A 112860-nucleotide genomic window follows, 5' to 3' on the forward strand; every position below is an offset into this window, starting at 1 on the left:
CTTGGGCCGCAATGTTGTTTGTGACCTAACGACACAACAATCAGGCACAATCCACGCGGGGGCCAGTCCGAGGGAGACAATCCCATGGCAACATTTGGCCTCGACGCGACACGGCTTAGTCCATCCGAGCATCAGCTCCAGCTTCGTCGCGCCGTTTTCGCGTCCACGATCGGGACCGCGATCGAATGGTATGACTTCTTTCTCTACAGCACCGTCACCGGCCTGGTGTTCGCAAAGCTGTTCTTTCCGCATTCCGATCCCTGGGTCGGTACGCTGGAGGCCTTTGCGATCTATGCGGTCGGCTTTGTCGCGCGCCCGATCGGGGCGGCGATCTTCGGGCACTTTGGTGATCGTATCGGCCGCAAATCGACGCTGATCGCGACGCTGCTACTGATGGGACTGGCGACCGCCGCGGTCGCCGTGGTGCCGACCTATTCGAGCATCGGCATCTGGGGCGCGGTGATCCTGACCGCGCTGCGCTTCATCCAAGGCATCGGTGTCGGCGGCGAATGGGGCGGCTCAGTGTTGATGTCGATGGAATGGGCGCGCAACGACCGCTCGCGCGGGCTGATCGCCTCCTGGCCGCAATTCGGCGTGCCCTGCGGCCTGTTCCTCGCCAACCTTGCCGTGCTGGCGTTCAGCCAGATGGCGGGCGACCAGTTCCTGGCCTGGGGCTGGCGCATCCCGTTCGCGCTCAGCCTCATCCTGGTCGTTGTCGGCCTCTACATCCGGCTTGGCATTCTGGAAACGCCGGTGTTCTCGAAGCTGATTGCCGAGCGCCAGCTCGACCGGACGCCGATGCTGACGGTGATCAAGGACTATCCGCGGGAAATCCTGCTGTCCGCGTTTGCGCGCATGGCCGAGCAGGCGCCGTTCTACATCTTTACCGCCTTCGTGTTTTCCTATGGCATCGGTACGCTGCACCAGACGCGCGATCTGCTGTTGACCGCAGTGCTGGCGGCTTCGGTGGTGTCGTTCGTCTCGATCCCGGTATTCGGACATCTGTCCGACCAGATCGGCCGCAAGAATATGTACATGATCGGCGCGGTCGTGACCGGTATCTTCGGCTTCATCTATTTCGCGATGCTCGACACCGGATCGGAGCCGATCATCTTCCTCGCGATCGTGCTGTCGCTGATCCCGCACGACATGCTGTACGGCCCGCAGGCCGCCCTGATCGCCGAGAGCTTCACCGGACGCCTGCGCTACAGCGGCGCCTCGCTCGGCTACCAGCTCGCATCGGTGATCGCCGGCGGTCCTGCGCCGCTGATCGCAGCCTGGCTGTTCGGCACCTTCAAGTCGGCGACCGCGATCGCAATCTATATCGCGATCTGCGCGGTCATCACGCTGATCGCGACCGCGCTGATGACCGACTACACGGGCAAGGACATCAACGCGGCCAGCGCGCATGAGCGGCGTGCCTGACGCGTCAAGGGTTAGAGCAGCAAGGGAGATATCGACATGATCAAATGGCGAAGTGAATCGGCACTTGATCTCTACAATCTGGTGGCGGCCATCTTCCTGCTCGCCGCACCGTGGCTGTTCGTTCACGCCAACCAGACTGCGGCGATCGACCTCAGAACCAGCGGCGTGGTGATCGCCGTGCTGTCGCTGGCGGCGATCGTTGCGTTTTCGGTCTGGGAGGAGTGGGCCAATCTGTTCGTGGGCCTGTGGCTGATCATCTCGCCATGGGTGCTCGGCTTCACACATAGCCGCGCGATGCACTTCAGCATCGCAGCCGGTGCGGTGGTGGCGTTCATGGCGCTGCTCGAACTGTGGCTGGAATATGAGAAGACGCATCTCGGGCCGCCGGCGACGCAGGTCACAGACAAGCATTAGAGCCGGCTGACCGCGGCAATCCTGCAAACCCAATGCCTCGCTTCGATCGGGCGCTCGCGCGCCGGTGATCGGACGTGATGAAATAACTTCGACCATGGGTCGTTCTTGGTCATAGGAGCCGGGCTTGCCTCGGCTTCCACCACCCCGTGGAGAAACCTATGACCAAACTGACTTTCGTGGCGGTTGCTCTGGTTGCGGCCGCTGTCTATTCGGCTCAGGCTTCCGCTGCCGGCGGCAATGCCGCGTCACGGCGCGCTCATGCGTCGACAACGGCCAGCAGCAAGACCGTTGACTGCGTGCGCGCGCCGAACGTTGGATCGTTCGCAACCGCTCCCTTCACCGAGCCGCCCTGCATGCCCGGCACGATGCGCTGAGCACGCCCAGCAAAAAGCCCCGGACGCGATGTCCGGGGCTTGGCGTGATGTGTGGTCAGATTATTCCGGCTTGCCGATCGCAACCTTCAGCGTGCCGACGCCGTCGACGCCGCATTCGAGCTTGTCGCCGGGCTGGAGTTGGGACACCCCGGCCGGGGTGCCGGTCATGATGATGTCGCCGGCGGCGAGCTTCACCTGCTGGGAGAGCTGCCAGATGATTTCCGGCACGCTCCAAATCAGCTCGGTGAGATCGCCCTTCTGGGCTTCCTTGCCGTTGACGGTGAGCCAGATCTTGCCCTTCGAGGGATGGCCGATCTTCGAGGCCGGCTCGATCGCGGAGCAAGGCGCGGAGTAGTCGAACGACTTGCCGACCTCCCACGGGCGCTCCTTCTTGCGCGAAGCAATCTGCAGGTCGCGGCGGGTCAAATCGATGCCGACGGCATAGCCGTAGACATGTTCGAGCGCCTTGTCGGCGGGGATGTTCAGTCCGCCGCTCTTCATCGCGACCACCAGCTCGACCTCATGATGCAGGTCCTTGGTCAGCGGCGGATAGGGAATGGTGGCGCCGTCCGCGACCAGCATGTCGGCATGCTTGGCGAAGAAGAACGGCGGCGCGCGCTCGTCATTGCCCATCTCGCGGATATGCTCGAGATAGTTGCGCCCGACGCACCAAATGCGGCGCACCGGGTAGGCGCCGGCCTCTCCGACGACGGGAAGCGAAGGCTGTGGAGGAAGCGGAATGACGTAGGAGGCGGCGTTCATGAGGCGGTTCTCGCTGCTCTTGTGGTGAACTTGATCTAGCCGGTGGCGCTGATCGGCGCCAGTGCCAGCGGGGAAAGGTCGTGGTGATGCTGCAGGCGGAAGAAGGAGGCGTAGCGGCCGCCGCGGCGCAGCAGCTCCTCATGCCGCCCGCGCTCGACGATCTCGCCGCCCTCGACCACCAGGATCGCGTCGGCATGCATGATGGTGTGCAGCCGGTGCGCAATCACGATCGTGGTGCGGTTCTGGCAGAGATGCTCGATCGCCTCCTGCACCTGCTTCTCGGATTCGGAATCGAGTGCAGCGGTGGCTTCGTCGAGCAGGATGATGGGCGCGTTCTTGATCAGCGCGCGGGCCACCGCGATGCGCTGGCGCTGGCCGCCGGAAAGCTGGGTGCCGTGCTCGCCGACCGGCGTGTCGTAACCGAGCGGGAAGCTCATGATAAAGTCGTGCGCACAGGCCGCCTTCGCCGCCTCGATGATCTCGACCTCGGTCGCGCCCTCCTTGCCGAAGGCGATGTTGGCGCGGATGGTGTCGCGGAACAGGTAGACATCCTGGCCGACATAGGCGGTCTGCTGCCGCAGCGACCTGCGTGACACCGACGAGATCGACTGCCCGTCGATCAGGATCTCGCCCTCGCGTGCCTCGTAGAAACGGAGCAGCAAGGCGAGCACGGTCGACTTGCCGCCGCCGGAGGGGCCGACCAGCGCGGTGACCTTGCCGGGCTCGGCGACGAAGCTCATGCGGTTCAGCACCGGCTCGCCGTCGCGATAAGCGAAGCTGACGTCGCGCAATTCGATCCTTGCGTCGGAGAGCTCGAGCGCCGGCTTGTCGTCGTCCGCCTGCTCGCTCGCCGGGCTATCGACCACCTCGAGCAGCATCCGCGCGCCGACCAACTGGCTGTTGAGGTCGATGTTGAGCCGCGCCAGGCGCTTGGCCGGTTCGGTCGCCATCAAGAAGGCGGTCAGGAACGAGAAGAACTGGCCCGGGGTGGCGCCGAGTGCCACCACGCTGTAGCCGCCATAGAGCAGGCAGCCGGCGACCGCAAAGCCGCCGAGCATCTCCATCAGCGGATTGGAGCGGTTGGCGACGCGCGCCATCTTGTTGGCGTTGCGCTCGACGATCGCGATGTTCTCGTCGATCCGCTGCTGCATGGTGTCTTCGAGCGTGAACGCCTTCACGGTCCGGATGCCCTGCAGCGATTCCTGCATCGTCTCCAGAATGTCGGCGGTGCCGGTGAACTGGTTGTAGGCGAGACCCTTGATCCGCTTCACCAGCTTGCGCAGCACCAGCATCGCCGGCGGCACCGCGACCAGCCCGATGAACGACATCAGCGGATCCTGCCACACCATCACGGCGATCATGGCGACCAGCATCAGGAAGTCGCGCCCGATTGCGTTGACCAGCATGTTGAGCACGTCGGTGATCGACTTGGCGCCGGCGGTCAGCCGCGCCAGGAATTCCGACGAATGCCGCTGCGAGAAGAAGCCGATGCTCTCGCTCATCAGCTTGGCGAATAACCGCCGTTGATTGCTGGCGAGGATGGCGTTGCTGATCTTCGACAGGATCACCATATGGCCGTAGGTCGCCACGCCCTTGATGAAGAGCAGCACGACGGTGATGCCGGCGAACATGGCGATGCCGGGGATGTTCTTATCCACATAGGCCTGGTTGATCACCTGGCCGAGCACGTAGGTGGCGCCAGCGGTCGAGCCGGCCGCAATGGCCATCAGCGCGAACGCCATCAAATAGCGCCGCCAATAGGTGACCCCCTGTTCCATGACCAGGCGGCGAATCAGGATCGCCGCGCCATAGGGATCGTCGGTAATTTTGTTTGGAAACTGGGCCATCCGCGTTCCATTGACGGCAGGCCTTGCCGGCCGTCAGGGTTGCGGAAACCTCCTTGCCCGCTTGTCGGGGCTTTTTCAAGCCCAATAACGGCTTGATTTTCAGGCCGATTCTGCCTGCCGCGGGAGGCCGCCGCGCTCCCGGAACAGCTTCTCCTCCCAGTTCAGCGCGTGAGTCGCGATGACATCGAGATTGTCGTAGCGCGGCGTCCAGTCGAGCAGCGCGCGGATGCGGCCAGTGTCGGCCACCATGGTCATGATGTCGCCGGGTCGGCGCGCCGCATAGGCGACGGCGAAATTGCGCATCGAGACACGACGCATCGCCTCGATGGTCTCGAGCACGGAATAGCCGCGGCCATAGCCGCAGTTCAGCGTCACCGATTGGCCGCCGGCGCGCAGATAGGACAGCGCCGATCGGTGCGCCTCGACGAGGTCGCTGACATGGATGAAATCTCTGATGCAACTGCCGTCATGCGTCGGATAGTCGGTACCGAACACGTCGATCTTGGCGCGCTGGCCGGTCGCCGCCTCGACTGCGATCTTGAGCAGATGGGTGGCGCCGACGGTGGCAAGGCCGGCGCGTCCTTGCGGGTCGGCGCCGGCGACGTTGAAATAGCGCAGCACGACGTAGCCCATGCCGTGGGCGGTGGCCACGTCGTGCAGCATGATCTCGGTCATCAGCTTCGACGAGCCGTAGGGCGACAGCGGCCGTGTCGGCGCGATCTCAGGCACCGGCACGTGGTCCGGGTTGCCGTAGACAGCGGCCGTCGAGGAGAAGATGAAGCGGTTGACGCCACCCTTCACCGCGGCATTGAGCAGGCTGCGCGTCGTCATGGTGTTATTGCGGTAATAGCCGAGCGGATCGCGCAACGAGTCCGGTACCACGACGGAGCCCGCGAAATGGATGATGCTCTCGACCTTGTGCTGGGCGATCACGCCCTCGACGAGATTTTCGTCGCCGGCGTCGCCGATGAACAGCGGCACGCTCTCGGGCAGGAATGCGGAGAAACCTGTGGAGAGATTGTCGATCACGACGACGCTTTCGCCAGCATCGACCAGCGCGTGGACCATGTGACTTCCGATGTAGCCGGCGCCGCCGGTCACAAGCACGGTCATGGGTGCAGCTCTCCCGTTCTATTTGCCGGGAATGCTAGCGGCGCCGCGGTGAAGAGGGGGTTTCGTCGCGCCTGAACTGGCCACTATGCTTAATGTTGCGTATAGGAACTGGCGCGAAACGGAGACTTGCGTGCCGATCGAGAACATATCTGCCGGCGAGCTCGAACTGATCGTGCCGAACCTGCACAGACGCTATTCAGGCGTCACGGCGACCAACCGCATGGTCGCGCCAAAGCTCGCGCAGATGTTTCGCGCGGCATGGTTCGGCACGCACCGGCCCGACGGCATTGCGGCGATGGGATTCACCGACCTGCTGCGGCTCTGGCGCCGCCGCAGGCCCCTCATTTGGCACGCGCGGCGCAACGACGAGATGATCGCAGGACTCCTGCTGCGCGGGCTGGGCTGGCCGCTGAAGCTCATCTTCACCTCTGCGGCGCAGCGTCATCACACCTGGCTGACGCGCTGGCTGATCCGCAAGATGGACGCGATCATCGCGACGAGCCCGCTGTCGGCATCCTATCTCAAGCGCGAAGCGACGGTGGTGATGCACGGTGTCGACACCGATCGCTACGCGCCGCCGGCCGATCGTACGGCGGCCTTTGCCGAGAGCGGATTGCCCGGGCGGTATGCGATCGGATGCTTCGGGCGGGTACGCGCGCAAAAGGGCACCGACGTCTTTGTCGACGCGATGTGCAGGTTGCTGCCGCGCTATCCCGAATTCAGCGCCGTCGTGGTCGGCGCCGTCGTGCCGGAGCAGCAGGCGTTCGCAAACGACTTGAAGCGGCGCATCGAGGCGGCGGGTCTGCAGTCGCGCATCATTATCACCGGCGAGCTTCCGATCGAGGATGTCGTGCGCTGGTATCAGCGGCTGACGATCTATGCCTTCACCTCGCGCAACGAGGGCTTTGGCCTGACCTTGATCGAGGCGATGTCGGTCGGCGCGGCGCTGGTGGCCGCGCGGGCGGGAGCCGCCGAGTTCGTCGTCGAGGACGGTGTCACCGGGGTGTTGACGCCGCCGGGCGACGTCGATGCGCTGGTGGCCGCGCTGGAGCCCTTGATGCGCGATCCGATGACGGCGACGGCGATGGGCGCACGGGCGCAGGCGCGGGTTGTGGATAAGTTCAGTCTGGATGCGGAAGCGAATGCGATCGCCGCGGTCTATCGGACGCTGATCTGAGCCAGCACGCGCTGAGCGGTCTCGACGACGTCGATGGCGGGGAGGTCGCGCATGCAGCGATGGTCGTTCATCCGGCAGATGGTGCTCTGGCACGGTTGGCACGACAGCTTCGCCTTGGTCTGCTGCATGGTGGCAGCGAGGCCGTTTATGGGGGCCCAGAGATACGGGCTGGTCGGGCCGAAAATGCCCATGGTCGGCGTGCCGATTGCGGCTGCGATATGCATCAGCCCGGAATCGTTTGAGATCGCGACGCTGGCCGCGGCCATCGCCAGCACGCCATTGCGGAGGTCGGTGCCGGTGAGATCGCGGACCCGGGCGCCGCCGGCGGCGACGATCTCCTTTGCCAGCGGCTTTTCGGCAGGGCCGCCAATCACCCAGACGTCAAAGCCGCGCTCGGCGAACAGCCGCGCCGCCTCAGGATAATAGGTCCAGCGCTTGGAGGCGCCGACCGAGCCTGGTCCGAGCGCGATGGCTGGACCGGTTCCCAGGCCATTGGCTTGCCGCCATCGTGCGATCTCGTCGGCGGGAACCTGGAGCTGCGGCACCGGCCATTCCGGCGGCAGCGGCGCGCCGCGGGGCAGCGCGAGCGAAGCATTCTGGTCGATGAAGCGCGGCAGCTTCTTCTCGCCCCACCGCATCGCATTGATCAGGCCGAACCGGGCCTCGCCGAAGAAGCCGATCCGCTCGGGGATGCCGGCCAGCGTCGGCGCAATCGCGGACTTCCAGGTGCCCGGCAGCACCAGTGCGGTGGCGTAGTTCCGGGTCCGGAGCTCGGCCGCGAGGGCCCGCTGCCGACCCACGGCCAGCCGGCTGCGGGGCAGATCGGAGATGATTCCGGCGCGCACGCCCGGCATGTAGTCCACAAGGGGCGCACACAGGCGGGTGACCAGCAGGTCGACCGGTCGATTGGGCCAGCGCTTGCGGAGCACCCGGATTACCGTGTGGCCCCGCACAAAATCCCCAATCCACATATAGGGAATGACGAGGATCGGACGGGTGTCCGCGGCGTCCTCTGTTTCTATCCCTAATATTGAATCGTTATTCATATCTAAGAATGTGCGGAGCCGGACCGATTGCGGCCCCGTCGGTAACCGGTTCGCGTCTTGAGGTAAAGCCGTCGTTGCTTGCGGCGCTGGAGTGGGGCAAAGCTGGCGGCTGCAGTGGACTTGGGTGGGATTTCGCAATGTTTCTGGTAACCGGGGGTGCCGGTTTTATCGGATCGAACGTCGTCGCCGCGTTGAATGACGCCGGGCGCAGCGACGTCGCGGTCTGTGACATCCTCGGCAGCGACGGCAAGTGGCGGAACCTGGCTAAGCGTCAGCTTGCCGATCTTGTGCCCCCCGCCGAGCTCGGCCATTGGCTGGAGCGGCGGCGTCTCGACGCCGTCATTCATCTTGGCGCCATCTCGGAGACCACCGCGACCGACGGTGATCTCGTCATCGAAACCAATTTTCGCCTGTCACTGCGGCTGCTCGACTGGTGCACGGACAATCACACGCCGTTCATCTATGCTTCATCGGCGGCCACCTATGGCGACGGTGATCAGGGCTTCGATGATGATCCCTCGGTGGCGGCGCTGAAGCGGTTGCGGCCGATGAACCTCTACGGCTGGAGCAAGCAACTGTTCGACCTCGTGGTCGCCGAGCGCGCGGCGAAGGGAGAGCCTCTGCCGCCGCACTGGGCCGGGCTGAAATTCTTCAACGTGTTCGGCCCGAATGAATATCACAAGGGGTCGATGATGAGCGTGCTGGCGCGCCGCTTCGATGACATCAAGGCGGGCCGCGTCGTGCAGCTCTTCAAGTCGCATCGCGAGGGGATCGCCGATGGTGATCAGCGCCGCGACTTCATCTACGTCGACGATGTCGTGCGGGTGATGATGTGGCTGCTGGCAACCCCGTCAGTCAGCGGGCTGTTCAATGTCGGAACTGGCACGGCGCGCAGCTTCAAGGATCTCATTGTCTCGGCGTACAGCGCGCTCGGCGCGAAGCCGAACATCCAGTACATCGACATGCCCGAGCAGATTCGCGGCAGTTATCAGTATTTCACGCAGAGCGAGGTCGATCGCCTGCGGCGTGCCGGCTATAACGGCGGCTTCACGGCGCTCGAAGATGCGGTCGACGCCTATGTGAAGGGCTTCCTCGATCGCGCCGATCGATATCGCTGAAGCGGGGCACGGCCACAGATGTTCGATTTTGAAGCTCTGTTGCATGCAATGTCCGGCCAGACCGTGCTCTGCGTCGGCGACCTCATGCTCGATGAGTTCGTGTACGGCGAGGTGTCGCGAATTTCTCCAGAGGCGCCGGCGCCGGTTATCGCAGCTCGGCGCAGCGAGACCCATATCGGTGGCGCCGGCAATGCCGCGCGCATCGTTGCCTCGCTCGGCGGGCGCTGCATCTTCGTCGGTCTGATCGGCGACGACGACGCAGGCGCCCGGCTGCAGGCCGTGCTGGCGCGGGAAAGCCGGATCGAGAGCATATTGGTGCGTGATCCCGGCCGGCCGACGACGCGGAAGGTGCGCTTCGTGTCCGAGCATTTCTCGACACACATGCTGCGCGCCGACTGGGAGCAGGCGGTGCCTGCTTCGGCCGAGGTCGAGCAGAAGCTGATCGATGCCATCCTGCCGCAGCTTGCGCGCGCCGATATCGTGCTGCTATCGGACTACGCCAAGGGCGTACTGACCGCGCGGGTAATCCGCAACACGATTGATGCGGCGCGCGAGCTGGGCAAGTCAGTGATCGTCGATCCGAAGGGCCTCAATTTCGCGATCTATCGCGGCGCCACGCTGCTCAAGCCAAACCGCAAGGAATTCGCCGAGGCAACCCGGAGCCGTGCCGATTCGGACAGCGCGATCGCAGCCGCCGCCGAGGATGCGATGCGGCTGGCCGACTGCGAAGCCATGCTGGTGACGCAGGGTGAGCACGGCATGACGCTCGCGCTGCGTGACAAGGGGATCATCCACGTGCCGTCGCTGCCGGTGAAGGTGCGTGACGTGTCAGGTGCGGGCGACACGGTGGCGGCGACGCTGGCGCTGGCGCTGGCTGCGACGGCAGACTGGGAGGCCGCGCTCAGGATGGCGACCGCTGCAGCCGCAGTGACCGTCGGCAAGACCGGCACCGCGATCGTCAGACCCGATGAATTGCGGCGACGGATTCTACCGCATGCGTCGCTTGCCGCGGAGGAAAAGATCGTCGCGGCCGGCGGTGATATCGATGCATATCTTGCCGAATGGCGTAAGCAGGATCTGCGCATCGGGTTCACCAACGGCTGCTTCGATATCCTGCACCCCGGCCACGTCAAGGTGCTGACGGCGGCGCGCGGCGCCTGCGACCGTCTCGTCGTCGGATTGAACAGCGATGCCTCGGTGAAGCGGCTGAAGGGAGAGGGGCGCCCGGTGCAGGATGCGCAGGCGCGCGCCGAGGTGCTGGCGGCGCTGGAAGCCGTCGACCTTGTTGCGATTTTCGAGGAGGACACGCCGATCAACCTGATCATGAAGGTGCGGCCGAGCGTGCTGGTCAAGGGTGGCGATTACACCCGCGAGCAGGTGGTCGGCCGTGAGATCGTCGAGGCGTCTGGCGGCGAGGTGCTGCTGGTCGATATCCTGGCCGGGCACAGTACGACGTCGCTGGTCGATCGGGCCCGCGGGGGCAAGGCGTGAACGCGAGCACGGCTTCCCCGGCCTCGGCCGCGGCGCTGCCCGCCTGGCGCGACCCGGCGCGGTGGGCGACGACGACGGACGTGATCGCCGTCCTGATCGCGCTGTCGCTGCCCTGGTCGACCTCGCTGGTCGGCATCTTCGGCGTGCTGCTGCTGATCGCAGTCGCTCCGACGATCGACCTGAGGGCGTTCTGGGCGTTGGTGAAGCAGCCGATCTGCGCTGTGCCCGCCGCGCTGTTTGGCCTCGCGCTCGTCGGCACGCTCTGGTCGGACGCCGTCTGGGGTGCAAGGTTGTATGCGGTGGAGCCAACCGCGAAGCTCCTGGTGCTTCCGTTCCTGTTCTATCATTTTCAGCGCTCGCGACGTGGAACGTGGGTGTTAACGGCTTTCCTGGTGTCCTGCACGCTGCTGATGGTGATGTCCTGGCTGGTACTGGTGCATCCTGGCCTCTCGCTGAAGCCGTCGGGAGGCGCCGAACGCGGCATCTTCGTCAAGGACTACATCAACCAGAGCCAGGAATTCACGCTCTGCGCGGTCGCGCTGGCCTATCCGATCGTCCTGCTCTTGCAGGCCAAGCGCATCGCGCTGGCCGTGCTGCTGATCGCGATCGCCGTGAGCTTCTTCGCCAACATGGCGTTCGTGGTGGTGTCGCGGACGGCGCTGGTCACGGTCCCGATCATGTTCGCGGTGTTTGCGCTGCTCCATCTGCGCTGGCGCAGCATCGCCCTGATCCTGTGTGGGGCCGCCGCGCTCACCGTGGTGGCGTGGTATTCGTCGCCTCAGTTGCGATGGACCGCCGAGACGTTCAGTCGCGACTACCAACTCTACATGGAGCGCAACGAGCCGACCTCGATCGGTCTGCGGCTTGAGTTCTGGCGAAAGTCGCTCGGCTTCTTCGCCGAGGCGCCGATCATAGGACACGGCACCGGGGCGACGCGGGGCCTGTTCGAGCGCGTCGCGACGCACGTCCAACGGCAGGCTTCAAGCGAAGTGATCGGCAATCCGCACAATCAGACGTTGAACGTCGCCGTGCAGTGGGGCATTGTGGGGGTCGCCATCCTTTATGCCATGTGGATCCTGCACCTTTTGCTGTTCCGCGGCGGCGGGCTCGCCAACTGGATCGGGCTTCTCGTCGTGGTGCAGAATATTTTCACTTCATTGTTCAATTCGCACATCTTCGATTTTCACGAGGGCTGGATGTACGTATTGGGTGTCGGGGTCGCCGGCGGCATGGCGCTAAAAGCGCGATCGGTGGCAAGCGTGGAACTTGAGCGCCCAATCCGTCCATGATCGCTGGCATGACCGTCGCAGATACGCTATCAGCCTTGACACCTTGTCGCAAAACCCACAGTTGCCGCTAAGCCACCCGAATACATGACGCGCCTCTCACAATTCACTCTGCGCAACTTCCTGATTCTGATCCATGACGCGCTTGTGACGGCGTTTGCGCTGGTGGCGACCTTCTATCTGCGTTTCGAGGGCAGCCTTCTTACGGACCGGCTGCCGCTCTTGATGCGTGTCCTGCCGTGGTTCGTGCTCTTCAGCATCGTGGTCAGCTATCTCTGCAATCTGACCACCGCGAAATGGCGGTTCACGTCATTGCCCGATGCTGTGAACATCCTGCGCGTCGCGGCGGTGCTGACGCTGGCGCTCGTGGTGCTGGACTACGTCTTCATCTTCACCGAAACAAGTTCGCATGGCGTCGTCTTTCTGGGACGCGTCACGATCATCCTCTTCTTCTTCCTTGAGGTGTTCGGGCTGAGCGCGTTGCGCCTCGGCTACCGCTATTTCCGCTATTCGCGCACGCGTCTTCATGCCCGCTCCGACAACGCCGCACCGGCACTGCTGGTCGGACGCACCGCTGACGCGGAAGTCGTGCTGCGCGGCATCGAGAACGGCGCCATCAAGGGGCTGTGGCCGATCGGCGTGCTGTCGCCCTCGGCCGCCGATCGGGGCCAGAAGATTCGCAACATTCCCGTCGTCGGCGGGGTCGACGATATCGAGCCCGTGATTCGCGACTTCGGCGTTCGGCAGCGGCCGATCAAGCGGGTGGTCATGACGCCGTCCGCGTTCGAGCCGGACGCCCATCCGGAAAGCGTGCTGATGCGCGCCAAGCGGCTCGGCTTGATCGTCAGCCGTCTACCCTCGCTGGAGGGCGGCGACACACCGCGGCTGACCAATGTCGCGGTTGAGGATCTGTTGCTGCGTCCGAGCCACAAGATCGACTATGGACGGCTCGAGACCCTGGTGAGGGGCAAATCGGTCATCGTGACCGGCGGCGGCGGCTCGATCGGAGCTGAAATCTGCGATCGTGTCGCAACCTTCGGTGCGGCACGCCTGCTGGTGATCGAGAATTCCGAGCCCGCTCTGTACGGGGTCACCGAAGCGCTGTCGGCCCGCGGCACGGCCGCAGTGGTCGAAGGCAGAATCGCTGACATCCGGGATCGCGAGCGCATCATACGGCTGATGAGCGACTTCAAGCCCGATATTGTGTTCCATGCGGCGGCTCTCAAACATGTGCCGATCCTCGAGCGCGACTGGAGCGAAGGCGTCAAGACCAACATCTTCGGCTCGGTGAACGTTGCCGACGCGGCCTTGGCCGCCGGCGCCTCCGCGATGGTGATGATCTCGACCGACAAGGCGATCGAACCGGTGTCCATGCTGGGGCTGACCAAGCGCTTTGCCGAAATGTACTGCCAGGCGCTCGACCACGATTTGATGGCCGGAGCCGACGGCAAGCCGCATATGCGCCTGATTTCGGTACGCTTCGGCAACGTGCTCGCTTCCAACGGCTCGGTGGTGCCGAAGTTCAAGGCCCAGATCGAAGCAGGCGGCCCGATCACCGTCACGCATCCGGACATGGTCCGCTACTTCATGACAATTCGGGAGGCTTGCGACCTGGTGATCACGGCCGCCACGCATGCGATGACGCCGGCGCGTCCCGACGTCTCGGTCTACGTGCTGAACATGGGGCAGCCGGTCAAAATCGTCGATCTTGCCGAGCGGATGATCCGCCTATCCGGCCTGCAGCCAGGCGTCGATATCGAAGTCGTGTTCAGCGGCATTCGACCCGGCGAGCGGCTGAACGAGATCCTGTTTGCAAGTGAGGAGCCGACCATCGAGATCGGCGTCGCTGGCATCATGGCGGCGAAGCCGAACCAGCCGCCGATGTCGACCCTGCGCAAGTGGCTGGCCGCGCTGGAGGATGCCATCGAAAGGGACGACCGAGCGACCATCCGCGCCGTGCTGAAGGACGCCGTGCCTGAATTCGGATCGAATGCTGCCTGATCGCGCCGTCGCGCGCGGCAGGACCATCTCGAAAGCCATCGATGCGCAAGCCCCATAAAGTCGTCGTCGTCAGCCAGCACTATCCGCCGGACCACAGCACGACTGCCGCGATCATGGCCGCGATCGCTGAACGGGTCGCACAAGACGCGGAGGTCGTGGTGGTGTCCGGCATGCCGGGCTCGGCGAGAGAGCCCCGGCCCGGACGGCCGACGGTGGTCGAAATCCGGAACTGGTTGCCGGACAAGGCCGCGCTTATCAAACGCGCTCTGGCCGAGACGTTGTTCACCTGCCGGATCTTCGTCGCACTGTGGACGCGGCTGAAGCGCGGCGACGTCGCGCTCACGGTGACCGCGCCCTTCGTGCTCCCCTACGCCGTGGCCGTCGCGGCAAGGCTAAAGGGGGCGAAGTCGGCGCTGATCCTGCACGACCTGTTTCCCGATGTCCTCGTCATGGCCGGGCTGCTGAAGCCGGCCTCTCTCGTCGCGCGCACAATGCGGGCGATCAACGGGCTGATGTTCCGAGCGCTGAGCGCCGTCATCGTGATCGGCCGCGACAGCGAGAAGCTATTGCTGCGGTACCAGGGAATGACGCCCGACAAGATCAGGTTCATTCCGAACTGGACCACGCTCGTGCCCGGCGTTCGTCCCGTCGACCCCGACAATCCGTTTCGCAAGGCGATCGGTGCCCGTTTCGTCGTCGGCTTGTCCGGCAATCTCGGATTCACTCACGATCCGGACATCGTGTTCGATGCGGCGCGGCTGCTGCGCGGCGACGCCGATATTCATTTCCTGCTCTCGGGCTGGGGGATGGGGTTTGACCGGTTGAGGGAGATGCAATCCGCGGATCGGCTGGCCAACGTCACCCTGGTCGATCGGGTCGCGGGCGCTGATCTCGACGCGCTGCTCTCTAGCGCCGACGTCTGGCTGATTCCCTATCGCAAGAACGTCGCCGGCGTATCGGTGCCGAGCCGGTTCTACAATCTGCTCGCGGCGGGCCGTCCCGTGATCCTCATCTCGGAACCCGAGGCCGAGGCCGCGCTCACCGTGAAGGAAAACGCGCTCGGCTGGGTCGTGGCACCCGGCAAGCCGGATCAACTCGCCGATGCCATCAGGCAGGCGTCGCGCCCGCAGGACACCGCGATGGCCGAGCGTGCGGTTGCAGCAGCGCGGACCTTCAGCCCCGAACGGGCCCTTGGCAGTTACGCAGCGCTCGTTGCCGAGCTATTGTGCGGTCGCGATGTGGAGCGGACGGCATGAGTAACGGTCATCGACCGACGGTTCTGGTCACGGGGACGAGCGGCTTTGTCGGCCGCCGCCTCGTGCCCTTGCTGGCCCGCAATGGCTGGGTGGTGCGGCGCGCCGTGCGGACTCCGCCCCAGGACGCAAACGACGTGGCGATCGATACGCTCGGACCAACCACCGATTGGCGCGAGGCGGTTGCCGGTGTGGACGCTGTGGTGCATCTCGCCGCTCGCGTTCATCACCAGAAGGAAGAGCACGCGATCGAGCTCTATCACAACGTCAATGTCGCGGGGACGCTGCATCTGGCGCGGTCCGCGATCGATGCCGGCGTGCGGAATTTCGTATTCGTCAGCACGATCCTGGTTCATGGCCGCAGCAACAACGGGCGTCCACCGTTTCGCGAGGACGACACGCTGACGCCGCGTGGCCTCTACGGAATGTCGAAGGCGGCTGCGGAAGCCGGCTTGAGCGAACTGGTGGCGGGTAGCGGCATGAAGGTCACTGTCGTCCGTCCGCCGATGATCTATGGCGCCGGAGCAAAAGGGAACTTTGCGCTGCTCGAAAAAGCCGTGAAGCGCGGCGTTCCACTTCCCCTGGCCAACATCCACAACCGTCGCGCATTTCTGTCGGTCGAGAATCTGACTTCGTTCATTCTCCACCGGCTCGAGCGTCCGACGCAGGGTTTCGACGTGTTTCTGGTGGCGGACAGCGAGCAGGTGTCGACGCCGCAATTCATCGAGCGTCTGGCCCATGCGGCGCACACCTCGCCACGTCTGTTCTGGATGCCGGCGCCGCTTCTGAGCACACTGCTCAAGGCCAGCGGTCGAAGCGAGGCCAACGACAGCCTGCTCGGCTCACTCGAGCTCGATTTGTCGAAACTCGCTACGAGTGGATGGCGGCCGCCGCTCAGCCTCGATGACGGCCTGAAACTCGCCCTGAGTCAGTGACTGGTCTGACCGTCGCCGATCAAAGCGTCCGTGGTCGCGAGAACCGACGCAGCAGGAGGGCGACGGCAAGTGCGCCGGCCAGCAACAGGACAAGATCTGCGGTAAGGGTATTCAGGGCGACCGAGCCGATCGCAAGCAGCGCAAGTACGACATTGAGGACGAAGACCTCGCCGACGACGCGCCATACCGTAAATCCGTTGTCGGTCGCGCGCTGATAGAAGTGCGAGCGGTGCGCGGCCCAGAATGGCTCACGGCGCCCGATCCGGCGGAGCAGCGTGACTGTCGCATCCGCCAGGTAGTACAGCGGCAGCAGTAGCGCGGCAGCGAATTGCTGATGCAGCGCGAGCTGCAGCAGGCACCAGCCGAGCAGCAGGCCGATCGGCAGGCTGCCGACGTCGCCAAGGAATATCCGCGCGACCGGCCGGTTGAACGGGGAGAAACCGAGCAGCGCCCCGCACAGCGCGGCAGCGACGATTGTGGTCGCAGCCGGGACATGGCCGAAGCTGCCGAGCAGGGCGACCGCCACCGTGATCGGCACGGCTTCGGCTGCGGTCATCAGGTCCAGCCCGTCCATGAAATTGACGAGGTTCACGAACCAGAGGCCCGCGACCAGCAGCAAGCCGCGTTCGAGCCAGAGCGGGCAGATCGGAACGATCCGCAGATCGTCCGGCGCGGCGAACACCACGATGGCGACGGCCGCGGTTTGCAGCAACAGTCGGGGGGCGACGGGCAGGGGGCGGACATCGTCGGCGAAGCCCACCACCGCGATGAACAGGCTCGCGGCGAACACCACGAAGGGAGCCGTCAAGTCCGGCAATCCGGCGAGAACGAGGACGATCGCGCCTACGAGCAGCGTGGCCGCTGTGACTGCGATGCCGGCGCCTTGTGGCGTTGGAATCTTGTGCGACGAGCGGGCATTCGGCTTCGCAAGCGCCACGCGCAGCAGCATCGGCCGCGTCGCCTGGATCAGCATGGCCGAGATCGATGCGGCCAGAACCGCTGCGATGAACGACAGGAGGATTTCGAAGCTGGTCATGGCGGTCGACGGCTATTCCGATGCCGGCACTTCGATCGGCGCAGCGCCCTTCGCGGCTTTCTCCGGGCTCAGGATCCACACCAAGCCGCCGAAGATGCCGACCAGGAATGATATCGCACCGAACAGCAGCGAGACATTGACGCCCTCATTCGCGATCAACCCGGCATATCCGAAGGCCAGTCCCATCGTGGCTTCGCGCACGCCCCAGCCTGCGATCGAAATCGGCATCATCGTGATCAGCATGACCGGCGGCAAGAGCTGAAAGATCTGGCCGAACGTGACCGGCGCCGCGATCGACCGCACCACGCACCAGCCGATCACGGCCGTGACCACGTGAATCATCAGGGAAAGCACAATCACCTTCAGCCCGCGCTTGCGGCTGAACAGCACCCGGTTCGCAATCACGGCACAGGCGTGTACGTGATGCGTTCCCCACCACCGCTTCAACCACGGCCACGGCAACACGCCGATCAGCAGGAAGCCGAATCCTGCCGCGAGCGCGGCGAGATCAAGCAGCAGCAGGGCCGTCCAGCCGTGGGGATCGGAAATCAACCGGTAGCTCCACGGCAGTGTTGCGGCGATAACGACGGCAAGCGCAATGAGTCCGATCGCTCGATCGACAAAAATCGAATAGGTCGCCGCGCGCCAGCCCGCGCCGTTGCGCGCAACGAGCCACAGCCGCACGGCGTCGCCGCCGATCGAGGACGGCAGCGTCTGGTTGAAGAAGGTGCCGATCATGTTGAAGCGCATCGCCTGCGCGGTCACGAGCGGCGCGCCGCATTCCACGCTGATGTCCCGCCAGCGCAACACGCCGAGAAAGATCTGGCCGATCGTGACCGCGATCGCCAGCCCGAGCCAGCCGAGACTTTCGACCTGGATGCGCGAGGCGAGGTCGTACAGATTGACCTTGCGCAAGGAGAGATAGAGCAGCGCAGCCGAGATCAGTATCTTTAGGGTAGAAAGCAGGATTCGGCGCATGTCGCCCGCGCTGGCCCAGTTTCAGAATTTGTCAAAAAACCGCGCAAAGGCTTCGCGCGCCCGAATTCGCCGCCTTGGTATGGTGTCCGCACCGATCTGGCAATAGCCGTGCCGCTGTTATTGCGGCCAGCCCGATAAGTGGGCAAAAGAGGCCGGAACGGGACTGTCACCTGTGCACCGGGTCCAATACCGGTAAGATCTGACCTGACGCACGGGATCGCATGATGCTACACCGTGACAGTACTCCCCGGGCAACAGGGGCGTCGATCACGGCCGCCTTCGCGCGATTTTGATGTGTTATCCGCGGACAAGACAGGACTTGAGGCATCGATGGACCGGCGAATTATCCCCCTGATCATGTGCGGCGGTGCGGGCACGCGGCTGTGGCCGGCCTCGCGCGAGGTGCATCCGAAGCAGTTCCTGTCGCTGTTCGGGGCGCGCTCGACGTTCCAGGAGACGCTGCTGCGGTCGCGGACGCGAGCCTGTTCGAGCGGCCGATCGTGATCACCAACGAGGCCTACCGCTTCATGGTGCTGGAGCAACTCGCCGAGATCGGCGGCGAGGCCGACGTGCTGCTGGAGCCGATGCGGCGCGATTCCGGGCCCGCGATCGCCGCCGGGGCGGCGTTTGCGCACAGCCGGGACGTTGAGGCGGTGGTGCTGGCGCTCGCCGCCGACCATCTGGTGCGCGACACGTCGGCCTTCGTCGCGGCGTGCCGCGAGGGGCTCGCCGCGGCAGAGCGGGGCCGCATCGTGACCTTCGGCGTCAAGCCAGAGCGGCCGGCGACCGAATACGGCTATCTCAGCCCGGGCGAGGTGGTCGCCGGCGAGGTGCGGGCGGTCGGCAAATTCGTCGAGAAGCCGGATGCGGAAATCGCCGCCGGCTATATCGAGGCGGGCTATCTCTGGAACAGCGGCAACTTCATGTTCCGCGCCGCGGTGCTGCTCGATGAGTATCGCAACGTCGATATGCCGCCAGCGTGGCGGCCGTCGAGCAGTCGGTGGCGGAGGCCAGGCGCGACCTCGGCTTCGTCAAGCTCGACCCGCCGGCGTTCGGCGCGGCAAAGGCGATCTCGATCGACTATGCGGTGATGGAGAAGACCGCGCGGGCGGCGGTGGTGCCGGTGGCCTGCGGCTGGTCCGACATCGGCTCCTGGCGCCAGGTCTGGGAGCTCTCCGCCAAGGACAGCCAGGGCAATGCGGCGCGCGGCGTTGCGGTGTTCGAGGACCCGCAACTGCAACGTCACGACCGACCGTGCGCTGGTCGCGCTCGAGGGCGTCGACGATCTCGTGGTGGTGGCGACCCAGGACGCCGTGCTGGTGTCGCGGCAGAAGGACGCCAACGGGCTGAAGCGGCTGGTCGCCAAGCTGAAGGTGACGGCGCCCGAGGTGACCGAGAGCCACATCCGGGTGCACCGTCCGTGGGGCTCCTACCAGTCGGTCGACAATGGCGACCGCCACCAGGTCAAGCGCATCATCGTCAAGCCGGGCGGCCGGCTCAGCCTGCAGAAGCACCACCACCGCTCCGAGCACTGGATCGTGGTGCGCGGCACCGCGCAGGTGACGGTCAACGAGCTGATCAAGACCGTACACGAGAACGAATCGATCTACATCCCGATCGGCGCGGTGCACCGGCTGGAGAATCCCGGCAAGATCCAGCTCGAGCTGATCGAGGTGCAGACCGGCAGCTATCTCGGCGAGGACGACATCATCCGCATCGAGGATGATTATCGGCGCACCTGACAGCCTATCGTCCTGTCCAGTCTAGCCGTTGCAAGGAGCTCGCGATCAAGTTGCAAAGCTTTTTGTGCGGAAGTGACGATGCAATCCATGCTCCAGCGTACGTAGCGCGATGGATCGCTTCGCTGGCGCTCGTAATGACGGTATGGCGCTGCTGCCCAAATTTTTTGCCGCGATCCTGACGCGAGGCGGCTTGCCGTGGCCAAAAAGCTTGTCGGACGATGTAACTCTTTGAATCAAAACGTGTCCGGATTTCGTGCTTGGCAATCGCCACATTTATGGCGCCGTGCTATAGCGGCTGCCAACGAAGCGGGTCGTGGTTCGCGCCAAAAGCGCCAAACTTGGGATGAAGCCTTTGTGCTGGTCCCCTCGGAGCCGGGGTGGCTCCCTGAGAAGCCGGGACAACCGCCAGAACGTCAGTTGGGGTCTACAATATGAATGCAAAGGTGTCCGCATCGGGCGCGAAGGCCGATATCAGGCGCGCACTGCGCGTCGGCGTGATCGGCGCCGGCGTGATGGGTAGCAATCATGCCCGCGTGCTGGCCGGGCTGCCCGGTGTCGTGCTGGTCGGGATCGTCGATCCGCTTCCGGAGCATCGCTCGCGCGCCATCGACCTCGTCGGCTGCCGCGCGTTCGAGAGCCTCGACGGACTGCTTGCTGAGGGCGTCGACGCGGTGACGATCGCAGCTCCCACTCATTTGCATCACGACATCGCGCTCACTTGCATCGCACGCAACATCCACATTCTCGTCGAAAAGCCCGTCGCATCCACGGTTGAGGAAGGCCAGCAGATTGTTGCTGCCGCACAGCGCGCAGGCGTGACGCTGATGGTCGGCCATGTCGAGCGTTTCAATCCGGCGGTCGCCGCCATCAAGCAGGCGATCTCGGGTGAAGACATCCTGTCGATCGGCATCACTCGCGTCGGTCCGTTCCCGCCACGGATGTCCAATGTCGGCGTCGTGATCGACCTTGCCGTCCATGACATCGACCTGATTCGCTGGTTTACCGAATCCGACATCGTCGAGGTGCAGCCGCAGCTTTCGAGTGCCGTTGCCGAGCGCGAGGACATCGCGCTGCTCCAGTTCCGCACCGCTTCCGGCGTGCTCGCTCACATCAACACCAACTGGCTGACGCCGTTCAAGGCGCGCAACGTCACGGTGGCAACTCGCGGCAAGTACGTGATGGGCGACCTGCTGACGCGCCAGGTCACCGAATGTTTCGGCTTCAAGCCTGACGGCAGCTATTCGATGCGGCATCTGCCGGTCGGTCATGACGAGCCGCTGCGCGCCGAGCTGATCGCCTTCCTCGATGCGGTGCGCACAGGCAGGTTGCCGGCGGTGTCCGGCGACGAGGGCGTGGCGAGTCTCGAGATCGCAATTCGCTGCCTGGAATCACCCGCCAGGCCTGCCGCCTCCACGGCGCTCAAGGGGCCGCGCCGCGTCGTCGGCTGATGTCATCTTCAAATCACGCGCGAACAGCTCCATGAACCAGCATATCCGTCCGGAACCCATTCCCTTCATCGATCTCTCGGCGCAGCGCCAGCGGCTCGGCAAGTCGATCGATGAGGCGGTTGCCCGCGTCCTCGACCATTGCCAGTTCATCAACGGCCCTGAGGTGACGGCGCTGGAGAAGGCGCTGGCCGAGTATAGTGGCGCCAGGCATGTGGTGACCTGCGCCAGCGGGACCGATGCGCTCCTCATGGTGCTGATGGCAAAGAACGTCGGACCAGGTGACGCGGTGCTGTGCCCGTCCTTTACCTTCTGCGCGACCGGCGAAGCGGTGGCGCTGACCGGCGCGACGCCGGTCTTTGTCGATGTCGACGAGGCGACCTTCAACATCGACGTCAATTCGCTCAAGCGCGGGATTGCGACCGCGCGGGCGCGCAGGCTGAAGCCGGTCGGCGTCATTCCGGTCGACCTGTTCGGCCAGAGCGCAGATCACGATGCTGTGGCCGCCCTCGCCATGGCCGAGGGCCTGTTCGTGCTCGACGATGCGGCGCAGGGCTTCGGCGCCAGCTACAAGGGCCGCAAGCTCGGCACCTTCGGGCTCGCCACCGCGACGAGCTTCTTCCCGGCAAAGCCGCTCGGCTGTTTCGGCGACGGCGGAGCTATCTTCACCGATGACGACAAACTCGCGCACGCGCTGCGCAGTATCCGCGTGCACGGACAGGGCTCGGACAAGTACGACAACGTCCGCCTCGGTCTCACCGGCCGGCTTGACACCATGCAGGCCGCAATCCTGATCGAGAAGCTGAAGATCTTTGAGGACGAGATCGCGGCGCGCAATGTGGCCGCCGACCGCTATTCGCGCGGGCTCGGCAACGTCGTGGCCGTGCCGCGGCTGGCCTCCGGCTGCACCTCGGTATGGGCGCAATATACCATCCGGCTGCCCAAGGGGACGGACCGCGACGCCTTCGCGGCGGCGCTGAAGGCGCAAGGCGTCCCGACTGCGATCTACTACACCAAGTCGATGCATCAGCAGACCGCCTATCGCGACTTCCCGGTCGCCGAGGGCGGCCTGCCGGTCAGCGAGAGCCTGTCGGAGGACGTCATCAGCCTGCCGATGCACGCCTATCTCGACGAGGCGACCCAGGAGCGTGTCATCCAGGCCGTGCGCGGCGCGCTCTCGTCCTGAATGCCCGGTTTGTTCGTATGGTGATCATGCGCTAGAAGCACCGGCATGCTTGGGCGCATCTTCACCGTCGGTGGTTACACCCTGCTTTCACGGCTGACGGGGTTCGCACGCGATATCATGCTCGCGGCGATCCTCGGCGCAGGCCCGGTGGCGGATGCGTTCTTCGTGGCGCTGCGGCTGCCGAATCACTTCCGTGCGATCTTTGCCGAGGGCGCCTTCAACGCCGCCTTCGTGCCGGCCTACGCCCATGTCCATGGCGAGCGCGGCGAGACATCCGCGCGGCTGTTCGCAGACCGCATCTTCACGCTGCTGCTCGCCTCGCAGGTGGCCCTGCTGGTGGTGGCGATGCTGTTCATGCCGCAGGCAATGAGCATCCTCGCGCCGGGCTTCACCGAGGACGTCGAGCAGCGCAAGCTCGCGATCGAGCTGACGCGGATCACCTTTCCTTACCTGCTGCTGATCACGCTGGTGACGCTCTATGGCGGCATGCTCAATGTGATGCATCGTTTCGCCAGCGCCGCGGCAGCGCCGATCTTCCTCAACCTGGCGATGATGATGACGCTGGCGCTGGCCGCGTTCTTTCCGAGCGCCGGCCATGCCGCCGCCTGGGGCGTGCTGATCTCGGGTTTTCTGCAGTTCTTCCTGCTGGCCGGCGACCTTGCGCGTCATGGCGGCCTGCCGCGCTTTGCGCCCTTGAAGCTCGACGAAGACGTCCGCGCCTTCTTCCGCGCGCTGGGACCGGCCACGCTCGGCTCGATGGGGACGCAGGTCGCGCTGTTCGCCGACACGATCATCGCGACCTTCCTGCCGGCCGGTGCGCTGTCGGCGCTCTACTACGCCGATCGCCTCAACCAACTGCCGATCGGCGTGATCGGGATCGCGATCGGCACCGTGCTGCTGCCGGAGATGTCGCGGCGCCTGTCCGCCGACGACCACGCTGGCGCCATGGCGGCGCAGCGCCGCGCGTTCGACTTTACCCTGCTGTTCTCGGTGCCGTTCGTGGCGGCCTTCCTTACGGTCGCCGATCCGATCATGCGCGCGATGTTTGCTCGCGGCGCCTTCTCCAAGGCGGACGCCGCAACCGCCGGCGCAACGCTCGCCGCCTACGCCGTAGGGCTGATTCCCTTCGTGATGATCCGCAGCGCGGTCGCGACCTTTTATGCCCGCAAGGACACCGCAACCCCGGTGAAGGCGGCGCTGACCGGGGTCGCGGTCAACGTCGCGCTCAAGGTCGCGCTGGTCGGGACGCTGGCGCAGGTCGGGCTCGCGCTCGCGACCGCAGTTGGCGCCTGGATCAACCTGTTGCTCGTGCTGTTCTTCGCCGCGCGTCGCGGCTTTCTCGACTTCGATCGTACGCTGGTGCGCTCGTTCGGCACCTTTGCGGTTTGCGGTATCCTGCTGGCCGTCGCCCTGTGGCTGACCTCGCACTTCGCGGCGGTCTGGTTCGCCCCGATGCAGATTTTCCGTGACGAACTGATCCTGCTGCTGCTCGTCGCGGTCGGCCTCTTCGTCTATGGCTTCGCGATCCTCGTGCTGTTCGGCCGCGGCTGGTTATTCGCGCTGCGCCGCGGATAGTTTGCCCTGTTAAATCAAAAGCATAGAGCCAAGCTGCGCGATCGCGTCGCGCCGTGTGGAAAGCGGTTTGCGCTTCCGGAACAACCACGCCAATATGCGGACCAAACAAACCAAGACAATTGGAGATGAGATGGCTGCTCCCATCAAATTCGGCGTCGGTCAAAGTGTGCTGCGCAAAGAGGATGATGCCCTGATTCGCGGCAAGGGCCGCTACACTGACGACGTTGCACCGTCTCCCGCATTGCACGCGCTGGTGCTGCGCTCGCCGCACGCGCACGCCACATTCACCATCGACGCGACCAAAGCCCGCGGCATGCCGGGAGTGGCGTTGATCCTGACCGCGGCCGATGTTGCCGACCTCGGCGGCTTGCCGTGCCTGTTCAACCTCGAAACTGATCCGTTCACGGCGCCGCCCTATCCGATCCTCGCCAAGGACGAGGTGCGCCATGTCGGCGACGCCGTCGCCTTCGTGGTCGCCGACACTCTTGATCATGCCCGTGATGCGATCGAAGCGATCGACGTCAAGTGGACGCCGTTGCCTGCTGTCGTTGGTCTGGTCAACGCCGTGAAGAAGGGCGCGCCGCAGGTCTGGCCGGATAAGCACGGCAACGTGCTGTTCGATGTCTCGATCGGCGACAAGAAGGCCGCGGAGGACGCCTTCGCCAAGGCGCATGCAGTAGCCGAGATCACCATCGTCAATCCGCGCGTCATCACCAACTTCATGGAGACCCGCGCGGCGGTCGCCGAATACGATGCCAAGAAGGATCATCTGACGCTGACGATCGGCAGCCAGGGCAGCCACCGCCTCCGCGAGATTCTTTGCGACATGGTTCTGAAGATGCCGAAGGAGAAGATGCGGGTGATCTGCCCCGACGTCGGCGGCGGCTTCGGCACCAAACTGTTTCCGTACCGCGAATATGCGCTGATCTCGGTTGCGGCGCGCCAATTGAAGAAGACGATCAAGTGGACCGCCGAGCGCTCCGACCACTTCATGGGCGACGCGCAGGGCCGCGACAATGTCACGACGGCGAAGATGGCGCTTGCCGAGGATGGCAAATTTCTCGGCATGGACGTCGACCTGATGGGCGACATGGGCGCCTATCTCTCGACCTTTGCGCCCTATATCCCGCACGGCGGCGCCGGGATGTTGCCGGGTCTCTATGACCTCCAGGCGTTCCACTGCCGTGTCCGTACAGTGTTCACCCACACGGTGCCGGTCGATGCCTATCGCGGCGCGGGCCGCCCGGAGGCCGCCTATGTGATCGAGCGCCTGGTCGACGCTGCCGCGCGCAAGCTCGGCATGACGCCTGACGCGATCAGGCGGAAGAATTTCATTCCGCCGAAATCGCTGCCCTACAAGACCGCGACCGGCAAGGTCTACGACTCCGGTGATTTCGTCGCGCATATGAAACGCGCGATGGAGATCGCCAACTGGAAGGAGTTTCCGAAGCGCGCCAAGGCGGCGAAGAAGGAAGGCCTGGTGCGGGGCATCGGCATGGCGAGCTATGTCGAGGTCTGCGGTACCATGGGCGAGGAGACCGCCAACGTGGCGCTCGATCCCAATGGCGACATCAGCATTCTGATCGGGACGCAGTCGAGCGGGCAGGGCCATCAGACCGCCTATGCGCAGATCGTGGCCGAACAGTTCGGCGTGCCACCGGAGCGGGTCCACGTGCTGCAGGGCGACACCGACAAGATCGCGACCGGACTCGGCACCGGCGGCTCGTCGTCGATTCCCTCCGGCGGCGTCAGTGTCGAGCGCGCCACCCGCGATCTCGGCAACAAGCTGAAGGAGCTCGCGGCGCAGGCGCTGGAAGCCGGGGCGGGGGACCTCGAGATCGCCGATGGCCGTGTTCGCATCGCCGGCACCGACCGCTCGATCAGCTTTGCCGATCTTGCCAAGCGTCCCGGCGGCGATTCCTCGAAGATGAACAGCAGCGCGACCTTCTCGAGCGCCGACGGCACCTATCCGAACGGCACGCATCTCGCCGAGGTCGAGATCGATCCGGCCACCGGCATCATCAAGATCATCAACTACGTCATCGTCGACGATTTCGGCGTCACGCTCAATCCGCTGTTGCTCGCGGGCCAGGTGCATGGCGGCGCGATGCAGGGCATCGGTCAGGCGTTGATGGAGCGGGCGGTCTACAGCGCAACCGATGGTCAGCTCGTCACCGGCACGTTCATGGACTATGCGATGCCGCGCGCCTCCGACGGCCCGTCCTTCGTGTTCGAGACCCACAACGTGCCCTGCACGACCAATCCGCTTGGCGTGAAGGGGGCGGGTGAGGCCGGTGCGATCGGCTCGTGCCCGGCGGTTGTTAACGCGATCGTCGAAGGGCTGTGGCGCGAATACAAGATCGACCACATCGATATGCCTGCAACGCCCGAGCGCGTCTGGATCGCGATCCGTGAAGCACAACGTCAGCACAAGCTCTGACAAAGCGCCGCAGGCGGAATGAATGTCTGCCTGCGGTGTTTGCAAACAAGCCGGCCACAGACTGTGGACCGGCATAAACTGTATCGAGGAATTTAGCCGATGAAGCGGATCGTCGTTGTTGCAGCGGTGCTTGCGGTCAGTGCCGGTGCGGTCGTTGCGCAGCAGGACCAGGTCAAAACCACCCAGGCCATGATGAAGGACAACGGCAAGAACGCGGGCGCGCTGGTGGCGATGGTCAAGGGCGAGAAGCCCTACGACCAATCGACCGTCAATGCCGCAATGGCCCAGTTCGAAGAAACCGCCAAGAGACTTCCAACGCTGTTCCCCGAGAGCATCAAGGGCCTGAAGTTCGAGGGGGACTACTCTCCCTCGTCAAAAATCTGGGAAGACAAGGCGGGCTTCGAGTCCCACATTGCGAGTTTTGCCAAGGTCGTCGCCGATGCGAAAAGCAAGATCAAAGATCTCGACGCGCTGAAGGCGGAGCTGACTGTCGTCGGCAAGCAATGCGGTGGCTGTCACGAGACCTACCGCATCAAGAAGGGCTGATCCTTCGCGATTGAAAAAGGGCGGACGCGGCGAAGCGTCTGCCCTTTCTGTTGTGTCGGCCTTTTTTGGTTTGGTCGAGTTACTTCGTTGCCTGATCTATTTCGTCACCTGACCTCGGATCTCGCCACCCGGATTCGCCGCGGTGTGAACGTTGACGTAGTACTTGCCGGCGAGCAGGTCGGCGGCCTGTGCATCGGTGAGCGTGGCGCTGCCTTCCGCCGGGTTCGAGCCTGCATTCGGGATCGCGACTGCGACGCCGGCGTTCTTGCCGGATTCGGCCGGGCCATGGAAATGTGCGGCGGTGGCGGGGCCGGTCAGGCCGGAATAGGAGAGCTTCCAGGTCAGCTTCTTGGTCGCGGCGTCGTAATTAATGTCGGCCGTGCCGGTGCCCGTGCTGGTGGTTGGCGGTACTTCGGACTTGCCGCTCAGCGTCGCCTTCAGCTTCTCGGCGAAGGCGGGGCCGGTGAAGGCGACCGCGGCACTCAACGTCAGCGCGGCAAGCATGGTTTTGTTCGGCATGGTTTTCTCCCTGTTGACATCAAACGACGGTATCAGCCTCAAAACAGCAGCCGTCCGGATTTATTCCCTAAATCAACTTCAGCGCGCGAAATTTGATGGAAGCATATGCGCAGCCTTGCGTTCATACTAGCCGACAGATGATGGGCTCAACGACGGATCAGTGAATGCTGCGACGAATTCTCCTGCTGGCCATCGTGGCCGGCATCGCCGGCTTTGGCGTGTTCTGGTGGCTGACGATCCCCGCGACCGTTGCCGCGAGCGCGCTGCCCGCCTACCAGCCTGATTTGGCCAACGGGCTCACAACGTTCAATGCAGGTGGATGTTCCTCCTGCCATGCCGTGCCGAAGCAGGACGACCGAACCAAGCTCGGCGGCGGCCTTGCCATCCCGTCGCCGTTCGGCACCTTCTATGCGCCGAACATCTCACCCGATCCGAACGACGGTATCGGCCGCTGGACCGAAGCTGACTTCGTCACCGCGGTCATGAAGGGCATCTCGCCGTCGGGGACGCACTACTTCCCGGCGTTTCCCTATCCGTCGTATCGGCACGCCAAGATCAACGACGTGCGCGATCTGTTTGCCTATCTGAAGACGTTACCCGCGGTCGCTGGAAAGGTGCGCGACCATGACCTGCCGTTCCCGTTCAACATCCGCCGCAATATCGGCGTCTGGAAATGGCTGTTCATGGACGGCCAGCCGCCCGTGGCCGATGCAGGCCGCTCGCCGCAATGGAATCGCGGCGCCTATCTCGTCAATAGCTTCGGCCATTGCGCCGAGTGCCATAGCCCGCGGAATGTCCTCGGCGGCATCGTCGGCGCGCAGCGCTTTGCCGGGGGTCCCAATCCCGAAGGCGAGGGCTGGGTGCCGAACATCACGCAAAAAGGGCTGTCGGATTGGAGCGCGAAGGATATCGCCTACTTCCTCGAGACCGGCCAGACGCCGGATGGCGACAGTGCCGGTGGCTCCATGGTGCGCGTGATCCGCAACACTTCGCAGCTCTCGCACCCCGATCTCGATGCGATCGCCGACTACATCAAGTCGCTGCCGCCGGTCGAAGGGCCGCCGCGGCCACCGAAGAAAAAGTCTGCGGAGGAGTCCTGAGGCGCGAACGTTTCGGGCGGCCTTCGCGCCGGCGTAGTCGCCTCAGCCATCGCCTCGACAGATGCGAATCTCACTTCGTTCCGAACGCCTTGAAGGTGATGATGGTGAGGGTATCCTGGATGCCCGGGATCACCTGCACCTTCTCATTGATGAAATGGCCGATGTCGGTGTCGTGGTCGACGTAGAACTTCACGAGGAGGTCGTAGTTGCCCGCGGTGGAATAGATCTCGGAGGCGATCTCGGCTTCCGCCAGCGCGTTGGCGACGGTGTAGGATTGGCCGAGCTTGCATTTGATCTGGACGAAGAAAGGAACCATCGCTGTGTCTCCGGGGATTTCCGCGACTATAGGCCAAAAACGGGCGGTCAAGGCAAGGCCAAGTCAGGGTCCAAGTCAGGGTCAAGTCGCGGTACGGTCACGCGAACTTGCCGCCATTGGGTGGCCGGGCTAGGACAGGCCATGATCCCGTTCGCATCAACAGCCGACGCTGCAACATGACGCCGATTGCGCTCACCATCGCCGGCTCGGATTCCTCCGGCGGCGCGGGCATTCAGGCCGATCTGAGGAGCTTTGCCGCGCTCGGGGTCTATGGCGCTTCCGTGATCACGGCGCTGACGGCGCAGAACACCAGCGGGGTCAGCGGCATCCATCCGGTGCCCGCGTCGTTCGTCGCCGCACAGATCGATGCGGTGTTCTCCGACCTCGCCGTCGGCGCGGTCAAGATCGGCATGGTGGCACAGGCCGAGACCATTGCGGCGATCGCCGAGGGGCTGAAGCGCTGGGCGCCACGCCACGTCGTGCTCGACCCTGTGATGGTCGCGACCTCGGGTGACCGCCTGCTGGCGGCGGAGGCGGTCGATGCGCTCAAGACTATGTTGATTCCGCGCGTATCGCTGATCACACCAAATCTGCCGGAAGCTGCGGCATTGCTGAACGAGCCGGTCGCGGAGGGCGAGGCCGCTGTCGCAGAGCAAGGCAGGCGACTGCTGACGATGGGCTGCCGCGCCGTGCTGGTCAAGGGTGGCCACGCGCAAGGTGCCGAAAGTGTCGACTATCTGATCGACGGCCAACGCACAGTCGCACTGGCCGCACCGCGGATCGCAACGGCCAACACGCACGGCACCGGTTGCTCCTTGTCATCGGCGATCGCTGCCGGTTTGGCCAGGGGCGAAGACATGGAGACCGCCGTGCGCAACGCCAAAGCGTGGATCACGGCTGCTATCGCCGCGGCGGATCGTTTCACCGTCGGACGCGGCCACGGGCCCGTGCATCACTTTCACAAGTATTATTGAAGCTGCGTAGCTTCGGATGGAGCGAACCCCGGATTGCGCTTCGCTGCATCCGGGCCACGCATCGAGGGTCATTGCAACGGCGGCCGCCCATTTGTTCCGTCGCGACATGCAGGCAACACAGCGGCTGTCCCACACAGCCGCGATCGCCCATGTCGCCAGATTGTCGCACGCCGCTGTTATCGGCAGAGAAGGGGCGTGCAACTGATTCTCGTTAACTTTTTCCAGGGCCTTCGGTCGCGGGGATCGTCATCGCCTTGTCACAGGAATCTGTTAGGTGCACCGGCATGGGAAGTGACTCCTTGAGTGAAGAAAGCCCCGAGCGGCGCTTTCGCACTTTGTTCATCTCCGACGTCCATCTCGGAGCCCGCGGGTCGCAAGCCGACCGCCTGCTTGACTTCCTCCGCTCTCACGATGCCGACACGATCTATCTCGTTGGCGATATCGTCGACGGCTGGGCGCTGAAGTCGAACTGGTACTGGCCGCAGACCCACAACGACTTCGTGCAGAAGATGCTGCGCAAGGCACGCAAGGGCGCCAAGGTGATCTACGTCCCGGGCAACCACGACGAATTTCTGCGCAAATATTACGGCACGCATTTCGGCGGCATCGACGTCGTGGAGAATACGGTCCACACCGGCGCCGATGGCAAGCGCTATCTCGTGATCCACGGCGACATCTTCGATCTCGTGGTGCAGAACGCGCGTTGGCTCGCTCATCTCGGCGACAAGGCCTACGACTTCGCGATCCAAATGAATCGCTTCGTGAACTTCTTCCGCAGGATGTTCGGCGTACCCTACTGGTCGCTGTCGCAATGGGCCAAGCTGAAGGTCAAGAAAGCGGTGAACTATATCGGTGCGTTCGAGGCCACGCTTGCGGGCGAGGCGCGCCGTCACGGCTGCGACGGCGTGATCTGCGGCCATATCCACTACGCGACCATCCATGACGAGCACGGCATCCGCTACATGAACTGCGGCGATTGGGTGGAGAGTTGCACCGCGCTCGCCGAGCATGAGGACGGCCGCTTCGAGATCATCACCTGGACCGACCCGCTGCGCCGCATCGCGCCGGTTCCGCGAGTAACGGCACGCGCTGCATGACGCATATCCTGGTCGCGACCGATGCGTGGCATCCCCAGGTCAACGGGGTTGTCCGCACGCTGACCATGATGGCGCAAGCGGCGAAATCACTGGGCGTCGAGGTGAGCTTCCTGACGCCGGAATCGTTCCGCACCTTCGCGATGCCGAGTTATCGCGATCTGAGACTGGCCCTGCCGTATCGGGCGAAGGTCGCCAGCCTGATCGAAGCGGCCAAGCCCGACAGTATCCACATCGCCACCGAAGGGCCGATCGGGCTGTCCGTTCGCCGCTATTGCCGCAAGCGCGGCCTGCCGTTCACGACGAGCTTCCACACCCGCTTTCCCGAATATGTCTCGGCGCGGTCACCTGTCCCGGAATCCTGGATCTGGCGCGCGCTGCGCTGGTTCCACAAGTCGAGCCAGGCGGTGATGGCGGCGACACCGGCGCTGGCCGGCGAATTGCGGTTGCGCGGTTTCCGCAACGTGGTGCTGTGGTCGCGCGGTGTCGATACCGCACTGTTCCATCCGCGCGACGTCGACCTCTGTCTGCCGCAGCCGGTCTATCTCAGCGTCGGCCGCGTGGCGGTGGAGAAGAATCTCGAGGCCTTCCTCGATCTCGATCTGCCCGGCACCAAGGTTGTGGTCGGCGACGGGCCCGCACGCGCGGCGCTGGAGCGAAAATATCCGGAAGCCGTGTTTCTCGGCGCGCGCCATGGCGAGGAACTGGCCGAGATCTACGCGGCCGCCGACGTGTTCGTCTTCCCGAGCCGGACGGACACGTTCGGCCTTGTCCTGCTCGAGGCGCTGGCCAGCGGCCTACCGGTTGCCGCTTTTCCAGTCACCGGCCCCCTCGACGTGATCGGGGCGGCTCCGGTCGGCGTGCTCGACGAGGATTTGCGCCACGCCTGCCTGGAGGCGTTGAGCATCCCACGGCAGGCGTGCGTTGATTTTGCTGCGCTCCACACCTGGCAGGCTTCCGCGCGGGTGTTCATCGACCGCGCCATGAGCGTCTGGCCGGTGGTGCGGGACGGCGAGGGCGAAACCGTCGAGTTCGGCGCCGAAGGGCACCATTTCAGTGCCCTGCCGGCCACCCAGCCGACGCCGCGCTGACCGACCTCACGTTGCCGGCCTCACGCCAAAGCGTCTTGCGGGGCCGTCCGCCGCCGCGATAGAAATTGCGGATGATGGAAAACGCCACAAACCCGCCCGTCGCTGCCGCGGATATCGATGCTGCCGCAAGGGTCGTCGCGCCGTTCGCGGTGCGTACGCCGCTCCTGACCTTTCCCGTTCTCAACGAACGGGTCGGCACCAAGGTCTTCCTCAAGCCCGAGATGCTGCAGCGGACCGGATCGTTCAAGTTTCGCGGCGCCTTCAATAAGCTCGCTTCGATCCCGCAAGGAGCGCGCGGTGGCGGCGTCGTCGCGTTCTCGTCGGGCAATCATGCCCAGGGCGTCGCGGCCGCAGCCAAGATCCTCAACATGCAGGCGACCATCGTGATGCCTGCCGACTCTCCCGTCACCAAGCGCGAGCGGACCAAGTCCTATGGCGCCGAGGTCGTGCTCTACGACCGCGATCGCGACGACCGCGAGGCGATTGCCAACGGCATCGCCAGCAAGCGCGGCGCCACGCTGGTGCGTCCCTATGACGATCCTTTCGTGATCGCAGGGCAGGGCACCGCCGGCCGCGAGATCGCCGAAGACATGACGGCGCTCGGGCTCGCGCCCGACATCGTCGTGGCGCCGGCCTCCGGCGGCGGGTTGATCGCAGGTGTCGCCACCGCGGTGAAGGCTAAATTTCCGCAGGCCCAGGTGATCGTCGCCGAGCCCGCGGGCTATGACGACCATGCGCTGTCGCTCAAGGTCGGGCATCGCGAGGCGCATCCGGTGGCGGGGCGCACGATCTGCGACGCACTGATGGCGATGATGCCGGGCGAGCTCACCTTCGCGATCAACAGCAAGCTTTTGGCGACCGGCGTGAGCGCCTCCGACGACGAAGTTGGCGCTGCAGTCGCCTTCGCCTATCGCGAGCTGAAGCTCGTGGTCGAGCCTGGCGGCGCGGTCGGGCTCGCAGCGTTGCTGGCGGGGCGGATCGACGCCAAGGGCAAGAACGTCGTCATCGTGCTCTCGGGCGGCAATGTCGACGCGGAGCTGTTCGCCAAGCTGGTGGCCTGAGACACTCGGATCAAATTGACATGGGCAGAGCGTTGGCCGCTCTGCCCATTGCCATTTGTGGCGATCGTTGTTGTCAGCGCATGAAGCCGCGGGAGATTAGGAGAACAACGCCATCTTCTCGGCCTGGCTCATGCGGCGGATCGGCGCGAGCGGGTCGTTGGCCGCGGCGCTCGGCCTTTTCACGAGGCCGCTGGCGATGATCGTCGAGCCCAGCGAGACGTCGGTCGCGGGAGCCGGGATCGTTTCGATGTCGGCTTGCATTGCTGCCGGGTTCGCAGGCGCCTGCGCAATCCGCGCATCGGCCGCCGGTTGCGGTTCGAGCATTGGCTCCGGGGTCCGTGAGGGCTCCGGCGCTGGGTCGGCCGCCTGATCCAGCTCCGCGTTCAGCGCCGGCGCAGCAATCTCGGGCTCGGCTGCCATCGCTTCAGCGGCGCGCATCTCTGCGACCAGCATCGCCTCGTCATCGTCGATTGGATCGGGCGCGCCCATCTCCATGGCAATGAGGTCGAGCACCGCTTCGTCCTGCGCGTCGGCGGCGGCCTTATCGGCGACGCGGGCAACTTCGGCAGCCTCGGCTTCCGCCAAGGCGGCCTCGGCTTTTGCGAATGCGTCTTCGGAGGCGTGTGACGTCTCGGCGGCGGCACGTACAGCGTCTTCGGGCTGGGCGCTATCGGCCGCGGGGGCTGGTGAGGGCGACGCTGCCGGCGTCTCCACGACCGGGGCCTCGGCAATAGCCGATTCCGTCGGGGGCGCGGCCGCCTCATCGGCGTTGAACTCGGTCAGCCGACGGGTCAGTGCAGCGAATGCCGCGTCCACGACCGTCTTGGCCTCGCCGAGTGAGATCTGGGCGGCGCCGGCCTCGATGGCGCTGGCTTGCGAATCCATGATGTCGCAGATCCGGCCATCGTTGCCGATCTCGCGCAGCCGCCACGAGATTTCCCGGATCACCCTTACGCCCTTGCGGATCGGCGCGAGCCTCTGCTCGAAGCTCACGTCATCGAGCGCGGCAATAGCGGAGGCCTGCACGGCCTCGACCGCACCGTGCAAGGCGGCCAGCGCCTGTTGGAGCTGCTCGTCCCTGAAGGCGTCTGCGGCCGCCTGTCGCTGCGCGGCCAGGCTCTCCTCGATCCTCGCCACGGCGTCGAGCACCATGCGGGTATCGGCGTTGCGGTTGCGCTTGGCATACTCGCCGAGGAACCAGCGCCCCCGCGAAGTCTCCATGAAGGCCTCGCTGATCGCGGCATAGTCCTCCTCGCTCGGCTGGGCCGCGCGGGCGGAAATCGGCGACAGGGCGAATGCTTCTTCGGCCATCACAATCTCTTCGCGCAAATCACCGCGCGTTACGCTAACGATCATCACGATATCGCGCGAATCGCAATTGAATTGATGCCATCCGAATCACAAATCCCCATCGCAGCCAAGGTTGCGTCGCGGCGATTCGCCAGGAGCCTGGCGGCATTCTACGCCACGCTGTTCGGGATGACGGGCGTCCATCTGCCATTTTTCACGGTGTGGCTGAAGGCGATCGGCATCGATGCCACCTGGATCGGCATCATCACGGCGGTGCCGCCGGTGACGCGTTTCACCGTATTGCCGCTGGTCACCGCTGCGGCGGAACGCCGCCAGATGCTGCGCGGCGCGATCGTGCTTACGGGCTTTGCGACCGCGTTCGGATTCATCGTGATTGGCAGCCAGCACCAGCCCTGGTTCGTGCTGCTGGTCTATGCGCTGACGTGCTGCGTCTGGACGCCGATGGTGCCGTTGACGGATGCCTACGCGCTGCGCGGTGTGACGCGTTACGGTCTCAGCTATGGACCGCTGCGGCTGTGGGGATCGACCGCGTTCGTGGCCTGCGCGCTCGCGAGCGGCCTGCTGCTCGGCTATGTCGCCGAGCCTCACCTGATCTGGATCATCACGGCCATGACCGTCGTCACGGCGATGGTCGCCTCGACGCTGCGGCCACTCGACCGGCCGGCGGCCGCGACCGCGCCCACGGCCGGCGCACGGAAGCTTCTGCGCGATCCAGGCTTCCTGGCGATCATCGTATCCTCGGCGTTGATCCAGAGCAGCCACTCCGCCTATTACATCTTCGCATCGATCGCCTGGCGGCAGGCCGGCTTCAGCGGCCTGACGATCGCGGGCCTGTGGGTGATCGGCGTTCTCGCCGAGATCGTGCTGTTCGCACTGTCGCCGCGTTTCACGCTGCCGTCAGCGACGCTGGTAGTGATCGCGGGCGCCAGCGCGGTGGCGCGCTGGACCATCACCGCGCAGGATCCGCCGCTTGCGATCCTTGCAGTCGTGCAGCTTGCGCACGGGTTGACCTTCGGGCTGACGCAGGTCGGCATCATGGGCCTGATGGTGCATCACGTGCCGCCCCATGTGATGGCGCGCGGACAGGGCTACCTCACCGCGTGTGGCGGCATCGTCGCGAGCACGACGTCGATCCTAAGCGGCATGGTCTATACGCGCTACGGACTGGGCGTCTACGACATGATGGCTGCGATGGGGGCGGCGGGCGGGCTCGTGATGTGGCTGTCCCGCAGGCGGTTCACGCATCATCCCCAGAGCGCGGCGTCCGGGGGATAGACGAGGCTGCCGTCGTAGCGCAGGCCGTTATCACGGTCGCGCGCCAGCAGCAGCGGGCCGTCGAGGTCAACGAAACGCGCGGCCTCCGCGATCAGCATCGCCGGGGCCATCGCCAGCGAGGTCGCGACCATGCAGCCGATCATGATCTCGAAGCCGAGCGCGCGGGCGGCGTCCGCCATGGCCAATGCCTCGGTCAGCCCGCCGGTCTTGTCGAGCTTGATGTTGACGGCATCATAGCGGCCGCGCAGGCCCTCGAGCGAGGCGCGGTCATGTACGCTCTCGTCGGCACAAACCGGGACCGGGCGCGTGATCCGGGCCAAGGCTTCGTCCTTGCCGGCCGGCAGCGGCTGCTCGACCAGGGTGACACCGGCTTCGGCGCAGGCCGCAAGGTTGGCGGCAAGGTTGCCCTCGGTCCAGGCCTCGTTGGCGTCGACGATCAATTCGGAGGCAGGTGCCGCCTGGCGCACAGCGGCAATCCGCGCACCGTCGCCATCGCCACCGAGCTTGATCTTGAGCAGCGGACGGTGCGCGGCCCTGACGGTGGCCTCGGCCATCGCCTCGAGGGTTCCGAGCGAGATCGTATAGGCGGTGGTGCGGGCCTCGGGCGCAGGCCGTCCGAGCAGGTCCCAGATGCGCCTGCCTGCACGCTTGGCCTCGAGGTCCAATAGCGCGCAGTCAAGTGCGTTGCGGGCGGCGCCCGCGGGCATCCTGGCCTGCAGAGCGTCGCGGTCGAGGCCGCCGGCAAGCGGCTCCTGCATGGCCTGGATGGCCCCCAGGGTCGCCTCCGGTGTCTCGCCGTAGCGGGGGATAGGGCACGCATTCGCCGCGGCCGGTCAGGCCGTCCTGGCGGACCTCGGCCACCACGACAACAGCCTCGGTCTTGGCGCCCCGGCTGATCGTGAAGCTACCGGCGATCGGCCAGCGCTCGATCCGGGCGCTCAGGGAAATTACGCGGAGTGGGGTGGAAGTCATTTAAAAGTCTACTATTTCCTGGACCGTATGCTTGCGACCTGCGATCAATTATGGCTGGTTAGTGGCAGATTCGACAACCCGGCCCGGCCGCGCCGGTAACATGCAGGCCAAGCAGCCGAGGGGTAGGCAAAAAAGGTGAGCGGCGACCCGACACTGGAGCGGATAGCCCAAGGCGAGGGACTGGCGTTGTGTGCGGCGGGAAGCTGGACAGCCCGCTTTGCTCCGGCGCTGGAGCGGATTGTCTCGGATGCCGAGAGGCTGCGCGGCAGCCGTCCGCATATCTTCATCGACGTCTCCCAGATCTCCAGCCTCGACACCTTCGGCGCCTGGCTGATCGAGCGGTTGCGCCGCAGCCTCAGCGACACCTCCACGGAGGCCATGATCGCCGGCCTCTCCGCCAACTATTCCAGCCTGGTGGACGAGGTCCGCCGCGTCGGCGCGGCGCCCAGGGCTGACAGCGAGCCGCTCTCGATCACGGTCATGTTGGAGCAGATCGGCCGCACCGTGGTCGGCATCGGTGGCACGATCGTCAGCCTGGTCGATATGCTCGGCGCCGTGATCGCCGCGTCCGGCAAGGTGCTGATCCATCCGCGCAGCTTCCGTCTGACCTCGACGGTGCATCACCTCGAGCAGGTGTGCTGGCGCGCGGTGCCGATCGTGGTGCTGATCACCTTCCTGATCGGCTGTATCATCTCGCAGCAGGGCATTTTTCATTTCCGCCAGTTCGGCGCCGACATTTTTGTCGTCGATATGCTCGGCGTGCTGGTGCTGCGCGAGATCGGCGTGCTGCTGGTCGCGATCATGGTGGCGGGCCGTTCCGGTTCGGCCTACACCGCTGAACTCGGCTCGATGAAGATGCGGGAGGAGATCGACGCGCTGCGCACCATGGGCTTCGATCCGATCGAGGTCCTGATCCTGCCGCGCATGCTTGCGCTGGTGCTGGCGATGCCGATCCTGGCTTTCCTCGGCGCGATGGCCGCGCTCTATGGCGGCGGTCTGGTGGCCTGGCTCTACGGTGGCATCGATCCGGAGGCCTTCCTGCTCCGCCTTCGTGACGCCATATCGATCGATCATTTCATCGTCGGCCTCGTCAAGGCGCCGGTCATGGCCGCCGTGATCGGTATCGTGGCCTGCGTCGAGGGGCTTGCGGTGCAAGGCTCGGCGGAATCGCTCGGGCAGCACACCACCTCGTCGGTGGTGAAAGGGATTTTCTTCGTGATCGTGATGGACGGCGTATTCGCGATCTTCTTCGCATCGATCGGGATCTGATCATGCCGGAGCAGGCAGACGACGCCATCATTCGGGTCCGCGACATCACTGTGCAATTCGGCAAGACCCGCGTGCTCGATGGCCTCAATCTCGACGTCAAACGCGGTGAGATCCTCGGCTTCGTCGGTCCGTCGGGGGCCGGCAAGTCGGTGTTGACACGCACCATTATCGGCCTCGTGCCAAAGGTTTCCGGCCGCATCGAGGTGTTCGGGATCGATCTCGATGCCGCTGGTACCGCTGAGCGGCGCGGCGTCGAGCGGCGCTGGGGCATCCTGTTTCAGCAGGGGGCGCTGTTCTCATCGCTCACTGTGCGCCAGAACATCCAGTTTCCGGTGCGCGAATATCTACGTGTCTCGCAGCGACTGCTCGACGAGATCATGGTCGCCAAGCTCGTGATGGTCGGCCTGAAGGCGGAGGTCGCCGACCGCTATCCGTCGGAATTGTCCGGCGGCATGATCAAGCGCGTGGCGCTGGCGCGCGCGCTCGCGCTCGATCCCGAACTGGTGTTTCTGGACGAGCCGACGTCAGGCCTCGATCCGATCGGCGCCGGCGAATTCGACGAGCTGGTGCGCACCTTGCAGCGTACTTTGGGGCTGACCGTTTTCATGGTAACCCACGATCTCGACAGCCTGTATACCGCGTGCGACCGTATCGCCGTTTTAGGGAACGGTAAGATCATTGCTGCAGGATCGATCGCCGACATGAAGGCATCCCAGCATCCCTGGCTGCAGCAATACTTCAACGGCAAGCGTGCCCGCGCCGTTGTGGCTAGCGCATGATCCCGAAATGCGAAGACCGGTTTTCGGACCAGATTATGCGCCACAGAGCAATTCGACGGGCTCCGACGCAGGCTGGCTGCGTGAGAGCCTAGGAGCCGATTGATGGAAACGCGGGCGAACTACGTGCTGATCGGAGCGTTCACGCTGGCGGTGATCGCAGCCGCGTTCGGCTTCGTGCTCTGGTTCCAGAGCCTGCACACCACCAAGCAGCGCAGTCCCTTGCGGGTGGTCTTCGAAGGTCCGGCGTCAGGCCTGCGCAACGGTGGCAGTGTCAATTTCAATGGTATCCGGATAGGGGAGGTGATCTCGGTCAAGCTCGACAATCCGCGCCGCGTGATCGCGCTGGCGATGATCGAGAACAATGCCCCGATCCGCAAGGACACCCATGTCGGCCTCGAATTCCAGGGGCTCACCGGCGTCGCTGCGATCTCGCTGCGCGGCGGCGAGGAGGCGGCCGCGCCGGTGCCGCTCGACGAGGACGGCATCCCGGTGCTCACCGCCGACCCCAACTCCCTGCAGGACGTCACCGAGGCGATCCGCGCCACGCTGCAGAATGTCAATCGCATCGTCGCCGACAATCAGGAATCGGTGAAGAATTCGCTCAAGAACCTCGAGACCTTCACTTCAGCGTTGGCGCGCAACTCCGAGAAGATCGACAACGTCATGCTCAAGGTCGACGGCGTGATGGGCAAGGCCGACAACCTGATGCTCGGGCTGAACGCGATCGCCGGCGGCAATAATGGCGGTGAGCTCAATCTGATGGTGAAGTCGATCCGCGAGCTTGCCGACGATCTCGACAAACGCTCCAATGCTCTGATCCTCGACGGTCGCAGGACGCTGTCGGACATCAGCCGCGCCGTCAACAATTTCGATCGCAACCCGAGCCGGGTGATCTTCGGCGGTAGCAACAACGCGCCTGAGCCTGCACCAGCCCCCGCACCGCCTGGGCCACGGCGGCGGTGATGCGCGAACGGTGCTTGGCGAATAGCGAATAGCTTTCGTCATCGCGAGCGAAGCGAAGCAATCCATTGCACTGCTTGCTCGGCAGGATGGATCGCCTTCGTCGCTATCGCTCCTGGAAGACAGTGGCTGAGTTCCAGGTCGGCGATGTCGCGTCGGTCCGAACCCGCAATGACAGTGGCAGTGCCAAGTTCACGTTTCAAACAGCGCGGTGTCATCACCCGCGCATGCGGGTGATCCAGTATTCCAGAGACGTCAGAGCTTGATCGAGAGGCCGCGGCGTACTGCCCGCCTGCGCTGGCATGACGACCGAGCGGACAAAACGGAGGCCTTCCGGCCTCCGTTTTCCATTCGCTATTCGCCGCTCGCTACTCGCCAATTCACCCCAGCCGCCCGGCCGCGTGCGCAAGCAGCGTATAGACCAGCCCCGTCTCCGAGATCAGATGGCTGCGCAGTTCGTGCGGGTCCCGGCCGTCGCGGGCGACCTCGTCGAGCAGGCGCTCGAACTCGGCGATGTAGCGGTCGACCGTCTGCTTGAAGCCGCGGTCGGAGCGATACTTCCGAGCCACCTCGTCGAAGGCCTTCTGGCCGGCCGGCGTGTAGAGGCGCTTGTTGAACGCCTTGTTCTCGCCGCGCTGGTAGCGATCCCACATTTCGGCGGCCAGATTGCGGTCCATCAGTCGCGCGATGTCGAGTGACAGCGACTCCAGCGGATTGGTGGCGGCCTGCGGCGCCGGGCGGGGCCGTTGTGCCTCGCGGCCTGGGACGGGGGGCGTAGCGTCGCTGCGGTTGAGCAGGTCCGACAGCCAGCCATCGCCGCGGCCGTTGTCGGGGCCTGCCGGGCTGACCGGCGGCGCTTCGGTGCGGTGTGAGGACGGCATGCCCAAATTCTGCATGCCTAGGTCCGGCGGCGGCAGCGTCGACGCGCTGTTGCCGTTGTCACGCATGCGCACTTCGCCGCGGCCACCGCCACCGGCCGCCGCCACCAGCGGTTCTTCGCGAACGCTGGCGCGATTGCCGCTGACGACGTCGAGCCCGCGGCCATGATGAGCCACGATGCGGTTGAGCTCGGCCAGCGCCTCGATCTGGTCGACGATCACCTTGCGCATCTGCGCGGTGTTCTCGGCGGCCTCCTGCGGCATTTCGAGCACGCCGCGGCGCAGCTCGTTGCGGGTGGCTTCGAGCTCGTTGTGCATCTCGGTCGCCATCTGCTTCATCGCCGTGACCATCGCGGAGAACTTCTCCGTCGATTCCTTGAACATCGCATCGGTCTCGGCGTTGCTCTGCTGGTAGAGGTCGTTCATGGCGTCAATCGTCTGCTGACGCTCGTTTTCGGCCGCAAGCCGCACCGCCTCGAATTGCCGGCTGATCGTCGCCGAACCGGCGCCGGCGGTCTCCGCCACCACGCGAGCGATGTCGCGGGCACGCTCTTCAGCCGCAGCAAGCGACTCATCGAGCAGGCCGGTGAAGCGCGACAGCCGCTGGTCGAGATCGGTGGTACGCAGATCGATGGTGGTGATCAGCGATTCCAGCGCCGACTTGCGCTCGTTGACGGACGCCGTCGTGGAGCGATTGGCCTGCTCGACCATGGCAGCCGCGTCGATCAGCGCCTTTCCATGCGTCTCGAACTGGCTTGATAGCTCACCGAGGTCCTCCAGCGCCTTGCTCGTCTTGCCGTTGAACACCGTGAGCTGGTCTTCGAGGGCCTGGGTCGCGATGCCGTTCCGCGAGGTGACATCGTTCATCGCGGAGACAAAGTCGGCCACGCGGGTTACCAGCGCACGCTCCAGAGAGTTGAGGTTGTCGTGAGCGCCGGTCAGCACTTCCTGCAGCAGGATGTTGCCCTCGCGCAGCCGCTCGAACAGCGCCACCGTATCGGTGCGCAGGATCTTGCTGGTTTCCTGCATTTCGGTGACCGCCGAGATCGAGACCTGACGCGACTGATCGATCGCCGCGCGCGAGGCTTGCTCGAGGTCCTTGAGCGACTTCGCCACCGCGCCGGTCGCCTGGTCGCCGGCGGAGGTGATGTTGCGCGCGACGTCGCTGCCGTGCGCCGCCATCGACTGCGAGAACGCCTGGCCGCGGGCTTCGATCGCCTTCAGCGCGTCGGCTGTGGCGCGATCGATGTCGGTCGCAAGATGCGTGGTCTTGGCGGTGAGCGCCTCGACCAGCGCGCCCCGGCGACTGTCGACCATCTGCGACAGACGGTCGGTCTGTTGCTGCACATAGGTGACGATTTCGTCGGTCTTGCCGGTCATCGCCGAGCCGAACGCGCTCGAGGCAGACAGCACCGAACGTTCGATATCGGCTGCGGTCGACTTGACTTTGGTCGAGACCTCGCTGGACATGTTGACCAACGCCGCCTGCGCGTTCTGCGCCGAAGTCTGGATGTTGTCGGTGGTCTTGGCCGTGACCGCGCCGAGCGAACGCTCGATATCGGCCGATAGCGTGCGGATGTGGTTGGCGGCATCGGCGGAGGTCGCCGAGAACGAGTTCTGGGCCTCGCGGGCGCTGCCGAGGATGGCCTGCGCAGTCTCCGCACCGGCCGTGGTCAGCGTGCGCTCGATCTCGGCGGAGATCTCGCGGATCTGGCTTGCCGCCTCGGTCGAGGTCGCTGCGAACGAAGTCTGGGCTTCGCGGGCACTGCCAAGGATGGCCTGGGCGGTATTGGCGCCGACGGCGGTCAAGGTGCGCTCGACGTCGATCGCCAGCGACTTGACGTGGTCGGCGGCGTCCGAGGACGCGGACACAAGAGTGCCCTGCGCCTCGCGGGCGCTGGCGGTGATGGCTTCGGCGGTCGTGGAGCCGACCAACGACAGCGAACGCTCGACGTCGGCGGCAAGTGCCGTCACCTTGCTCGCAGCCTCCGCCGATGCGTTGATCAGCGTGTTCTGGGCGTCACGCGCTCCGGCGGTGATGGCCTCCGCCGTCGCGGAGCCGGCCAACGACAGCGAACGCTCCATGTCGGCGGCGAGGGTGCGGACCAGGCTGGTGGCTTCGGTGGATGCGTCGGCCAGCGTGCTCTGGGCCTCGCGCGCGCTTGCGACGACTGCCTCGGCGGTGGCCGTTCCAGCCGTCGTGAGCGAGTGCTGAACGTCGGCTGCGAGCGTGCGCACCAGATTGGCGGCTTCCGTGGATGCATCCGCCAGCGTGCTCTGGGCTTCGCGGGCAGAAGCGACCACGGCTTCCGCAGTGGCCGTGCCGGCCATCGAGAGCGAGCGCTCGACGTCGCCGGCAAGCGACTTGACTTGGCCCGTGACGTCGGTCGACGTCGCGATCAGCGTGGTCTGAGCCTCGCGCGCACCCGTCATGATCGCTTCGGCGGCGGCGGAGCCGGCCATCGACAGCGAATGCTCGACGTCGGTGGCGAGCGACTTGACCTGGCTTGCGGCCTCGGCCGAGGCGGTGACCAGCGCGGTCTGGGCTTCGCGGGCGCCCGACAGCACCGAGGCTGCGGTGGCGCTGCCGGCGGCCTGCAGCGTGCGCTCGACATCGGTCGACAAGGCCTTGATCTGCGAGGCGACGTCGTCGGAGGAGGAGACCAGCGAGGCTTGCGCGTCGCGGGCGCTGGTGAGGATCGAATTGGCAGCGCTGGTCCCGACAGCAGTCAGCACGGCCTCGACTTCGGACGACGTCAGCTTGAGCTGTGCCCCGACGTCCGTGGACACGGTGAGCAGCGCCTGCTGGGCGGTGCGCGCACCGGTTTGGATGGTCTCGCTGGTGTTGACCACGAGGTTCGTCAGCGAGCGTTCGGCGTCCTCGACGTGGGACTTGATGCTCGACGACAGCAGCTCCGCGCGAGCCATCAAATCGTCGCTCGCCTGGCGGCCGCTGCTCTCGATGCGGCCCGCGACGGCTTCGACACGCGAGCCGAGCAGATCCTCGAACTGCGCGACGCGGGTGTCGATGTCGTTGGCGATCGCACCGACGCGGGTTTCGATGCCCTGCTGGACGTCGACGAAGCGCGCCGAGATGGTGTCGGTCAGGCGCGCACTATGGCCGTTGATGGTCTCGGCGAGGCGGTCACTATGGCCATTGATGGTCTCACTGACGCCGTTGATGCGATGGTCGACCGCGGCGATCGCCTGCACGGTGCCCTCGGTCAGGGTCGTAGTCAGCAGGCCGAGCCGCGAGTCGATCGACTGGATCGCCTGGGCGGCGCCTTCGGTCAGCGAGGTCGCGAGCGCGCCGAGATGGCAGTCGATGGAGTCGGTGACGGACTTCGCACGGCTCTCGAAGGTGACTTCGAGCGTCTTCAGACGGCCGTCGATGGTGTCATCCAGCGACCTGAGACGGCCGTCGAGCGAACTGTCGAGCGAGCCGATCTTGCTAGCAAGCGAGCTGTCGAAGGTCAGGAGCTTGTCGTCCAGCGAGGCGTCGAGATTGGTGACGCGGTCGCCGAGCGTGGTCTCGAACTGCAGCAGGCGCTGGTCGAGCGAGGCGGTGATCTCGCCGCTGTTCGAGCTGACCCGGTGATCGAAGGTGTCGACATAGGTCTTGAGGCTGTCGGCGATGTCCTGGGTCCGCTGACCCATGCGCTCGACGATATCGCCGCCGAAAGTCTTCACCGTGCGGTCGAATTCCGAGATGTGGCGCGTGATCAGCGCGCCGAGCGTGCCGGAGTCGCGGGCGAAGCGCTCGGCGAGATCGCTGCCGTGGTTCTTCACCAGCTCGTCGAATGCGCTCATCTGCAGCGACAGCGAGTCGTGCGCGGTCTCGGTCTGGCTCACCACCTTGGCGACCAGCGAATTGACGGTGACATCAAGTGCCTCGCTCGCCTTGTCGCCGCTCGTCATGATCTGGCCGGCGAGACGGTTGCCGGCATCGTCGATCTTGTTGACGAGATCGTTGCTGCGCAGCTCGAGCTCCAGCAACAGCGAGTCGGCCGAGTTCTTGAGCGAGTCGTGGACCTGCTCGGTGCGGTCGGAGATGCCGTCGACAATGGCCGCCGAGCGCTGCTCGAAGTCGCCCGTGATGCGGTCGACGCGCTCGTTCAGCATCTCGTGGATGCGATCGGCCAGGTCGGCGAATTCGTCGTGAACGTGGCCGGTCTTGAAGTTGAGGCTGGTGGTAAGCCGTTCGGACGCTTCGAGCACGGCGCGGGTCGTCTCGGCGCTGGCTTCCTCGAGACGGTCGAGCAAGTCGCCGCCGCGCTCGCCGAGCGCGAGGATCATGTTGTCACCGGCATGGCCCAGCGCAGTCGTGATGTGCTGGCCGCGCTCTTCCAGCGCGCTGGTGATGCTCTTTGCCACCTCGTCGACGCGCGAGGCAATCGCATCCGAGATCAGCGCGATGTCATGGCGCAGGTCGATCTGCACGCCGGAGATCGCGCTGCGCACCTGCTCGGCCTGGCCGACCAGATTGTCGCGCTGATGGGCGATGTCCTGCAGCAGCGCGCGGATGCGCACTTCGTTGTCGGAGTAGGCGCGTTCCAGTGCCGCGACCTCGTTGGCGACGAGGGTTTCGAGCTCGCCGGCGCGCGCGATCGCACGCTCGACGCCGTCACCCATCGCTGCGACCTCGCGGCGGATCGCCTGACCGACCGTGACCATGGAATCGGCGGCGGCGTTTTCGGGCTCGGAGAAGCGCATCGCGACCTGCGCCATCGATTGCGCGATCATCTGCATTTCCTGGCCGCGCCAGGCAAGGCTCGCGAGGAAGAAGAACAGCAGGATCGGCGCCAGGAAGAGGGCGGCGAGGCCGGCGAACATGAGGACGCCGCTGCCCTGGGCCATCCCGGCCTGCAGCGACGGCAGGAAGGCAACGGTGAGGATGATGCAGCCGAGGAGCCAGACGCCGGCGGCGATCGATGCGAGCAGAAAGGCGTTGCGGGCGGGGCGGCCCTTTCGCAGCGACTGCAGGAGCTGGCCGATGGTCTCGCGATCGTCGTTGGCGGCGCGGCGCGGCGCGCGCGGCTCTTCGATCGGATCGAATGCAGAGCGCTCGGGACGGGGCTCGAATGATGTAGCCGAGAAATCGGGCGAGGCTACCGGAAGGCTCGGTGCCGCCGCCTGTTCGGCGGTAGCGCCTGACTTTTCGGCGGCCTGTTCGTTGATATTGAGGGCTTCCTGAATCGCAGAAAGCGCGACTTCGGTGGGATCTTTGACCTTCTTGGGAGTGTTCGCCATGTTCAGTCTAACCCCTCTACTATTTTACGCGCGGCGAGCGTGCGAACGTCCCCCCGCAAGCTCGAGCCGGTGCCCAATGCGGAACGCAAGCGTGCCCGTCGGCGGCTTGTCCGCTACATCCGCAAACATCCTATTGGTTGAGCGATGCGAATGAAATGCTTGCGATTAATACTTTCTTAATCATCGTTAACAGCTTTAAGCCATAAGGCCTTATGACTATTCGAAATTCCGGCCCAACCGCGCCGATTGTGTCGAGAACTTGTCCGAAATCGGGCCGATTTGCAGATCATCCTGACAACAATCCGTTAACCAGTTTCATGATTGGCTAGCCCGATAAGCCGCCGGGAACCGTCCCGCGGAAAGGACAGGGACCGGTCATGCCGCTTCATCTCGAACGGGTCGAATGGACGCAATCGCCGCCGCTCGCGCCCGGCAACGGTCCGATCGATCTCGAGCACCTCCGGCGCATGACGCTGGGCGATCCAGGTCTCGAGCGGGAAGTGCTGGCGATGTTCTCCACGCAGTCGGCCAGGATTTTGGCTGAATTGACGGCGTTGTCGGCCGAGGCCGCAACCCACGCTCACACCCTTAAGGGATCGGCACGCGCGATCGGCGCTTTTGGCGTGGCCGAGAGCGCGGCGCGGCTGGAAACGGCTCTGTCCAGCCATTCCGACCCGTCCCAACCGCTCGCCGAGCTCGGAACCGCGATTGCCGAGGCGCGCGCCGCGATCGACCTGATACTGCATCGATCGTAGGCCTCTCGCCCTTCGAAGGGGCCGGCAAGCCGTCAAATGACCCATCTCAGACCGGCCAGCAGGTTTTCGGCCGCCGCCGCTAGCGCTGCAGGGATCGACCCGTTATAGGACTGCCGGGGACCTTTCCATTCATTGTCCGGCGCACTCCGGCAGCACGAGCGATCATGGCCAAAATCCACTTTATCGACCATTCCGGCGAGAAACGCACCATTGAGATCGAGAACGGCGCGACCGTTATGGAAGGGGCGATCCGCAACGCCATCCCCGGCATTGAAGCCGAATGCGGCGGGGCCTGCGCCTGTGCAACCTGCCACGTCTATGTCGATGAAGCCTGGCGCGAGAAGGTTGGTCCTCCGTCCCCGATGGAGGAGGACATGCTGGACTTCGGCTTCGACGTTCGGCCGAACTCGCGGCTGTCCTGCCAGATCAAGGTGACCGACGAACTCGACGGTCTCGTCGTGTCGACGCCGGAGCGGCAGGCCTAGAGTTCTAGTCGCCGTCGGGATTCACGCCGCGGCGAACCCAGCGTCGAAAATTCTCTTTGACCTCGGCCGGCAACGGCGTTGGCCTGCGGGTCGCCTCGTCGATCATGACGGTAACGGCCCGCGCCGACGCCACGCATTTTCCCTCCGAGAACACCACTTGATCGAAGGCGGTCGAGGTCCGTCCGAATTTCACGAGGCCGAGCCCGAGATCGATCTTGCCGGGCCAGTGCAACTCGGCGCGGAAATGGATGTCGAGGCGCACCATGATCCAGCCGAGCCCGGGAGGCATCAGCCCCATGCTGCGGTCCTTCACCAGCGTGACGCGGCCGGTCTCGAAATAGGTGGCATAGACCGCGTTGTTGACGTGCCCGTTCGGATCGAGATCGGCAAACCGCACATTGTCGGTGAGGCGATAAGGGAAGTCTTCCAGGCGCGGCGTATCGTCGGCGCGGATCGGGGCATTCACGAGCGGTCTCCGTCAGTTTCAAGCCCATACAGCCGACTTGTCGAGGCTCGGCAAGGGGTTGCCGCGCCAGCCTCTACCCCTATTATGCATGTCCCGATCCGGCGCCACCTGATGGCTGGACAGGCGGTGGCCGCCCCAGTCGATTTCAACTGAAAAGAAGCGGATATGAGCGAAGCGATTAAAACCGATGTGCTGATTATCGGCGCGGGTCCCTGCGGACTGTTCGCCGTGTTCGAACTGGGCCTGCTCGACATGAAGACGCATCTGGTCGACATCCTCGACAAGATCGGCGGCCAGTGCGCTGAGCTCTATCCGGAGAAGCCGATCTACGACATTCCCGGCATTCCCTTCGTCACCGGCCAGGGCCTCACCGATCAATTGATGGAGCAGATCAAGCCGTTCAATCCGACCTTCCATCTCAACGAAATGGTGGAGACGATCGAGAAGATCGGTGATCCGCTGTTCCGCGTGAAGACCGATGTGGGCAAGGTGTTCGAGGCCAAGGTCGTGGTGATCTCCGCCGGCGGCGGCTCGTTCCAGCCCAAGCGGCCGCCGGTGCCCGGCATCGAGGCCTATGAAGGCACGTCGGTGCACTACGCCGTGCGCAAGATGGAGCAGTTTCGCGACAAGACCATTCTGATCGTCGGCGGCGGCGATTCCGCGCTCGACTGGACGCTCAATCTGCATCCGATCGCCAAGCGCATCACGTTGCTGCATCGACGCGACGATTTCCGCGCCGCGCCCCACAGTGTCGAGCAAATGCGCGCGCTGGTCGCTGACCGCAAGATGGATCTGATGATCGGCCAGGTCACCGGGCTCGAGGGCGCGAGCGGTCAGCTCGCGGCCGCGACCATCAAGGGCAATGACAACGCGATCTCGACGATCGCCTGCGATACGATGCTGCCGTTCTTCGGGCTCACCATGAAGCTCGGTCCAGTCGCAAACTGGGGCGTGGCGCTGGAGAACAATTTGGTGCCGGTCGACACTGCGGCATTCGAGACCAACATTCCCGGCATCTTCGCGATCGGCGACATCAACACCTATCCTGGCAAGCTGAAGCTGATCCTCTCCGGCTTCCACGAGGGTGCGCTGATGGCGCAGAAGGCGCACCGCTATGTCTATCCTGACAAGCGGCTGGTGTTCCAGTACACGACATCGTCTTCGAGCCTGCAGAAGAAGCTCGGCGTGAACTGATTGCAGCCGAATTGTGGCCGACAGAAGCGGCTTCGGCGTCTCGGCCGTCGCGTGGGGTACTAGAACACTCCGCGAAATGGACGTAGACTCCAAGCTCAGCTTGTCGATTGATCAGGTGATGACGATGCGCACCACGCTATCCAGATTTCGGCTGATCTTCGCGATCGCAACGACGCTTGTCGTTGCGATTCCATTTGCGGCCTCGGCAGCAGAGCCTTCCGCTGTCGGCCTGTGGCAGAAGGTGGAGGACGGCAAGCCCACCGGGTGGTTTCTGATCGTAGATCACAGCGGCACCTTCGAAGGCGTGATCGCCAAGATGTTTCCCGATGCCGACGATCCACCCAATCCCGTCTGCGCGAAATGCACCGACGATCGCAAGAACGCGCCCTGGCTCGGGCTGTCCTTCATCCGCGACATGAAGCGCGCGGGCCTGAAGTACGAGAACGGCAACGTGCTCGATCCGCGTGACGGCAAGGTCTACAAGGCCAAGATGACCTTGAGCGCCGATGGGCAGACTTTGACGATGCGCGGCTATTTCGGCATCTCGCTGTTTGGCAAGGACGAAGTCTGGACCCGACTGCCGGACACTGCGATGGCCCAGCTCGATCCGGCAATCGTCGCCAAATACATGCCGTCGCTCGCAGCCGTGAAGACGACGCCGACATCGACCTCGTCGGTGACGAAGCGGCACTAAGCCCGATGGGATTGAATCGTCTTTGCGATCTCCGCGCAAACGCGTTCCGCGCTTGTCGCGAGGGAAGAGCGCGTCCTTGCTGTGATGCGGCGTGAACCTTAGCGCCGCTCTGGCGCAGCCGGCAGCGGCGCCACCGGCTCCGAAATGATTTCCGGCACGACATTGTCGAGTTGCAGCACGCCGGCAGCGGCAGGCACGGCCGCATCGGCCATCGCCGCGTGTCCTTCCGCGGTCGGGTGGACAGCGCCGCCGTAGACGGCAGAGAGAATACCCCACGTCGCGTCGTGGATATCGGTTGGCTGCATTGAGGCCGGCAGGGCCTGCGGATAGGTCATCGCCGCGAAGTAGCTGTCATTGGCATCGCGGATCCAGCGCGCGCGCGGCAGGTAGGCGCGATAGTCGCCGGCGCTGCGGCCGCATTTGAGCGGTTGGTTCGCCGCGGCGACGATGTCGGACACGAAGCTGTCACCATTGGCGGAGAAACAGTCGCGGTCGAACTCGGGATCGGTCGACGCACGCGCGCAGAAGCCGTGGCTTGCGAAGGCGTCCTGATGCGCATCGACGAATGTCATCCGGTCGGTCTGCGGATCGCGGCAGATGATGCCGGACTGGCACAGCGCGAGCGCCTTGAGCTGCGGCAGGAATTCGTTCTGCACGAAGCTCGAGACGGTCGCGAGCCGTTGCGGATCGGCGTTGAAGGAGGGATGGATATCGAACCCGGCGCGGCCGCCGGGGCAGGGTGTGCCGCCATTGGCGAGCGCCGGGTTGGCGTAGGCCGTATAAATGACACGCGACAGGTCGCCGCCGACCAATGGCTTCAGCGCATCGCGCAACTTGGCAAAACCGGACGGCAGATCGCGGGCCAGCGCCGAGCGGGCATCGTTGACCGACGCCAACGAGCCGCCGCGCTTGAACAGCGTGCGCTCGGTCGGTGTGTCGACGATCACGTCGGCGACTAGACCGGAGAAGTAGATGTCGTTGGCGCCAATCGACAGCAGCACGAGGTCGAGCGTGCGATCCGGCTGGCGGCGCCTCGCGGCCGCCAGGGCGGCGCGCAACTCGGCGAGCTGGCCGCTCACGGTGCCCGAACAGGTATTGGCGATCTTCGTCGGCAGGCACTCGCGCGCCTGCTGCGAGCTGAGCAGGCCGTCGGCTATCGTGGCGCCGGTGCATGCCAACGGCAGATAGGTCACCGCGATGTGCGGATATTGCACGGCAAGCGCCAGCGCAGTGCGGGTCTGATAGCTGTAGAGCGAGCGATGGCAGGCTGAATTGAACCATAGCGCGCTGTGGCGCTGCCAGTTGGACAGGGTGTCCGGTGCCTCGCAGGCGCGTCCACCCTTGTAGCCGGCGCGGCTCGGCCGATAGTATTGCGCGCCGCCGAGATAGGAACGGAAGCAGAAGCCGTCGTCGGACAGCGCGATCGCGCGGTCCGGATTGCCCTCGCCGGAGGCGATGCTGTCACCGAGGCCGGCGATGAAGAAATCTCGCACCGCGATCTCGGTCGTGACCCGCTGGTTTGCTTCGGAACCGCTCGCGACGTCGACGGTCGCGACCGTGGTCCGGCCGTAGCGGACGCGCAGATTGACCGGCTCGGCGCAATCGAACGTCGAAGATTGCGGCCCGTCGCCGTCGTCGAACGACCAGGCGCAGGTCGCGCCCACCGGGACCGGACCCGTGAGGCGGACGACGATCGCGTGGTCGATCGGCGTCAGGTAGCTTTCCTTGACGTTGTCCCGAGTGCAGGGCTCGCTGACGCGGCCTTGCAGGTCGATGCAGAGCCGGTTGACGGTATTGCGCGCCCAGCCGCGGCCGTCGCTCTGCAATTCCAATGCCCGCTCGGAGTCCAATACGCTGCGTCCAAGCCCGCTCTCCACTTGGAGGCGGAAGTCGCGTTCCTCGCGGAACAGGCGGAAGCGGTTGCGGACCTCCCAGGAAATCTGCAAGGGCGTGTCCTGCGCCTCCGCCGCCGACGCAATGACCACAGATAGCGCGCTGCCGAGCAGCACCGCGCAGACCGTCAAACGAAACGAAAATCGAGCCAAAAAACCAACCATGGCGCGTTTGACGTCAACGGTAAGGCAAAAATAAGAGAACCGGGTTGGGGGACGAAAAACCCGCCTGGGGCGATAACGTCGCTGTTACCTTTTCAGCCGCCTGATCCGCTGCTGTCGGCTTTCGATCGGCTGCCGCACGGTCGCCGAAGCCGTGCAGGCCTGGCTAAGTCGCTTTCGTTCCTGCCAGGGCTGCACCACGTTGAGCCAGAGCTCGCGCATGCCCATGATCGAGATCGAAATCCCGAACGGAATCAGGAAATAGAGGACGCGGAACACGACCAGCGTCGCCAGCAACTGTTCCTTGCTGAATTCCGGCAGCGCCACCAGCATCGCGGCATCGAACACGCCGATCGAGCCGGGGGCGTGGCTGGCGAACCCGAGCAGGGTGGCCAGGATGAACACGACCGCCAGCGAAACGAAGTCGATATACGGCTCGGTCGGCATCAGCAGGTACATCGCGAGCGCACAGAAGCCGAGATCGACCACGCCAATGAGAACCTGCAGGAGCGTCAGCTTCGCTGACGGCAACACCACCTTCCAGCCGTTCTGGCCGAGCTCGCGGCGCTTGTCGCCGGTGAGCAGCCAGTAGAAATAGGCGGCGATGCCGGCAAGGCAGCCGATCGCGATCAGGCGGTTCATCGCAGGCGGCAACAGGTCCATCGCCGATGCCGCGGCGGGGTGCCAAGCCATGCCGAAACCAAGCACGAACAGGTTGCCCAGCCAGAACGTCAGCCCCGACAGGAAGCAAATCTTGGCAACGTCGATCGCGGTCAGGCCGTAGTCGGAATAGATCCGGAACCGGATCGCGCCGCCTGTGAAGACGGTCGCGCCGATATTGTGGCCAATCGTGTAGCTGGTGAAGCTCGACAGCGCTGCGATGCGGTAGGGGACGTGGTTCTTGCCGATCGTTCGGAGCGCGAAGAAGTCATAGAACGTCAGCGTGCAGAAGGCGCCCACGACGCACAGGGCCGCCAGCGCGATCCGGTGCGGCGCGATGTTGGTCAGCGCGGTGAGGATGACACCGGTATCGACGCCCTTCAGGGTCCGGACCAGCGTCGTGACCGCGAACACGATGATGAGCACACTCGCAGCGATCCCGAGCCGTTTCCAGCCGATCTTTTCCTTGAAGCCACGCCCGAGCGTGGTCAGCAGCCGATGCATTCATCCTCCCGGCGGGGGCGCAATTTCAGTGGGACCCGATCACGGACGGCGACGGGTGACGGGCAGACGCACCGTGCGCGATGACCCATAAGGCAAAACCGATGCGTTGTGCAGTCCTTGACAAGCCAAGCTTCGGCTCCCGTCGGTCGTCGTTGTCATACGGGCTACATATGATCTCGTCTTGTGGAATGTGAGTCGCAGGTAAGGCATTTGCCGCGATCGGTTCACCGCACGTTCCGGTGTTCCGGCCGGTTTCCTCCACATTTTTTGCACATTTGCCGCCGCGGGAGGTCTGCCATCCCAATTTCTGAATGGACGATATGCATGCGAGGCAGGGGATATCGCACTGCCCGCGTCGTTTACCAGGACCACCAAAGTTGGCGCGGAGGCCGCGTGTCCGACTATCGGAAGGGCCGTCCGCGCCGTGCAGCGCCGATACCGCGGCAATCCGTTGGTCAGTTGGTCTATTGAGGCAAAACGACGCGCGGCGTGAAGCGCGCGCGTCGGCTGGTGACGGCCGTCATACTTCGATCAAAGGCGAAATGTCGGTTCGAAACGGATGGCTATGTGTTGCATTGGTAGCCAGAGATTGAGGTGAGCCATGCAACGCATATCCCCGAAAGCCGGGTCCATGATGGATCAACCCGCAGCCTCCCGTCCGAATCCGACCAGGCTTGCGGCGACGCTGACGCTTGCCGCAATGAGCCTCGGCTACGGCGTCGTGCAGCTCGACGTCACCATCGTCAACACCGCACTCAACGCCATCGGCACCTCGCTCGGTGGCGGCGTTGCCGGACTGCAATGGGTGGTGAGCGCCTACACGGTCGCCTTCGCCGCCTTCATCCTGACCGCGGGCGCGCTCGGCGATCGCCTCGGCGCCAAGCGCATCTTCATGGCCGGGTTCGCGCTCTTCACCGCGGCCTCGGTTGCCTGCGCGGCTGCGCCAAATGCCGCGACGCTGATCGCGGCGCGCTGCGTGCAGGGGCTCGCCGCGGCCATCCTGGTGCCGAACTCGCTCGCGCTGCTTCGCCATGCCTATGCGGACGAGAAGGCACGCGGACGCGCCGTCGGCATCTGGGCCGCAGGCGCGAGCCTCGCGCTGACGGCCGGTCCGCTCGTCGGCGGTGGCTTGATCGCGCTGGTCGGCTGGCGCACGATCTTCCTGGTCAATTTGCCGATCGGCCTTGCCGGTTTGTGGCTCGCCTGGCGCTACGCCGACGAAACCACGCGCCATTTGGAGCACGAACTCGACCTGCCGGGCCAGCTCGCCGCGGTGGCTGCCCTCGGCACACTGGCCGGCGCGCTCATCGAAGGCGGCGCAGTGGGCTGGAGCAATCCATTCGTGGTGGCGGGCTTCGTTCTGGCGGCGGTCTTCGCGGTGCTGTTCGTCTGGCGCGAGTCGCGCGCGACCCAGCCGATGTTGCCGCTGTCGCTGTTCGAGGAGCGGATGTTCGCCGCGACCTCGCTGGTCGGCCTGCTCGTCAATATCGCCTTCTACGGCCTGATCTTCGTGATGAGCCTTTACTTTCAGCAGGTCAACGGCCTGTCGGCGCTCCAGACCGGCCTTGCCTTCGTGCCGATGCTGGGCGCGGTCCTGCCGGTCAATCTGATTGCGCCGCGCGTTGCCGAACGGATCGGCGCGGTTGCGACCATCGCACTCGGCACCGCGCTGGGAGCCGCCGGCTGCCTCGCGATGCTCGGCATCGATCGCGACACCAGCTATCTGGCGATTTGCCTGCAACTGATCGCGATGAGCGCCGGGCTGGGCCTTCTGGTGCCGCCGCTGACATCCACGCTGCTCGGCAGCGTCGAGCCGAAGCGCTCCGGCATTGCGGCCGGCGTGCTGAATGCCACGCGGCAAACCGGCAGCGTGCTCGGTGTCGCGCTATTCGGCTCGCTGGTTGGCCGGTCCTCGGCCTTCATCGCCGGCCTGCATGCGTCGCTCCTCATCTCAACCGGCGTGCTGCTGGCTGCGGGCGCGATGATTTGGTTCGGCGCAACGTCACGAGCGCGGCAATGATCGACGTGGATGATTGCTGCGCGGCGGCGTGCTGCTGAGCACCAGCCGTTGCAGCGCGACCGGCTTCACAAAACCTTGTCAGGTGTCAGGCCGTTCAAAGCGTCTTCACCACAGCCGGCCGCTGAGGTGGCCAGGATGTTGCGGCGGACGCCGGAGCGTTCCGTGGCCTGATCATCGGCAAGGGCGCTGAAGTCAGGTCTTGCGCAGGGCGAAATAGGCGCCGCAAAATGCCATCACCGCACCAAGACACAGCGCGGCGAGGCCGGCCAGCACGGCGGAAGCCGTCGAGACGGAACTCGGCGCCGACGCGGCTTGGCCGGCGCCGGCCAGGATCAGCACGCCGACGACGATCAGGAACTGCCGCATTCGCCGCGGGACCTGACCCGAGACCGCGCTCTGCATCAGATTAGTGGTGAAGTAGCCGCCCGAGAATCCGACGGTCGCGATCAGCCACCATGCGATCGCCGCACCTGCCGGCATGAATTCATGCGTGTCGGACCGCCACAGCCCGCCAAGGTCGAGCCCGTAGCGCGCGCCGAGCATGTGCACGGCCAACGCCAGCAGCACTCCGGATAGCATCGCGCCGCCCAGGATCAGGTAGCGCGGAAAATAGGTCGTCTCGGCCATGCGTCGCTTGTAGGATAGCCGCGGCGTGCCGCGCAAGCTCGCGCGCGCGTTTGAACAAGCGGAATGGCCGATTGCCAACAACGTTGCAGGATCGATCTGGGACAGGCGCGGGCGCTCCCGTGCGCTATGCCTACAAGGCCTCCCTGATCGGCTCAGCGCATCAGTTCGAACTGACCGATGCAGGGCTGTCGTGGACGATCGCCGGCAGATCGGGTGTGTGGGAGTATTCGGACATCTCCGTGGTCAAGCTGTCCTATCGCCCGGTGTCGATGCAGCAGCAGCGGTTTCGTGCCGACATCGACAACGCCAAAGGCGGCCGCATCGCGGTCCTTTCGACCACCTGGCAAACCGCGACGTTGATCGCGCCGCAAGGGCATCTCTACAGGGACTTCATCGTCGAGCTGCATCGCCGGATGCAGGCGGCCGGCAGCAGGGCCGTCTTGACCGGAGGCCTCGGGCCGAAGACTTATACTGCGGCGCTCGCGCTGCTGGCTGGTCTCGCCATTGCGATGACGGGACTGTTGCTGCGCGCAGTGGCAACCGCAGAGTGGACCGGTGCGCTGTTCCTGATCGGCTTCGCCGCGCTGTTTGCCTGGCAGGTCGGCGGCTTCATCACGCGCAACCGGCCGCGCCGCTACGACTTTGATCATTTGCCCGAGATGCTGCTGCCGCCAAAGCCCGCAATCAAGCGCAATGAAATGTGACTTCGTCGACGCGCCCACGCGCGGCATCGTCGAGCTGCGATGGGGTGGCCAGGGAGCAGGGGCGTGCAGGATCGAAGTCTGCGGATTCCATCGGATGACGAGATTGCAGCGATCAATGCGCAGCACCTGATCGAGACGCCGCTGCGGCCTGCCGATCTCTTGTTCGTGTTCGGCACGCGCGTGGATGTCACCGAACGGGTGGAGGCGGCCGTCCGGCTCTGGCACAACGGGCTCGTTCGCTGGTCGATGGTCAGCGGCGGCGTGACACCAGGCGATCATCGTTCCGAATGCGCGATCATCAAGGCCGCGATGGTCGCGCGCGGCGTGCCGGCCGAACGCATCCTCGAAGAACATCGCGCGCAGAACACCGGCGAGAACGTGATCTTCTCGCTACCGGTGATCGACGCGGCGCTCGGGCGCGACAGCATCAAGAGCGTGATCTGCCTCGGCAATACCTGGACCGCACGGCGCTATCCGATGACGCTGCAGCGGCACTGGCCGGAGGTCGAGAAGATGCTGGTTACGGTGGACACCTTCGCGACGCCGCGCGCGCTCTGGCACACCGATCCGGAATTCCGCCGCCGCGTCCTGAGCGAATGGGACAAGATCGAGCCCTATAAGGCGCAGGGTTTTATCGCGGACTGGCCGGTCATTTAAGGGGAGAAGCCGCCGCTCGCATTACTCCGTCGAGTCGAAATCTTCTTCGGTCGCGCTCAGCATTCCCGCCAGCGTCCGCAGGCCGACGTCAAGCTGCTCCATCGGTGGCGCCGCGAGCGCGAGCCGTACCGCATTGGGCGCGTGCCCAGGTGTGGCGGCGAAGGTCGTGGACGGCGTCAACGCGATGTCGCGGCGCGCCGCGGCGGCGACCAGCGTCTGCGAGCGCCAATGCTGCGGCAAAGTCAGCCAGAGGTGATAGGACTTGGGGTTGGTCTGAATTTCGAAACCGGCCAGATGCTTGGCCGCCATCTGCTGGCGGCGGCCGGCATCGATCCGCTTCAAGCGCGACAGTTCGGCGGCGGTGCCGTCGGCCATCAGCCGCTGCCCCGCTGCGAAAGCGTAGCCCGATGCCGTCCAGCCGCCCGAGCGCACCGCGGCCATGATGCTCTCGCGCAGCCGCGGCGGCGCGACGATGAAGCCCAGTGCCAGCCCCGGCGCAACCTTCTTCGACAGGCTGTCGAGCACGATGCAGCGGTCGGGCGCGAGTGCCGCCAGCGGCATCTCGTCGTCGAGGAACCCGTAGACAGCATCCTCGATGATGACGAGGTCGAGCTTGTCGACCACGCGCAACAGCTCGGCGCGGCGCTCGGCCGGCATCGTGATGCTGAGCGGGTTATGGATCGTCGGCTGGATATAGAGCGCGGACAGATGCGCCTCGCGGTGCGCCTTCTGAACCGCATCGGGGCGTACGCCGTGCGCATCCATCGCGAGCGGCACCAGCGTAATCCCGAGCCGTGCGGCGATGCCCTTGACGAAGGGATAGGTCAGCGCCTCCACGCCGCAGCGCCCGCCGGGCTGCACCACAGCGGCAAGCGCCGCGGCGATGCATTGCCGGCCATTGGCGGTGAACACGATCTGGTCCGGGTTCGGCGTCCAGTTCTTCCGCGTGAGGAATTCCGCGGAGATGGTTCGTGCCGCGCGCGTGCCGAAGCTGGTCGCCGGGCGCAGCGCGCCCTCCAGCACCTCGGGCCGTTCCAGCCCCTCCAGGCTCTTGGCGATCATCGTGGCCTGGTGCGGCAGCAGCGGATAGTTGAACTCGAGGTCGATCCGGGCGCCGCGCGGCTCGGTTGGCGCGGCGACGCCGCGGCGTGCCTCGCCCGAGACAAATGTGCCGCGACCGACTTCGCCGACCACGAGCCCGCGCCGCAGCAGTTCGGTATAGACCCGGCTCGCGGTCGAAACTGCGATCTTGCGCTCATAGGCGAAGTGACGCTGCGGGGGGAGGCGGTCGCCGGCCTTGAGCGCGCCGGAGGCGATCTCGGCCGCCACCGCGTCCGCCAGCTTCAGATACTCGAATCTCGACATTATTGCACCGAGAGCAATGTTTTAGTTGCTCCGAGCAATGTACCGGAGCATTTAAGATGGAACAAGCCCGTGATTGTACCGAAGAGAGCGTAAGCGATCCGAGGTCCTCGACGGCGCGGACGCAGAATACGCGTCGCGTCAACGGCGTTGCCTTGCCGCGCGGGCATTAAGGAGACGACAATGATCACGATACCGTCGGCCGCGGCGTTGCCCGCGCGGTCAGGTGTGTTCAGCAGATTGCTCCGATTGCTCCGAGCTTGGGGCGATGCAATCGTCACCTATTGGATGCGTCGCGAGGCAATCAAGACTCTGCACCAACTCGACGACCGGTCCTTGCGCGATATCGGGATCCCACGCTGCCACATCGAGATCGCCGTCGCCGGCAATGTCGATCCGGAGCTGATCCGGATCCGCTGAGCTTGCGGGGGGCGGCACGCGCCGCGAGGTTAGTGCCGCACCACCAGCACCGAGCATTTGGCGTAGCGCACCACGTGTCCGGCATTCGAGCCGAGGAAATAGGTGCGCATCGCCGGGCGGTGCGAGGTCATCACGATCAGGTCGGCCCTCATTGCGGCGGCCTCTTCGAGGATCTCGTGATAGATGCCGCCCTGGCGGACCACGCCCGAGATGCGGTGCGGTTCGATGCCGGACTCGCGCGCCACGATGGCAAGGGCCTCTTCCGACGTCTCGCGCTGCTGGCTGTCAAAGTCCGCCGGCACATATTCCGCCAGCATCACCGGTGTCATTGGCAGCACATTGAGCAGGCGGATCGAGCCGTTCCAAGTCTTCGCGAGCGTTGCAGCGGTTGCGATCGCCGGCTTCGCCAGATCGGTGTCGGCGAGGTCGATCGGCACGAGAATGGAGTTGTACATCAGCGCCTCCTGTCCGCGATGGTCTGGAGCCGTTTCGTCCCTGTGACGCCGTGCCTCTTGTTGTGTTGACGCGAACTGGTCCCCTGTCGCGCCCGGGAACTATAGCATGGCGGGGCTGCGATGTCCGCTCACGTCAGCCGCGCGAGGCCTGCTTCAAAAGCTTGGGGCTGACGAACAGCACGAGCTTGCCGCGGCGGAAGGACACCTCGTCCCAGTCATTGGTCGCGAAGTCGAAGACGGCCAGCCCCGAGGTCGGCAGGTTATCGCTGAGCGCACGCTTCGCGGCCTCTTCGCCGCTCCCTGTCAGCGTCAGCGCGAGCTCATGCATGCCGGGATTGTGACCGACCAGCATCAGCCGCTTCGGGTCGGTGACCGAGGCCATTCGGATCGTGGTCAGCAACTGGGTGGGATCAGCGCCGTAGAGTTCCGGCAGGAATTCGACTTTCGGCTGCGGCGCGAGGCCCTTCATGGCTTCGTGCACGATCTCCCAGGTCTGCGCCGCACGGACCGCGGGCGACACGAACACCCGGTCGGGGAACGGGGGATGGTGGGCGATCCAGGCGCCAATCTCTGCTGCATCGCGGTGACCGCGATGGTCGAGACGGCGGTCCTTGTCCCGCCCCGAAGGCGCGTCGGTTTCGGTTTTGGCGTGACGCAGCAGCAACAAACGGCGCATGGACTTCCATCTCGATTCGTTCAGTCGAAATTAATTCTACAGCCTCATGCCCTGGACAAGGTGACAAGCGCCGCGGCGGTTCGTAAGAAAACGCCATGACCGAGACTTCCACAAGTGCGGCGGACGGCCTCAATCGGAGGGCCTCGCCGTTCCGTGAGCGGTTGGGATCCGACCTCGATGTCGACATCTGTGTGGTCGGGGCAGGGCTTGCCGGCCTGACGGTGGCGCGCGAGGCCGCGCGGCTCGGCGCGAGCGTTGCCGTGCTCGAGGGCCGCCAGATCGGCTGGAACGCTTCCGGCCATCATCTCGGCACGGTGATGCCGGGTTTCGGTCTGCCGATCGCCGATCTGATCGAGCGGGTCGGCTTCGACGATGCGCGTGAGCTCTGGGCGCTGTCGAGGGAAGGCGCCGAATATGTTCGCGCCACCGCCACCGAGGAATTGATCCCGGGCATCGGTTACAGCGAAGGCGCGTTGGAAGTCTCCAACGTCGACGTCGGCGAGGCGCTGATCAGCCGCCTGCAGATGCTCGCCGAGGATTTCTCGACTGAGGTCGAGGGCTGGCAGGTCGATCGCGTGCGCAGCGTGCTCAGAACCCGCCGCTATTTCCACGGCATCCATTATCCGAAGGCGTTCCAGATCGACGGCCGGAGATATGTTCACGGCCTCGCGGAATTGGCGACCCGTGCAGGCGCGCGAATTTTCGAAGACACGCCGGTCGTCAGCATCGACTTTTCAGGCATCCGCAAGCGCATCGTGACGCCGTCGGCGCGGCTGCGCGCCGGGCACATCGTTCTGGCGGGCAACGTCCATCTTGGTGCCCCGCTCAAGCGATTGTCGGACACGCTGCTGCCGGTGTGGCGCTACGCGGCATTAACTGAGCCGCTCGGCGAAGGGCTCGGCGAGGCGGTGGCGTTTTCGGGCTCGGTGACCGACAGCGACGGCATCGACCATTTCCGCATCGTCGGCGGTGATCGCCTGTTATGGGCCAGTCCGGAGACCACGTGGGACGCGCGGCCGCAGCGCTTGAGCGGTGCCGTGCAGCGGCGGATCGCCACAATGTTCCCGAAGCTCGGCAAGGTGCCGATCGCAGAAATGTTCGGCGGCGCAGTCGGCGTCACGGTGCATGGCATGCCGCAGATCGGCCAGTTGCGCAGAGGTCTCTGGGTGGCGAGCGGCTTCGGCCGCCAAGGGCTCAACACCTCCGCGATGGCCGGACAGTTGATTGCGCGCAGCATCCTCTGGGGCGACGACCGCTGGCGGCTGTTTTCGCCGTTTGAATTGGTCTGGGCGGGCGGCACCACCGGCCGCGTCGCCGGCCATCTGATCAGCCTGTGGGCGAGGGGGGCTTCGTCGGCTGCGGGCGTCCTGGCGCGCTACCGCGAGGGCGCGCGGGCCAAGGAGCGGCGCCGCGAGGCGCGGCTCGCCGAGGCCAACCTCAAGGCGGGAACCAGGGGACCGATCCGCCGGCCGCCGCCGGGTGCTGCGCGGGTGCCACCACGGGCGCCGATGCGTCACGACGAGCCGCATCCGCGCGTCTCGCAGGAAAGTGAAAGGATGCCCGGCGGGCCGGTGTAACGTTGCGCGGCTGCCTTCGTATCTGATGGCGAATAACGCGCCGACCGCCTCGGAGAACAATGATGATCGATCGCCGTATCCTGCTCGCTTCCGTCGCCAGCCTGCTCAGCATCGCCTCGTTTCGCTGGCTGCGCGCCTCGCCGGCGAAAGCCGCCGAGAAGTTCGAGATCGAGAAGAGCGACGCCGAATGGCGTGCGCAGCTCACGCCGCAGCAATATGAGATCCTGCGCAAGCAGGGCACCGAGCGGCCGGGATCGAGCCCGCTGCTCAACGAGCATCGCAAGGGTATCTTCGCCTGCGCCGGCTGCGACCTGCCGCTATTTTCGTCCGACACCAAGTTCGAGAGCGGCACCGGCTGGCCGAGCTTCTATCAGCCGCTGGAGAATGCCGTTGGCACCACCTCCGACCGCACCTACGGCATGCTGCGCACCGAAGTGCATTGCCGCCGCTGCGGTGGCCATCTCGGCCACGTCTTCGACGACGGCCCGAAGCCAACCGGATTGCGCTACTGCATGGACGGCCTGGCGCTGGTGTTTCACCCGGCTGCGCCATCGGCCACCTGAGCCGTCGTTCCCGGCAATTGTTGCCGGCTCGGCAATTGTGCCCCGGTCCAACGACCGGGGCTTTTTTTCAAGCGCATGATTTTGTTACATTTTGTTTCTTGGCACGAGGCTTGCGACATGCTCCGCCGATGCGGCTGATCCTCTCATTACGAGTCGCCCGAATTTGAATTTGGAGAATATGTCATGGGTATCTTCGGCGCTCTCACCACAGCGGTCGGCGGCCTGCGCGCAGGATCGTATGCGCTCGAAAACATCTCTGGCAACATCGCCAACTCGCAGACCACGGCCTTCAAGCGCATCGACACGTCTTTCCTGGACCTCGTCCCGCAGACTGCGCTGACCGCGCAGCTCGCGGGCGGCGTCACCGCACAGTCCCGCTCGACCAACACGGTGCAGGGCGACGTGCAGTCGGCGTCGGTAGCGACCTTCATGGCGATCAACGGCAACGGCTTCTTTGCGGTGCAGAAACCCGGCAGCTTCACCGACGGCTCGCCGGTGTTCGACGGCGTCGACCGCTACACCCGCCGCGGCGACTTCCAGCTCAACAAGGACGGCTATCTCGTCAACGGCGCCGGCTATTACCTGGAGGGCGTGCCGATCGACCCGACCACCGGCAACCCCTCGGGCTCGTCGCCGCAAGTGCTGCGGTTCAAGAACGATTTCCTGCCGGCGCAGCAGACCACCAAGATCGATTATCGCGCCAATCTCGCGTCCTATCCTCTGACCACCAAGCACGACACTTCGGTCCCGGGCTCCGAACTGATCCGGCCGGGCTCGTTCAGCTCCGGATACAACCCGCTGGTGCTGGGCACGCCGGCCGCGCCCTATACTGATTCCTCGACCACCGGCACGGTGCAGAACAACAAGGCGACGCCGTCGGTGCCGAACACCGGCAACACCGCGCTGTCCGGCACCGCCGGCACGGACTCGATCAACGCCAATTTCGTTGCCGGCGACACCATCACGGTCAACGGCACCGTCATCACCTTCGTTGCCTCCGGCGCCACCGGCAACCAGCTCAACGTCACCGACAACATCACGACCCTGCTGCAAAAGATCGACTCGATCACCGGCACGGCCACTCCGTCGTCGATCTCGGGCGGCTCGATCACACTTCACACCGGCACATCGGCCGATCTCTCGATCACGAGCTCGAACTCGACGGCCTTCGCCGCGCTCGGTTTTGCCGGCGGCAAGGCGACCGCGACCCGTGGCGGTGGCGGCACGGTCGGCACCGGCCAGGTGATCGGCAACGACAACTCGGCCTTCCTCGATCAGAGCGTCTCGGGCGGCGCGGTGACGGCCTACGACGTGTCGGGTGCGCCGGTAAACCTGCAGTTCCGCTGGGCCAAGACCGACAGCTCTTCGTTGGGCGCCGGGCATACCGATACCTGGAACCTATTCTACCAGGTCAACCCGAACGCAACGGGCACCCAGGTCGGCTGGCAGAACGTCAACATCAACTTCACCTTCGGATCGAACGGCCAGATGTCGCCGCCGATCGCATCGGTGACGCTCAACAACGCCATCGTCAACGGCGTCTCGCTCGGCAGCCCGGTGATCAATTTCGGCAGCGGCGGCGTGACCCAGTTCGCCGACGCCAACGGCAACGTCCAGGTCAACCAGATCCAGCAGGACGGCTTCCCGGCCGGCCAGCTTCAATCGGTCAGCGTCTCCACCAACGGCCGCATCGTCGGCAACTACACCAACGGCCGCAACATCGATCTCGCGGAGATCTCGGTTGCGACTTTCAACGGCACCAACTTCCTGAAGCGCATCGACGGCGGCGCGTTCGAGGCGACCGACGAGTCCGGCGCCGCGCTGTTCGGCAAGGCCGGCACCATCGTCGGGTCCTCGCTCGAAAGCTCGAACACCGACATCGCCGACGAGTTCACCAAGCTGATCGTCACGCAGCAGGCCTATTCCGCCAACACCAAGGTCATCACCACCACCAACTCGATGGTGCAGGATCTCCTCAACGTGATGCGCTGATTGCGGTGACGACGCGCGGCATGAGTAAAGGCGAGTAACAGATCATGGGTTTGAGCCAAGCCCTCTCCACCGCGATGTCGGGCCTGCGCGCCACGCAGGCCTCGCTGTCGCTGGTGTCGTCCAACGTCGCCAATTCGGAGACGCCCGGCTACACCAAGAAGACGCTGAACCAGGTCGCCGGTACCACCGGCGATTACGGATCGAGCGTCCTCATCAGCGGCGTCAACCGTCAGCTCGACGAGTTTCTGCAGACCCAGCTTCGCACCGAGACGTCGGGAGCGTCCTATGCCGACATCCGCTCGACCTACCTCGCCAATCTGCAGAGCGTGTATGGCAACCCCGATTCCACCGGCACGATCGAGGATACCTTCAACAAGCTCCTGACCGCGATCCAGGGCCTTTCGACCAGCCCGGATTCGCAGTCGGCGCGGATCGGCGTCGTCAATGCAGCGCAGGCCATGGCGCAGCAGCTCAATGCGACCTCGCAAGGGATCCAGACGCTACGCGCCAACGCCGAGGCCGGCATCAATGACTCCGTCAATACGGCCAACAACGCGCTGACCCAGATCGCCCGTATCAACGTCCAGCTCCAGGCCGGCGGCCAGACCGACGCGTCGACCGCGGCACTGCTCGATCAGCGCGACCAGTACATCACCCAGCTCTCGCAGTTGATGGACATCCGCACCGTCACCAACAGCCAGAACCAGGTGACCGTGTTCACCAATTCCGGCGTGCAGCTTGTCGGCACTGAGGCGGCGCAGCTCAGCTTCAACGCGCAGGGCACGATGACGCCCAACGCGCTGTACAATTCCGATCCGACCAAGAGCAATGTCGGCACCATCAGCATCACGTTCCCGCATGGCGGCAGCTATGATCTGGTGTCCACCAACTCGATCCGCTCCGGCAAGATCGCCGCCTATCTCGAATTGCGCGACAACACCCTGGTGAAGGCACAGACGCAGATCGACCAGTTCGCTGCGTCGATGGCGAGCGCATTGTCGGACAAGACGACCGCGGGCACCGCGGCGTCGGCGGGAGCGCAGTCCGGCTACGACCTCGATCTCTCGGGGCTGCAGAGCGGCAACGTCATCCACATCAGCTACAAGGACAACACCACCGGCGCCACGCACAACCTGTCGATCGTCCGTGTCGATGATCCGAGCGTGCTGCCCTTGAGCAACACCGCCACCGTCGATCCGAACGACGAGGTGCTCGGGATCGATTTCTCCGGCGGCATGAGCTCGGTGCTGTCGCAGCTCAACGGGGCACTTGGCGCGACCACGGGGCTGCAGTTTTCCAATCCGTCCGGATCGACGCTGCGCGTGCTCGACGACGGCGCCGCCAACCGAACCGACGTGACGGCCGCGTCCGTTACCACGACGGTGACCTCGCTCACATCGGGCGATCCGCAGCTACCAATGTTCACCGACAATGGCGCGCCCTATACAGGCGCGATCACCGCGAACGGCTCGCAGATGACCGGTCTTGCCGCCCGCATCAGCGTCAACAGCTCTCTCGTCGGGGATCCTTCGCGCACCGTCGTGTTCTCGACCAATCCGCCGACCGCGGCCGGCGACACCACGCGCGCCAACCTGCTGCTGTCGCAATTGTCGACTGCGTCCTACAGCTATTCGCCGCAGACCGGCCTCGGCACCAACAGTGCGCCGCTGTCCGGCACGCTGCTAAGCTTCGCGAGGCAGTTCATCAGCCAACAGGGCGAGGCGGCGACGGCCGCCAAGCAGCTCGCGGACGGGCAGGACGTCGTGCTCAATACGTTGCAAAGCAAGATGAATGCGACGTCGGGCGTCAACATCGATGATGAGATGGCGCATCTGCTGGCGTTGCAAAATGCCTATTCCGCCAACGCGCGCGTGATGTCGTCCATCAAGCAGATGTACGACACGCTGATGCAGGCGATGTGAGGGTTCAATGTCGATCGACGGCGTTAGCGGCAGGACCTCCTATATCGGGTCCACCATCCTCAACTTGCGGAGTCAGCTCAACGATCTGACGACGCAGCTCGCGACGGGCAGGGTCTCGACGACCTATGCGGGGCAAGGGCCGGACCGTGGCTTTGCGCTGAGCCTGCGGGCGCAGATCAGCAGTATCAACGCATTTTCCGACACCGCGTCCAACCTTAACACACGCCTCGGCGTCGCCAATCTCGCCTTGCAGGGATTGAGCGACATCGGCGCTCAGGTGAAGAGCGCATCGACGACGGCGACGCTGACCCTCAACGATAAGGGCCAGACCTCGGGCCAGATCACGGCGCAGGCCGCCTTTTCCAATGCGGTCGCGATGCTGAACAGCCAGTCCGGCGATCGCTATTTGTTTTCCGGCCGGGCCATGGATACGCCGGCTACCGTGCCTGCCGACACCATGCTGAACGGCACCGCGACGCAGGCCGGCCTCACACAGCTCATCAACGAGCGCAGGCAGGCCGACCAGGGGACCAACAACATGGGCCGCCTGAGCGTGTCGTCGCCGCCGGCGACCACGACCGTGACCAACCTCGCTGAGGACGGCTCGGCGTTCGGGCTGAAGCTGCTGTCGGTGCAGTCGTCGCTGACCGGCGCCACCGTGACGCAGCCGACCGGCACGCCGCGGGCAGCGTCGGTCGATCTCGGTGCGGTCAATCCCAACGAAGGCGACACGATCAAGTTCAACTTCACGCTGCCTGACGGCACGACCGAAGCGATCGAGCTGACCGCGACCAAGACGAACCCGCCGCCGGCAGGCTCGTTCCTGATCGGCGCCGATACCGCGGCAACGACGGCGAACCTGCAGTCGACGTTGACGTCATCGATCAAGACGTTGAGCGACACGTCGCTGGTCGCGGCGTCGGCGATCGCTGCGTCGAACAATTTCTTCAATCCGGTGGCAACGGTGTCTGGTAGCGCGGTGAACAACCAGGCTACGCCGGCTGCGCCGATCACGGGGGCAACGACCCTGTCGGGCGCGGCGGGCACGGATTCGCTCGCCACCAGCTTCGCGGCCGGCGACACCATCACGGTGAACGGCACTCCGATCACCTTCGTGGCCTCGGGCGCGACCGGCAATCAGGTCAACATCACCGACAGCGTCCAGACGCTGATGGCGAAGATCGACCAGGTCACCGGCACCAAGAACCCGTCGACCATCAGCAACGGTGCGATCACGTTGCACGGCGCCGATGGCGCGAACTTGTCGATTTCGGGCTCCAATCCGGCGGCGCTCGGCGCACTCGGCATCGCAAACAACACGACCGCGGCCCCGGCGCCGTTGCGGGTCGGCGGCCCGCCCTTCGACACCGCGACCGGCCTGGTGGCGGGAACCCCTGCAAATACGGTGTACTGGTACACCGGCGAGAGCGGGACGGATTCTGCGCGCGGCACCGCGGTCGCGCAAGTCGACCAATCGATCACGGTGCAATACGGTGCGCGCGCCAACGAGCAGGCGTTCCGCTACTTGTTGCAGAACGTCGCGGTGTATGCGGCGGTCACGACCAACGCCAGCAATCCGAATGCAAGCGCGCAGGTGACGGCGCTCGCGCAACGCGTGACCGCAAACCTCGCTCCGCAGAACGGCCAGCAGCAGATCCAGGACGTTCAGGCCGAGTTCGCCGGAGCGCAGTCGGCTACGAAGGCGGCGACGGACCGCCAGACCCAGCTCAAGGGAATGGCGCAGACCATGCTCGACTCGATCGAGGGCGTGAACCAGGACGAGGTCGCGACCAAGATCCTGGCGCTGCAAACCAGTCTGCAGGCGTCGTATCAGACCACGTCGATGCTGTACCAGACGACACTGCTGAAGTATCTGCCGATCGGTTGATCGCGCGGCCGCAATTGCAATCATGAAAAAGGCCTCCTCGCGGAGGCCTTTTGTCGTCGGATCGGGGGGAGAGGCTCAGGCGCTTTTGCGAGTGTCGTCCTGGACGGCGGCCTGCAGATTTCGCACGCTTTCGAGCAGCTTCTCTTCGTGCGCGATCAGCTTCTTGGATTCCTTCAGTGCGTGATAGAGGTCACCGTTGAGAATGAAATTGTTGATGCTCTCGATGAACGGCCAGGCACTCGGCGTCGCCGTGATGATGTCGCGCACCAGGCTGAAATAGGTCGGGTGGTGTGCCATCGGATCCGGCGACAGATACATCAGTTGCACTGCGAGGTAGATCAGCTTCGCCGGCGTATCCGCGGTCTCGGGCGTCAGAATGTCCTTCTCGCGCAGGATCGGGATGCGGTCGCCGTCGATCAGGAGACGGGCGCGCTGGTCGGTATTGGTGATCACGCAATTGCCGACGATGATGCGCTCGTTCGGCTTCAGTTCCACCTTCAGGGCCATGTCCGTTCTCCTCTGTCGGCAGTCGCGCGGGACGTCGTTGCTGCGGATCGAAGTTGAGTTCGGCACTGCTTAGCAGCCGCTGTCGCGGCTTGGGGCCGATGCGACGGCGATCCTTTCCCATGATGGTTAACGCTTGGTGAACGCGGGCGGCGGCCGGCTCGGCCTGCCGCGAAAAATCTCTATCGTCTCAGTAGCCTTCCCGATGAAGTTCATTCATCGGCGCTCATTCTATTCTCTTTCATTTAGCTCAAATGCCGCCACGGAGATTTGTTTTTCTTTCGCGGCTTGTTCCGCACGATCGGCCAGCCGCCCGATCAGAAAAGATCGGCGCGGTTTCTTCCCTCGGTCTCACACCAGAAAGGTATGAAAATGTCCGATCTTGTTCTCTCCGCCTCGGTTCGTCAGAACCTTCTCTCCCTCCAGTCGACCGCCGATCTGCTCGCCACCACGCAGAACCGCCTTGCCACCGGCAAGAAGGTCAACTCTGCGCTCGACAATCCGACCAACTTCTTCACCGCGCAGTCGCTCGACAACCGCGCCAGCGACATCAACAACCTGCTCGACGGCATCAGCAACGGCGTGCAGGTGCTGCAGGCCGCCAACACCGGCATCACCTCGCTGCAGAAGCTGGTCGACAGCGCCAAGTCGGTCGCCAACCAGGCGCTGCAGGCCGCCGTCGGCTATTCCCAGAAGTCGTCGGTGACGACCGCCGCGATCAGCGGCGCAACGGCCGACAACCTGCTCGGCACCACGACCTACAGCAACGCCCAGCTCACCGGCACCGTCGTCAACAACAACCTCGGCACGCCCGCGCCGATCACGGCGGCCACCAAGCTCGTCACCGCGGCCACCTCCGACACCCTGGCGGCGACGCCGACCGGCGTCCTCACCGTCAACGGCAAGACGATCACGTTCTCGACCGGGCAGACCACCTCGACCACCGATGCGTCGGGCAATGTCACCCTCGGCACCGGCGCAGGCAGCACGCTGACCGTCGGCGACCTGCTCACCGCGATCGACGGCATCACGGGGGCGACCACCGCCTCCTCGGTGTCGGGCGGCAAGCTGCAGATCAGCACCGGCACCACCCAGGACCTGGTGATCTCCGGCACCGGCACCGCGCTGACCGCGTTCGGCCTCACCGCCGGCACCACCGCGCGCACCGGGGCCACCGCGCTCGGCGGCCTGACGCTGACGATCGGCGCGACCGGCAACGGCACCGCCACCAACATCACCTTCGGCACCGGCGCCGGCCAGGTGAAGTCGCTCAACGACCTCAACACCCAGCTTGCCGCCAACAACCTGCAGGCCTCGCTCTCCTCGACCGGGGCGCTCACCATCAGCACCACCAACGACGCCGCCTCGGCGACCCTCGGCACGATCGGCGGCACCGCGGCCGGCGCCGGCAAGCTGTTCGACGGCCTCGCCGGCAGCGCCCCGGTGCAGGATCCGACCGCGCTCGCCAACCGCGCCAACCTGGTCGACCAGTACAACAACATCCTGGATCAGATCACCACGACGGCCCAGGACGCCTCGTACAACGGCATCAACCTGCTCAACGGCGATCAGCTCAAGCTGACCTTCAACGAGACCGGGTCCTCGACGCTGAAGATCCAGGGCGTGACCTTCAACGCCGCCGGTCTCAACCTCACCAAGCTGACCGAGGGAACCGACTTCCTGGACAACGCCTCGGCCAACGCCACGCTGAAGACGCTCAACACCGCGAGCGGGCTGCTGCGGACCCAGGCCTCGACCCTCGGCTCGAATCTGTCGATCGTGCAGATCCGCCAGGACTTCTCCAAGAACCTGATCAACGTGCTGCAGACCGGCTCGTCCAACCTGACGCTCGCCGACACCAACGAGGAAGCGGCCAACAGCCAGGCGCTGTCGACCCGCCAGTCGATCGCGGTGTCCGCGCTGGCGCTCGCCAACCAGAGCCAGCAGAGCGTGCTCCAGTTGCTCCGCTAAGCGCAGCCGCAGACTATTCTGAAACGGCGGGGAAAGCCCCGCCGTTTCTTTTTGTTCGTGGGCATTTCGGAGTCTCGCCGTGCCGCGAGAAAGGCGCATTTGGTAACGGCTGCTAACCATATTTAAAGGCGTTTCCGGCATAGAAAATGAGCAATCTTTTGCTCTCTCTGCGGCCCAAGAAATCCGCATCCATCGAGGTCATTGAATGTCGAATGCAGCCCAGGCCTACGCGCGCACGTCCGTCACGACTGCGTCCCCACGTGAAATCGAAGCGCAGGCGCTATTGAAGGCCGCTCGGCAGTTGCAGGAAGTGCAGACCAACTGGACCGGACCCGGCAAGGAAATGGAGCAGGCGCTGCTGTTCAACCGCCGTCTTTGGTCGATCTTCATGAGCGCGGCGGAGGGCAACGACAATCCGCAACCGCTTGAGATCCGGCAGAACATCGCCAACATCGGCGTGTTCGTGATGAAGCAGACCGTCGAGATGCAGATGAATCCCGATCCGGCGAAGCTGAAGTCGCTGATCGACATCAACTGCAATCTCGCCGCCGGCCTGTCCGGCCGCGGCTGATCGGCGGTCTCCGGCGGAGTTTCGGCATGGCCGATTTGATGAGCATCCTGTCGGCCAACTACAAGGCGGTCGGGCTGACTGTTCCGTCGAACACGCCCTATGTCGCAGTTGATCCGAAGCTCTATCAGGGTAGCTGGAGCGGGAAGTACGCCAACAACAAGTCGTTCAACATCACGATCTCGAACATCTCGGGCTTCCGCGCCAAGGTTCACTATCAGAGCGACGGCACCAGCAAATATCAGGACGTGCTGATCAAGGACGGCGGATTTCGGATCGGCGACACCAAATTCACGCTGGTGCAGTCGGGCACCGCGCTGATCAAGAACGTGGTGACCGACCCGGCGACCGGATCAACCTATCTCGACCAGGCCTACGCCACGCAGGCGACCTGAGCGTTGCCTGCTTAGACCTGACGATCGGTTGAGCGCGCGCGGGTCGGCGCGTCCTTGCTGAGATCGAGGGTGTGGAAATAGGCGCGGCGGCGCAGCACCGCTTCTTCCGGATACTGTCTCACCACCAGGTTGGTGCGATTGTCGACCACCTGATAGACCACGGCGGCGGCATCGCGGTCGATGATGACCTGGTTCGTGAACGTGGCTGTCTGGCTCGAGCCGCGCGCATTGGCGGCATTCGGATCGATCGTGACGCGTATGGTCGGCTCCGGAGCGGTCACGCTCTGGCTCGGCGGCAATTCGGTTGCAACGGCCTTCTGCGCCGTCTCGCTCGCGGGAGACACGATCGGCGCCGCAACCGGTGCACCCACCGGCTTGATGTTGAAATCCGCACTCATGGCAGCCTCTTAGTGCGCAGGCACTAGTTTGCTCGAGTCAAATCCCAACCCCTCACGATCCGCAACTCTATGAGGAACCTCTCAATAGGCTGTTAGAGAACAGGCTGAACGCGGCGCTGAGCCGCGTGTATCGAATTGAATAAAACTCTAGCGAGGCCGCGGATCACAGCGAACGGCTGACGGCGATCGGCGTCATGTTGCGCGGCCCGGGCACTGCGCGCCGTCCGGCCGCGGTATAGGTGTTGGGGATATTGCGCCGCTGCACTTCGGCGTTGACCCCGCGCACGATGCCTTCGGACACGGCGTGCGCCGTCGCAAGCACGGTCAGGTTGACCTGTAGCATGGCGCGGAACGTCTCGTGATGTCGCCGCAACGTCGCCAGCAGCTCGGGCTCGGTCTGCGACAGCATCTTCTGCATGGATTTCAGATGCTCGACTGCCATCATGTAACGCCGCGACAGTTCCGACTTCTGCGCTTCGAGCCGCATGCCCTCTCGCACCTTGCCGGCACGTACCAGCTCGGTTTCCTGCTCGACGACGACAAGCAGCTCGCTCATCACACTGGTCAGTTCCTCGGCTAGCCTCGCGACATCGGGCGGCGTCGTCGTTGCGGGCCGTGCGGCGGGAGTGGTCGTTGGCCGCTGCTGTGGACGCTGATTCATCGCGCTTCTCCTTGAGGCCGAGTTAGCTGTGATTGGCTTGCTGCAGGATCAGCGAGCGGTACACTTCGCTGGAAATGCCGACGCCGCCCGACTTGGCGAAGTTCTTGGCGTATTGATCGGTCAGCATCGATCGCCACACGCCGGTGCCGACCGTGTCGCCGAACGGGCCATCGCCCTTCAGGCCTGCTGTCATCTGCGAGAACATCGAGCTCAGGAACATCGATTCGAAATCGGTCGCGGTGGCTTTCGCTTTGGCCTGTGCCTGTGGCGACACCTTGGTCAGCGCCTCCTGGAGCACCGGATCGGGACGCCCCTTGTACAGTGGCATCGTCGCCTGCGCCGGCTTGCTGCCGGTTGCGCTGTTGATCAGGTTGCCCATCACATCACCTCGATGTCGGCTTCGATCGCGCCGGCGGCCTTGATCGCCTGCAGGATGCTGATCAGGTCGCGCGGTCCGATGCCGAGGCCGTTGAGGCCGTCGACGAGCTGCTGCAGTGACACCCCGTTCTTCACCACCGCGAACTTCTTGCCGTCCTCGGTGACCTGGACATTGCTGCGCGGCGTCACCACGGTTCGTCCGCGCGACAGCGGATTGGGCTGGCTGACCTGCGGACTTTCCGAGATCGTGACTGTGAGGTTGCCTTGCGCGACCGCGACGGTGGCGACGCGGACATCGCGGCCCATCACGATGATGCCGGAGCGTTCGTCGATCACGATCTTGGCGGCGAGATCCGGTTCGACCTGCAATTGCTCGATCTCGGTCAGGAAGGCGACGACGTTGCCCTTGAACTCCGGCGGGATCGAGAGCTGCACCGTGGAGGGATCGAGCGGTTCGGCGGTCTTGACGCCGAGATAATCGTTGACCGCGGCGGCGATCCGCTTGGCGGTGGTGAAGTCGGCGTTGCGTAACGCGAGGCGCACATTGGGAAGCCGGTTCAACGCGAACTCGATCTCGCGCTCGATGATCGCGCCGTTGGCGATGCGGCCGACCGTCGGCACGCCACGCACCACCTTGGCAGCCTCGCCCTCGGCCTGGAAGCCGGAGATCGCCAGCGTGCCCTGCGCCACCGCGTAGACATTGCCGTCAGCGCCGAGCAGGGGGGTGACGAGCAGGGTGCCGCCGCGCAGATCCTTGGCGTCGCCGAGCGCGGAGACGGTGACGTCCATGCGCGTGCCCTGGGTGCCGAAGGCCGGCAGGTTGCCGGTCACCATCACGGCCGCGACGTTGCCGGTGCGGATGGTGGCGCCGCGGATGTTGACGCCCATGCGTTCGAGCATCGCCTGCAGCGACTGCTTCGTGAAGGGGATGTTGTTGAGGGTGTCGCCGGTGCCGTTGAGGCCGACCACGAGGCCGTAGCCGATCAACTGGTTCTGACGCACGCCTTCGATGTTGGCGAGGTCCTTGATCCGCGACGTCGCGGCGGCAGGCATCACCGAGCCCGCCAGCGCCAGCAACGCGGCGCAGGCCAACCCCAATAGTTTTACGTTGCGGATGCCAGGCATCCCGGTGCTCCCCACAAACTTACTACTAGACCACGCGACACTCCCATGACGGCGATCCGCCATTAACCATGCGAGCTCCGTGCCATGATGTCTTGTTCACGCAATCCATTGATATATTTGGTGAAATGGTCGACCCCCGATGTCGTCGCCGGATTTGGCAACCCGAGCGAAACTGCCGTGCGGCGGCAGAAATTGCCGGGCCTGTTTACGCGCCGTTAACCATAAGGCGGTGATGCTCGGCCCATTCAGGCCCGCGGGATCATCACGATGCGCATCTATGGACCGAACGGCACCACGCTTGGCACGTCCACCAGCTCGACGCGCCGTACCTCGTCGAGCGGCTTCGCGCTGCCGGACGCTGCCTCGGTTCCGGAGGAGGTCCGCTCCACCGCTGCGCCGAAGGCCGCGGCCAGTCTCGATGCGCTGCTGGCGTTGCAAGGCGTGGAAGACCCGACCGAACGCCGCAAGCGCTCGGTCGCTCGTGGTAAGGGCGCGCTCGATGTGCTCGACGACCTCAAGCTCGGGCTGCTCTCCGGCAACTTCGATGCCTCGACCATGAGCCGGCTGCGCAGTGCGGCGGCGAGCCTGAAGGAATCCTCCGGCGATCCCGGCCTCGACGCCGTGCTGGGCGAGATCGAGCTACGCGTCGAGGTCGAGCTCGCCAAGGCCGGCCAGCACTAGATCCCTCCGCCATCCAACCTGTCTCGCGCCGCCGCCGCTCAGGCTGCGAGCGCCTTGCGCTGCGCGTCGTAGCGGCGCTGCGCCGCCAGCACCTCCTTCAAATTCTGCTCGGCCCAGTCGCGCAGCGGATCGACTGCACCGGCCAGCGTCAGCCCGAGCGGCGTGATCGAATACTCCACCGTGACCGGAACGGTTGCGATTGCATGGCGGCGCAGCAGCCCGTCGCGCTCGAGGCTCTTCAGCACCTGCGACAGCATCTTCTGCGAAATGCCTTCAATCGCGCGGCGGAGCTGGTTGAACCGCATCGGTTCGTCGCGCAGCAGCAGCAGGATCAGCACCGCCCATTTGTCGCCGACCCGGTCGAGGATCTGGCGGGTCGGGCAATTGGCGGAATAAGCATCCGGTTTCAGGCTGGCGGCTTTCATCGCGGTTACTCCAGCGTAATCAGGTGACGCGTAAGTGCGCTCTTCACACCTACATTCATCTGGCTATCTAGTCACCATCGGAAACCACATAATAATTGGAGACCTCTGATGAAGATCGCCATCGCCGGCGCATCCGGCCGGGCCGGCTCGCGCATCACCGCGGAACTCTCCCGCCGCGGCCACACCGTCACAGCTATGGCCCGCAATCCCGAGAAGATCGCCGCGCTGCCCAACGTCACCGCCAAGAAGGGCGACGTCCATGACCAGGCCGGGCTGGCCGCGCTGTGGGCCGGCCACGACGCCGCGATCAGCTCGGTGCACTTCCTAGCGAGCGATCCGGTCAAGCTGATCGGGGCGGCCAAGCAATCCGGGGTCGGCCGCTATCTGGTGGTCGGTGGGGCTGGCAGCCTCGAAGTGGCGCCCGGCGTCCGGCTGGTGACGACCCCGAACTTCCCGGCCCAGTACAAGGCCGAGGCGCAAAAAGGCGCCGAATTCCTCGACCTGCTGCGGCAGGAGAGGGAACTCAACTGGACCTTCCTGTCGCCCTCGGCGCTGTTCGTGGACGGCGAGCGGACCGGCAAGTTCCGCCTCGGGACCGACCAGCTTTTGACCGCCGCCGATGGGAAAAGCTGGATCTCCTTCGAGGATTTCGCAGTTGCACTCGCGGACGAGATCGAGCGCCCCGCGCACGTCAGGAGCCGTTTCACGGTCGGTTATTGAGGGCGCAGGGTCCGCCGCGCGGGGGCCGGATAAGGTTGCCTGTGCAAGGCCTTGGGGGCGGCCCCGGTTTGGCGGTGGCAGATATTGTCTGTCACATGTCGTGGCTATATAAGGCGCCGCGCGGAGGGGAGCTGTTCCCTCCGCCTGACAGGGACATGGCTGCCTTTGGAAAAGCTGAAGAACTACCGGCCGACTGAAAAAGAGCCTTTCATGAATGAGCGGCAGCGCGAATATTTCCGCGCCAAGCTGCTGGCCTGGAAGGACGAGATCCTCCGCGAATCGAAGATCACGCTGCAAACGCTCCAGGAAGAGAACGTCAATCATCCCGACCTGGCCGACCGCGCGTCCTCGGAAACCGACCGTGCGATCGAGCTCCGCGCCCGCGACCGTCAGCGCAAGCTGATCTCCAAGATCGACGCGGCGCTCCAGCGCATCGAAGACAACACCTACGGCTATTGCGAAGAGACCGGCGAGCCGATCTCGTTGAAGCGGCTCGAAGCCCGCCCGATCGCAACGCTGTCGGTGGAGGCGCAGGAACGCCACGAGAAGCGCGAGAAGGTCTATCGCGACGAGTAGTGGCGGCGGATCGCCACGCATTGCTTCCGGCGCGCACCGGTTGTAGGTTCGCGCCGCCATGATGACACGCACTCTCAACATCGCTTCGGCCTTCTTCCTGGCCCGCTGATCGCGCTCCCGCGAGCGAGTTCGCTTCCACCGCGAAGCGTTGATCAACCCCGCAGGCCTTGCCTGGCGGGACTCCAGCGAACCGAATGAGCCGTCCGCATTCCGCGCATCGCGGCGCGTCGATGGCTGGCGACAAATTGAGAGACAATCATGAACGATCGGGACGACGCGCGGGCGCTTGGCGACGCGCAAATCGCGCAATTCATCGACCAAGGTTTTGTCAGGATTGACAATGCCTTCCCGCGGGAACTTGCGGAGCAGGGTCAAGCCATCATGTGGCATGACCTGCCTTGCAGCGCGCATGATCCGTCGACCTGGACCCAGCCGGTGATCCGGCTTCCCGGATATGGCGGCGAGCCGTTTCGGCAGGCGATCAATACGCTGGTGCTGCATCGGGCCTTCGACCAGATCGCAGGTCCCGGCCGCTGGAGTCCGCGCGACAACATCGGAACGTTCCCGGTGCGCTTCCCGCATCCGGATGATCCCGGCGACACCGGCTGGCATGTCGATGTCAGCTTTCCCGGCGACGATTGCGATCCGAATGAACGGCACGACTTCTCCGCCTGGCGGGTCAACATTGTCTCGCGCGGCCGGGCTCTGTTGATGCTGTTCCTGTTCTCCGATGTCAGTGAGGACGATGCGCCGACGCGGATCAGGGTCGGCTCGCACCTCCCGATGGCCCGCTATCTGGCGCCAGCGGGCGCAGCCGGACGTGCGCGCATGAAGCTCGACAAGGTCGGCGCCGATTGCGAGGTCGCGCTGGCGACGGGCGAGGCGGGCACGGTCTATCTGTGCCATCCGTTCCTCGTGCATGCGGCGCAGAAGCATCGGGGGCGAACGCCGCGCTTCATGGCCCAGCCGTCGCTGGGCGCAGGCGAGCCGTACCGGCTCGAGCGCGACGATGGCGCCTATTCGCCGGTCGAGATCGCGATCCGGCGTGCGCTCGGGATGGGGTGAGGCAGGATGGTGTTGAAGCGGTCATTCCGCAAAACGACGTCGGCCTCTCCCGCTTGCGGGGAGACTGGATCACATCGCGAGATGTGATCCAGGCGGGGGCTCTCTCCCCGACATGACTCGTCGTGATATCCTCACTGTTGCCGGTGGTACGATGCCGCGCCGCCGCCGAATCCTGCGAAAGGGCAGAGACATGAGCACGGTGTTGGTCACGGGCGGATCGGGGTTCATCGGCACGTATGTCATGCTGCAGCTTCTTGCCGCCGGGCACGAGGTGCGGACCACGGTGCGCAATCCGGATCGCTCCAAGGATGTGCTCGCGATGTTGCGAGCCGGCGGTGCGTCCGCGCCCGACAGGGTCGGCTTCGTCACCGCCGATCTGCTGCGCGACGACGGCTGGCAGCAGGCTGTGGCCGGTTGCGAGTACGTGATGCACGTGGCCTCGCCGCTGTTGACCCATGTGCCCGATGACGAGAACGAATTGATCGTTCCGGCGCGCGAAGGGACGCTGCGGGTGCTGCGCGCGGCGCGCGACGCCGGTGTCAAGCGTGCCGTCGTGACGTCGTCGTTTGCCGCGATCGGTTACGGTCACCCGCCGCGATCGGCGCCATTCGACGAGACGGTCTGGACCAATCTCGACGGCGACGACGTGCAGGCCTATCCGAAATCCAAGACGCTGGCCGAGCGCGCGGCCTGGGATTTCATCGCCCGCGAGGGCGGCGGCCTCGAGCTCGCCGTCGTCAATCCGACCGCTGTGTTCGGGCCGGTGCTCGGCCCCGACTTCTCCAGCTCGATCGGCATCGTCAAGGCGCTGCTCGACGGCGCGATGCCGGCAGTGCCGCGGATCTATTTCGGTCTGGTCGACGTGCGCGACGTCGCTGACCTGCATCTGCGTGCCATGACTTCGCCCAAGGCCAGGGGCGAGCGCTTCCTTGCGGTCGCCGGCGAGACCATGTCGGTGCTGCAGATTGCCCGCGTGCTGCGCCAAAAGCTCGGCAGCCGGGCGCGGCGGGTGCCGCGGTTCCAGGCGCCGGACTGGCTGATGCGGCTTGCGGCGCGGCGCAATCCGCTGGCCCGCGCAGCCCTGCCGCTGCTCGGCAAGGTCAGACAGGCGACCAGTGCGAAGGCGCAAGACCTGCTCGGCTGGCGCCCGCGTGGCAACGAGGACATGATCGTTGCGACTGCCGAAAGCCTGATCAGGCTCGGCCTGGTCAGGACGTGACAGTGCGCACGGCCCGGCGCGCTTGCCATACCTCTCGCTGAGTGCTGAATTGCCACGAGCAGACAGAACCTCAGGGAGGCTGCGCCGATGGACAGGATCCTCGCGGCCGCAAAAACGATCGCTACCGCCCGCCGCAGCCGCGCGCCACTGAAGGCGTTGCCGAAAGACATCGTGCCGCGCGACGAAGCCGAAGGCTATCGCGTGCAGCGGGCGGTGCACGATCTGTTGCGTGGACAAGCCGGCAGCCTTGTCGGCTACAAGATCGGCTGCACCAGCGCGGTGATGCAGGACTATCTCAACATCTCGCACCCCTGCGGCGGCGGCGTGTTCGAGAAGGTCGTGCATGACAGCGGCGTGCAATTGCAGATGACCGATTATGTCCATGTCGGCGTCGAGTGCGAGATCGCGGTGAGGCTGGCGCGCAATCTCGCAGCGAGCGAAGCGCCGTTCACCGCCGAATGGGTGGCCGAGGCGATCGAGGCCTATTGTCCGGCGATCGAGATCGTCGACGACCGCTATGTGAAGTGGGAGACGCTCGGCGCGCCAACGCTGATCGCCGACGATTTCTTCGCCGCTGGCTGCGTGCTCGGGGAGGCGGTGCCGCGCATCTCGGGGCTCGATCTGCTGCGCGTCACCGGACGCGCGATCGTCAACGGCGAAGTGGCGGGACGCGGGTCCGGCGCCGATGTGCTCGGCCATCCCCACAACGCGCTGGCCTGGCTCGCCAATCATCTTGCCGCCGAAGGCAAGGGCCTGCACGCAGGCCAGATCGTGCTGACCGGCAGCCTGGTCAAGACGGTCTGGCTGAAGGCCGGCGACAGCGTCGTGATGGAGCTCGATGGGCTCGGCAAGGTGGAAGCGACGTTCACGTGAAGCAGCGCATCTCCGTATCAGGAGATGGCTCCACATACGCGCTGTCGTCCCTGCGAAAGCAGGAACCGCCTGGAATGGCGGGCACGGCGCTGCGCGCCTTCGCCACCTTACTATTCTGATAGCGCCCTGGCGCACCTCGCTCGGAGGAATAGTGACATCCGCCGGTTTAGAGGCCGAGTATGCGGGAAGAGCACCGGGAATTCTACGGATAGACTAGGTTCGAGGCTGCCCCTTCAATGAAGCATTGTTCTTAATCGTATTAGCGGTTGCGCCGATTGGCAGTCGTCGCTGGACGTCAGTTTGAACATATCGCCTTGGGCACCCGGCGGCTTGGATGAAGCGCTTCCGTTCCATCTGGGAGCATTCCGATGATTGACCAACGGACCGCGCCTTACGCTGCTTTCGTTTTGCGGATCACGATTGCCGGCCTCTTCCTGGCCGCGCTCTACGGGAAATTCATCTTGAGGCCGATCAGCCTTTGGTGGAACGGCCTGTTGAAGGCCGGCTATCCGGAATGGGTGTTGACTTACACGTTGAGCGCGGAGTTCGCGTCGGCGGTGCTGTTGCTGCTCGGCGTCTATACTCGCTGGGTCAGCTTATACACGTTGCCGATGATGCTGGGGGCGACGCACTTCTGGATGGTCCGCAAGAATTTTTGGTTTGTCGAGGGCGGATGGGAAATGCCCCTTGTTTGGGCGGTGATGTTGGTCGTCCAGGCGCTTCTCGGTGATGGGGCTTTTGCGGTGAAGGTGCCGGCACTGCCTTGGGAGCGTCGATTGCAAAAAGCTCCTGCTTGAATTTCGCACGAGTCTCAGTCGTCCGTGCCGATGCGCCCGATGTCGACCTGTCGTTAGCTCCGCCAGGTAGCGGATTGGCGCGGCGGGGATCGCCGAATTCTATGGCGATCGGTACGCGAGCGGGCAAATCAACGCACCAGGCGAGGAGGCGATAACCTTCGGGTTATTGCTAGGCCTGTTTCGCGGACGATGCAGGCTGGAAAGGCTTATAAGTCGCACTGCCCACATTTTCGGGTTGACTAATCCATAGCTGCATAGTTATAGATTTATCCATAGCCAGCGGGTTATGGATTGATGTCTAAAGCTCACGACGTGCTGTTCAGGACACTCGCCGATCCAACAAGGCGGGCCATTTTCGAGCGGCTGTGCCGCAACGGAGAGCAGACGGTCGGAGCCCTGACCTTGCATGCCGGCATCTCGCAACCGGCCGTCTCGAAGCATCTCGGTGTGCTGAAGCAGGCCGGGCTGGTGCGGGATCGCCACGAAGGCCGGCAGACCCACTACAGCGCGCAACTTGGTGCGCTGGCTCCGCTGATCGACTGGACCAGCCAGATGGCCGGCTTCTGGCAGAACCGGTTCGACCACCTCGAAGATCTGCTCAAAAGGATGGACCAATGACCATGCAAGCGACCGAAACGCGCTCCGCGATCGTCGAACGTGAGTTTCCTTATCCGCCGGAAAAGCTCTGGCGCGCGTTGACGCAACCGCATCTGATCGAGGAGTGGCTGATGAAGAACGACTTCAAGCCCGTCGTCGGACATAGCTTCAATCTGTGCGGCGAGTGGGGCGGAGTGCTGGATTGCAAGGTGCTGACCGTCGAGCCGAACCGGACGTTGGCCTACACCTGGAATTTTGCGCATGAGGATCCCGCTTACAATCTGGAGAGCGTAGTGACCTTCACGCTCACGCCCACCGCCGGCGGTACTCACCTGCGCGTCGAGCAGGCCGGCTTCCAGCCGCATCACAAGCAGGCCTTTGGCGGCGCTCACGCCGGATGGAAGCAGTTCCTTGGCAAGCTCGACGAGCTGCTGGCGCGGGGAGACTGACGTTCGCCGCGCGCAGGGTGGGCCGCCGCGTGGCGGCTCACCGATCCCCATCAATTCGTCTCAGCAGGAGGTCACATTGAACTGGAATAACTGGATCCGGCAGTTTCATCGCTGGCTGTCGATCGCCTTTACCTTGGCCGTCATCGTCAACATCGTCGCCATAATCCAACAGCAGCAAGCGCTCTGGATCGGCTTGCTGGCGCTGTTCCCGCTCATCTTGCTGTTGTTCACCGGCCTCTACATGTTCGCGCTGCCCTATGCCGCGAGGTGGCGCAGCGGATATGCCGTGAGTGGAGCGGTGCGCACCGAATAGCCGCACGACATCGAGGGCGGCGAAGGTCACACCAGATATGTCGCCGCTCTCGACTTTTGCCTCGAACCCGCTATCACGGTCGTGGTTTCATGACGCGGGACCACACCACGAGGCATTAATGACCCCATCGGAACGTATCGACCGGATGATCGCGGAGCTCACGGACTGGCGCGGCAAGACGTTTGCCAGCATGCGCAAGGCCATCCTCGCCGCCGACCCGGAGATCACGGAGGAATGGAAGTGGATGGGAAGCCCGGTGTGGTATCGTGACGGCATCATCGCGGTCGCCAACGCCCATAAGGGCAAGGTGAAGCTGACCTTCATGTACGGCGCGAGCCTTCCCGATCCCGACAAGCTCTTCAACGCCGGGCTCGAAGGCAACGCGCGGCGCGCGATCGATTGGCTCGAGGGCGACAAGATCAATGACCGCGCGTTGAAGAATTTGATCCGCGCCGCAATCGCGTTCAACCAGGCGAAGGCGAAGAAGCCGGTGAAGAAGAGCAAGAAGGCCTGACGCTCCCGCGCTCGTCATCTTGGCTCGACAAGCCGCGCATCCTTAAATGGTCCAGCCGGCGTGTGCGCCGGCGAGGCCTGCGAGAGAAGCGCCGGCCAGCATCCACAGCGGATTCAAGTCTGTGAAGACGACCAGGCCCGCGGTGCTGCCGTCGCCGACGCCTAGGCCATCGTATGGACGATCACCGGACCTGCGACCGCGCTGGCTTGGCCGACCAGCAGCGGACCGAGATTGTCGTCGATCCAGGCTAGCGCGCGACGGTTGGCCTCCTCGGCGCCGGCGTGGTTGTTGAAGACGCTGATCGCGGTGACCGTGTCGTCGCCGGCATAGACCACGTAATAGGCCATGAAGCCTTCGACGTCGCTGATGATCGGGATCGCGCCTTCCTTGATCCGGCGCGCGAGTTCTTCGGCGGTGCCGGCCTTCGCCTTGGCCTGACGGATGGCGGCATACATGGAGTCCTCCTTCCGGCTGCATCGATCGGGCTGCGCTTCGCGCATGCGCGATCGTACGCCGGCCCGGGCGGAGACGCCATCGGCATCGGGGCGGGGATCAGCCGAAGCGCTTGCTTGCGAACGGGTTTGCCGCGCGGCGGTCGGACGGCAGTTTCGGCAGTCTTGCCACATCCGTCTGCGACAGTGTGGGTTTCGGGCCAGGCGCGGGAGGTTGCTCCTGCTGCTGCAGGAATAGCGTGGCTTCGAACACGACGCCGGGCGCCTGCCTCGCCGTGCCGGAGCAGACCGCGCGGTTGCCGTTGAAGCAGCCTGTGAGCTGCGCCTCGACCTCGTCGCAACCGAACACGGTGGTCGGGCCGTCGGCATATCTGCGCGTCGTCAACGTTGCGGTGAAATGGTCGTTATCGAGCTGATAGGAGCCGCCATAGACGAACACGGCGTCGCCGCCGCTGATCCTGCCGTTTGAGAGATGGACTATTCCGGTGCCTTCGCCGCGCGGCGTCCGGAACCACGCCGCATATTGACCGTCTCTGAGCATGGCCGTTGAACTGCAACCCCTGCGTGGTCGTCTAGCTACTTTGCAATCGCGCGAATCGCCACTGCGCTCTGCCGGGAGGGTTAACCAACCAAGAAGGCAGCCGTGCAACTTGTTCGCAATGCAGGAAAAGCCGCGGCCCTCGCCAGGGGAAGTGTGCAGGACGCGACGAGTGATGTGGCCAGTGGGTTCGAGGCTGGATGCGCCAGGTTCCTCAAGCGTGGTGCCCTGACCAAAGGTCAGGCACTGCAAACTTTCCAGTGCCAACCTCCGCGTTGTCCGTGTCTCGGACACGAATGCTCAGATAGCAAACAACCTCGGCCGCGACGTTCTGGTAGCTATCGAAGTTGAGTTCACGGCTAAGCCGAACTAACTACTTCTTCTGACCTCTCGCGACGATGCCGTTGTTCCCGCGCTCGACGGTGACGTTTTCCATGCCAGCCTCTTCGAACCATTTGCGAACGGTTCTCATGGTCTGTGGGTTGTCGTATGTGGGAGAATACATGTCGAACGTGTCGAGCACGGCCCACTCCCGATTGATCTCGGGGGAGATGCCGAAATAGTCGTACTGAACAATCGGAAGCAGTCGCATTCCAGCTCGGCCAGCGATGCGGCGCAGAAAGATGGAAACGGGGACGAGGGGTGGCGTGTACTTCGCGATGATGCGATAGAGCAGATCCTTGTCCATGCGCTTGGTAATCGGCCGTAGAACGTACTTCCAGTGCATCAGGGCTGTGATCCACAAAGGATAGACATCAATTGCGATTAGGCCGCCTGGTCGGAGCAATTTGGCCAAGCTCATGAACGACTGCTTCGGGTCGGGCGTATGCTGCAAGACGCCGAGGCACAGCACCTTGTCGATTGTTCCCGGCGGGATAGGTAGATCGTTGATGTCTCCGCTGAAGAAACAGACGTTGTTGTTGTGGCCGTTGTTCTTGATGTTGGCGTTGATCGCATCTGACATATCGAAGGTCAGGATAGTAGCTTTGGTCCTGGCGAGGTGCTCAGTAAAGCGTCCGGCTCCGCTGCCGGCCTCAACGATGACATCTCCAGTCAAATCGTCGGGCCAATGCGTGGCAGCCTTCAGTCTGTTGTAGGAGAGGGGGACTCCGGTGAAGCTATCGAGTTGAACCTTGCTATGGAGGTTCCACTGAACGCCGAACGTTTCAACGTAACTCATTCACAACCTGCTAGCGGGTATGGGGATTTGGCGACGCTGCTCTGAAATCGCGCCATTCTGTGTTTACTTACCACTGCAATCCTTGATCGAGCAATCGTCCAAACGGCAAGACTTCCGATGGCGTGTCACCGATCAAGCTTGTTCCTGCTTCATCTTGCCAGAAACTGGCACGAACCTACGGGCTCGATATCTGCACAAGTCTCTGATCGCTCAGATTTTTTGTTTTCGCTGCTCATAAGCCGCGGCCCTCGCCAGGGGAGCTAGCGAGGGCCGCGTCGGTACACCGCGCCGCGCCTAGGTTCGCGACGTGATGTGGGAGCTCGTAAAAGGTTAGAACGGTAGCAGGACGTCCATCACCTGTTGGCCGTAGCGCGGCTGTTGCACGTCGGTGATCTGGCCGCGGCCGCCATAGGCGATGCGGGCCTGCGCGATCTTCGAGGAATCGATGGTGTTGTCGCTCTGGATGTCCTCGGGACGGACGATGCCGGCCACGATCAGCTCGCGAATTTCGTAATTGACGCGGATCTCCTGCTTGCCTTCGACCACGAGATTGCCATTCGGCAGCACCTGGGTGACGACGGCGGCGACGTTGGTCTGCAAGGCTTCCTGCCTGTTCACCGAACCCTTGCCGTCGCTGTTGGAGGTCGAATCGGTGGTGAGGATGCGGCCGGGCAGGATCTTGTTCGCCTGCGTGATGGTCTGCGAGCCCAGGAAGTTGGTGATTCCGGAATCTTCCGTGCTGGTGCGGCTGCGCTGCGTCTCGTTGGCGATCGCAGCCTTGTCGGTGAAGTTCACGGTGACGGTCAGGATGTCGCCGACGCGCGCGGCGCGCTGGTCCTTGAAGAAGGCCCTGGAGCCGCTTCGCCACAGCGAGTTGGGGCTGTAGGAGGCGACCTCGGGCTTCGGCATCGGCATCTGCACCGGCTTGTAGCCGGGCTGCGTGGTCGGATTGTCGATCGCCGACAGCTTCGGCTGCTCGCCGATCTGGGAGAGCCGGTCGATCGACGAACAACCGCTGGCGATTGTGCCGAGCGCGAGCAGGGCGCCGGTCAGGACAAGACGGTTGATACGATACCAGGACATGAACTTTACTCGGCGTTTGGAGCGACTGAACTGAGCTTGACGGGAGCTGACGTTGATGCGTCGGTGTCGGCGACCGGCACAGGGCGAGGGGTCGCAACCGCGATCGAGACCTCGCCGCGGCCGGTGACGACGCCGGAGATGACGCGCTTGGACTGCAAATTCATCACGCTGACGACGTCGCCCTCGGCGCCGTTGTCCATCGCCTTGCCGCGGATCGTCAGGTAGAGGCCGCCGTTCTGGTAGGCCAACGTGACGTTCTGGTCCCGGGTGACGAGATCGGGCTTGGCGAGATCGGCGACGCGCAGGGCGCGGCCGGCGCCGAGCTGGCGGCGGACCTGCATGCCGACCGCGCTGTCGCGCACCGCCGCATCGCTGCCGACCTCGGCCTTCGGACGGCGCTCGATCACAACATCCGAGCCCTTCAGCACATCGCCGCGCTCGACGCTACGGGTCAGGATGGCGGCCTCGACGGTTTCGATCGCGGTGCCGGTGAAGCGCAGCTTGACCGGCGCGCTGCCCGCGTCGTTGCCGATCTCGAAGCTGACGTCGAAGCGCGTGCTGCGTGGATCGTAGCGCACGGCGATCGGCTGCAATGCCCCGGTGCTGGTGGCTTCGAGCCTGACATCGCCGGGATCGCGGTCGAAGGTCAGGGCGATGTCGGCGGCATTGCCGAGGCCGTGGCGGCGCTCGAGCGCGCGCGCGACTTGCTGCTCGATCTCCTTGGTGTCGATGGTGCGCGCCAGCCGCGTGACGGTGACCTCCTTGAGGTCGCGGGTGTCGACGCCGATGATCTGGCGCGCGCGCAGCGTGGTCAGCACCTGGGCCACCGGCAGCGTGCCGGTGGTGCCGAGATCGGGTGCGCGATAGATTGCGATCGAGGCGGCGCTGCCGGCATTGTCGACGAGGTCGCCGACCCGCACGATGTCGTCCGCGACCGTGACGCTGGCGCGCAGCGTCGGTACCGCGATGGTTTCGCTTTGGCTTTGCGCGATTGACGCCGTCGCGGTGACGGCGAGCAGCGCGGCGACGAGGAGCGGGCGGGCGATCATCGACATCATCCTCAGCGGAACAGGTTGGCGGTCGACTGCATCATCTGGTCAGCCGCGGAGATCACCTTGGAGTTCATCTCGTAAGCGCGCTGCGCGGCGATCAGATTGGAGATTTCCGAGACCACTTCGACGTTGGCCTGCTCGAGGTTGCCCTGCTGCATGTCGCCGTAGCCATCAGTGTTGGCGGTGCCATCCTGCGGCTGGCCGGACGCCGGGGTCTCCGTGAACAGGTTGTCGCCGATCGGGTTCAGCCCGGCCTTGTTGATGAAGCGGGTCAGGCCGATCTGGCCGATCGTGGTCGAGGCGGTCTGGCCGGGCAGCGTCACCGAGACCTGGCCCTGCGTGTTGATGGTGATGCCGGAGGCGTTCTGCGGGATCGTGATCGTCGGCTGCACCGGGTTGCCCTGGGCGTTGACGATGCGGCCCTGGTTGTCCATCTGAAACGAGCCGTCGCGGGAATAGGTGAAGGTGCCGTCCGGCATCAGGATCTTGAAGAAGCCTTCGCCGCGGATCGCGATGTCGAGATCGTTGCCGGTCGGCGACAGCGTGCCCTGGGTCATCATCCGCGGCGTGCCGACGGTCTTGACGCCGCCGCCGAGGTCGATGCCGACAGGCAGGATGGTGTTCTGCTGCGAGGCCTGCGCGCCGACCCGGCGCACATGGTCGTAGATCAAGTCCTGGAACGCGGCGCGCTGCTTCTTGTAGCCGGTGGTTTGCAGGTTCGCGATGTTGTTGGAGATCACCTGGACGTTGAGCTCCTGGGCGGCCATCCCGGTCGCAGCGGTATAGAGTGCGCGCATGGATCAGCCTCCGATCAGGTCGGGACGTCGGCGAGCTTTTCGATCGCCGACTTGTGCAGGTCGCTCTGCTGCTGCAGCAGCGAGGCGATTTGGGTGTAGGTCCGCGTGATCTCGATCATGCGGCTCATCTCGGTGACGGAATTGACGTTGGACTTCTCGATGAAGCCCTGGCGCAGCACCGATTGGGTATCGACCACCGGCACGGCGCCTTCGCCCGGCGCGTAGAGGTTGGAGCCTTCCTTCAGCAGGCGCTGGGCGTCCGGGAACGACACCAGGCGCAGCCGGCCGCGCACCGAGTCGAGCGTGGAGGTGCCCTCGACCACGGTGATGTTGCCGTCGGGAGCGATGCTGATGTCGTGGTCGGTCTGCTGGAAGGTGATCGGGCCGGAGCCGCCCAGCACCTGGTAGCCGTCGGCGGTAACGAGCTGGCCCTGATTGTTGATCTGTAGATTGCCGTCGCGGGTGTAGCGCTCGCCGCCGGGCGTCTGCACCACGAGAAACGCGCTGCCGTCAATCGCGACGTCGAGCGGGTTCTTGGTCTGCTCGGTCGAGCCTTGCGAGAAATCGTGGAACGTCGCGCGGTCCTGCACGAAGGAGACGCGGCGGTCGGTGCCGGCGAAATTGTCCTCGTGCGCGCTCGACGACAGATATTCCTGGAACAAGGACCGGTCGGCCTTGTAGCCGTTGGTGTTCATGTTCGCGATGTTGTTGGCAACGACATCGATCTGCCGTTCCAGCACCATCTGCTTCGACAATCCGATCAGAAGCGTGTTCTGCATCGGCGGTTCTCCCCTGTGAGTTGATCCGATGCAGGGGCTCTCCCAAGCCTTCACCCCGGACCGTTGTTAACCCTGGGGTTCTCCCAAACCCGCGGGTTACGCCAATCTCCCAGCGAAAGCCGTGCCAAGTCGAAATGTGATGGTGTTTTAATGGGTTAGATATGCGGTCGAGCCCTCTGCGGGGCGGCAGAAAGGTCTTGTTGACCATATTTGCCCGGCAGTTTTTTCCTAGTTGAGGGGTAATCCTAAGCTTCCGTTAACCATTATGACCCTAGCGTCGCCATTATTGGGGCGCGTGTGCGCCGGCGGCATTTGTATCGCGTCTCTAAGCCAAGGCTGGTGGCAATCGCGTTCGCATCCTTCAATTGAAGCGGGCGGACGATGGCGGACGACGACAAGACGGAAGGCGGCGATGGCGCGGCCGCTCCGAAGAAAGGCAAGCTCAAGCTGATTATTGCCGCGGTCGGCTTCCTCGCCATTGTCGGTGCCGGCGCGGCGGGATGGTTCTTCTTCATGCGCGGCCACGGCGACGAGCAGCACGCCGAGGCGCCGCCGCCGAAGCCGCCATCCTTCGTCGATGTTCCCGACATGCTGGTCAACCTGGTCGGCGCACCCGGCGAGCGCGTGCAATATCTGAAGCTGAAGCTCGTGCTCGAGGTGAAGGAAGAAAAGCAGGCCGAGGCCATCAAGCCGTCGCTGCCGCGCGTCACCGACCTGTTCCAGACCTATATGCGCGAGCTGCGCCCGAGCGACCTCAACGGCTCCGCCGGCCTGTTTCGCCTCAAGGAAGAGCTGACCAAGCGGGTCAATCTGGCGCTCGCACCCAACCAGGTGAACGCGGTGCTGTTCAAGGAAGTCGTGATCCAGTGACAGGGCGGATATAAAGCCATGGCCGGCACCGACCAGATGGATCAGGACGCCATTGCGGCGCAGTGGGAAGCCTCGCTCGATTCCGAGGATCCCGCGGCCGCCGCCGCGGAGGCGGCCAAGAACGAACTCACCGAGAGCATGGCGCTGCAATGGGCCGCCATGGTCGAGGACGGCAGCCGTGACTTCGGCGGCAAGAACACCAACGGCGAACGTGTCCTGTCGCAGGAGGAGATCGACAATCTCCTCGGCTTCACCGTCGGCGACGTCAATCTCGACGATCACTCCGGCATTCGCGCCATCATCGATTCCGCGATGGTGTCGTACGAGCGCCTGCCGATGCTCGAGATCGTGTTCGACCGCCTGGTGCGGCTGATGACGACATCCTTGCGCAACTTCACCTCCGACAACGTCGAGGTCTCGCTCGACCGCATCACCTCGGTGCGCTTCGGCGACTACATGAACTCGATCCCGCTGCCGGCGGTGCTCTCGGTGTTCAAGGCGGAGGAGTGGGAGAATTTCGGCCTCGCCACGGTCGATTCCAGCCTGATCTATTCGATGATCGACGTGCTGCTCGGCGGCCGTCGCGGCCAGACCCAACTGCGGATCGAGGGCCGGCCCTACACCACGATCGAGACCAACCTGGTCAAGCGGCTGGTCGAGGTGGTGCTGGCCGATGCCGAGCAGGCGTTCCGGCCGCTGTCGCCGGTGACCTTCTCGATCGACCGGCTCGAGACCAACCCGCGCTTCGCCGCGATCAGCCGGCCCGCCAACGCCGCGATCCTGGTGCGGCTGCGCATCGACATGGAAGACCGCGGCGGCAACATCGAGTTGCTGCTGCCTTATGCGACCATCGAACCGATCCGCAACGTGCTGTTGCAGATGTTCATGGGCGAAAAGTTCGGCCGCGACCCGATCTGGGAAGGCCATTTCGCCACCGAGGTGGCGCAGGCCGAGATCTCGGTCGATGCCGTGCTCTACGAGGCAGATATTCCGCTGAAGCAATTGATGCGGCTGAAGGTCGGCGACACGCTGCCGCTCGAGATCCGCGCCGACTCGCTGGTATCGGTGCGCTGCGGCAACGTCACGCTGACGGAAGGACGGATGGGCCGCGTCGGCGATCGCGTCGCGATCCGCGTCACCAAGAATTTGCGCAAGCCGCAGACCACCTTCGCGATGTTCGAGAAGGCGGACGAGCAGACCAAGATGATGGAGGCACCATGAGTCATGTGCTTGGATTAGCAATCGAGAGCCTGGTGACCGTGCTTCTGATGTTGACAATCGGCTATTGCTGGTTGCTCAACAAGCGCCTGCAGCGGCTGAAGGCGGACGAGCATTCGCTGAAAGCGACGATCGCCGAACTGATCACGGCGACTGAGATCGCCGAGCGGGCGATCGGCGGGCTCAAGCACGCGGTGCGCGACGTCAACGAGAATCTCGGCAACCAACTCGACGCGGCGACGCAGATGTCGATCCAGCTCAAGAACCAGATCGCCGAAGGTGATCACGTGGTGCGCCGCCTGTCCAAGATCGCGCTTGCCGCGCGGCCGTCGGCGCCCGCGCCGGCCGCACCCATGCAGGCGGCGCCCGCACCGGTGGCGCCGGCGCCGCGGGCCTCCGCCGCGCGTGCCGTCGCAGCGGCCGCGGAGGCCTTCACCGAGCGCAGGAGGGCCGGCGGCCTCGCTGCATGAAGTCGTTCCGTGACATCCGAGTAATGCCCGTGGTGCTGGCCGCGGTCTTCGGCCTGATGGTGCTGAAGATCGCCGGCCTCGTGCTCGATGGCGGCTATGTGTTCGACTACGCTGCGCAACCGGCCGGGTCGTCGTGGGCGCAGGAGAACTTCAATTTCCCCGGCGGCAACAAGGTCGCCGCCGATAACAAGGTCAAGGGCGATCCCTCCGACATCACGGGATCGGTCGAGAACAAGGAGACGAAGAAGGACGAGCCGCCGAAACCCGCTACTCCCGCGGCGGTGCCGCCCAAGCCGGACGGCGTGGCGGTCAATATGGATCAACCCGCGCCGGTGTCGGCGACGGAGCGCGCGATCCTGGAACGGCTGCAGTCGCGCCGCCAGGAGCTTGATCAGCGCGCGCGCGAGGTCGAGATCCGCGAAAGCCTGTTGAAGGCGGCCGAGAAGCGCATCGAGGCCAAGGTCGAGGAGGCCAAGGCCAACGACGCCAAGGCGAGCGCCGATGCGGCGGCGAAGGCCGCAGCGGAGGCGGCTCGCTTCAAGAGCATCGTCACCATGTATGAAAACATGAAACCGAAGGACGCCGCCAAGGTGTTCGACCGCCTGGACATCGGCGTGCTCTATCAGATCGCCTCGCAGATCCAGCCGCGCAAGATGTCCGACATCCTCGGCCAGATGCAGCCGGAGGCCGCCGAGCGCCTCACGGTCGAACTCGCCCGCCGCGCCAGCGGCGACACGTCGGCGGCCGCCGACGATCTCCCCAAGATCGAGGGCAAGTTGCTGGCACCGAAGACGAATTGACGGACTCGATCGGTCAAGCTGGAGGATGATCGGGAAAAAGAAAGTGTGAAACGGTCTTCCTTCGCGACAAACGCGGAGCGTTTGCGCGGAGATCATGCTCAAACAAGGGGTTAAAGCGCGACGACGATTCGGCCCAATCTCATCGCGCTTTAGGGATCTGCGACCCAAGTTTGCCGCTCAGGCCGCCCGCACCACCGGCTTGATCTTGTTGAGTTCGTTGGCGAGTGACGCCTCTGCCACTTTGACATCATAGGCGTTCTGCAGGTTTAACCAAAGCTGGGCAGACGTATTCAGCGCCTTGGACAGTCGAAGCGCAGTGTTCGCCGTGATGGCGGTCTCTTCGTTTGCAATACGCTCGATCCTGGTACGCGGGACGCCGCAGGCCTTGGCAAGCGCGCCGGCAGATAGCGATAGCGGGATCAGAAATTCTTCCCTCAGCACCTCACCGGGGTGCATTGGTGGGAGCTTCTTTGCCATGTGTAACCCTTTCTGCGGTTCGGGTTGTCCCCGACGGATCCGCTAGGAGTGATAGTCGGTAAACTCTACGTCCACTGGACCCTCCTCGGTCCAGATGAAGCAGATGCGGAACTGATCGTTCACGCGGATTGAATGCTGACCCCGGCGATCTCCCCTCAGGGCTTCCAGCCGATTGCCGGGAGGAGACCGAAGATCCTGCAGCGTCACGGCGGCGTGAAGGTACTGGAGCTTCCGACGCGCAACCTTGAGGAGATCGGCAGGAAATCCCTTCTGGGCCTCGCCCTCAAAGGCTGCTTTGGTCGCCGCGTCCTTGAAGCTCTTGATCACGTCCGCGATTGTATCATATCATGATACGCTCCGCAATGACTGGTATCACTGGATGATACAAGCTCCCGGGCATGGATTCGCCTCGCTCGATCCTGTGGGCTCCCCGCGAAACTCCGCGTCGTCGTTAACAGCTCCTTAACGCCGCCAATCCAAAATCGGGACGCGTGGGCGAGGGCGCTTCGCGCTGGCATCGTTAAGGCATTGAGAAGACGTTTCGAGATGGCGCGAACGGCCGCCGCTGGAACATGGTCGCTGGGTCGCGCCTGGACCCGGGCTGCGCGCCTGTGCCTGTTGGCGGCTGGCTTCGCTGTTGCAGTCATCGCATCGCCCGGCGCCGCCCGTGCGGACGATCCGGTGCCGGGCGAGGCGACATTCTCCGCCGCGAACGGGTTCGCCCGACTGGTGCTCAAGCTGAAGGAAGATGTCGATTCCGAGGTGACGACGGCGGGCTCCATCATCGTGATCCGCTTTAAGCGCCCGGTCGATATCCCCGTTGAGCAACTGTCGGATGCGGTGCCCGACTATGTCGGCTCGGCGCGCCGCGATCCGGATGGTTCGGCGATCCGCCTGTCGTTGGCGCGCCGCGTCACCATCAACACCATGACCGCGGGCGAGCGCATCTTCGTCGACTTCCTGCCCGACGGCTGGACCGGCCCGCCACCGCCGCTGCCGCAGGAGGTGATCCGCGAGCTCGCCGAGCGCGCCCGCAATGCCGAGCGCCTGCTTCGCCTGCAGCGCGCAGCCGATGCCGCGAAGAAGCGGCCGCCGGTGCGCGTCCGCGCGCTGCTGCAGCCCACCTTCGTCCGCTTCGTCTTCGAGGTTCCTGACGGTGTCGGCGTTTCCTCGGTGCTGAACGAGCAGAAGCTGACGCTGTCCTTCAACGCGGTGCTGACCTTCGATCTCGCCGATGCCAAGGTCGCCGCGCCTCCCAACGTCGCGTCGATCGGCGCGCGGGCCGATACCGATACGTCGGCGGTCGACATGACATTGGTGGGCGACGTCGACGTGCATTCGTTCCGCGACGAGAAGAACTATATTGTCGATGTCGCTTTCCAGCAGGGCGACCAGCAGGCGCAAGCAAAGCCTGCGCTCACCGCGCTGATCCCTGCACCGCGCGGCAAGCCGAAAGCCGCGATGTCGCGAGAGCCGGCCGCGCTCCCGTCTGTGACCTCGGAAGGCATCGCGCAACAAGCCAAGATCGAGATCAAGCCCGAGACATCCGAGCAGCCGCAGGGCGAACCGGCCAGTCCGGAGCAGGGCAACGCCGAGCAGCCGATATCCCCGCCGGCCCAATCGGAGCCGCCCAAGGCGGATTTGCCCAAGCCGGACTTGTTGAAGTCGGATCTGCCCAAATCGGATCTGCCCAGGTCGGAGCCATCGAAGTCGGATCTGCCAAGCGCCGCGGCCGCGCCACATGATGGCGCGGCTGGACTTCAGGAAGACGTGAAGCCTGCGGCAGTGACCGAAGCGCCGAAGCCGGCGGCTCCTGCCGCGGAGGTGCCGGTAGTGGAGACACCGAAGGCGGCCGCGGCACCGTCGCCATCCTCGGAGGCTCGTGCGAGCGGCAAGGCCTCGGTCGAGGCCCAGCGCGGCAGCGACGGGCTGCGCGTGACGTTCTCGTTCCCCACCGCCACTCCGGCCGCGCTGTTCCGCCGTGCCGACGCCGTGTGGATGGTGTTCGACACGGCTGAGGCGATCGACGTCGATCCGATCCGCACCAAGGGCGGGTCCATCATCGCCGATGTCACCCGCATGGCCGTGGACAAGGGCCAGGCAGTGCGCTTCCGCCTCAACCGGCCGCAGATGCCGTCGCTCGAGAGCGATGACCGCTCGCGCGGCGTCAGTTGGACGCTGACCTTTGCCGACCGCGTGCAGAAGCCGCCGCTGCCGCTCACCGTGGTGCGCAACATCACCGAGCCCGCGCTCGCCAATGTCAGCGTGCCGCTCGCCAATCCCGGCCAATTCCACCGACTGGTCGATCCCGATGCCGGCGACGCGCTCTGGGTCGTGACCGCGCCGCCACCGACTCGCGGCATCCTGAAGCGGCAGGATTTCGTCGAACTGTCGCTGCTGGAATCGATCCATGGCCTCGTGGTGCGTCCGAATGCCGACGACGTGAAGGCGGAAGTCGGCGACGACAAGGTGACGCTTGGACGACCCGGTGGGTTGACGCTGTCGTCGGCCGACGTCGCCGCCGAGCGCGCCACCGCCGCGGTCAAGCCGCTGTTCGACATCGACGAATGGCAGAAGAACCGATCGGAGAATTTCCTCAATCGGCTCGATAGCCTGATTGCCGCCGCGGCGGCGGCCAACCCCGACCAGCTTCCGCAGGCGCGGCTCGATCTCGCCGACTTCTACATGGCGCGCGGCATGTATGAGGAAGCCCATGCCGTCACCAACCTGATGCTCTCCGAAAGCAAGCGCGGCAGCGAGACGCCGGCGATGGTGATGGTGCACGCCATCGCGAGCATCCTGATCGGCCACCCGGCGCAGGGTCTGAAGGACCTCGCCAGCCCGGCGATCGGCAACGGTTACGATTCCCAATTGTGGAAGGGACTCGCCTTCGCGCGCGAGGGCAAATGGGTGGAAGCGCGCGAGAAGTTCAAGAACGTCGAGTTCTCGGTGGCCACGCTGCCGTCGGAGCTGCAGCGCATCATCACCATGAACGCGATGAAGGCCTCGCTTGAGGTCAAGGATTATGCCGGCGCTGCACGGCGCAAGAGCGACCTCGACGTCGTCGGCATCCCGGACGATCTCAAGCCAGCAGCGGCCGTGCTGAAGGGCCGGCTGGCGGAAGCCCTTGGCCAGGAGAAGGATGCGCTCGACGCCTATCACGTCGCCGCGATCTCGGCCGATCGCCAGGCGGCGGCTGAAGGCGAGCTGCTCGAAACTCTGCTGCGGCAGAAGCGCGGCGAGATCGGCCGTGATGAGGTGCTGAAGAAGCTCGAGCTACTGTCGATGATGTGGCGCGGCGACAGCATCGAGCTGAAGACGCTGTTCGTGTTGTCGAAGATCTATGCCGACACCGGACGTTACGCCGATGCCTTTGCCGTGAGCCGCGCCGCGACACGGCTGCAACCCAATGCACCGGAGTCCCGGCAGGCGCAGGATGCGGCGTCGGCGTTGTTCGTGCAGCTCTTCCTCGGGCCAAAGGGCGACGAGATGTCGCCGATCGACGCGCTCAGCACCTTCTACGAATACCGCGAGCTGACTCCGATCGGCCGCCGCGGCGACGAGATGATCCGCAGGTTGGCCGACCGTCTCGCCGGCGTCGACCTGCTGGACCAGGCCGCCGACCTCCTGCAATACCAGGTCGACAAGCGGCTGGAAGGCGCGGCGCGCGCCCAGGTCGCCGCGCGCCTGGCCATGGTGTATCTGACCAACCGCAAGCCGGATCGCGCCATCGCCGCGCTGCGCTCGACGCGCCTCGCCGACCTGTCCGGCGAATTGCGGCAGCAGCGGCTGCTGCTCGAGGCAAGGGCGCAGAGCGACGTCGGCCGCCACGATCTCGCACTCGACATCATCTCGAACGTCACCGGCCGCGAGGCGATCCGGCTGCGCTCCGATATCTACTGGGCGGCGCGGCGCTGGCGCGAGGCGTCCGAGCAGATCGAGCTGTATTACGGCGATCGCTGGCGCGACTTCACGCCGCTCAATGCCGCCGAGAAGGCCGACATCATCCGCGCCGTGGTCGGCTATGCGCTGGCCGAGGACGCCATCGGCCTGGCGCGATTCCGCGAGAAATACGCGCCGCTGATGTCCGGCGATGCCGACAAGCTGGCGTTCGACACCGCCAGCAAGCCGGTTGCGACCTCGAGCGCGGAATTCGCCGCGATCGCCAGGATGGCGGCGAGCGTCGATACGCTGGACGGTTTCATCCGCGAGATGAAGACCCGCTTCCCCGACGCGACCGCCCGTGCGCCGCTGCCGGACCCGGTCGCGACCGGATCGCTGCCGGACAAGGCGAAAGGTGCACCGGTCAGCACGCTGCCGGCCATCAAGAGCGAGCAGAGCGCCAGCGCGTCGCGCTAGGCGGACGTCACAATTGGGTATTGAGGAACCGAGTCTGACTTGGCTGTCATCGATGACGCGCGCATGCTGCGATGCCGTGATCGAGATTGGCGTTGACCTAAAATAGTCGTCGGTCCGATTGACTCTGCTTGGGGGCGGCGTAGCCTCGTTGGTGGATCGCGAGCAGGCCTCCCACGCCAGCCGAGCCAGAGCGGGTCGCTCCCGCCAGCGCCAGTCAAAGTGGGCCGATTCCACGCGTGAGGTGCACCGAAGCGGCGCTGGCAACAGCGCCGTTTCTGCTGGGGGAGACGTCGTCACCATGAGCAAGCCGACCAAGACCGAAGCCGAACTCATCGCGATGGCGCGGGCCGAGCTCAAGGTGCATGCCGACTGTCCTGATGGTATCGACATCTCGATCCTCCGCGACGGCGAGAGCTGGGAATTCCGCGCCAGTGCCGACGCTGCGACAGTGGCCAAGCCCGGCTATCCCGAATGCGTAGCGATGCTGGTGCAGATCGGCGACCACCTCAGCAAGCAGTATGACGTGAAAGTCTAGAGGCCAACGATTGCGCCTGAACCGGACCATTGCGCTCCGGGAGCAAAGGCGGAATCTTTGCGTGATGCCTGCACAGGTCTCCTTCAAGCCGCGCACGACGTCATTGCCGCGCTGTTTCTTGCAATCGCCACGGACGATCGCAGCGATCGGAACTAATCATTTTTCATGAACCCTCCCGCGGCCTATGTCGTGGGAATGCTAAGCACGAACGCCGATCGTCATCACCGGCATCGCCACGCCGCGCCACATCGGGATACGGGCGGGCCGGTGTGGCTGTCTGCGGCTGCCGGGCTCTGCGCCTCGCTGGTCGGGCTCGGGCTTGCGCGCTTCGCCTATACGCCGCTGATCCCGGCGCTGATTGCGGCCAAATGGTTCACCCCGGCTGAGGCCGTCTATCTCGGCGCCGCCAACCTTGCCGGCTACCTCGCAGGTGCGCTGATCGCCCGCGATCTCGGGACACGGATCGGCTCGGTGCGCGTGCTGCGCGGCATGATGGTGCTGGCGGCGCTCTGCTGCTTTGCCTGCGCCGTGCCGATCTCGTTCATCTGGTTCTTCGGTTTCCGCTTCCTCGCAGGCGTGACCGGCGGCGTGATCATGGTGCTGGCGGCAACGGCGATCCTGCCGCACACCGCGCCGAGCAAGCGTGGCTTGGTCGGTGGCGTGATCTTTGCCGGCGTCGGGCTCGGGGTCGCGGCCTCGGGCACACTCGTTCCGCTCTTGCTGCGGCAGGGGCTCAGCGAGGCGTGGTATGGTCTTGGCGTGCTGTCGGCGCTGCTGACGTTGATGAGCTGGAAGGCGTGGCCGGCGGAGACATCGGTGGCGCATGCTGCGGTCGAGCACCATGCCGCGGCGCCCGGCGCGCGATCGCCGCTGGTACTGATGTTGAGCCTGGAATACGGCCTCAACGCGCTGGCGCTGGTGCCGCACATGGTGTTCCTAGTCGACTTCGTGGCTCGCGGGCTCGGGCAGGGGATTTCGGCCGGATCGTATTACTGGGTGCTGTACGGGCTGGGCGCCGTCATTGGTCCGCTCTTGACCGGGCATCTCGCGGATCGCGCGGGATTTGCAACAGCGCTTCGTGCAGCGTTCCTGATCGAGGGCGTGGCGGTCGCGCTGCCGGCCGTGAGCACGTCGCCGGTCGCGCTGATCGTGTCGAGCCTCATCGTCGGCGGATTCGCGCCCGGCATCGTGCCGCTCGTCATCGGCCGCATCCACGAATTGATTCCGCATTCCGCTGCCGGCCAGCGCACCGCGTGGGCGCGGGCCACCACGACATTCGCGCTGTTCCAGGCGGCGGGCGCCTACGGGATGTCGTTCCTGTTCGCGCAGAGCGGCGGCAATTATGCGCTGCTGTTCGTGATCGGCGCAGCCGCGGTGATCCTCGCGCTGGCACTCGAGCTCGTGAGCGCTCTTGCGGCAAAGTCAGGCCGCTAGGTGCGCAGCGCCCGCGCGAGCACGGCAATGAACCGGTCGGTGTCGGCTTCGTCGTTGAAGACATGCGGCGACACGCGCATCCGGCCGAGCCGCAATGCGACATGGACGTCCTCGGCGGCGAGGCGCGCAATCAGGTCTCTCGGCATGCCGCCCGCCATGCCGAGGCTGACGATGTGCGGTGCGCGCAGCCGCTGGTCGAGCGCGCTGACGCCGAGGTCGCGCACACCGTCGGCAATCCGCCGGGTCAGCATCGCAAGCCGCGCGCTGACGGCGGCCGCGCCCCAATCCGCTAGCATCTCCATGCCGACGGACGCCATTTCCAGCGAGATGAAATGGTCGCGTTCGCCCATGTCGTAGCGCCGCGCGTTGTCGACATAGGCGAGATCGCCGAAATAGACCGGGTTCTCGGAATTGACGTTGCGGCGGCCGGCCGAGGTCTGCTCCAGCGGCACCCCATTCTGATGGCGCTTGGCGACATAAAGGAACGCGCGGCCATAGGGACCGATCAGCCATTTGTAGGTCGGGAAGATCACGGCGTCGGGATCGAGCTGCTTCACATCCATCGCGACGACGCCCGCGCCCTGCGTCGCGTCGATCACGAACATGGCGCCCTGCCGCCGCAGCGCGGCCTGCACCTTCTCGACATCGATCAAGCCGCCGTCCGACCAGTGCACCGAGGAGATCGAGGCAAGGCCGACCGGCGGCGCGCCCGTCCGCTCGATCGCCGCGAGCACCGCCGAGGTCCAGTCACCGTCGGCGGGCTGGTCGACGATTTCGACGGTAAAGCCCTGCGCCTCGGCGCGGGCGTGCCATTCCAGCACCGGCGAGGAATGATCGTTCTCCAGCACGATGACGCGCGTGCCGCGCGGAATGGTCAGCACTTTTGCCATCGTCGCGACGCCGTAGCTGACCGCAGGGATCAGCGCGATGTCGTCAGCATCGGCATTGATCAGGCGTGCCGCAGCAGAGCGGGCGCGCTCGTGCTGGCGGTGGGCGAAGTCCGCATCCAGCGTCCAGGGCTGGCCCTTGCGCGCCACCGCGATGCGGCCGGCGTTGAGCGTCGTCCGCGGCAGCGGACTGTAGGAGGCCGAGTTCAGGTAGCAAATGTCTTGCGGAACATCGAACAGATGGCGCTGCGAGGGAAGCATGGCGGCTCGTTGCTGGCGTTTTTCGGATGATGTTTGAATCGGGAGGCGCTGGCCGTCATCCGTCGTACTGATCCGGTCCCATCGCCCAGAGTGCCTGGTCGTGGCCATGGGCGAAGGTGCGGTTGGTCTGCGCGGGATTGCGGTTGATCAGCGGCCGCAAATACATCGGGTGGGTGGCGCTGCGCACCTCGTGCTCGACGGTGAACAGGTGCCTGCCATCTTTGGGATCGACGATATCGCAGAAGCGGTACTGATACTGATTGTCCTCGCGCGAGATCAGGTTGCGCTCCAACAGCCGCCTGTAAGGGCCTGAGAAATCGGTGATATAGATCTGGATGTGATGGCCGTCGAACTCCGGCTGCGCCCGGTCGCTCTCGCGGAATTGCAGATACTGATCCTTGCCGACTTTTGCGCGCGCAACAGTGCCGTCGCCGTTCGTGACGCTGGCGGGGATGCCCATGATCTCAGGATAGAACCGGCCGATCGCCTCGGCGGTGCCCTGCGGCACCTCGAACTCGACATAGGGCATCCCGAGCGCGATGCGCCCGAAGCGGCTTGCGTCCGGCTCATAGCAGCGCAGCCGATTGCCCCAGGGGCAGGTCGCCTCGACATGGTCATTGTGCGCGCGATAGCTGAAGGCGGTGCCTTCGAGCTTCGGCGCGACGGAGGCAAGCCGGTCGAGCAGTGCCCGCCGCCCGGCGATCACCAGTGCGGTATGGCCGCGCAGCACCTGCGGCTTGCCGCTCGGCAGATGAAACTGGCTACGGCCGGCGTTCACCCACATGTTGCTGTCGGAGACCATCAGATAGGGATCGCGGGTCAGGCCGATCCCGGCGACATAGAACAGCGTGGCCAGGCGCTGGTCCGGCACCTGCACGTTGACATGTTCGAGATGGATGGCGTTGCCAAGGTCTTCTGCGGCGCGGTCGAACGACTGTTGCATGGACGCGGCTCTCCGGATGCGACGCCGCACATGATAGTGCAACGCGGCGGCCGATCCAGCGAGCAGGCCATGAATGTTTCGCGGGGCTACCCCCCGTAACTCTGCACCAGGCTGCCGGCGACGAGTGACCAGCCGTCGACCAGCACGAAGAAGATCAGCTTGAACGGCAGCGAGACCACGACCGGCGGCAGCATCATCATGCCCATCGACATCAGTACCGATGCGACCACGAGGTCGATGATCAGGAACGGCAGGAACAGGAGGAAGCCGATCTCGAAGGCGCGCTTCAGCTCGGAAATCATGAAGGCCGGCACCAGGATGCGCAGCGACATCTCGTCCGGTGTCGCCGGGGGCGGTTCGCCGGAGAGGTCCATGAACAGCTTGAGATCCTTCTCGCGCACGTTCTTCTGCATGAAGCCGCGCAGCGGCACCGAGGCGCGCTGCAACGCGTCCTCGACGCCGATCTGGTTGGCGACCAGCGGCTTGATGCCGTCGTCGTAGGACTTCTGCAGCACCGGCCCCATCACGAAGGCGGTGAGGAACATCGCGAGCGCGATCATCACCGAGTTCGGCGGCGCGGTCGCGGTGCCGAGCGCGGTGCGCAGCAGCGACAGCACGACCACGATGCGCGTGAACGACGTCATCATGATCAGGATCGACGGTGCGATCGACAGCACCGTGAGCAGCGCGATGAGCTGGATCGCGCGCTCGGTGACGCCGCCATTGCCGCCACCGAGATTGATGCTGATGTCCTGCGCCATCGCCGGGTCGGCGAACGATCCGGCGGCGATCAGGACAGCGATGAAAAAAACTCTACGCGGGAGGCTCGCCGGCCTCACGAAGGATTCTTCGGGCGGCCGAGCAGCGATGCCATCTCGTCCTCGAGGTTCTCGAACCCGCTCTTTTGCGGCGCCGGAGATGCGGGCGGCTCGCTGCGCTGCGGACGCGCTGGCGGGGCGTCGGGCGCAACCGGCGGCGCGGCGGCTTCGCCGCTGCCGGATGGTCGGCGTAGCGCCGCTTCAAGCCGTTGCGCCATCTCGGCGAGATTGGCGTCGGCGTTCGGCGGCGGAGCCGGAGGTGCCGGCGTCGCGGCCGGTGCAGGCGGCGTCGGTGGTGCCGCCGCGCGATCGGGCGTGCGCAGCGGCGGTGCCTTGGGCGGCTCGGCGGCGCGCGGCGGACGCGGGATCACCGGTTCGGAGCGCGGCAGCCGCGGCGGCATCGGCTCGGTCCGCTCGGGCGTAAGACCGGCCAGCGGGTCAGTGCGACGCTCGGAGGCCGGCGCGGAGCGGCGGACCTCGTCGGCAAAGGACGGGCGGGCCGGGCGCGACGGCAGCTCGGGCAGTTGCGGCTCCACGTGATCGAAATCGGTGCGGGCGATCTCGCTCTCGTTCCAGGCGGCATCCGGCAACGGCGCGACCCGCGGCGGGGCGGAATCGGCTGCGACCGCCGGGCGCGTCGACATCTGATCGCGTCCCGGACTCGCGCGCACGATGTTCGGCTCCACGACGATATCGCTCGGACCGCCGATCATCAGGAGATGCTCGACATTGTCGCGGCGAACCAGCACCAGGCGGCGGCGGCCATCCACCGCGGCGGCATCGATCACAGCCAGTCGCGGCATTCGCCCGCGGTTGGCATTGGCGCCGAGACGGTTTCCTCCGAAGCGGCGGACGAGCCACGCGGCGACGCCGATCAGCGCCAGCACGGCGACAAATGCGAAGACGAATGTAAGTGCCTGCATACTGGAGTCCCCGGCCATGGTGGCCATCCTCAGCTACCGCTATCAGCGAGCGCGAACTGACACTGCGGTTTGCGTGGCGAATCGCGCCCGAGATCCGCCTTATTCCTTAATTCCCCGCGGCTTGCAGCCGACTGTTCTATTAATAGACCAAGAATCGTTTGTCCCAAAACGACTTCTCAGCGCGCCGAACTGGCTTGGTCAGGGCTGGTTAACGCAGCTTTCGTGGCGAAAATGCGCTCGACGGCCGCAATTGGGGCGTTCTCCACGGATCCATCGGCTCTTTTAACCCTCCGTTAACCATACACCGGGCAAATTCTGCCTACTTCTGGGGGCCCAGAGGTTAACGGAACCGCGCCAATGTCCATGAACGACCTCCCGATCCTGTCGGCGTTGCGCACCAAGATGCAGTGGCATCAGGAACGCCAGCGCGTGCTCGCCGAGAACATCGCCAATTCGGACACGCCGAGCTTCCGGCCCCGCGACCTGGTCGGGCCGAAGTTCGACCGGGCCGGTTCCACAATCGGCGGCGGCATGGGGACGCTGGCGATGACTCAGACCACGGCCGCCCACATGGCGGCGTCGGGCGCGCCCGACACGTTCGACAACGACCGCGGCAAGAGCGGCTTCCAGACCCGCCCGGCCGGCAACGCGGTCAATCTCGAAGACCAGATGCTGAAGGTATCGGCCAATCAGATGGACTACGCAGCCGTCACCTCGCTCTACAGCAAAAGCCTGCATCTGTTGAAGACGGCGATCGGCAAGGGCTAGGCCGCCTGAGGGCGGCGGGAGGATGTCATGGCAGATGAGATCAGCGATTTCGCCCGTTCGATGAGCATCGCGACCTCGGGCCTGCGCGCCCAGGCCGGACGGATGCGGGTGATCTCGGAAAATATCGCCAACGCCGATTCGACCGCGCAGACCGCGGGCGGCGATCCCTACCGCCGCAAGGTGCCGACATTCTCCTCCGCGCTCGACCGCACGCTCGATGCCCAGGTGGTGTCGCTCGGCCGGGTGCGCCCCGACCGCTCGGCGTTCCGCATCAAGCATGAGCCGGGCAATCCGGCGGCGGACGCTTCCGGCAACGTCAAATATCCCAACGTCAACGCGCTGGTCGAAATGACCGACATGCGGGACGCCCAGCGCTCCTACGAGGCGAACCTCAACATCATCAGCGCGACGCGGCGGATGATCCAGCGCACGCTCGACATCCTCAAGTCCTGACACAACAAGAACAGCAGGGATCGTAGATCATGGCTTCACCGACAATCGCCGCCAACGCCTACGCCAACTTCGCCAAGATGATGGAGCGGGGTGGGCTTGAGAAGGCCGGCAATCCCGCGGCCGGCCCGTCGTTCGGCGAGCTCGTCAAGGACGCCGTCGGCAGCGTGATGGAGGTCGGCCGGAAATCCGATGCCCAGACCATGGCGATGGCCTCGGGCAAGGCGAATGTGATGGACGTGGTGACCGCGGTTGCGGACACCGACGTTGCGGTATCGACGCTGGTCTCGGTCCGCGACCGGGTGATCCAAGCCTATGAAGACATCATGAAGATGCCGATTTGATTCACCGTCATTCCGGGGCGCGAAGCGAACCCGGAATCTCGAGGTCCCGGGTTCGATGCTTCGCATCGCCCCGGAACGACAAAACAAGGTGCAACAGCGAGAACTCCAAATGACCGGACCCGAAACCCTCGACGTGGCGCGCGATGCGATCTGGACCATCGTGGTGGTGTCGTCACCATTGATGGTGGTCGGCCTCGTGGTCGGCGTGGTGGTGTCGCTGTTCCAGGCGCTGACGCAGATCCAGGAGCAGACTTTGGTGTTCGTGCCGAAGATCCTCGCGATCTTCGTCACACTACTGCTCGCGCTGCCATTCATGGCCGACTCGCTGCACGCCCACATGATGCGGATTTCGTCGCGAATCATCGGCGGATGATGCAGTAATGCTCCGGTCATGCGCATCGACATCTCGCTCCTGCCGGCGCTGGCCGCAACCTTCGTGCTGGTGTTCGCCCGCGTGGGCGCGATGGTGATGCTGCTGCCCGGCTTCGGCGAGACCAACATCCCGGCGCGGGTGAAGCTGTCGATCGCGCTGTTGCTGACGCTGATCATCCTGCCGCTGCATCGCAATGCCTATCATGTCGACGTCACGTCGATCGCCTCGATCGGAGTCCTGATGGTGCATGAGCTCATCATCGGCATCGTGCTCGGCGCGACCGCGCGGGTGACGCTATCGGCGCTCAATGTCGCGGGCTCCATCATCGCCCAGCAGCTCGGCCTCGGCTTCGTCACGGCCGTCGATCCGACCCAGGGACAGCAGGGCCAGATCATCGGCAATTTCCTCACCATCCTCGGCATCACGCTGCTGTTTGCCACCGACACCCACTACCTCGTCATCGCGGCGCTGAGCGAGAGCTATCGCATCTTCTCGCCGGGCGAGGTGATGCCGACCGGCGATGTCGCTTCGCTCGCGACCAGCGCGTTTGCCGCCGCCTTCAAGATCGGCCTGCAATTGTCGGCGCCGTTCCTGGTGTTCGGCCTGGTGTTCAATATCGGCCTTGGCGTGCTGGCGCGGCTGATGCCGCAGATGCAGGTCTATTTCGTCGGCGTGCCGCTCTCGATCATCGTCGGCTTCCTGATCTTCGGCCTCGTGCTCGCGGCGATGATGGGCACCTATCTCGACTACTTCGTCGGCGTCATGCGCCAGCTCGCGCCGATGAACTAGGAGCGGGGATGGCCGAGGATACCGAAGACAAAACAGAAGACCCGACGCAAAAACGTCTCGATGAGGCGCTGGAGAAGGGCGACGTCGTCAAGAGCCAGGAGGTCAACACCTGGTTCGTGATCGCAGGCGCGACGCTGGTGCTGTCGACGTTTTCGGGCTCGATCGGCGGCGGCATCCTGATGCCGCTGCGCAACCTGATCGCCAATTCATGGATGATCCGCGCCGACGGCGCCGGCCTGCTCCAGCTCACCCAATCGCTCGGCTACGCCGTGATTGCGGCGTTCGGCGTGCCGTTCCTGATGCTGGCGCTGGCGGCGATCGCGGGCAACATGATCCAGCATCGCCTCGTGTGGTCAGGCGAGAACCTCAAGCCCAAGCTCTCCAAGATATCGCCGGGCGCCGGATTGAAGCGGCTGTTCGGCAAGCAGGCGGTCGCGAACTTCCTCAAGGGCCTGCTCAAGCTGGTCGCGCTCGGCGCCGTCATGGTCGCGGTGCTGTGGCCCGATCGTTTCCGGATGGAAGCGCTCCTGCACGTCGACCCGGCCGAGCTGTTGCCCGCTGTCGTCGGCACAACGGTGCACCTGATGGCCGCGGTGGTTGCGATCCTCGCGGCGGTCGCGATCGGCGACTACTTCTTCCAGTACCGGACCTGGTACGAGCGTCAGAAGATGTCGCTGCAGGAGATGAAGGAGGAGTTCAAGCAGTCGGAAGGCGACCCGCACGTCAAGGGCAAGATCAAGCAGTTGCGGGTCCAGCGCGCCAAGAAGCGCATGATGGCTCAGGTTCCCAAGGCCTCGGTGATCATCACCAACCCGACCCACTTCTCGGTGGCGCTGGCCTACGACCGCAGCATGTCGGCGCCGGTCTGCGTCGCCAAGGGCGTCGACAATCTGGCCTTCAGGATCAGGGAGATCGCCAAGGAGCACGACATTCCGATCGTGGAGAACGTGCCGCTCGCCCGCGCGCTCTACGCCACCGTCGAGGTCGACCAGGAGATCCCGGCCGAGCACTATCACGCGGTCGCCGAAATCATCGGCTACGTGATGCGGCTGAGGCGCGGATTGTCCGGCCTGCGGTCGTAGAAACCGCCGGTTATCCGCGTGAAATGCGCGTTACTTGCGAAATTGCCGCCTGATGGACTTGGTTTTCGGGTCCGATTCAGGCACTCAGGAGCAGGCGGCCGGGTCCGGACGCCTTCTCGATGCAGCCGAGCCATGTCTCTCCAGATGACTGCCGATTCCAACGATCATCCCGCGACCGAGCCGTTCGTGGCCCATGGACCGGTGCGGCGGGGCGGCAGCATCCTGTTGGTGCTCCTCATCGCCGCTGGTATCGTCGCGGTCGCGGTCTGGCTCATGACCATCGGCCGCAGTCAGGCGCAGCCCTATATTCTCGGCCTGCTGGCGCTGCTCGCGACCTTCGGGCTGTTCAACCTGTTCGCGTTTGCCGCCGGCATCATCCGCTTCTCCGACCGCGCCACCGACGATCCCGTGATGGGGCGCATCGCCGACCACGCGCAGGAGGGGCTGGTCGTCACCGACTCCCGCGGTCACGTGGTCTATTCCAACGCGGCGTATCTCGCGCTGACCGGCGCGGCCGGGCCGCAGGATGTCCGTCCGGTCGAGCGCGTCTTCATCGGCAATCCTGACGTCTCCGAAGCGGTGTTCCGCCTGCTGAAGGCAGCGCGCGAAGGCAAGCGGCAGCAGGAGGAGGTGCGGATCGCCGGCCATGACGGCAGCCAGGGCCGCTGGCTGCGGTTGCGGGTGCGCCCGCTCGGCCAGGGCAAGCGCGACGCGAAATATGCGGTGTGGTCGATCGCCGATATCACGCGCGACCGCGAGCGCCAGGAGGACGTGTTCCAGGAGCTGCGCCATGCCATCGAGTATCTCGATCATGCGCCCTGCGGCTTCTTCTCGGTCAATCCGGCCGGCGAGATCGCCTACGTCAACGCGACGCTGGCCAACTGGCTCGACTACGACCTCGCCGAGATCGGCTCGGGCGGCCTGAAGCTGACCGACATTGTCTCCGGCGACGGCGCGGCGCTATTGACCTCGATCGTGCCAGTGCCGGGCGAGGTCAAGACCGAGGTGTTCGACATCGATCTGCGGATGCGCGGCGGCAAGACCGTGCCGGTGCGGCTCTATCACAAGCTCGCTTTTGGCGCCGATGGCGCGCCGGGCGCCTCGCGCACGCTGGTGATTAGCCGCGCCCGCGACGAGCATTCCGATCCGGAGCGCGCCGCCGAGGTGCGCTTCATGCGCTTCTTCGACCACACGCCGATGGCGATCGCGACCGTCGATCGCGGCGGCAACGTGGTCGGCGCCAATGCCCGCTACGCCAAGCTCGCGCAGGGTCTGAATGGCGAAGGCGGTGCGGCCAAGTCGATCTTCCGCGCGGTCAATCCGCGCGACCGCGGTCTGCTGATCGCCGCGATCAACCAGGCGGCCGAGGGGCAGGGCGATATCCCGCCGGTCGAGGTGATGCTCGACGGGCCCAAGGAGCGCTTCGCGCAGTTCTTCGTCACGTCAGTCGAGAAGAAAGACGAGCGCGACGCCGAGACCGCGATCGTCTACATGCTCGAGACCACCGAGCGGCGCACCCTGGAAAACCAGATCAACCAGTCGCAGAAGATGGAGATGGTCGGCCAGCTCGCCGGCGGCATCGCGCACGACTTCAACAACGTGCTGTCGGCCATCATGATGGCGAACGACTTCCTGCTGAACGCGCACAAGCCGACCGATCCGTCGTTCCAGGACATCATGCAGATCAAGCAGAATGCCACGCGCGCCGCGACGCTGGTGCGGCAACTGCTGGCGTTCTCGCGCCGCCAGACGCTGCGGCCGCAGGTGCTCGATCTCGGCGATGCGCTCTCTGACCTCACCATGCTGCTGCGCCGGCTGATCGGCGAGAAGGTCAAGCTCGACCTCGTGCATGGCCGCGATCTGTGGCCGGTCAAGGTCGACGTCTCCCAGTTCGAGCAGGTGATCGTCAACCTCGCGGTCAACGCACGCGACGCGATGCCCGACGGCGGCAAGCTGATCGTCCGCACCGCCAACGTGCCGACCGAGGAGGCCGCGCAGCTCGCCAACAAGGGCATGCCGGCCGCCGACTATGTGAAGATCGAGATTTCGGACACCGGCACCGGCATTCCGGCCGAGATCATCGACAAGATCTTCGAGCCGTTCTTCTCCACCAAGGAAGTCGGCAAGGGCACCGGCCTCGGCTTGTCCACGGTCTACGGCATCGTCAAGCAGACTGGCGGTTTCATCTATGTGGATTCCAGGCCGGGCGAGGGCACCACATTCCGCATCTACCTGCCGCGGCACCGGCCCGAGCAGGAGGTCGTGCCCGAAGCCCATGCCGGCAACGGCGCGGCGAAGGACGCCGTCGTCGCAGCCGAAGCCGCCAAGCCGAAGCCCGATCTCACCGGGCAGGGCACCATCCTGCTCGTGGAGGACGAAGACGGCCTGCGTTCGCTGAACGCGCGCGGCCTGCGCTCACGCGGCTACAGTGTGATCGAGGCCGCGAACGGCGTCGAGGCGATGGAGGCTTTCGACGAGAAGAACGGCGAGGTCGATCTTGTCGTCTCCGACGTGGTGATGCCGGAGATGGACGGGCCGACGCTGCTCAAGGAGATGCGCAGCCGCAATCCAAGCCTGAAGATCATCTTCGTCTCGGGCTATGCCGAGGACGCGTTCGAGAAGAGCCTGCCCGAGAACCAGCAATTCGCCTTCCTGCCGAAGCCGTTCACGCTGACCCAGTTGGTCGCCGCGGTGAAGGAGACCATGACGCTGCAATAGGATGCGCGCTCGCATCCACAAGGACCATAGTGTCACATCTCCGCGACTGAGGGCCGCAGCCGCGGGTCTCGTTTCCCGCTTCACTTTTACCCGGCCCTGCCCATGTTAAGGGCGCTTCCCCATGCTGGGGAATTCTCTGAGGAACCGAACATGAATTTCTCGCAACGCACGCGTGGAATTGTACGGGCGATCGCCGTCGCGATGGCGTTGGCGCTGCCCGTCGTAATGACCGTTTCGGCGGCCGACGCCCGCGTCGGCGGCGGGGGCTCGCGCGGTTCGCGCACCTTCTCGGCACCGCCGAGCACCAACACCGCGCCGGGCTCGGTCGCACCGATGAACCGCACCTTCAGCCAGCCTGGCAGCCCCAACGTCGGCGCGCCGGCGGCCAACTCGGGCGGCCTGTTCGGCCGTCCCGGCATGGGCCGCGGCCTGCTTGGCGGATTGGCCGCAGGCTTCCTCGGCGCCGGCTTGTTCGGCATGCTGTTCGGCGGCGGCCTGTTCTCCGGTCTCGGCGGCCTGTCCTCGATCCTCGGCCTGTTACTGCAGATCGGTCTGATCGTGCTCGTGGCGCGGCTCGTGATGTCGTGGTGGCAGCGCCGTAACGCTCCGGCCTATGCCAGCGGTCCTGCCGCAGGCGTTGGCCCGCAGCCGAGTTCCCGCTCCGGTTTTGGCTTCGGCCTCGGCGGCGCCTCGAGCGCGCCGGTCGAGATCGCGCCGGCCGACTACGAGACGTTCGAGCGGCTGCTCGGCGAGATCCAGACCGCGTGGTCGAACGAGGACATCGCGAAGCTGCACACGCTCGCGACGCCGGAGATGGTGTCGTACTTCTCGAAGGATCTCGAGGAGAACAAGGCCCGCAACGTCACCAACAAGGTGACCAATGTGAAGCTGCTGCAGGGCGACCTTGCGGAAGCCTGGCGCGAAGGCGACAGCGAATATGCGACAGTCGCGATGCGCTACTCGCTGGTCGATACCATGCGCGATCGCGGCACCGGGCGCCTCGTCGACGGCAGCGAGCAGCCGGAGGAGGTGACGGAGGTCTGGACCTTCGTGCGCCAGCGCGGCGGCTCCTGGGAGCTCTCGGCGATCCAGCAGACCAATTGATCGATTGCCTGGCCATGACGACGCAAGCGCCGCGGCTCGCCCCGCGGCGCTTTTGCTTTGCGCGCTTCACGAGCTCATCGCTCGATTGGAATATCCCGCGCCGCTGCGGGTTGATGTCAGCGAACCACAACAACCATTGGAGGATGACATGAACGTCGTTGCCCGGATCGCCGTTCCCGCTTGTCTTGCGCTTGCCGTGGTTGCGCCGCCGGCGCTGGCGCAGACCGCCGACGCGAGCTTCTTTGTGACCAGCCAGGGCATCGGCAATGGCGGAAATCTCGGTGGATTGGCCGGCGCCGACAATCACTGCCAGACGATGGCGCAGGCGGCGGGATTCGGAGCGCCGAAAACCTGGCACGCTTATCTCTCGACGCAGGCGGCCGACGGTCAGCCTGCGGTGAATGCCCGGGACCGCATCGGCAAGGGGCCGTGGAAGAACGTCAAGGGTATCGTGATTGCGAAGGATGTCGCCGACCTGCACAGCGCCAACAACAATCTCACCAAGCAGACTGCCCTGTCCGAGAAGGGCGAGGTCCTCAATGGTGCCGGTGATACGCCGAACCGCCATGACGTGCTGACGGGATCGCAGGCGGACGGCACCGCGTTTCCCGCCGGTGAGGACCGCACCTGCAAGAACTGGACAAGCAGCACGCAGGGCGCCGCCATGGTCGGGCATTTCGATCGCAAGGGCCTTCGCGACGACGAGCCGTCAAGATCTTGGAACACGTCGCATCCCTCGCGCGGTCCCGACGGCGGCTGCTCGCAGGCCGATCTGAAGAGCACCGGCGGCGACGGCCTGTTGTATTGCTTTGCGGCGAACTGATCACGGACTGGCGCGTTGACGCCTGCGATAGCGCGCCGCAGGTTGCGGGCGCACCGCAATTCGAGGCTTCCGTTCACGCGCTCAGGGATCCTCTCCAAGGATCACTCCCAAGGATCGTCCATGCATTATCAACTCTACTACTGGCCCTCCATCCAGGGCCGCGGCGAATATGTCAGGCTCGCGCTGGAAGATGTTGGCGCTGGTTATACCGACGTTGCGCGCGGCAGGGGCGGCACGGGCGCGATGATGAAGATGATGGAGGGGCAGAAGGGCACGCCGCCGTTTGCGCCGCCGTTCCTCAAGGCCGGCCGTCTCGTGATCGGGCAGACCGCCAACATCCTGCTCTATCTCGGCGCGCGCCACGGCCTGGCGCCGAAGGCCGAGGCGGGAAAGCTCTGGGTGCACCAGCTCCAGCTCACCATTGCCGATTTCGTGGTCGAGATTCACGACACGCATCATCCGCTCGGTCCGTCGCTCTACTATGAGGACCAGAAGGCGCCGGCGAAGAAGCGCACCGACGAGTTCTGGACATCGCGCGTGCCGAAATATCTCGGCTACTTCGAGGATCTGGTGCAGTCCAATGGCGGTGCCTTCGTCACCGGCCGTCGTGCGACTTATGCCGACCTGTCACTGTTCCAGATCGTGGCAGGGCTCCGCTACGCGTTCCCAAAGCGCATGGCGGGATTCGAGAAGAAGGTTCCGCGCCTCGTTGCGCTGCATGACCGTATTGCCGAGCGGCCGAATATCAAGGCGTACCTTGCGAGCAAGCGCCGGATTCCGTTCAACGAGGACGGCATCTTCCGCCGCTACAGGCCGCTGGATTTGTGAGCGGCAGCGCGCGGTCTCCGATCCATCGTCGTGGCCCGGGCTTGACCCGGCCATCCACGTCTTTGTCGCCGCGAAGATAGATGCCTCGAGTCAAGCCCCAGGGCTATCGCATATGCCGCCTTGGGCGGCTGCGCACGTCCTCGGCCTTGTGGTTCGAGACGCGCCGCAAGCGGCGCTCCTCACCATGAGGGTCTACTATTGTGCCGCAAAACAAGACCTCATCCTGAGGAGCCCGCCGAAGGCGGGCGTCTCGAAGGATGGCCAAGGTGCGCTTTTCTCCCAAATGCAATTCCCCTAGGTCAAGCCCGGGCATGACGGAGTGAGAAGCCCGCTATTTGCTCCGCCCGTCCACCGGCGTCATCTCTATCTTCGCTAGATCGATGCCGTCGATGCAGCTCACATTCACCGCCACCATGTCCGACCCGTCGGGTTTCTTGCCGTGGGCAAACACCTCAACGCCGCAATCGATGCAGAACTGGTGACGGATCGCGTGGCGGTTGAAGAGATATTCCTTCAGGTTCTCCTCGCCGGCGCGGAGCTGGAAGCTTGGCGGCGGCAGGAAGGCGAAGTGTAGTCCCTTCTTGGTGCAGATCGAACAATTGCACTCGGTAACAACAGCCATGTCGGTGGTGCATTCGAAGCGGACCTGGCCACAATGGCAGCCGCCCGTATAGGTTTTGCTGTCAGGCATGATGTGTCCTCACCAGAGCCCGGGGATCAGGCGATAACGCACCCGAGTCGCGTAGTCGGCGTAGCCGGGCAATCCTGCCACCAGCGTACGCTCCTCGATCCGGGTGCGCACCGCGAACATCAGGAAGAACACCGGCACGAAGGCAAGGCCCCACCATGTTCCGAGCATCAGCGGCACGCCGATGAAGAACAGCATGACGCTCCCATACATGGGATGCCGCACCACGGCATAGGGACCGGTCGAGATCACGCGATGATCGCGCTCGGGCTGCACCTTCACCACCGGCGCGGCAAAGGAGTTGGTCCGGAACACCCACAGGATCAGCATCATCGAGACGAGATAGAGCACGACGCCAAGCAGCATCAGCGTAACGCCGGCATTGGCGCCGTCGAACCGTCGATCGAGCCCCATCGCGACCAGCCAGATCACGACAAGGGCGATCAGCACCAGCATGAAGTACTTGTCGGCGGCGGGCTGCTCCTCGCGCGCCGTCAAGCGCATGCGTTCGGCAAGTAGCCCGGGATCGACTTTGGCAAGCCACAGGCCGCAGGCCGGGCCGAGCACGGCCGAGACGACGAGATAGGTCCACGCGCCGGGCCATTGCATCGTGCCTGCGGAAGCGAACAGCAATGCGCCCATGCCGACGACGAAGAAGATGTTTTGCAGGAGGACCTTGGTGATCATGGACGGCTCCGAGCGTCTCTCGGCGACCTGATCATCGCACGCTTTCCCGCGAACCATACGACCGCTGCCATCAACTTTCCGATCATCGGAGATGTTCCTCTGTTGACAAAAATATAAGTATGTACTTATATATATTTTCATGACCGGCGCGATGCAGCTCACCAATGTCCTGAAGACCCTCGCGGACCCAACGCGGCGCGCGGTGTTCGAGCGAATCGCGCAGGAAGGAGAGGTGGCCGCGACCGGGCTGGTGCGCGGCTCCAAGGTGTCGCAACCGGCCGTATCGCAGCATCTGCGCGCGCTGCGCGATGCCGGTCTCGTCGCCGAGCGGCGCGATGGTCGGCGCATCCACTATCGCGTTGCGCCGAAGGGGCTCGGCCCGCTGAT

The 112860-nt window shown here is 64.8% G+C and carries 107 protein-coding genes and 2 pseudogenes (1 of these 109 only partly in view); 70 read left to right on the top strand and 39 right to left on the bottom strand.

Annotated elements, in window-relative coordinates; all coding sequences use genetic code 11:
• The first annotated feature begins 84 nt into the window (after positions 1-84).
• The 3 genes from P6U30_RS13280 (at position 85) to P6U30_RS13290 (ending at position 2213) form a co-directional block, all read left to right on the top strand.
• Positions 85-1425 carry an MFS transporter gene (locus P6U30_RS13280; protein ID WP_407169457.1) on the top strand — a complete coding sequence of 447 codons (1341 nt, stop codon included), beginning with the start codon at positions 85-87 and terminating at the stop codon, positions 1423-1425.
• Between the two features lie 36 nt (positions 1426-1461).
• Positions 1462-1839 (top strand): SPW repeat protein, encoded by a 378-nt coding sequence (locus tag P6U30_RS13285; protein ID WP_407169458.1) that lies wholly within the window; start codon positions 1462-1464, stop codon positions 1837-1839.
• 158 nt (positions 1840-1997) lie between these two features.
• Complete coding sequence (locus P6U30_RS13290; RefSeq protein ID WP_407169459.1) at positions 1998-2213, top strand: hypothetical protein; 216 nt, start codon at positions 1998-2000, stop codon at positions 2211-2213.
• Between the two features lie 60 nt (positions 2214-2273).
• Here the strand turns inward: P6U30_RS13290 and P6U30_RS13295 are convergent, their stop codons facing one another.
• The 3 genes from P6U30_RS13295 to galE all read right to left on the bottom strand — a co-directional run bounded on the left by P6U30_RS13295 (position 2274) and on the right by galE (position 5935).
• On the bottom strand, positions 2274-2975 hold the full coding sequence (locus P6U30_RS13295; RefSeq protein WP_407169460.1) for a fumarylacetoacetate hydrolase family protein: 702 nt from the start codon (positions 2973-2975) through the stop codon (positions 2274-2276).
• Between the two features lie 35 nt (positions 2976-3010).
• Positions 3011-4822 (bottom strand): ABC transporter ATP-binding protein, encoded by a 1812-nt coding sequence (locus tag P6U30_RS13300; protein WP_407169461.1) that lies wholly within the window; start codon positions 4820-4822, stop codon positions 3011-3013.
• A 99-nt stretch (positions 4823-4921) separates the two neighbouring features.
• Positions 4922-5935 (bottom strand): UDP-glucose 4-epimerase GalE, encoded by a 1014-nt coding sequence (gene galE, locus P6U30_RS13305; RefSeq protein ID WP_407169462.1) that lies wholly within the window; start codon positions 5933-5935, stop codon positions 4922-4924.
• Between the two features lie 85 nt (positions 5936-6020).
• Between galE and P6U30_RS13310 the strand changes: the two genes are divergently transcribed.
• Positions 6021-7112, top strand: coding sequence for a glycosyltransferase family 4 protein (locus tag P6U30_RS13310; RefSeq protein WP_407169463.1), 1092 nt, complete (start codon positions 6021-6023; stop codon positions 7110-7112).
• Here the strand turns inward: P6U30_RS13310 and waaF are convergent.
• On the bottom strand, positions 7094-8158 hold the full coding sequence (gene waaF / locus P6U30_RS13315; RefSeq protein ID WP_407169464.1) for a lipopolysaccharide heptosyltransferase II: 1065 nt from the start codon (positions 8156-8158) through the stop codon (positions 7094-7096). The genes P6U30_RS13310 and waaF overlap by 19 nt on opposite strands.
• A gap of 137 nt (positions 8159-8295) precedes the next feature.
• On the opposite strand from waaF, the gene rfaD reads away from it, so the two are divergent.
• The 6 genes from rfaD (at position 8296) to P6U30_RS13345 (ending at position 16242) form a co-directional block, all read left to right on the top strand.
• Positions 8296-9276 carry an ADP-glyceromanno-heptose 6-epimerase gene (gene rfaD, locus P6U30_RS13320; protein WP_407169465.1) on the top strand — a complete coding sequence of 327 codons (981 nt, stop codon included), beginning with the start codon at positions 8296-8298 and terminating at the stop codon, positions 9274-9276.
• Between the two features lie 18 nt (positions 9277-9294).
• Positions 9295-10767: a D-glycero-beta-D-manno-heptose-7-phosphate kinase gene (rfaE1, locus tag P6U30_RS13325; RefSeq protein WP_407169466.1), complete on the top strand. Its 1473-nt coding sequence runs from the start codon at positions 9295-9297 to the stop codon at positions 10765-10767.
• Positions 10764-12056: an O-antigen ligase family protein gene (locus tag P6U30_RS13330; protein ID WP_407169467.1), complete on the top strand. Its 1293-nt coding sequence runs from the start codon at positions 10764-10766 to the stop codon at positions 12054-12056. Before rfaE1 ends, P6U30_RS13330 begins: the two co-directional genes overlap by 4 nt.
• 84 nt (positions 12057-12140) lie before the next feature.
• Positions 12141-14054 (top strand): SDR family NAD(P)-dependent oxidoreductase, encoded by a 1914-nt coding sequence (locus P6U30_RS13335; protein ID WP_407169468.1) that lies wholly within the window; start codon positions 12141-12143, stop codon positions 14052-14054.
• Positions 14055-14095: 41 nt separating this feature from the next.
• Positions 14096-15310 carry a glycosyltransferase family 4 protein gene (locus P6U30_RS13340; protein ID WP_407169469.1) on the top strand — a complete coding sequence of 405 codons (1215 nt, stop codon included), beginning with the start codon at positions 14096-14098 and terminating at the stop codon, positions 15308-15310.
• Positions 15307-16242, top strand: a complete 936-nt coding sequence (locus P6U30_RS13345; RefSeq protein WP_407169470.1) for an NAD-dependent epimerase/dehydratase family protein — start codon at positions 15307-15309, stop codon at positions 16240-16242. The genes P6U30_RS13340 and P6U30_RS13345 overlap by 4 nt, the downstream gene beginning before the upstream one ends.
• A gap of 19 nt (positions 16243-16261) precedes the next feature.
• On the opposite strand, the gene P6U30_RS13350 is transcribed toward P6U30_RS13345, so the two are convergent.
• Entirely contained in the window at positions 16262-17278 is a 1017-nt protein-coding gene (locus tag P6U30_RS13350) for an MraY family glycosyltransferase (RefSeq protein WP_407169471.1), read from the bottom strand.
• A gap of 12 nt (positions 17279-17290) precedes the next feature.
• The gene (locus P6U30_RS13355; RefSeq protein WP_407169472.1) at positions 17291-18256 is read right to left on the bottom strand and encodes a lysylphosphatidylglycerol synthase transmembrane domain-containing protein; all 966 of its coding nucleotides are present in this window, start codon (positions 18254-18256) and stop codon (positions 17291-17293) included.
• Between the two features lie 330 nt (positions 18257-18586).
• Between P6U30_RS13355 and P6U30_RS13360 the strand changes: the two are divergent.
• From P6U30_RS13360 to P6U30_RS13385, 6 genes and pseudogenes are all read left to right on the top strand, one after another.
• A pseudogene (locus P6U30_RS13360) lies at positions 18587-19998 on the top strand (mannose-1-phosphate guanylyltransferase/mannose-6-phosphate isomerase).
• A gap of 431 nt (positions 19999-20429) precedes the next feature.
• Positions 20430-21446, top strand: a complete 1017-nt coding sequence (locus P6U30_RS13365; RefSeq protein WP_407169473.1) for a Gfo/Idh/MocA family oxidoreductase — start codon at positions 20430-20432, stop codon at positions 21444-21446.
• A gap of 31 nt (positions 21447-21477) precedes the next feature.
• Entirely contained in the window at positions 21478-22629 is a 1152-nt protein-coding gene (locus P6U30_RS13370; RefSeq protein WP_407169474.1) for a DegT/DnrJ/EryC1/StrS family aminotransferase, read from the top strand.
• Positions 22630-22674: 45 nt separating this feature from the next.
• Positions 22675-24204: a murein biosynthesis integral membrane protein MurJ gene (murJ, locus tag P6U30_RS13375; RefSeq protein WP_407169475.1), complete on the top strand. Its 1530-nt coding sequence runs from the start codon at positions 22675-22677 to the stop codon at positions 24202-24204.
• 130 nt (positions 24205-24334) lie between these two features.
• Complete coding sequence (locus P6U30_RS13380; RefSeq protein ID WP_407169476.1) at positions 24335-26644, top strand: xanthine dehydrogenase family protein molybdopterin-binding subunit; 2310 nt, start codon at positions 24335-24337, stop codon at positions 26642-26644.
• A 99-nt stretch (positions 26645-26743) separates the two neighbouring features.
• On the top strand, positions 26744-27190 hold the full coding sequence (locus P6U30_RS13385) for a c-type cytochrome (protein ID WP_407169477.1): 447 nt from the start codon (positions 26744-26746) through the stop codon (positions 27188-27190).
• A gap of 96 nt (positions 27191-27286) precedes the next feature.
• Here the strand turns inward: P6U30_RS13385 and P6U30_RS13390 are convergent, their stop codons facing one another.
• Positions 27287-27709, bottom strand: a complete 423-nt coding sequence (locus tag P6U30_RS13390; RefSeq protein ID WP_407169478.1) for a CHRD domain-containing protein — start codon at positions 27707-27709, stop codon at positions 27287-27289.
• 164 nt (positions 27710-27873) lie between these two features.
• Here P6U30_RS13390 and P6U30_RS13395 point away from each other — a divergent pair, with 164 nt between their 5' ends.
• On the top strand, positions 27874-28809 hold the full coding sequence (locus P6U30_RS13395; protein ID WP_407169479.1) for a c-type cytochrome: 936 nt from the start codon (positions 27874-27876) through the stop codon (positions 28807-28809).
• A 70-nt stretch (positions 28810-28879) separates the two neighbouring features.
• On the opposite strand, the gene P6U30_RS13400 is transcribed toward P6U30_RS13395, so the two are convergent.
• Positions 28880-29125: an Lrp/AsnC ligand binding domain-containing protein gene (locus P6U30_RS13400; RefSeq protein ID WP_066501746.1), complete on the bottom strand. Its 246-nt coding sequence runs from the start codon at positions 29123-29125 to the stop codon at positions 28880-28882.
• A gap of 176 nt (positions 29126-29301) precedes the next feature.
• Here P6U30_RS13400 and thiD point away from each other — a divergent pair, with 176 nt between their 5' ends.
• From thiD to P6U30_RS13420, 4 genes are all read left to right on the top strand, one after another.
• The gene (thiD, locus tag P6U30_RS13405; protein WP_407169480.1) at positions 29302-30099 is read left to right on the top strand and encodes a bifunctional hydroxymethylpyrimidine kinase/phosphomethylpyrimidine kinase; all 798 of its coding nucleotides are present in this window, start codon (positions 29302-29304) and stop codon (positions 30097-30099) included.
• A 284-nt stretch (positions 30100-30383) separates the two neighbouring features.
• Positions 30384-31196, top strand: a complete 813-nt coding sequence (locus P6U30_RS13410; protein WP_407169481.1) for a UDP-2,3-diacylglucosamine diphosphatase — start codon at positions 30384-30386, stop codon at positions 31194-31196.
• Positions 31193-32284, top strand: a complete 1092-nt coding sequence (locus P6U30_RS13415) for a glycosyltransferase family 4 protein (RefSeq protein ID WP_407169482.1) — start codon at positions 31193-31195, stop codon at positions 32282-32284. The genes P6U30_RS13410 and P6U30_RS13415 overlap by 4 nt, the downstream gene beginning before the upstream one ends.
• A 74-nt stretch (positions 32285-32358) precedes the next feature.
• On the top strand, positions 32359-33345 hold the full coding sequence (locus P6U30_RS13420) for a threonine/serine dehydratase (protein ID WP_407169483.1): 987 nt from the start codon (positions 32359-32361) through the stop codon (positions 33343-33345).
• Between the two features lie 96 nt (positions 33346-33441).
• Here P6U30_RS13420 and P6U30_RS13425 read toward each other — a convergent pair whose 3' ends face one another.
• Positions 33442-34497: a hypothetical protein gene (locus P6U30_RS13425; RefSeq protein WP_407169484.1), complete on the bottom strand. Its 1056-nt coding sequence runs from the start codon at positions 34495-34497 to the stop codon at positions 33442-33444.
• A 234-nt stretch (positions 34498-34731) separates the two neighbouring features.
• On the opposite strand from P6U30_RS13425, the gene P6U30_RS13430 reads away from it, so the two are divergent.
• A complete protein-coding gene (locus P6U30_RS13430; RefSeq protein WP_407169485.1) occupies positions 34732-35931 on the top strand; it encodes an MFS transporter in 1200 nt (399 codons plus the stop codon).
• Here the strand turns inward: P6U30_RS13430 and dgcA are convergent.
• Positions 35901-36903 (bottom strand): annotated as a pseudogene (gene dgcA, locus P6U30_RS13435) (N-acetyl-D-Glu racemase DgcA). The gene P6U30_RS13430 and the pseudogene dgcA overlap by 31 nt on opposite strands.
• A gap of 135 nt (positions 36904-37038) precedes the next feature.
• Between dgcA and P6U30_RS13440 the strand changes: the two are divergent.
• The 3 genes from P6U30_RS13440 to P6U30_RS13450 all read left to right on the top strand — a co-directional run bounded on the left by P6U30_RS13440 (position 37039) and on the right by P6U30_RS13450 (position 39914).
• Positions 37039-38172, top strand: coding sequence for an MlaE family ABC transporter permease (locus P6U30_RS13440; protein WP_407169486.1), 1134 nt, complete (start codon positions 37039-37041; stop codon positions 38170-38172).
• Between the two features lie 2 nt (positions 38173-38174).
• Positions 38175-38951: an ABC transporter ATP-binding protein gene (locus tag P6U30_RS13445; protein WP_407169487.1), complete on the top strand. Its 777-nt coding sequence runs from the start codon at positions 38175-38177 to the stop codon at positions 38949-38951.
• Positions 38952-39053: 102 nt separating this feature from the next.
• Positions 39054-39914 carry an MlaD family protein gene (locus tag P6U30_RS13450; RefSeq protein ID WP_407151523.1) on the top strand — a complete coding sequence of 287 codons (861 nt, stop codon included), beginning with the start codon at positions 39054-39056 and terminating at the stop codon, positions 39912-39914.
• A gap of 377 nt (positions 39915-40291) precedes the next feature.
• Here the strand turns inward: P6U30_RS13450 and P6U30_RS13455 are convergent, their stop codons facing one another.
• Positions 40292-46039, bottom strand: a complete 5748-nt coding sequence (locus P6U30_RS13455; protein ID WP_407169488.1) for a negative regulator of septation ring formation — start codon at positions 46037-46039, stop codon at positions 40292-40294.
• A gap of 377 nt (positions 46040-46416) precedes the next feature.
• Between P6U30_RS13455 and P6U30_RS13460 the strand changes: the two genes are divergently transcribed.
• Both P6U30_RS13460 and P6U30_RS13465 read left to right on the top strand, forming a co-directional pair.
• Positions 46417-46794, top strand: a complete 378-nt coding sequence (locus P6U30_RS13460) for an Hpt domain-containing protein (RefSeq protein WP_407169489.1) — start codon at positions 46417-46419, stop codon at positions 46792-46794.
• Between the two features lie 164 nt (positions 46795-46958).
• Positions 46959-47279, top strand: a complete 321-nt coding sequence (locus tag P6U30_RS13465) for a 2Fe-2S iron-sulfur cluster-binding protein (protein ID WP_407151526.1) — start codon at positions 46959-46961, stop codon at positions 47277-47279.
• Positions 47280-47283: 4 nt separating this feature from the next.
• Here the strand turns inward: P6U30_RS13465 and P6U30_RS13470 are convergent, their stop codons facing one another.
• Positions 47284-47745: an acyl-CoA thioesterase gene (locus P6U30_RS13470; protein WP_407151527.1), complete on the bottom strand. Its 462-nt coding sequence runs from the start codon at positions 47743-47745 to the stop codon at positions 47284-47286.
• 165 nt (positions 47746-47910) lie between these two features.
• Here P6U30_RS13470 and P6U30_RS13475 point away from each other — a divergent pair, with 165 nt between their 5' ends.
• A complete protein-coding gene (locus P6U30_RS13475) occupies positions 47911-48939 on the top strand; it encodes an NAD(P)/FAD-dependent oxidoreductase (RefSeq protein ID WP_407169490.1) in 1029 nt (342 codons plus the stop codon).
• 124 nt (positions 48940-49063) lie between these two features.
• A complete protein-coding gene (locus P6U30_RS13480) occupies positions 49064-49633 on the top strand; it encodes a DUF2147 domain-containing protein (RefSeq protein ID WP_407170447.1) in 570 nt (189 codons plus the stop codon).
• Positions 49634-49731: 98 nt separating this feature from the next.
• On the opposite strand, the gene P6U30_RS13485 is transcribed toward P6U30_RS13480, so the two are convergent.
• Both P6U30_RS13485 and P6U30_RS13490 read right to left on the bottom strand, forming a co-directional pair.
• Positions 49732-51690, bottom strand: a complete 1959-nt coding sequence (locus P6U30_RS13485; RefSeq protein ID WP_407169491.1) for a hypothetical protein — start codon at positions 51688-51690, stop codon at positions 49732-49734.
• Positions 51691-51774: 84 nt separating this feature from the next.
• The gene (locus P6U30_RS13490) at positions 51775-52851 is read right to left on the bottom strand and encodes a YbhN family protein (protein WP_407169492.1); all 1077 of its coding nucleotides are present in this window, start codon (positions 52849-52851) and stop codon (positions 51775-51777) included.
• Between the two features lie 631 nt (positions 52852-53482).
• Here P6U30_RS13490 and P6U30_RS13495 point away from each other — a divergent pair.
• Positions 53483-54871 carry an MFS transporter gene (locus P6U30_RS13495; RefSeq protein WP_407169493.1) on the top strand — a complete coding sequence of 463 codons (1389 nt, stop codon included), beginning with the start codon at positions 53483-53485 and terminating at the stop codon, positions 54869-54871.
• A 192-nt stretch (positions 54872-55063) separates the two neighbouring features.
• Here P6U30_RS13495 and P6U30_RS13500 read toward each other — a convergent pair whose 3' ends face one another.
• The gene (locus P6U30_RS13500) at positions 55064-55498 is read right to left on the bottom strand and encodes a hypothetical protein (protein ID WP_407169494.1); all 435 of its coding nucleotides are present in this window, start codon (positions 55496-55498) and stop codon (positions 55064-55066) included.
• 119 nt (positions 55499-55617) lie between these two features.
• On the opposite strand from P6U30_RS13500, the gene P6U30_RS13505 reads away from it, so the two are divergent.
• On the top strand, positions 55618-56202 hold the full coding sequence (locus P6U30_RS13505; protein ID WP_407169495.1) for a hypothetical protein: 585 nt from the start codon (positions 55618-55620) through the stop codon (positions 56200-56202).
• Positions 56203-56265: 63 nt separating this feature from the next.
• On the top strand, positions 56266-56859 hold the full coding sequence (locus P6U30_RS13510; RefSeq protein ID WP_407169496.1) for a YdcF family protein: 594 nt from the start codon (positions 56266-56268) through the stop codon (positions 56857-56859).
• 21 nt (positions 56860-56880) lie between these two features.
• Here P6U30_RS13510 and P6U30_RS13515 read toward each other — a convergent pair whose 3' ends face one another.
• Positions 56881-58224 (bottom strand): PLP-dependent aminotransferase family protein, encoded by a 1344-nt coding sequence (locus tag P6U30_RS13515; RefSeq protein ID WP_407169497.1) that lies wholly within the window; start codon positions 58222-58224, stop codon positions 56881-56883.
• Positions 58225-58404: 180 nt separating this feature from the next.
• Between P6U30_RS13515 and P6U30_RS13520 the strand changes: the two genes are divergently transcribed.
• Positions 58405-58641 carry a DUF1127 domain-containing protein gene (locus P6U30_RS13520; RefSeq protein WP_407169498.1) on the top strand — a complete coding sequence of 79 codons (237 nt, stop codon included), beginning with the start codon at positions 58405-58407 and terminating at the stop codon, positions 58639-58641.
• Between the two features lie 29 nt (positions 58642-58670).
• Here the strand turns inward: P6U30_RS13520 and P6U30_RS13525 are convergent, their stop codons facing one another.
• Entirely contained in the window at positions 58671-59096 is a 426-nt protein-coding gene (locus P6U30_RS13525) for a universal stress protein (protein ID WP_407169499.1), read from the bottom strand.
• A 133-nt stretch (positions 59097-59229) separates the two neighbouring features.
• Positions 59230-59772 (bottom strand): SixA phosphatase family protein, encoded by a 543-nt coding sequence (locus tag P6U30_RS13530; protein WP_407169500.1) that lies wholly within the window; start codon positions 59770-59772, stop codon positions 59230-59232.
• 95 nt (positions 59773-59867) lie between these two features.
• On the opposite strand from P6U30_RS13530, the gene P6U30_RS13535 reads away from it, so the two are divergent.
• From P6U30_RS13535 to P6U30_RS13555, 5 genes are all read left to right on the top strand, one after another.
• Entirely contained in the window at positions 59868-61349 is a 1482-nt protein-coding gene (locus P6U30_RS13535) for an NAD(P)/FAD-dependent oxidoreductase (protein ID WP_407169501.1), read from the top strand.
• 62 nt (positions 61350-61411) lie between these two features.
• The gene (msrB, locus tag P6U30_RS13540) at positions 61412-61912 is read left to right on the top strand and encodes a peptide-methionine (R)-S-oxide reductase MsrB (protein ID WP_407169502.1); all 501 of its coding nucleotides are present in this window, start codon (positions 61412-61414) and stop codon (positions 61910-61912) included.
• 183 nt (positions 61913-62095) lie between these two features.
• On the top strand, positions 62096-63904 hold the full coding sequence (locus P6U30_RS13545) for a flagellar hook-basal body complex protein (RefSeq protein ID WP_407169503.1): 1809 nt from the start codon (positions 62096-62098) through the stop codon (positions 63902-63904).
• 44 nt (positions 63905-63948) lie between these two features.
• Positions 63949-65826, top strand: coding sequence for a flagellar hook-associated protein FlgK (flgK, locus tag P6U30_RS13550; RefSeq protein WP_407151544.1), 1878 nt, complete (start codon positions 63949-63951; stop codon positions 65824-65826).
• 7 nt (positions 65827-65833) lie between these two features.
• Entirely contained in the window at positions 65834-67714 is a 1881-nt protein-coding gene (locus P6U30_RS13555; RefSeq protein ID WP_407169504.1) for a flagellar protein, read from the top strand.
• Between the two features lie 75 nt (positions 67715-67789).
• Here P6U30_RS13555 and flbT read toward each other — a convergent pair whose 3' ends face one another.
• On the bottom strand, positions 67790-68221 hold the full coding sequence (flbT, locus tag P6U30_RS13560; RefSeq protein ID WP_407151546.1) for a flagellar biosynthesis repressor FlbT: 432 nt from the start codon (positions 68219-68221) through the stop codon (positions 67790-67792).
• Positions 68222-68590: 369 nt separating this feature from the next.
• Here flbT and P6U30_RS13565 point away from each other — a divergent pair, with 369 nt between their 5' ends.
• The 3 genes from P6U30_RS13565 to P6U30_RS13575 all read left to right on the top strand — a co-directional run bounded on the left by P6U30_RS13565 (position 68591) and on the right by P6U30_RS13575 (position 71152).
• Positions 68591-70189 carry a flagellin gene (locus P6U30_RS13565; RefSeq protein ID WP_407169505.1) on the top strand — a complete coding sequence of 533 codons (1599 nt, stop codon included), beginning with the start codon at positions 68591-68593 and terminating at the stop codon, positions 70187-70189.
• Between the two features lie 205 nt (positions 70190-70394).
• The gene (flaF, locus tag P6U30_RS13570) at positions 70395-70760 is read left to right on the top strand and encodes a flagellar biosynthesis regulator FlaF (protein ID WP_407169506.1); all 366 of its coding nucleotides are present in this window, start codon (positions 70395-70397) and stop codon (positions 70758-70760) included.
• Between the two features lie 26 nt (positions 70761-70786).
• Entirely contained in the window at positions 70787-71152 is a 366-nt protein-coding gene (locus tag P6U30_RS13575; protein WP_407169507.1) for a hypothetical protein, read from the top strand.
• 11 nt (positions 71153-71163) lie between these two features.
• Here P6U30_RS13575 and P6U30_RS13580 read toward each other — a convergent pair whose 3' ends face one another.
• The 4 genes from P6U30_RS13580 to P6U30_RS13595 all read right to left on the bottom strand — a co-directional run bounded on the left by P6U30_RS13580 (position 71164) and on the right by P6U30_RS13595 (position 73714).
• Complete coding sequence (locus P6U30_RS13580; RefSeq protein WP_407169508.1) at positions 71164-71550, bottom strand: hypothetical protein; 387 nt, start codon at positions 71548-71550, stop codon at positions 71164-71166.
• Between the two features lie 163 nt (positions 71551-71713).
• Entirely contained in the window at positions 71714-72211 is a 498-nt protein-coding gene (locus tag P6U30_RS13585; RefSeq protein ID WP_407169509.1) for a hypothetical protein, read from the bottom strand.
• Between the two features lie 22 nt (positions 72212-72233).
• The gene (gene flgJ / locus P6U30_RS13590; RefSeq protein WP_407169510.1) at positions 72234-72590 is read right to left on the bottom strand and encodes a flagellar assembly peptidoglycan hydrolase FlgJ; all 357 of its coding nucleotides are present in this window, start codon (positions 72588-72590) and stop codon (positions 72234-72236) included.
• Positions 72590-73714, bottom strand: a complete 1125-nt coding sequence (locus P6U30_RS13595) for a flagellar basal body P-ring protein FlgI (protein ID WP_407169511.1) — start codon at positions 73712-73714, stop codon at positions 72590-72592. The genes flgJ and P6U30_RS13595 overlap by 1 nt, the downstream gene beginning before the upstream one ends.
• 267 nt (positions 73715-73981) lie before the next feature.
• Here P6U30_RS13595 and P6U30_RS13600 point away from each other — a divergent pair, with 267 nt between their 5' ends.
• Positions 73982-74395 (top strand): flagellar assembly protein FliX, encoded by a 414-nt coding sequence (locus P6U30_RS13600; protein WP_407169512.1) that lies wholly within the window; start codon positions 73982-73984, stop codon positions 74393-74395.
• A gap of 38 nt (positions 74396-74433) precedes the next feature.
• Here P6U30_RS13600 and P6U30_RS13605 read toward each other — a convergent pair whose 3' ends face one another.
• Positions 74434-74820 carry a winged helix-turn-helix transcriptional regulator gene (locus P6U30_RS13605; RefSeq protein WP_407169513.1) on the bottom strand — a complete coding sequence of 129 codons (387 nt, stop codon included), beginning with the start codon at positions 74818-74820 and terminating at the stop codon, positions 74434-74436.
• 108 nt (positions 74821-74928) lie between these two features.
• Between P6U30_RS13605 and P6U30_RS13610 the strand changes: the two genes are divergently transcribed.
• The 10 genes from P6U30_RS13610 (at position 74929) to P6U30_RS13655 (ending at position 81943) form a co-directional block, all read left to right on the top strand.
• Positions 74929-75540: an NAD(P)-dependent oxidoreductase gene (locus tag P6U30_RS13610; protein ID WP_407169514.1), complete on the top strand. Its 612-nt coding sequence runs from the start codon at positions 74929-74931 to the stop codon at positions 75538-75540.
• Between the two features lie 210 nt (positions 75541-75750).
• Positions 75751-76116: an RNA polymerase-binding protein DksA gene (gene dksA / locus P6U30_RS13615; RefSeq protein ID WP_197082755.1), complete on the top strand. Its 366-nt coding sequence runs from the start codon at positions 75751-75753 to the stop codon at positions 76114-76116.
• A gap of 258 nt (positions 76117-76374) precedes the next feature.
• Entirely contained in the window at positions 76375-77181 is an 807-nt protein-coding gene (locus P6U30_RS13620) for a phytanoyl-CoA dioxygenase (protein ID WP_407169515.1), read from the top strand.
• A gap of 190 nt (positions 77182-77371) precedes the next feature.
• Positions 77372-78400 (top strand): SDR family oxidoreductase, encoded by a 1029-nt coding sequence (locus P6U30_RS13625; protein ID WP_407169516.1) that lies wholly within the window; start codon positions 77372-77374, stop codon positions 78398-78400.
• Between the two features lie 87 nt (positions 78401-78487).
• Positions 78488-79273 (top strand): 2-keto-4-pentenoate hydratase, encoded by a 786-nt coding sequence (locus P6U30_RS13630; RefSeq protein WP_407169517.1) that lies wholly within the window; start codon positions 78488-78490, stop codon positions 79271-79273.
• A 368-nt stretch (positions 79274-79641) separates the two neighbouring features.
• Positions 79642-80070, top strand: coding sequence for a DoxX family protein (locus tag P6U30_RS13635; RefSeq protein ID WP_407169518.1), 429 nt, complete (start codon positions 79642-79644; stop codon positions 80068-80070).
• Positions 80071-80364: 294 nt separating this feature from the next.
• Positions 80365-80688 (top strand): ArsR/SmtB family transcription factor, encoded by a 324-nt coding sequence (locus P6U30_RS13640; RefSeq protein WP_407169519.1) that lies wholly within the window; start codon positions 80365-80367, stop codon positions 80686-80688.
• A complete protein-coding gene (locus tag P6U30_RS13645; RefSeq protein WP_407169520.1) occupies positions 80685-81116 on the top strand; it encodes an SRPBCC family protein in 432 nt (143 codons plus the stop codon). Before P6U30_RS13640 ends, P6U30_RS13645 begins: the two co-directional genes overlap by 4 nt.
• 76 nt (positions 81117-81192) lie before the next feature.
• Positions 81193-81429 carry a hypothetical protein gene (locus tag P6U30_RS13650; RefSeq protein ID WP_407169521.1) on the top strand — a complete coding sequence of 79 codons (237 nt, stop codon included), beginning with the start codon at positions 81193-81195 and terminating at the stop codon, positions 81427-81429.
• A 118-nt stretch (positions 81430-81547) separates the two neighbouring features.
• Positions 81548-81943 (top strand): DUF1801 domain-containing protein, encoded by a 396-nt coding sequence (locus P6U30_RS13655; protein ID WP_407169522.1) that lies wholly within the window; start codon positions 81548-81550, stop codon positions 81941-81943.
• Positions 81944-82104: 161 nt separating this feature from the next.
• On the opposite strand, the gene P6U30_RS13660 is transcribed toward P6U30_RS13655, so the two are convergent.
• From P6U30_RS13660 to flgF, 7 genes are all read right to left on the bottom strand, one after another.
• Complete coding sequence (locus tag P6U30_RS13660) at positions 82105-82398, bottom strand: antibiotic biosynthesis monooxygenase (protein ID WP_280976967.1); 294 nt, start codon at positions 82396-82398, stop codon at positions 82105-82107.
• 97 nt (positions 82399-82495) lie between these two features.
• Positions 82496-82936: a hypothetical protein gene (locus P6U30_RS13665; RefSeq protein ID WP_407151564.1), complete on the bottom strand. Its 441-nt coding sequence runs from the start codon at positions 82934-82936 to the stop codon at positions 82496-82498.
• A 370-nt stretch (positions 82937-83306) separates the two neighbouring features.
• Complete coding sequence (locus tag P6U30_RS13670) at positions 83307-84113, bottom strand: class I SAM-dependent methyltransferase (RefSeq protein WP_407169523.1); 807 nt, start codon at positions 84111-84113, stop codon at positions 83307-83309.
• A gap of 330 nt (positions 84114-84443) precedes the next feature.
• Positions 84444-85196 carry a flagellar basal body L-ring protein FlgH gene (flgH, locus tag P6U30_RS13675; protein ID WP_407151565.1) on the bottom strand — a complete coding sequence of 251 codons (753 nt, stop codon included), beginning with the start codon at positions 85194-85196 and terminating at the stop codon, positions 84444-84446.
• 5 nt (positions 85197-85201) lie between these two features.
• Positions 85202-86254: a flagellar basal body P-ring formation chaperone FlgA gene (gene flgA, locus P6U30_RS13680; RefSeq protein ID WP_407169524.1), complete on the bottom strand. Its 1053-nt coding sequence runs from the start codon at positions 86252-86254 to the stop codon at positions 85202-85204.
• Between the two features lie 2 nt (positions 86255-86256).
• Positions 86257-87045: a flagellar basal-body rod protein FlgG gene (gene flgG, locus P6U30_RS13685; protein WP_407151567.1), complete on the bottom strand. Its 789-nt coding sequence runs from the start codon at positions 87043-87045 to the stop codon at positions 86257-86259.
• 14 nt (positions 87046-87059) lie between these two features.
• Entirely contained in the window at positions 87060-87824 is a 765-nt protein-coding gene (gene flgF, locus P6U30_RS13690; protein WP_407169525.1) for a flagellar basal-body rod protein FlgF, read from the bottom strand.
• Positions 87825-88205: 381 nt separating this feature from the next.
• Between flgF and fliL the strand changes: the two genes are divergently transcribed.
• From fliL to P6U30_RS13710, 4 genes are read left to right on the top strand one after another with little or no spacing between them, the layout of a single operon-like run.
• Positions 88206-88694 (top strand): flagellar basal body-associated protein FliL, encoded by a 489-nt coding sequence (fliL, locus tag P6U30_RS13695; protein ID WP_407151569.1) that lies wholly within the window; start codon positions 88206-88208, stop codon positions 88692-88694.
• Positions 88695-88712: 18 nt separating this feature from the next.
• Positions 88713-89915, top strand: a complete 1203-nt coding sequence (gene fliM / locus P6U30_RS13700) for a flagellar motor switch protein FliM (RefSeq protein ID WP_407151570.1) — start codon at positions 88713-88715, stop codon at positions 89913-89915.
• Positions 89912-90382: a DUF6468 domain-containing protein gene (locus P6U30_RS13705; protein WP_407169526.1), complete on the top strand. Its 471-nt coding sequence runs from the start codon at positions 89912-89914 to the stop codon at positions 90380-90382. Before fliM ends, P6U30_RS13705 begins: the two co-directional genes overlap by 4 nt.
• A complete protein-coding gene (locus P6U30_RS13710) occupies positions 90379-91182 on the top strand; it encodes a MotE family protein (RefSeq protein ID WP_407169527.1) in 804 nt (267 codons plus the stop codon). Before P6U30_RS13705 ends, P6U30_RS13710 begins: the two co-directional genes overlap by 4 nt.
• Before the next feature lie 177 nt (positions 91183-91359).
• On the opposite strand, the gene P6U30_RS13715 is transcribed toward P6U30_RS13710, so the two are convergent.
• Both P6U30_RS13715 and P6U30_RS13720 read right to left on the bottom strand, forming a co-directional pair.
• A complete protein-coding gene (locus P6U30_RS13715; protein WP_407169528.1) occupies positions 91360-91659 on the bottom strand; it encodes a HigA family addiction module antitoxin in 300 nt (99 codons plus the stop codon).
• A 42-nt stretch (positions 91660-91701) separates the two neighbouring features.
• Positions 91702-91986: a type II toxin-antitoxin system RelE/ParE family toxin gene (locus P6U30_RS13720; protein ID WP_407169529.1), complete on the bottom strand. Its 285-nt coding sequence runs from the start codon at positions 91984-91986 to the stop codon at positions 91702-91704.
• Between the two features lie 219 nt (positions 91987-92205).
• On the opposite strand from P6U30_RS13720, the gene P6U30_RS13725 reads away from it, so the two are divergent.
• The 3 genes from P6U30_RS13725 to P6U30_RS13735 all read left to right on the top strand — a co-directional run bounded on the left by P6U30_RS13725 (position 92206) and on the right by P6U30_RS13735 (position 97987).
• Positions 92206-96018: a tetratricopeptide repeat protein gene (locus P6U30_RS13725; protein WP_407169530.1), complete on the top strand. Its 3813-nt coding sequence runs from the start codon at positions 92206-92208 to the stop codon at positions 96016-96018.
• 298 nt (positions 96019-96316) lie between these two features.
• Entirely contained in the window at positions 96317-96553 is a 237-nt protein-coding gene (locus P6U30_RS13730; protein ID WP_407169531.1) for a hypothetical protein, read from the top strand.
• Between the two features lie 165 nt (positions 96554-96718).
• Positions 96719-97987, top strand: coding sequence for a YbfB/YjiJ family MFS transporter (locus P6U30_RS13735; RefSeq protein ID WP_407169532.1), 1269 nt, complete (start codon positions 96719-96721; stop codon positions 97985-97987).
• Here the strand turns inward: P6U30_RS13735 and P6U30_RS13740 are convergent.
• From P6U30_RS13740 to P6U30_RS13755, 4 genes are all read right to left on the bottom strand, one after another.
• Positions 97984-99135, bottom strand: a complete 1152-nt coding sequence (locus tag P6U30_RS13740) for an aminotransferase class V-fold PLP-dependent enzyme (protein WP_407169533.1) — start codon at positions 99133-99135, stop codon at positions 97984-97986. The two genes, P6U30_RS13735 and P6U30_RS13740, sit on opposite strands and share 4 nt — an antisense overlap.
• 55 nt (positions 99136-99190) lie before the next feature.
• Positions 99191-100078: a hypothetical protein gene (locus tag P6U30_RS13745; protein ID WP_407169534.1), complete on the bottom strand. Its 888-nt coding sequence runs from the start codon at positions 100076-100078 to the stop codon at positions 99191-99193.
• Positions 100079-100164: 86 nt separating this feature from the next.
• Positions 100165-100917, bottom strand: coding sequence for a flagellar type III secretion system pore protein FliP (gene fliP / locus P6U30_RS13750; protein ID WP_407151579.1), 753 nt, complete (start codon positions 100915-100917; stop codon positions 100165-100167).
• Positions 100914-101819: a flagellar biosynthetic protein FliO gene (locus P6U30_RS13755; protein ID WP_407169535.1), complete on the bottom strand. Its 906-nt coding sequence runs from the start codon at positions 101817-101819 to the stop codon at positions 100914-100916. The genes fliP and P6U30_RS13755 overlap by 4 nt, the downstream gene beginning before the upstream one ends.
• Before the next feature lie 357 nt (positions 101820-102176).
• Between P6U30_RS13755 and flgB the strand changes: the two genes are divergently transcribed.
• The 10 genes from flgB (at position 102177) to P6U30_RS13805 (ending at position 111098) form a co-directional block, all read left to right on the top strand.
• Complete coding sequence (gene flgB / locus P6U30_RS13760) at positions 102177-102587, top strand: flagellar basal body rod protein FlgB (protein WP_407169536.1); 411 nt, start codon at positions 102177-102179, stop codon at positions 102585-102587.
• A gap of 27 nt (positions 102588-102614) precedes the next feature.
• Positions 102615-103040 carry a flagellar basal body rod protein FlgC gene (gene flgC / locus P6U30_RS13765; RefSeq protein WP_407151582.1) on the top strand — a complete coding sequence of 142 codons (426 nt, stop codon included), beginning with the start codon at positions 102615-102617 and terminating at the stop codon, positions 103038-103040.
• Positions 103041-103069: 29 nt separating this feature from the next.
• Entirely contained in the window at positions 103070-103381 is a 312-nt protein-coding gene (gene fliE / locus P6U30_RS13770) for a flagellar hook-basal body complex protein FliE (protein WP_407169537.1), read from the top strand.
• 109 nt (positions 103382-103490) lie between these two features.
• The gene (fliQ, locus tag P6U30_RS13775) at positions 103491-103754 is read left to right on the top strand and encodes a flagellar biosynthesis protein FliQ (RefSeq protein WP_066514213.1); all 264 of its coding nucleotides are present in this window, start codon (positions 103491-103493) and stop codon (positions 103752-103754) included.
• An 18-nt stretch (positions 103755-103772) separates the two neighbouring features.
• Complete coding sequence (fliR, locus tag P6U30_RS13780; protein ID WP_407169538.1) at positions 103773-104543, top strand: flagellar biosynthetic protein FliR; 771 nt, start codon at positions 103773-103775, stop codon at positions 104541-104543.
• Between the two features lie 8 nt (positions 104544-104551).
• Positions 104552-105625 (top strand): flagellar biosynthesis protein FlhB, encoded by a 1074-nt coding sequence (gene flhB / locus P6U30_RS13785; RefSeq protein ID WP_407169539.1) that lies wholly within the window; start codon positions 104552-104554, stop codon positions 105623-105625.
• A gap of 144 nt (positions 105626-105769) precedes the next feature.
• Positions 105770-108343, top strand: a complete 2574-nt coding sequence (cckA, locus tag P6U30_RS13790; protein WP_407169540.1) for a cell cycle histidine kinase CckA — start codon at positions 105770-105772, stop codon at positions 108341-108343.
• A 150-nt stretch (positions 108344-108493) separates the two neighbouring features.
• Positions 108494-109447, top strand: coding sequence for a Tim44 domain-containing protein (locus tag P6U30_RS13795; protein WP_407169541.1), 954 nt, complete (start codon positions 108494-108496; stop codon positions 109445-109447).
• 148 nt (positions 109448-109595) lie between these two features.
• Positions 109596-110270: a lectin gene (locus P6U30_RS13800; protein WP_407169542.1), complete on the top strand. Its 675-nt coding sequence runs from the start codon at positions 109596-109598 to the stop codon at positions 110268-110270.
• A 120-nt stretch (positions 110271-110390) separates the two neighbouring features.
• Entirely contained in the window at positions 110391-111098 is a 708-nt protein-coding gene (locus P6U30_RS13805; RefSeq protein ID WP_407169543.1) for a glutathione S-transferase, read from the top strand.
• A gap of 331 nt (positions 111099-111429) precedes the next feature.
• Here P6U30_RS13805 and P6U30_RS13810 read toward each other — a convergent pair whose 3' ends face one another.
• Together P6U30_RS13810 and P6U30_RS13815 are read right to left on the bottom strand one after the other, a co-directional pair.
• Entirely contained in the window at positions 111430-111789 is a 360-nt protein-coding gene (locus tag P6U30_RS13810; protein ID WP_407169544.1) for a GFA family protein, read from the bottom strand.
• Positions 111790-111798: 9 nt separating this feature from the next.
• Entirely contained in the window at positions 111799-112473 is a 675-nt protein-coding gene (locus P6U30_RS13815; protein WP_407169545.1) for a methyltransferase family protein, read from the bottom strand.
• A 139-nt stretch (positions 112474-112612) separates the two neighbouring features.
• On the opposite strand from P6U30_RS13815, the gene P6U30_RS13820 reads away from it, so the two are divergent.
• Positions 112613-112860 carry the 5' portion of an ArsR/SmtB family transcription factor gene (locus P6U30_RS13820; RefSeq protein WP_407169546.1) on the top strand. Its footprint extends 79 nt past the window's final position, so only the first 248 of its 327 coding nucleotides appear in the window; the start codon lies at positions 112613-112615; its stop codon lies off the right edge, out of view.

This window comes from Bradyrhizobium sp. ORS 111 (genome assembly GCF_045571485.1).
Classification (GTDB): domain Bacteria; phylum Pseudomonadota; class Alphaproteobacteria; order Rhizobiales; family Xanthobacteraceae; genus Bradyrhizobium.

Bases quoted from the DNA above. Each gene is read 5' to 3' on its own strand.
- P6U30_RS13480 (WP_407170447.1), top strand. From the start codon at position 49,064: ATGCGCACCACGCTATCCAGATTTCGGCTGATCTTCGCGATCGCAACG.
- P6U30_RS13815 (WP_407169545.1), bottom strand. From the start codon at position 112,473: ATGATCACCAAGGTCCTCCTGCAAAACATCTTCTTCGTCGTCGGCATG.
- P6U30_RS13465 (WP_407151526.1), top strand. From the start codon at position 46,959: ATGGCCAAAATCCACTTTATCGACCATTCCGGCGAGAAACGCACCATT.
- P6U30_RS13565 (WP_407169505.1), top strand. From the start codon at position 68,591: ATGTCCGATCTTGTTCTCTCCGCCTCGGTTCGTCAGAACCTTCTCTCC.
- P6U30_RS13295 (WP_407169460.1), bottom strand. From the start codon at position 2,975: ATGAACGCCGCCTCCTACGTCATTCCGCTTCCTCCACAGCCTTCGCTT.
- P6U30_RS13285 (WP_407169458.1), top strand. From the start codon at position 1,462: ATGATCAAATGGCGAAGTGAATCGGCACTTGATCTCTACAATCTGGTG.
- P6U30_RS13730 (WP_407169531.1), top strand. From the start codon at position 96,317: ATGAGCAAGCCGACCAAGACCGAAGCCGAACTCATCGCGATGGCGCGG.
- P6U30_RS13355 (WP_407169472.1), bottom strand. From the start codon at position 18,256: ATGCGCCGAATCCTGCTTTCTACCCTAAAGATACTGATCTCGGCTGCG.
- P6U30_RS13490 (WP_407169492.1), bottom strand. From the start codon at position 52,851: ATGCATCGGCTGCTGACCACGCTCGGGCGTGGCTTCAAGGAAAAGATC.
- cckA (WP_407169540.1), top strand. From the start codon at position 105,770: ATGACTGCCGATTCCAACGATCATCCCGCGACCGAGCCGTTCGTGGCC.
- galE (WP_407169462.1), bottom strand. From the start codon at position 5,935: ATGACCGTGCTTGTGACCGGCGGCGCCGGCTACATCGGAAGTCACATG.
- flgA (WP_407169524.1), bottom strand. From the start codon at position 86,254: ATGATGTCGATGATCGCCCGCCCGCTCCTCGTCGCCGCGCTGCTCGCC.
- P6U30_RS13340 (WP_407169469.1), top strand. From the start codon at position 14,096: ATGCGCAAGCCCCATAAAGTCGTCGTCGTCAGCCAGCACTATCCGCCG.
- P6U30_RS13580 (WP_407169508.1), bottom strand. From the start codon at position 71,550: ATGAGTGCGGATTTCAACATCAAGCCGGTGGGTGCACCGGTTGCGGCG.
- P6U30_RS13660 (WP_280976967.1), bottom strand. From the start codon at position 82,398: ATGTATGCCGCCATCCGTCAGGCCAAGGCGAAGGCCGGCACCGCCGAA.
- P6U30_RS13800 (WP_407169542.1), top strand. From the start codon at position 109,596: ATGAACGTCGTTGCCCGGATCGCCGTTCCCGCTTGTCTTGCGCTTGCC.
- P6U30_RS13460 (WP_407169489.1), top strand. From the start codon at position 46,417: ATGCCGCTTCATCTCGAACGGGTCGAATGGACGCAATCGCCGCCGCTC.
- fliM (WP_407151570.1), top strand. From the start codon at position 88,713: ATGGCCGGCACCGACCAGATGGATCAGGACGCCATTGCGGCGCAGTGG.
- P6U30_RS13515 (WP_407169497.1), bottom strand. From the start codon at position 58,224: ATGTCGAGATTCGAGTATCTGAAGCTGGCGGACGCGGTGGCGGCCGAG.
- P6U30_RS13335 (WP_407169468.1), top strand. From the start codon at position 12,141: ATGACGCGCCTCTCACAATTCACTCTGCGCAACTTCCTGATTCTGATC.
- P6U30_RS13545 (WP_407169503.1), top strand. From the start codon at position 62,096: ATGGGTATCTTCGGCGCTCTCACCACAGCGGTCGGCGGCCTGCGCGCA.
- thiD (WP_407169480.1), top strand. From the start codon at position 29,302: ATGACGCCGATTGCGCTCACCATCGCCGGCTCGGATTCCTCCGGCGGC.
- P6U30_RS13395 (WP_407169479.1), top strand. From the start codon at position 27,874: ATGCTGCGACGAATTCTCCTGCTGGCCATCGTGGCCGGCATCGCCGGC.
- flaF (WP_407169506.1), top strand. From the start codon at position 70,395: ATGTCGAATGCAGCCCAGGCCTACGCGCGCACGTCCGTCACGACTGCG.
- flbT (WP_407151546.1), bottom strand. From the start codon at position 68,221: ATGGCCCTGAAGGTGGAACTGAAGCCGAACGAGCGCATCATCGTCGGC.
- P6U30_RS13345 (WP_407169470.1), top strand. From the start codon at position 15,307: ATGAGTAACGGTCATCGACCGACGGTTCTGGTCACGGGGACGAGCGGC.
- murJ (WP_407169475.1), top strand. From the start codon at position 22,675: ATGCTTGGGCGCATCTTCACCGTCGGTGGTTACACCCTGCTTTCACGG.
- P6U30_RS13655 (WP_407169522.1), top strand. From the start codon at position 81,548: ATGACCCCATCGGAACGTATCGACCGGATGATCGCGGAGCTCACGGAC.
- P6U30_RS13600 (WP_407169512.1), top strand. From the start codon at position 73,982: ATGCGCATCTATGGACCGAACGGCACCACGCTTGGCACGTCCACCAGC.
- flgH (WP_407151565.1), bottom strand. From the start codon at position 85,196: ATGTCCTGGTATCGTATCAACCGTCTTGTCCTGACCGGCGCCCTGCTC.
- flgJ (WP_407169510.1), bottom strand. From the start codon at position 72,590: ATGGGCAACCTGATCAACAGCGCAACCGGCAGCAAGCCGGCGCAGGCG.
- flgB (WP_407169536.1), top strand. From the start codon at position 102,177: ATGTCCATGAACGACCTCCCGATCCTGTCGGCGTTGCGCACCAAGATG.
- P6U30_RS13400 (WP_066501746.1), bottom strand. From the start codon at position 29,125: ATGGTTCCTTTCTTCGTCCAGATCAAATGCAAGCTCGGCCAATCCTAC.
- flgC (WP_407151582.1), top strand. From the start codon at position 102,615: ATGGCAGATGAGATCAGCGATTTCGCCCGTTCGATGAGCATCGCGACC.
- P6U30_RS13630 (WP_407169517.1), top strand. From the start codon at position 78,488: ATGGACAGGATCCTCGCGGCCGCAAAAACGATCGCTACCGCCCGCCGC.
- flgG (WP_407151567.1), bottom strand. From the start codon at position 87,045: ATGCGCGCACTCTATACCGCTGCGACCGGGATGGCCGCCCAGGAGCTC.
- P6U30_RS13640 (WP_407169519.1), top strand. From the start codon at position 80,365: ATGTCTAAAGCTCACGACGTGCTGTTCAGGACACTCGCCGATCCAACA.
- P6U30_RS13535 (WP_407169501.1), top strand. From the start codon at position 59,868: ATGACCGAGACTTCCACAAGTGCGGCGGACGGCCTCAATCGGAGGGCC.
- P6U30_RS13735 (WP_407169532.1), top strand. From the start codon at position 96,719: ATGAACCCTCCCGCGGCCTATGTCGTGGGAATGCTAAGCACGAACGCC.
- P6U30_RS13810 (WP_407169544.1), bottom strand. From the start codon at position 111,789: ATGCCTGACAGCAAAACCTATACGGGCGGCTGCCATTGTGGCCAGGTC.
- P6U30_RS13605 (WP_407169513.1), bottom strand. From the start codon at position 74,820: ATGAAAGCCGCCAGCCTGAAACCGGATGCTTATTCCGCCAATTGCCCG.
- P6U30_RS13795 (WP_407169541.1), top strand. From the start codon at position 108,494: ATGAATTTCTCGCAACGCACGCGTGGAATTGTACGGGCGATCGCCGTC.
- P6U30_RS13380 (WP_407169476.1), top strand. From the start codon at position 24,335: ATGGCTGCTCCCATCAAATTCGGCGTCGGTCAAAGTGTGCTGCGCAAA.
- P6U30_RS13370 (WP_407169474.1), top strand. From the start codon at position 21,478: ATGAACCAGCATATCCGTCCGGAACCCATTCCCTTCATCGATCTCTCG.
- P6U30_RS13290 (WP_407169459.1), top strand. From the start codon at position 1,998: ATGACCAAACTGACTTTCGTGGCGGTTGCTCTGGTTGCGGCCGCTGTC.
- P6U30_RS13805 (WP_407169543.1), top strand. From the start codon at position 110,391: ATGCATTATCAACTCTACTACTGGCCCTCCATCCAGGGCCGCGGCGAA.
- P6U30_RS13450 (WP_407151523.1), top strand. From the start codon at position 39,054: ATGGAAACGCGGGCGAACTACGTGCTGATCGGAGCGTTCACGCTGGCG.
- P6U30_RS13425 (WP_407169484.1), bottom strand. From the start codon at position 34,497: ATGGTGCTCGACGCCGTGGCGAGGATCGAGGAGAGCCTGGCCGCGCAG.
- P6U30_RS13280 (WP_407169457.1), top strand. From the start codon at position 85: ATGGCAACATTTGGCCTCGACGCGACACGGCTTAGTCCATCCGAGCAT.
- waaF (WP_407169464.1), bottom strand. From the start codon at position 8,158: ATGAATAACGATTCAATATTAGGGATAGAAACAGAGGACGCCGCGGAC.
- P6U30_RS13310 (WP_407169463.1), top strand. From the start codon at position 6,021: ATGCTTAATGTTGCGTATAGGAACTGGCGCGAAACGGAGACTTGCGTG.
- P6U30_RS13475 (WP_407169490.1), top strand. From the start codon at position 47,911: ATGAGCGAAGCGATTAAAACCGATGTGCTGATTATCGGCGCGGGTCCC.
- P6U30_RS13350 (WP_407169471.1), bottom strand. From the start codon at position 17,278: ATGACCAGCTTCGAAATCCTCCTGTCGTTCATCGCAGCGGTTCTGGCC.
- P6U30_RS13740 (WP_407169533.1), bottom strand. From the start codon at position 99,135: ATGCTTCCCTCGCAGCGCCATCTGTTCGATGTTCCGCAAGACATTTGC.
- P6U30_RS13715 (WP_407169528.1), bottom strand. From the start codon at position 91,659: ATGGCAAAGAAGCTCCCACCAATGCACCCCGGTGAGGTGCTGAGGGAA.
- flhB (WP_407169539.1), top strand. From the start codon at position 104,552: ATGGCCGAGGATACCGAAGACAAAACAGAAGACCCGACGCAAAAACGT.
- P6U30_RS13410 (WP_407169481.1), top strand. From the start codon at position 30,384: ATGGGAAGTGACTCCTTGAGTGAAGAAAGCCCCGAGCGGCGCTTTCGC.
- P6U30_RS13725 (WP_407169530.1), top strand. From the start codon at position 92,206: ATGGCGCGAACGGCCGCCGCTGGAACATGGTCGCTGGGTCGCGCCTGG.
- P6U30_RS13585 (WP_407169509.1), bottom strand. From the start codon at position 72,211: ATGAATCAGCGTCCACAGCAGCGGCCAACGACCACTCCCGCCGCACGG.
- rfaE1 (WP_407169466.1), top strand. From the start codon at position 9,295: ATGTTCGATTTTGAAGCTCTGTTGCATGCAATGTCCGGCCAGACCGTG.
- P6U30_RS13445 (WP_407169487.1), top strand. From the start codon at position 38,175: ATGCCGGAGCAGGCAGACGACGCCATCATTCGGGTCCGCGACATCACT.
- P6U30_RS13620 (WP_407169515.1), top strand. From the start codon at position 76,375: ATGAACGATCGGGACGACGCGCGGGCGCTTGGCGACGCGCAAATCGCG.
- P6U30_RS13525 (WP_407169499.1), bottom strand. From the start codon at position 59,096: ATGTACAACTCCATTCTCGTGCCGATCGACCTCGCCGACACCGATCTG.
- rfaD (WP_407169465.1), top strand. From the start codon at position 8,296: ATGTTTCTGGTAACCGGGGGTGCCGGTTTTATCGGATCGAACGTCGTC.
- P6U30_RS13520 (WP_407169498.1), top strand. From the start codon at position 58,405: ATGATCACGATACCGTCGGCCGCGGCGTTGCCCGCGCGGTCAGGTGTG.
- P6U30_RS13635 (WP_407169518.1), top strand. From the start codon at position 79,642: ATGATTGACCAACGGACCGCGCCTTACGCTGCTTTCGTTTTGCGGATC.
- P6U30_RS13430 (WP_407169485.1), top strand. From the start codon at position 34,732: ATGCCATCCGAATCACAAATCCCCATCGCAGCCAAGGTTGCGTCGCGG.
- msrB (WP_407169502.1), top strand. From the start codon at position 61,412: ATGATCGATCGCCGTATCCTGCTCGCTTCCGTCGCCAGCCTGCTCAGC.
- P6U30_RS13300 (WP_407169461.1), bottom strand. From the start codon at position 4,822: ATGGCCCAGTTTCCAAACAAAATTACCGACGATCCCTATGGCGCGGCG.
- P6U30_RS13575 (WP_407169507.1), top strand. From the start codon at position 70,787: ATGGCCGATTTGATGAGCATCCTGTCGGCCAACTACAAGGCGGTCGGG.
- P6U30_RS13665 (WP_407151564.1), bottom strand. From the start codon at position 82,936: ATGCTCAGAGACGGTCAATATGCGGCGTGGTTCCGGACGCCGCGCGGC.
- P6U30_RS13455 (WP_407169488.1), bottom strand. From the start codon at position 46,039: ATGGCGAACACTCCCAAGAAGGTCAAAGATCCCACCGAAGTCGCGCTT.
- P6U30_RS13555 (WP_407169504.1), top strand. From the start codon at position 65,834: ATGTCGATCGACGGCGTTAGCGGCAGGACCTCCTATATCGGGTCCACC.
- P6U30_RS13385 (WP_407169477.1), top strand. From the start codon at position 26,744: ATGAAGCGGATCGTCGTTGTTGCAGCGGTGCTTGCGGTCAGTGCCGGT.
- P6U30_RS13500 (WP_407169494.1), bottom strand. From the start codon at position 55,498: ATGGCCGAGACGACCTATTTTCCGCGCTACCTGATCCTGGGCGGCGCG.
- P6U30_RS13595 (WP_407169511.1), bottom strand. From the start codon at position 73,714: ATGCCTGGCATCCGCAACGTAAAACTATTGGGGTTGGCCTGCGCCGCG.
- P6U30_RS13485 (WP_407169491.1), bottom strand. From the start codon at position 51,690: ATGGTTGGTTTTTTGGCTCGATTTTCGTTTCGTTTGACGGTCTGCGCG.
- P6U30_RS13625 (WP_407169516.1), top strand. From the start codon at position 77,372: ATGAGCACGGTGTTGGTCACGGGCGGATCGGGGTTCATCGGCACGTAT.
- fliR (WP_407169538.1), top strand. From the start codon at position 103,773: ATGCGCATCGACATCTCGCTCCTGCCGGCGCTGGCCGCAACCTTCGTG.
- P6U30_RS13745 (WP_407169534.1), bottom strand. From the start codon at position 100,078: ATGCAACAGTCGTTCGACCGCGCCGCAGAAGACCTTGGCAACGCCATC.
- P6U30_RS13390 (WP_407169478.1), bottom strand. From the start codon at position 27,709: ATGCCGAACAAAACCATGCTTGCCGCGCTGACGTTGAGTGCCGCGGTC.
- P6U30_RS13755 (WP_407169535.1), bottom strand. From the start codon at position 101,819: ATGCAGGCACTTACATTCGTCTTCGCATTTGTCGCCGTGCTGGCGCTG.
- flgK (WP_407151544.1), top strand. From the start codon at position 63,949: ATGGGTTTGAGCCAAGCCCTCTCCACCGCGATGTCGGGCCTGCGCGCC.
- P6U30_RS13670 (WP_407169523.1), bottom strand. From the start codon at position 84,113: ATGAGTTACGTTGAAACGTTCGGCGTTCAGTGGAACCTCCATAGCAAG.
- fliL (WP_407151569.1), top strand. From the start codon at position 88,206: ATGGCGGACGACGACAAGACGGAAGGCGGCGATGGCGCGGCCGCTCCG.
- P6U30_RS13415 (WP_407169482.1), top strand. From the start codon at position 31,193: ATGACGCATATCCTGGTCGCGACCGATGCGTGGCATCCCCAGGTCAAC.
- P6U30_RS13420 (WP_407169483.1), top strand. From the start codon at position 32,359: ATGGAAAACGCCACAAACCCGCCCGTCGCTGCCGCGGATATCGATGCT.
- P6U30_RS13530 (WP_407169500.1), bottom strand. From the start codon at position 59,772: ATGCGCCGTTTGTTGCTGCTGCGTCACGCCAAAACCGAAACCGACGCG.
- P6U30_RS13710 (WP_407169527.1), top strand. From the start codon at position 90,379: ATGAAGTCGTTCCGTGACATCCGAGTAATGCCCGTGGTGCTGGCCGCG.
- P6U30_RS13365 (WP_407169473.1), top strand. From the start codon at position 20,430: ATGAATGCAAAGGTGTCCGCATCGGGCGCGAAGGCCGATATCAGGCGC.
- flgF (WP_407169525.1), bottom strand. From the start codon at position 87,824: ATGCAGAACACGCTTCTGATCGGATTGTCGAAGCAGATGGTGCTGGAA.
- P6U30_RS13495 (WP_407169493.1), top strand. From the start codon at position 53,483: ATGATGGATCAACCCGCAGCCTCCCGTCCGAATCCGACCAGGCTTGCG.
- P6U30_RS13610 (WP_407169514.1), top strand. From the start codon at position 74,929: ATGAAGATCGCCATCGCCGGCGCATCCGGCCGGGCCGGCTCGCGCATC.
- P6U30_RS13645 (WP_407169520.1), top strand. From the start codon at position 80,685: ATGACCATGCAAGCGACCGAAACGCGCTCCGCGATCGTCGAACGTGAG.
- dksA (WP_197082755.1), top strand. From the start codon at position 75,751: ATGAATGAGCGGCAGCGCGAATATTTCCGCGCCAAGCTGCTGGCCTGG.
- P6U30_RS13705 (WP_407169526.1), top strand. From the start codon at position 89,912: ATGAGTCATGTGCTTGGATTAGCAATCGAGAGCCTGGTGACCGTGCTT.
- fliQ (WP_066514213.1), top strand. From the start codon at position 103,491: ATGACCGGACCCGAAACCCTCGACGTGGCGCGCGATGCGATCTGGACC.
- fliE (WP_407169537.1), top strand. From the start codon at position 103,070: ATGGCTTCACCGACAATCGCCGCCAACGCCTACGCCAACTTCGCCAAG.